This is a genomic window from Cytophaga aurantiaca DSM 3654, from assembly GCF_000379725.1.
GTDB lineage: Bacteria > Bacteroidota > Bacteroidia > Cytophagales > Cytophagaceae > Cytophaga > Cytophaga aurantiaca.
Genome location: NZ_KB903620.1, coordinates 230686 through 328825, shown reverse-complemented (window position 1 = coordinate 328825; position 98140 = coordinate 230686). Strand labels below are relative to the sequence as shown.

Below are 98140 nucleotides of genomic sequence, written 5' to 3'. Positions count from 1 at the left end.
GTAAACGGAGATGGCAACAACGATGACTGGGAGCTTAAGAACATCGAAGGGTATCCGAATTGTATCATTGAGATCTACAACCGTTGGGGTAACCTGGTATGGAAATCAGAAGGGTATCCGAAGAACTGGGATGGAACGAACTTCCGCAATGGACAGGTGTTACCGGATGGAACGTACTTCTACATCATCAACCTTCAGAGCCAGATCTACGATGAACCGCTTACAGGTTGGGTTCAGATTATAAAATAAGAAAAGAGAATAAAATTAGACAACTAGGATTACTTTAAGAGTTTAGTTAAGAATAATTTAAAAAGGATGTTAATGAAAAAGTTTTATTTATCAGCGTTTGTGGTTTTATCCTGCGCATTTACAGGTTTTGCTCAGCAACGACCTCAGTATACGCAGTATATGATTAATCCGTTTCTGCTTAACCCTGCTGTTTCAGGAACAGAAGATTATGCAGATATGAGAGCAGGTTATCGTAAGCAATGGACTGGCTTTGACGGTTCGCCACGTACGATGTATTTGAGTGCACATACGAACATAGGTAAGCATTTGGTAACAAACAACCGAAGCAGAAACAAGAAAAATGGTTTCCATGGTATTGGTGCAATTGTTACAAATGATGCGATTGGACCAACTACTACAACAACTTTTAGTGGGGCATATTCATACCATATGAAAGTATCTAAAAAAGTATTTGCTTCCCTGGGTGTAATGGGCGGATTCAATCAATTCTCTTTGGATGGAGCTAAGCTGAATGCTGCTAATCCAAGCGATGCATTGATTAACGGTATGTCAAAGATTGGCATGGGTGACATTACATTAGGTGCATGGGTTTATGGAGATAAGTTTTATGCAGGAGCTTCTATGGCTCAGTTAGCGCCAAGCATTGCATTTACACAAACAGGTCAAAAAACAGATTATCAATTAACGAAACATTATTTCATAATGGCTGGTTACAGAATACCTGTTGGCTATGACTTTACATTCATCCCTTCATTCTGTATAAAAGCAGCTACACCTGCACCGATGTCATTTGATATTAATGCTAAGCTTCGTTACAAAGACTTCCTATGGGCTGGTGTTTCATACAGAAACAGAGATGCTGTGGCAGGTATGGTTGGTGTGATCATTAACAACATGTTTGACATCAGTTATTCATACGATTACATCACAAGTGATATTCATAAATATACTGGCGGATCTCATGAGATTGTAATTGGTTATAGATTACGTCCGCAAGGAAGAGTTATTTGCCCTTCTAACTTCTGGTAAAAAACATTGCCGTGTGAATTCTCGGCAGTGAATATTAAAATACATTTCAATCCTTTTAAAAGCGCAACACCTATTCAGGTATTGCGCTTTTTTATTGGCTTCTGTATAGCTTATCAATAAAGGTCAGTAGAAGACTTTAATTTTTTAATTGTAAACTCACTACACCTAGTGAGTTACTTTTTATTATTCGGGGGCATATATGTATAAATCGTTAAACATATATTGCAATGAAATTAAAAGGGTACTTCATACTTTCGACGGTATTTTTAGCAAGTGCATTCGGAACTTTTGCTCAGCAGCGTCCTCAATATACACAGTACATGATCAATCCATTTTTGCTTAATCCTGCAGTATCAGGCACAGAAGACTATACAGACATTCGTGCAGGGTATCGCAAACAATGGACAGGATTTGATGGATCACCACGTACAATGTATGTAAGCGCACATGGAAATATTGGCAAGAGCCTTGTTACACATAATAGAAGCAGAAACAAAAGATACGGCTTTCATGGAGTGGGTGGTGTTATTACGAGCGATGCGATTGGGCCAACGACTACAACTACTGTTAGTGCAGCCTATTCGTATCACATGAAAGTTTCAAAAAAGATATTTGCTTCTTTAGGTTTAATGGGAGGTTTCAATCAATTTACATTAGATGGAAGTAAATTAAATGCAGCAAATCCAAGTGATCCATTGGTAAATGGAATGTCTAAAATAGGAATGGGTGATATTACGTTAGGCGCCTGGGTTTATTCAGATAAATTTTATGCAGGAGCATCTATGGCACAGCTGGCGCCGAGTATAACATTTTCTCAAACAGGTCAGAAAACAGACTATCAATTGACAAAGCATTATTTTATTATGGCAGGTTACAGAATACCTATAGGCTGGGATTTCACATTCATTCCTTCATTCTGTATAAAAGCAACTACGCCGGCACCAATGTCCTTTGACATCAACGCAAAACTTCGTTACAAAGATTTCTTATGGGCAGGTGTTTCATATAGAAACAGAGATGCTGTAGCAGCTATGGCAGGTGTGATTATTAACAACATGTTTGATATAAGTTATTCTTATGATTATATCACAAGTGATATTCACAAGTATACTGGAGGTTCACACGAAATTGTTATCGGATATAGATTGAAAAATAAAATCAGAGAACGTTGCCCGTCTAATTTTTGGTAAAATTAATTAATGAGTCAATTCGATTTAAAAAGCATTTCAATAGTATTGGAATGCTTTTCTTTTATAATTTTATAAAATGAAAGAAGAGTCGCTATCCAAGCCTTTTAAAGACATCACTGTAGATGATATTAAGCAAGAGTGTGTGCTTGTTGAGGATTTGCTGGAAGTAGCCAAAGCAAAACCATCTTTGGTTATTGTGGCGCGTTTGGTGGCTAGCTTAATTGTTGAAAAAACATTGCGTCATATTTTATACAATGAGTACAAAACGATCACTAAAATTAAATTTTCGATTTTGATCGATAAGGCATATCAAAAAAATATAATTGATTCAGAGACTGCGATTCGATTCAGAGCACTTAAAGAATTCAGAAATGCAAGTGTACATCATGGCTTAATGAATATCACAGAAGAGGAACAGTTAATGCCTATAAATGAAATTGTCCAACAGATACATATTCTGCTGGACAATTTTACATCGAAAGAATAAGCAATTAATGTGCTTCTAACCAATTTTCGCCAACGCCCATACCTACTTCCATGGGTACATCAAGCTGAATGGCTTCTTTCATAAATATTTCAACATTCTTTTTTAACAATTCCAATTCGTCTTTGTGTGCATCAAACAACAATTCATCATGCACCTGCAAAACCATTCTGGATTTTAAATTTTCTTTTTTCATCCAATCATGAATGCGGATCATTGCAACTTTGATCATATCAGCTGCGCTGCCTTGAATAGGCGCGTTGATTGCATTGCGTTCAGCGAAGCCACGCATGGTCATGTTACGTGAATTAATATCTCTTAGGAATCGTCTTCGCCCTAAAATAGTTTCAACATACTCAACTTCTCTTGCTGTGTTGACACAAGCATCCATATATGTTTTAACGGCAGGAAATTCTGTGAAATAGGCATCAATAATTTCTGCAGCTTCTCTGCGTGGAATAGATAAACGTTGAGATAAACCAAAGGCACTGATGCCGTAGATAATACCAAAGTTAACCATCTTCGCTTTTCGTCTCATGTCTGAAGTGACATCTTCGAGCGCAACCTTAAATACTTTGCTTGCAGTAGTGCTGTGAATATCAATGCCATTTTTAAATGCAGTAAGCATACTTTCATCTTTACTGAATGCTGCCATGATGCGCAATTCGATCTGAGAATAATCGGCAGAGAAGATCACATGATCTTTATCACGTGGAACAAAAGCTCTTCGGATCTCTTTACCTCTGTCTGTACGGATAGGAATATTTTGCAGATTTGGATTGGTAGAACTTAGACGTCCGGTTGCAGCAACGGCCTGATTGAATGAAGTATGCACACGACCGTCAGCGCCCATCAATAAAGGAAGCGCATCAACATAGGTAGATTTTAATTTCTGAAATTCTCTGTAATCTAAAATGTTTGCAACGATCGGATGGTCGGTATCAAGCTTTGTTAATACTTCTTCGCCTGTAGCATACTGACCCGTCTTGGTTTTCTTTGCATTCGGATCCAGCTTCAAACGATCAAATAAGATCTCACCCAATTGTTTTGGAGAAGCGATGTTAAACTGTACACCTGCATGTTCAAAGATTTGTTTTTCTACTTCAACAATTTCTGTTTGCAGTAAAGAAGAAAATTCCTGGAGTGCTTTTGTATCAATTTTGATTCCTTCCAGTTCCATGTCAGCAAGCACTTCACTTAGCGGCATTTCAACATTGTTGAATAAAGGTTCTAGATTTTGATCTTTTACTAACGGATTGAAAAATTTATAAAGCTGGTAGGTAATGTCTGCATCTTCAGCCGCATATTCTTTGATGGCTGAAATTTCTACATCACGCATGTTACTTTGCTTCACACCTTTTTTCCCAATGAGTTGTTCGATTGAAACAGGAGTATAGTTTAAATATACTTCCGAAAGCGAATCCATACCGTGACGCATCTCAGGTTCCAGTAGATAGTGCGCAAGCATGGTATCAAACAATGGACCAACGATCGTGAAATTATATTTTTTCAAAACCAACAAATCATACTTTAAATTTTGTCCGACTTTTGTAATTGTATTTTTATTAAATGCCGGCTGTAAGAGATCTAAAATTTTTTGCGTTTGAATTTGATCGGAAGGAAATGGAATGTAGTATGCTTCACGTTCTTTAAATGAAATGGCAAGTCCAACCAGCTCTGCTTCTATGGCATTTAGTGAAGTTGTTTCCGTATCGAAGCAAAAGGATTCCTGCAGCAGCATCATGTTCGTAAGGCGAATAATTTCTTCTTCGCTTTCAACAGCATAATAATTGTGCGCAACTGTATCAATGGATTCTCTGACAACTGAATCTTTTGTTTCGCCATCTTCATAAACTTCTTCCGTAGTGGCAACAGCTTCCATTCCAAAGAGGCCCATCTGTCCTGTTTGTTGAACAGCAACAGCTTTTTTAGCAGAACTTTTTGTTTCCGTCTTTTTTTCAGTTTCTACAGGAGCTCCGGCAGTACTACCCAATACACGCTTCTTTAGTGTTTTAAATTCAAGCTCATCAAACAATTGATCGAGTGCTTCAATATTATATTCTGTTAAACGCAGTTTTTCTTCATCAAATACAATCGGCACTTCACAATGGATTGTTGCAAGCTCTTTCGACAATAAACCTTGTGCAGCAAAATTCACTACGTTTTCTTTTTGCTTACCTTTTAACTGATCCGCATTTGCAATTAAATTTTCTACGGAACCAAATTCAGCAATTAATTTCTGAGCAATTTTCTCTCCGATACCAGGTATGCCGGGAATATTATCTACGGCATCGCCTTGTAATCCTAGAATGTCGCGTACCTGATCAACATGTTGAATATTGAAACGCGTTAATACTTTAGCAATGTCATACACTTCAATGTCATTTCCCATATATGCCGGACGGTATAAGAATACATGCTCATTTACTAATTGCATATAATCTTTATCCATTGTCATCATATATACATCAAAGCCCAACGGTGGTGCAATCTTTGAAAACGTACCAACAATATCATCTGCTTCATAACCCGGAACACCCAGAACAGGAATGTTCATTCCTTCAAGCAAGCGGTAGATATAAGGTATTGCTATAGATATATCCTCCGGTTGCTCCTGGCGGTTTGCTTTGTATTCTGTAAAATTCTCGTGACGGAATGTTGGGCCTTGCAAATCAAAAGCAACACCAAGGTGTGTCGGCTTTTCTTTGTGAAGAACTTCGAGTAAACTATTTGTAAAACCGAATACTGCTCCTGTATTTATTCCGGTAGAAGTAATGCGGGGATTTTTACTAAAAGCAAAATGGGCACGATAAATCAGTGCCATGGCATCCAATAAAAACAATTTTTTCATGTACGTGTATGTTAGAGCGAGCCGTTATTTCTTAGTGTAAGAACAATGAATGAATGTTAATGTACACGAAGTTGTATCAGCACAAATTGAGATTTCAATTTAATCAATAAAATGTAGAGATAACAGATTTACATTTCCCCAATCAGATATTGAATCATTTGTGTAAACTACTTCTAAATATTTCATATTTTTATCCGGAAGCAGTTGATAAAAGGAAAGTATGGCATTAATTAAAGCAGTTCGAGGTAAGGCTCCTGTATTTGGAGAAAATTGTTGGTTTGCAGATAATGCAACGATTGTGGGCGAAGTTGAGATGGGAGCACAGTGCAGTGTCTGGTTTAATGCTGTTGTAAGAGCGGATGTGAATTATATACGGATAGGCAATAAGGTCAATATTCAAGATGGCGTTTGCATCCATTGTTCATTTGAGAAACATGCTACTGTAATTGGAGATAATGTATCCATCGGTCATAATGCGATTGTCCACGGCTGCACAATTGAAGAGAATGTTTTGATTGGAATGGGTGCCATTGTTATGGATGGCTGTTACATCGAAAAGAACTCACTTATCGCCGCAGGTTCTGTGTTATTGGAAGGTACACGGGTTGAGAGCGGGTCTTTATATGCAGGCGTGCCGGCGAAAAAGGTTAAAGAATTAAGTCCGGAGAAATTTAAAACACTCGTAGAAAGAACTTCAAATAATTATATTATGTATTCAGGCTGGTTTAAGGAAGAAAATGAATAAAGGCTTAAAAAGTTTAAAAATCAGATGATTGAGTAAATAGAGTGATTTATCAGACATATTTTAAAGCTTGATAAATTCAATCTTAATAGTTTTAATCCCCCCGGCAAATGCAGAAAATAAAAACCATTCTGTAAGACATACTATTCAACTTATAGAATAAGATAAGGAGGCTTCATAGAGAGACATCCTTATTTTTTTTGACTTTTTTCTCTATTAAATTTGAATCGGCTTCATATTTGTAGTATCATTAATGTAGCAAAAGCACATACGTATGAAATATTTAGTAGCACTATCTCTTTTCTTTAGTTTAAACCTATTTTCAAATGCACAAACGGGTTTGCCAATTGATCCACTGACAAATAAGATCACATGGCAGGAAACAATTCCATTAGACAGTATTTCCCGTGATGAAATGTTTGACCGTTGCAAACGCTGGTTGGCACATTATTACAAAATAGAGACATTTACCATTGACAGTAAAGTAAGTTATACCGTTGCGACAAATGCAGACTTTATCATAAACCTTACTTATGATTTTAAATATAAATCTCAAAATAATATTTCATACACCATTACCTTGAATCAAAAGGAAGGTAAGTACCGTGTTACCATCACTGACTTTTATTTTTATAAAGTTTCTTCCGGTGTAAAAACAAAGGTTCCATTGGAGCAGGCATATGCTAAGATGACAAGTCAGAATAAAGGTGAAACGACTACACAAGTCAAAGTAGAAATTGAAAAAGTATTAGCCGACTTAAAAATATTTATGGTTAAAGGCTATGTTAAAACTCAGGATGACTGGTAGACGAAAAATAGATAGTAGTCAGTAAACAGTGGTCAGTACTTATTAACTATCATTAAATATAAAACAAAGAGGTCTCGCTATTTACTTAGCGAGACCTCTTTGTTTTATGCGGTCTTAGTATTGGAAGCTTCGTAGGCCTTAAGTAATGATAGCCTGACCACTGTCTATTCTAACACGATCGGAAAATCACTGCCCCTAGAAAAGGTATATGGGAATTGAAGTTTGCCACTGAACTTCGCGTTTAATTCCGGCACCTGATCATCTAAGTACGACTTTAGTTCATAGATTGTAATCTTACCATCTTTAGGCGCGCCGTCGGCAGCGCCGTTCAATGCCTGCAATAACACATAGGTAAATAAACCATGTTTTAATTCAGCAATTTCTTTTGCATTCTGCTCACTGCCTGCTGATGCAAGTACGTGAATGCCTGCACCACGTGACAATTGCGCAAAAGCTTTCTCTTCATTTGCACCGCGCATAGCAAGTATCTCTACCGATCCGCCTGATTGGCATGCGTCCATGATGATGATTTGTTTAAGCGCTTTAATGTTTTTAAATCCTGCCTGCATCGCTTCAGCAGACAACGCATTATTTGCCGAAGCCTGATACATACTTGTGCATTCAGTAGGAATAAAAAAGAAATTCTGATCTACCATTGCACCGTGTCCGGCGTAATAAAATATGAACACATCATTCAATGAAATTTTTGATTGTAAACTTGTTAAAGTATCCAATATATTTAATCTGGTTGCGGCTGCATCGTATAAAGCGTGAATCTGAACTTTTTGATACAACACACTGCCATTCTTTTTCATTGCTTCTGCAAAAGCCTCTGCATCTTCGCGCGCATAGTTCAATGTATAAGCAGGATTTTTATACGTGTCAATGCCAACTACAAAAACGTGGCACACAGCAGCACTCACTGCTTTTTCAGAGTATACAGAAGCAACCGCAACGCCGGATTCAATTTTACCCGTGCTGACTCCAACGGCACTGAATTGATTTGTTCCTTTAACGAGCGCAGTTTTTATGGTATACACATAACTGTTGCCTTTACCTCGAATCAATTTTGAAGGATCTAACTGCACCGCCATATTTTTACCATTGTGAGATAAGCGCAATTCATCGAGACCGCCACCTTCGTCAATTACTTTTATGTTGACCGTTGTATACAAACCATCTTCGGTGGGAATGCAAGCTACTTTAACGGTAGGCGGAGGCGATAATTGTAATTTATCATCTACGCCATTACCCATGCCTGTTGGCGAAGCGCCGCGGTTTAAAAATATAGTTTTGATCAGATCAGGTCTGTAGTATTCAAAGAATTGATCAACGGAATATACAGTCATTCCTTTAACAAAATGGATGTCTGCACGCGCCTGTTCTGTAGCACTGAAGTATCCTTGTGGGGTGCGTGCCATCCATTCTCTGGAACTGATGTGCACGTGTTCGTAAAACTCGGTGCCGCTTTCAAGGTTCCAGAATTTTACAACACCGTCTGTACTGTAGGACACAAGCATCTTTCCATCTTTGCTTAAAGACAACGAAGTAATTTCTGCCTGGTGACCGATCAATGTTTTAAGTACTTGTCCGGTTGTTGCATCCCAAACACGAATGGTGCGGTCATCGCCGCCTGTGATAACTTTTTTTCCATCGGCATTATAGATTGCAGCATGCAGCATTCCCTTCGCACCTTTGAATTTCTGAATCATCATGCCTGTTGTAACGTCCCAGATACGTGCAGTGCCGTCCCATGAAGCCGTTAATGCATTATTGGGGTTTACTCCAAAGGCAATCGAAGAAACAACATCGGTATGTCCGATCAATGTGAGGACAACTTTTTTAGAATCGGGCTCGCGCAATTCCAATGATTTATCTAAGCGTCCGCAAAGCAGATACAATCCATTCGGTGTAAAAGAAATGCTAAAACAGGAATTGTCTTTGAGGTACATATCAGAACTCAATTCACCCGTTTCAACATCATATACACCAATGCTTGCATCCCATGCACCGGTTGCAACGGTTTTGCCATCTCTGCTTAATGTTACATCCAGAATCGGTTCGCGATGTGCTTTTATGCGGCGGATGAGTGTTCCTGTTTTTGTGTTCCATAATAATACTTCTCCGGCTGCATCGGCTGTAGCCATTATAGTTCCATCTGCAGATTGATCCATGCAGATAACAGCTTTTGTATGGCCATCGTATAATTTATTCGGAGCGCCTGATGAAATATCCCATTGAATAGCATGTAAACTTGTTTTTCCTGTAATGAAATTTTTATCATCTTTCGTTAAAAGCAATTCATTCTTCAACCTGATGTAACGCGCTATGTAGGATTGCCAGTAATCATCGGCATTGTAATCTATTCCGCCTTTATCCTGCTCCTGCAAAGCACCTTTATATGTTCTTATGATTTCTCCGGTTGTTGCATCCATTGCAAATGCAGTCATATTTCCGGAAGCAGCCAGAATTTCTTTTTCATTTAGCGAAAATGTCAAGTCATTAATTGTTTCGTAGAAAGGCAATTTAAAAGAAGTGACCGTGCTGGAATTTGTTGACCAGTTATAAACCATACTATCTGTTGCAGCAACAACATGTAATCCATCTTTACTTACAAGCAGTCCACGCAAGTCGTCCACGTTTTCTCCGAACGTTTTAACAAGTTTTCCTGTAGTCATGTCGTATTGACTTAATTTATCATTGTGCGCAAGCTTGAATAATGATTTATTATCGGGAGAGAATCGAACGAATGTGCCGCAGCCGCCACACCATCCATCACCAGGTGCTTTCAGTGTATATACGATGTTCCAGTTATTGGTGCGATAGACTGTAGCTGTTTTATCATCTTCACCAATTGCCAACCAATTACCATCACTACTATAAGAAAGACTGATACCGTAGCCCGATCCCTGATCTGCATTTACGGCAATACGTTTTATCAATTTCCCTTCAGGTATGGAATAGATGGCTACAGAATCCGGATAACCACCGTATGCAAAAGATTTTCCATCGGGATTAAATGCTACAGCTGTTATGTATTTAGAACTTACAGGAGATGTGAAAATTGCTTTGCCTGTTAATATTTCCCAAACCCGTGCCGTGCCATCCGCACTGCTTGTTGCAAGCAGTTGCCCATTCGGACTAAAAGATAAGGCGTTGATGGTATGTTCGTGACCGACTAAACTGCGTATTTCCATACCTGTTTGTCTATCCCAGAGTTTTACACTTTTGTCTCTGCTACCGGTAGCTACAATTTCACCATTCGGACTAACGGCTACAGCTTTCACTGCAGCAGAGTGCCCCTTTTGAATGACAGTTTCGAGTTTTGTAGTAGCAGTTTGTGCTAGCAGTGTATAACCTGCGGATACTGCAAAAATCACAGAAATGAATCGTTTCATAACGTAAAATAAATTTTTCAATAAAGTAAGTTAGAGAAAAGATTTGAAAAGAAGAGAAGAAAAAATTCCTGCAGAATAAATAATGCAGCAAGGCATTCATAATGCAGATTCTTTCAAGTATTTTCGCTAGAAGCAAATTTAATTTAGTATGTATTCCTTTCTTTTATCGTCCCATTCGCTTATCCGATGGATTGTATTGGCAACTGTTCTGATTACACTTTTCAGAAGTTATTATGGATGGCTTTCAAATAAATCGTTTACAAAGTCAGACAATACACTTCGGCTTATAACCCTATCAGCAGTGCATATACAGGCCATGTTAGGTATCGTGTTATATTGCATTAGTCCGATCATAAGATATTTCTTCAATAATTTTAAGGAAGCGGTTCATGAAAAAGAATTTCGATTCTTTGGAATGGAGCATTCGCTTATGATGCTTACAGCTGTGGTTTTTATTACCATTGCATCCATTACGAGTAAAAAGAAAGATCGGGATCAGCAAAAATTTAAAACACTTGCCGTTTGGTTTTCTATTGCAGTATTGATTATATTATTTTCAATTCCATGGAATTTTGGAGAAATAACAGCAAACAGACCATGGATAAGAAATTTTTAAATAGCTGGCAGAAAATGAGTCATAAAAATAAAAATAAATTTCGTAAGCCCGGACTTTCGCCCGGTGAATTGAGTGGGTTTGAGCATTCGGATAAAAACGAGTTTGCAGACATCTATTTGATCAAATACAACGAATTAGGATTTGAGGAAGGAGTTGTTTCGTCTGTGGATGAAATGATTGTTCCTTCTCAAGACTCAGAAGAAGTTTATTGGTATAATATTGATGGCGTGAATAATCCGGATCAATTAAGTCAGATAGAGCAGAAGTATAATTTACATCCGCTGTTGATGGAAGATATAGCCAGTGCTGAGCAACGACCTAAACTTGATGATTACGACGATTGCCTTTTTTTAACGGTAAAAATGATTCGCTATGATGAAAAAATAAATGGAATGTTTTCGGAGCAGGTGAGTTTTGTTGTTGCACCTAATCTTATTTTATCGTTCCAGGAAAAACATAAGGAAGGCGATGTGTTTAATCCCAATCGGGAGCGTTTGCGTGCAAATAAAGGTAAAATGCGCAAGATGAATGTTGATTATCTATTATACAGTTTACTTGATACGATAGTTGATCATTATTTTGAAATTATGGAATATGTTGGCGATAAGCTTGAGACGATCGAACAGCAAATGTTAACAGACCCTGACCCTGCGAAGTTAAAAGAGCTTTATAAATTCAGGAGAGAATTAATTTATTTACGCAAATCGGTTTGGCCATTGCGCGAAGTGATTGTAAAATTAGAACGCAACGAGTGTTCGATGATAAGCGAGGCGGTTAAGCCTTTTTTACGCGATGTGTATGATCATACCATACAGGTCATTGAAACCGTTGAATCGACACGGGATATCTTGTCCGGTATTGTAGATGTATATCTGTCATCCGTTAGCAATCGCATGAACAGTGTTATGAAAGTACTGACGGTTATATCAACTATTTTCATGCCACTCGCATTTATTACAGGCTTATATGGAATGAACTTTGATAACATGCCTGAGCTGCATGCGCAAAATGGCTATTACGTTGTTATCGGAATCTGTGTATTGGTGGCGCTAACGATGCTGTTTTATTTCCAACGAAAAAAATGGTTGTAACAAAATCATGTTACAACCATTTTTTAATACAAATTATTTAGAAAGTAGGCTATTCAATGTCTATAATTTGAATATAGACATACAAGGTTGTATGAGGATCAATGGCACCTTTACCTTTATCGCCATGAGCTAAATAGGCTGGTATGATGCAAAATAATTCTTCGCCCCTATTCATATATTTAACGATGTCTTCTATTCCGGGAATGACTTGATGTTTATCTAATCTGAATTCTAAGGGTTTCGAAAGTTCGTTTGATTCAATTACATCTCCGTTCGAAGATTTTACGGAGTAAACTATTTTTACTTTTTGATTACTGGTCGGTCGCTCGCCTACACCTTCCTGAATTTGTATATATTTTATACCGCTTGCTGTTACTAAGGTATCATGGGCAGCATGGGAGGAAGTGCTGATTAGAAGCAAAACTGCAGTGAATACGATTATTGATAGAAGGCTTTTCATAACGTAAGGGTGTTATTGTCTGTTTGAACTTATATATAGATGTTTAAACGCACACATTTTAACAATAGTTAATTATTAATGACCCTTTAACTTATCAAATCTTACATTATGATGAATGTCATATTTGGATGCGAAATATAAAAAGTAACCTTCCTAAATTACTGTAAATTAAATATTTACAGTAAATTCTAACGAGCACGATGAATTCTTTTAATGAAAAAAATTCTTCAAAATATTCAGGATTGTACATAGAGCATCAAAAAACTATAAGAATACAAATGGCATCTTGCAGAATTTGTTCGATCTGGGAAATAAGAAACAATAAAAGATGTAGAATTTATACAAGCGTGGGATTCGGCAATAGATGTTGTAGTTCATCACCTATATGAAAAAACTGTATCATAGATGGAAAGGTCAGTACCTTATAAAAAATCTTTCAGTGTATAACATGTCGGAGATACCAAATAGATCCTATGTGCATCTCCGACATGTTGAAAGTTATTTAATATCTACCACTTCGATATAAAAGTACAGAGTGGCATTTGGAGCAATCACTCCTTCAACTCCTTTTTTACCATAGCCTAATTCAGAAGGGATGATGCAATACCATTTTTCACCTTTACTCATAAGCTTCACCGCTTCGTCCCAGCCGGGAATTACTTCATGATTATCGACTTGAAATTTAAATGGCTTTCCACCTTCATTCGTTTCAACAACTCTACCCGTTGAAGATTTTCTGCTATAAATTACTTTAACAGTTTGTCCGGGTTGCGGATGTATGCCATCACCTTCTTTGATGCGAACATATTTAATGCCACTAGCTGTAACAAGTGTATCGGAAGCAGAAACGGACATGCTCACAAATAATGTAACGATACATGCTAATGCTGTAATAATTGATTTTTTCATATTGAAATACGGTTTTATTGGTCTTAAGATATTTCTGTTTACGGTTAAAACTTGAATTCGTTATTCATTTAATAATGTATTTTAAACATGATTCAGCAAGTTGAATCCAGCATCTAAAGTGTTCCATTTATCAAAAAAAGTTGTCATATTGAATATACATCTTAAAATACCAGATACTTTATGGCTGTTCGAATAGAAAAAGATACAATGGGCTCTGTAAACGTGCCTGCAGATAAATATTGGGGGGCGCAAACACAACGTTCAATTGATAATTTTAAAATTGGAAATGCATCCACACACATGCCTGTGGAATTGATCTATGCTTTTGCAATTTTAAAAAAAGCAGCTGCGCAGACAAATCTGGAATTGGGTGTACTATCTGAGGATAAGGCTCAGATTATTTCAGAAGTATGCCATGAAATTTTAGCTGGAAAATTAGACGATCAGTTTCCTTTAGTTGTATGGCAAACAGGTTCGGGCACACAAACAAATATGAATGTCAATGAAGTGATTGCGAACCGTGCACATGTTTTATTGGGAGGAAGCTTATTAGATGAAACAAAAAAAATTCATCCGAATGATGATGTAAATAAATCTCAGTCTTCTAACGATACATTTCCTACCGCCATGCACATTGCGGCAATACGGATGTTAAAATACACAACACTGCCTGGGCTGAAGCAATTGCATGCCACATTCAAAAGTAAATCGGAATCTTTTAATGATATTGTTAAAATTGGTCGTACCCATTTTATGGATGCGACACCGATTACATTAGGTCAGGAATTTTCCGGATATACAACACAGCTTAGCAATGCTATACGAGTAGTTGAGACCTCATTACTTCATGTATCCGAACTCGCTTTGGGCGGCACTGCTGTTGGAACCGGTTTAAATGCCCCTAAGAACTATGCAGAACTGGTGGCAAAGAACATCGCTGCATTGAGCAACGATTCATTTGTTACGGCGCCAAACAAATTTGAAGCATTGGCAACGCACGACGCATTGGTAGAAGCACATGGCGCATTAAAAAACGTTGCAGTTAGTCTGATGAAAATTGCTAACGATATCCGGATGCTGGCATCTGGCCCGCGATGCGGCATTGGTGAAATTTATATTCCCGACAATGAACCTGGCTCATCGATCATGCCCGGAAAAGTAAATCCTACACAAGTTGAAGCGCTAACAATGGTTTGTGCCCAGGTGATGGGAAACGATGTAACGATTAGCATTGGTGGATCAATGGGTCATTTCGAATTGAATGTATTTAAGCCCGTAATTATATATAATTTTTTACAATCGGCCCGTTTGCTTGGTGATGCCTGCGTATCCTTTGATGAACATTGTGCACGTGGTATCGAACCCAACCTGATCAACATACAGCATAATCTAGAACAGTCACTGATGCTGGTGACAGCACTCAATCCGCACATTGGTTATGATAAGGCAGCACAGATAGCAAAGTATGCACATAAAAATAATGTAACATTAAAAGAATCTGCTCTGCATTTAGGTTATGTAACCGATAAAGATTTTGATGCCTGGGTTGTACCAAACAAAATGGTTTAATCTACGTAATAGGAAAAGAACCTGTTGAAATTCAATGCATTTGATAGGCATGAGTAGGCTGCAGGTTTATTGAAACATGAATAAGCGGCATAAAATCCGGCAGTTTGATTTTGAAAGCAGCAAAACCATTTTTGTTTCTCGAATAAAAAATATAATTTACAACATACATATCATTGAATACCATTATGAAAAGAATATTTTTACCATTAGCGCTGATCATTTCATTGGCAATTTCTTCGTTTGGACAAATGACAAAAGAGGAATCTAAAGAATGGGCTAAAAAAATAAAACTGCTTACACCGGAATCATACAAGCAACTTGTTGAAGAAAAAGATGCGCTTTCAACGGAAGTATTAAAACTGAAGCAGGAAAATGAAGTATTAAAAGCACAGGTAACTGATTTAAATACAAAATTAAAAGCTGCGCAGGCTGCACAAGAAGAAAGACAGCAAGCTGCAGCATCTGCTGCTGCAAACGTACCGGTGAATACAATGGCAGCAAAAGGCATTGTATATAAAGTACAGATCGGCGCATTCAAAAATAAAGACCTGAGCAAGTACTTTGATAACAATAAAAACTTCAGCGGAGAAGTAGATGCTGATGGCACAAAAAAATATACATTAGGTGCTTTTGCTACGTATTGGGAAGCGGATAATTTCAAAAAGTATTTACGTGAAATGGGCGTGAGCGATGCCTGGGTTGTGGCATACAAAGACGGCAAACGTATTGAACTGAAAGACGCGCTTGAAGGAACGCTGTAATACAGGTAACACCATATTCTTAACAAAAGGCAACATATTCTGTTGCCTTTTGTTTTTATACACCAGCCGACTATTTTTGGTGTATAAACCGTTCAGAATCTGTCTGATCTTTTTTGTATTTTTATACATCATTTCTGCCTATTTATCATGAGCACCATCAATCAAATCACCTGCCCCAACTGCGGCCATCATTTTCATGCGGAACAAGCACTTGCCAAACAAATTGAAGCGGAAGTAACTGTTCGTGTACAGAAGGATGCAGATGAGCGTAAAAAACAGTTAGACGAAGCAGAATTGAAGTTGCGTAATCTTCAAAAGAATCTTGTAGCTGAAAAAGCGCAGATGGAAGAAACCATGAAGGCCAATCTGATTAAAGAAAAGAATTTAATTGAGCAGCAACTTCGTAAACAATTAAGTGAGCAGATTAACGAACAGGTTTCGAAAGATAACGCAACCATGTTTGAAAGCATGCGCGCTGATCTAGATAAAAAGAATAAAGAAAATCAAGAGCTAAAAATTAAAGAAGTTGAATTGATGCGGGCCGAGCAAAAGCTCAAAGATGTAGAAGGAGAAATGAAACTGGCTTTTGAAAAGCAGATGCTGGAACAGAAGAAAGTAATGGCAGAAGAAATTCAGAAGTCTGCAGATGAACAGAATCAGGCAAAGAACAGAGAGAAAGATGTACAGCTTGAACAGTTGCGCAGACAAATAGATGAAATGAAGCGCAAAGCCGAGCAAGGTTCTATGCAGCTGCAGGGTGAAGCACAGGAATTATTTTTAGAAGAATTATTAAAAACGAGTTTCCCGTTTGACCTGATCGAAGAAGTTGGTAAAGGTGTACGCGGTGCTGATATTATTCAAACTGTCCGTAATAATCAAGGCAGGGATTGCGGCACAATTATTTACGAAGCAAAAAATACGAAAGCTTTTAGCGAAGGCTGGATCGATAAATTAAAAGGTGATCTGCGTGGACAAAAAGCCAGCATAGCGGTGTTGGTTACAAGCGTGATGCCTAAAGAGATGACGACCTTCGGTATCAAAGATGGCATTTGGATCTGTACGTTTGAACAGATCAAAGGTCTATCACATGTATTGCGCGATGGCCTAATAAAAATAACAGAAGCGAAAGGTGCGGAAGAGAATAGAGGCGAAAAAATGCAGATGTTATATTCGTATTTAACCGGTCATGAATTCCGCCAGCAGATCGAAGCGATTGTTGAAGCCTTCTCCAGCATGCAGTTGGCGCTGAATAAAGAAAAGATTGCGATGACAAAGATCTGGAAAGAACGTGAAAAACAAATCGACAAAGTAATTGAAAGCACTACCGGTTTGTATGGGTCGATCAGAGGTATTGCGGGCAGCGCGGTGAGTGAAATCAAAGCACTGGAGCTGGATAGCGATGATGAGTTGTTATTAGAGGAATAAGTTAGACCTTCGAGGTTTTAAAAACCTTGAAGGTCTATGATAGCGATACGATTTTTATAATTTAAGTTCACACAAGCCTTAGGCTTTAAGCCTTTCGCGTTAAGCATAGCAATATTGACTACTCAAATCAAACGCTGGATCACAAAACAACTACCTGAGCAGGATAAAGCAAAAGCATTATCAAAAGCATTGAATGTTAATCCATACATTGCAGTAATGCTTGTTCAGCGGGGCATAGAAACGTTTGATGAAGCCAAAGATTTTTTCAGGCCATCTTTAGATCAATTGCACGATCCGTTTTTAATGCGTGACATGGATAAAGCTGTTACACGCATCATGCAGGCAATTGAAAAAAACGATCGCATATTAATTTATGGTGATTACGATGTAGATGGCACTACTTCGGTATCTGTTTTCTATGGCTTCTTAAAAAACTATTATACCAATATTGAATACTACATACCCGATAGATACAAAGAAGGATATGGTGTTTCAAAAGCAGGGATCGAACATGCACGGGATACAAATGCAAAGCTGATCGTTAGTTTAGATTGCGGTATACGCTCTGTAGAAATGGTTGCATTGGCAAAATCATTCGGCATTGATTTTATTATTTGCGATCACCACAATCCAGGGGATGAACTTCCCGATGCTATTGCAATCTTAGATCCCAAACAAAAAAACTGCAAGTATCCCTACAAAGAATTATCGGGCTGTGGTGTAGGGTTTAAATTGCTGCAGGCACTTTGTGACCGTGCAGGCTATTCGTCTGAATTATTATTTGAGCAGATGGACCTCCTGGCAATCAGCATCTGTTCGGATATCGTACCCATTACCGGAGAGAATAGAACATTCACCTATTTTGGAATTCAAAAATTAAATGAAGCACCGCGTCCCGGTATTCAGGCGATCGTTGATGTATCCGGATTGAAAAAAACAATCGATGTGAACACCATTGTGTTTACTATTGGTCCGCGTATCAATGCTGCAGGACGTATTGATCATGCCTTTGCAGCCGTTGAATTATTACTTGCATCCAATAAAACAGATGCAGCAAACTTTGCAGAAAATGTAAACGATCACAATCTGGTTCGTCGGGAGTTTGATGAAACCATAACCGGGGAAGCTATTGGGATGATCCAAAGCAGTGTGAATGCAGAGACGGCATGTTCAACGGTGTTGTATAAGGAAGATTGGCATAAAGGAGTAATCGGAATTGTAGCATCACGTTGCATTGAACAGTATCATCGTCCGACAATCATTCTTACGCATTCAAACGGCAAAGTTGCTGGTTCGGCGCGGTCGGTACCGGATTATGATTTGTATGAAGCAATTGATAAATGTTCGGATTTATTGATTCAATTCGGCGGACATAAATATGCTGCCGGTTTAACAATGGAAGAAAAAAACATTGATGCTTTCCGGGTAAAGTTTGAAGAAGTAGTTTCAGCTACCATTCGGAAAGAGCAGCTTATCCCAATGATTTCCATTGATTTAGACTTACCTTTAAATCAAATCGATTCACGTTTCTTCAATATTGTACGACAAATGGGACCCTTTGGTCCGCAAAACATGCAGCCAATCTTTGTCTCCAGAAATGTTGTTGACGATGGTACCAGCAGAATCTTAAAAGACAAACATCTAAAATTGAACATTCGTCAGCAAGATTCTGTAACTTACCCTGCAATCGGGTGGCAGATGCACGCATTTTATGACCGTATAAAAAATAAAGAACCATTTGACATTTGTTATTCCTTAGAAGAAAACGAATTCAATGGCAAAAAAACGATTCAGCTTATGATTCGTGACATTCAATTTATAAAAGACAGAAACTGATTTTATGATACTTGGGGCCGACAATCTGATCAAAAAATATAAAAACCGTTTGGTAGTGAACGACGTTTCTGTGAATGTAAAGCAAGGTGAAATTGTTGGGTTACTTGGTCCGAATGGCGCAGGTAAAACAACAAGTTTTTATATGATCGTTGGTTTGATCAAACCAAATACCGGCCGTGTGTATCTGGATGATGAAGACATTACCAATTTACCAATGTACCAACGTGCGCGCAAAGGCTTAGGCTATCTTGCACAAGAGGCTTCTGTATTCAGAGAACTTAGCGTAGAAGATAACATCGGTGCAGTGTTGGAAATGACGGATATGCCAAAGGCGCAGCAAAAAGAAAAAGTTGAATCGTTGATGGAAGAATTTTCGTTGACACATGTGCGCAAAAATTTAGGCAAAGTATTGTCGGGCGGAGAACGCAGAAGAACTGAAATTGCACGCGCACTTGCAGTAGATCCTAAGTTCGTATTGCTGGATGAACCTTTTGCAGGCGTAGATCCGATTGCTGTAGAAGAAATTCAAACCATTGTTGCCCGCTTAAAAAATAAAAATATCGGCATATTAATTACAGATCACAACGTAAACGAAACACTTTCTATTACTGACAGAGCCTATCTGTTGTTCGAAGGAAAAATTTTACGGTCAGGAACTGCAGAAGAATTAGCCGAAGACGAAACTGTGCGTCGCGTATACTTAGGTCAGCATTTCCAATTCCGCAGAAAAGTATTAATTTAATCTGCATGATTCCAGTTTTTAATTTTGCGATTAAACAATTCATGAATCAACGAATGAAAAACATTCGAGGGTTTATGGAACATCCAGTTGAAACGCAAGAACGTTTATTAAAAAATCTTTTACTACAGGCGTCTTCAACAGAATGGGGAAGAACGCATGGCTATAAAGACATTATATCCAAAGAACAGTTTTCACAGCAAGTTCCGGTTTCAACGTATGAAAATTTTTACCCGTGGATCGAACGTTGTTTAAAAGGTGAACAACAAGTCCTTTGGCATTCTGATATTCATTGGTTTTCAAAATCTTCAGGCACAACAAATGCCAAAAGTAAATTCATTCCTGTTTCAAAAGAATCATTGAAAGATTGTCATTATAAAGGCGGCAAAGATTTGCTGACCTTGTATTTTGATAATGTGCCTCAAAGCAAATTGTTTCAGGGGAAATCGTTAGCGGTGGGCGGTTCGTGTTCACCAAATCCATATAGAAGTAATTCTCAGATCGGCGATGTTTCTGCTGTGATCATGGCGAATCTTCCGACCTGGGCACAGTATGCACGCACACCGTCTATTCAAACAGCATTGATGAATGAATGGGAAGCAAAGATCGATAGACTTGCGGAAGAATGTTCGAAAGAAAATGTAAGCAATTTGTCGGGTGTACCTACATGGGCAGTATTGCTTTTAGAATACATACTTGAAAAAAGCGGCAAAGAAAATATATTGGAGATCTGGCCAAACTTTGAATGCTTCTTTCACGGCGCTGTTTCTTTTCATCCATACAAATCTATTTTTAAAAAATTCCTACCATCCGATCAGGTTCATTATATGGAGACATACAATGCATCCGAAGGATTTTTTGGAGTACAGGATGATTTAAGCAGAGACGATTTATTGCTGTATCTGGATCATGGAATTTATTATGAATTCATTCCGATCGATCAAATTGATTCGGAGTTTCCGAAAACAATCACATTGGATCAGGTTCAGCTGAATGAATCGTATGCACTTGTAATATCTACCAACAGCGGACTGTGGCGTTATAACGTAGGTGACGTAGTACGATTTACTTCTGTTGTTCCGTATAGAATAAAAATTACCGGTCGTACCAAACATTATATCAATGTATTTGGTGAAGAGCTTGTGATTGAAAATGCGGAGATGGCAATTGCGAAAGCATGTGAGCAGACCAATGCTGTATTAGCTAATTTTACAGCCGGTCCGATTTATTTCAACAATGAAAATAAAGGCGGACATGAATGGATCATTGAATTTGAAACAGAGCCAGCAGATAAAAATCAGTTTGTTATTTTACTCGACCAATTTTTAAAAGAGCTGAATTCGGATTACGAAGCAAAGCGCTATAAAGACATGGCATTGCTGTTGCCAACGATACATTTCGTTCCCGAAGGTACGTTTTATAAATGGCTTAAGCTGAAAGGCAAGCTGGGCGGACAACACAAGGTTCCTAGATTATCTAATACAAGAGATTATCTGGAAGAGATATTGACGAAGTGTTTGTAGGGAGCACGTGGTTGGCAGTTTAAATGAACAAGCATTCATCATCAAATAATTATACCCGCATTTAAACGTGCCGAACCACGGCAGAAGAGTCGCCATGGTTCGGCACGTTTACGCATCGAAATTATAAATTCACGTTTGCAATTAATTGCGTAAACTGCCAACCACCAGTTTAAACATCTTGCCATCCCCGTTTGTTATTTGTATTTTGCTATTTGGAATTTCTTAAGTTATGCAAAACAGAATCACAGGACTCTTCGATATTAAATATCCCATCATTCAGGCAGGTATGGTTTGGTGCAGCGGCTGGCGTTTGGCTTCGGCTGTAAGCAATGCCGGCGGCCTGGGCTTGATCGGCGCAGGTTCAATGTCTGCAGATGTATTGCGCGAACATATACAAAAATGCAAGGCTGCAACAGATAAACCTTTTGGTGTTAATTTGCCGTTGTTGTACGCACATATTGATCAGTATATAAAAATTATACTGGAAGAAAAAGTTAAAATCGTTTTTACTTCAGCAGGAAATCCGGGAACGTATACGGCTAAATTAAGAGAAGCTGGTATTATCGTTGTACATGTTGTGTCAAGTACAAAATTTGCCTTGAAAGCACAGCAGGCTGGTGTGAATGCCATTGTTGCAGAAGGCTTTGAAGCGGGCGGCCATAATGGAAGAGATGAAACAACAACCATGTGTTTGATTCCGGCGGTGTCTGATGCAATACGAATTCCTGTAATAGCCGCGGGTGGAATTGGTTCGGGAAGAGCCATGGCTGCAGCATTTGCATTGGGTGCAGAAGGAGTCCAGATCGGTTCTGCTTTTGCAGTGAGCGAAGAATCTTCGGCACATGAAATTTTCAAACAACGTGTAGTGGATTCTGTTGAAGGAGAGACCATTTTAACATTAAAACAATTAACGCCGGTTCGTTTGATCAAGAATGCTTTTTACGAGCAAGTTCAACAAGCAGAAACAAATTGTGCTTCTGCAGATGAGTTGAAAAACATCTTAAATAAAGGCCGTTCTAAAAAAGGAATTTTTGAAGGCGATTTAAACGAAGGTGAATTAGAGATCGGGCAAGTGAGTGCGCAATTGAAAGAGATTAAACCTGCAGGAACTATAGTAAAAGATATTTGGGAAGAGTTTGAACGCGTGCGCAAAAGTATTTAACCAATAATTTTCACTTCTTTATAAAATCGGTATAGACTGAATAGTGCTATTGCACTGAAAGCAGCTGATGTAACAGATGCTGCTGCTAGTAGGTCGCCCGAAGGAATATAAAGCAATCCTCCAACAACACTAATACCTAATCCCAATCCAACTGCATAATTATTATATTGATATTTTCCTGTTCCGCTGAAATAAGAACTGGTCACATAATACGTACTCAGTAAAAGAGTGCCAGGGAATAAATACAGAGCAATTTTTTTAATGGAATAAAAATCCTGTCCGAATAAAATGGCGTATGCATCAGCAGGTATTAATGCAATAACAGCCAAAGCGAACGCAGTAAAGATAAAACTTATAAGCACATACTTTTTTGTAAGTGAAAGCTGTTCAGTTGCAGATACTGTATTAGAAATTTTTGAATACAACATCAATGAAAAACTGTTGCCAATTAACAGAACAGCTTCAATGATCATAATGCCTACAGAATAAATCCCCACTTCTGATTTTATAAAATAATAACCCAGCAAATAGAAGAACAATCGGCTGTTGAAGAAAAATAAAATATTTGAAGTCTGTGCTTTGCTTCCGTATTTCCATAGCGTACGGAATGTTTCTTTATCCGGCATTTTAAATCCGGAGAGTTTAGGAAGTATAAAAATCAGGGAAATGAGATAGCCCGCAGCAAAAATAAAATAGAGGTTAAAGATATAGGTGTTTATGTTATGGATCTGAAGTAGTATGAATAAGATTACAGCAGCACCAACCTGTAACAGCTGCGGCAGAGGGCTTAGCAAATTGAACAGAATTGTATTTTCGTTGCCCAATAATATAAATAAGTGTGCATGAAATAAGGAAAATAAAATACTTATCACAATCAATTCAATAAAATATTGTGATGGACACATACCAATAAAGTAAAGTATAGCCGTTAATAAAACAGATACTACAATTGTCCATAGATAGCTTGCGACAAGCAATACAGATGTAGGTAAACGGGATGAGAGGTACACCATTGAATTGCCGCCAATGACCTGGCAAAACAACAGGCACAAACTTAAGTTGGTTACAAGTAAAGTTGTGATTCCCTTTCCTTCAGCACCTAAAAATTGTGTAATGAGTATAGCATTTAAAAATCCCAAAACGGCATTCGTTAATTTTGAAAAAAACGTTAAGGATATTTTTTTAAGCATAGATAAATATATAACAGAAGGACGATAAAGTGAAGTTAAGTTGAATTTGTTGAATTCTGTAGTAGGAGTATTTTTTTCTTATGAACAAAACCACTACTTTCAAACTATGAATATATTTAGTTCTACATATTTGCAGATACAGCTTAAAGTAAAAATAAAACAGCTGCTGAATATATTGCCATTTTTTAAGCGCAACGATTATACAAAGTTTTTAATTGTTGGTCATCCGCGTACGGGAACATCCTTGATGCATACTTACTTGAATTCACATTGGAATATATTGTCGTTGAATGAGCCGTTAAGCAAAACAACAAATAACGCGGAATTTTTTAAAAGGTATTCAAAAATAATTAAGGCAGTTGGCTTTAAATATTTCTATGAATACACAGAAGAAATTGTGAAAAAAGGCATACTCATTGAATTATTCAAAAGTGAAAATATTAAAGTCATAAGAATTGAACGCAAGAATTATTTGCGCACGTATGTATCCCGTTGCATTGCTGAGAAAACAAATGAATGGTCCAGCACCAATACAAAAGAACAGTCTATTGATCAGAAAAAAATTGTATTGACAAAAGAAGATTGCCTGGAAGCATTTGCTCAATATAGAAAGGACGAACAGGAAACCAATACACTCGTTGAGGAATTCAATATACCTGTTTTTGAAACAGATTATGAAACGCTGGTGGCTGAACCGAATGATACCATGTTTGCCATACAAAGATTTTTAGGAGTGACGCAGCAAATTCCTCAATCGTTGCTCGTCCGCCAGAATGCAGAACCCTTGAATGCATTGATTGAAAACTATAATGTACTGAAGGCATCGTTTGCAGGATCGGAATTTGAATATTTTTTCGATGAGTGAAATCGGACAATCCTATAAAATCCTGTAATCATTCTATAATATGATTTTGTAAAAAGCACAATGAATCTAAAAGCATATTATTAAAAGGTAAAATTGAAATGCGTATATTTTAATTCTCTAAAAAGATGTACTTTTGCAGTATCGTTTGATTATTCAGATCAACGTTCTTTCCAGCCAAATTTATTACAACGAACGAAAAACATCCCTTGCTGACAGAAGGCAAGTCTACTGTGGTTGATATGCAAACTGCACAGATTCTGTTTGACCAAATACAGAATGCAGGAATTCCTTTCACGTATCCACAGGCAAACTGCCACAACATTGCACATTATATTTCTTTATTGGCTAAAAGGCAAGGCATTACGCTCGCTAAAATATGGGCATTTACGCCGGGCATTTATACTTCCTACAATACACGTGTTATTACATTTAAAGATAAAAATCAACTTTCGCCCACGGGCAAAATTGACTGGGGATATCATGTAGCGCCAGTATTATTTGTTGAACAGGACGGTGTAGTTACAAAAATGGTGATTGATGGTGTGTTGTTTCCCAATGGTGCAGTGCCTTATAAAGCCTGGCTTGCGAAAATAAAAACGAAGAAGCTGATTTATTTGTTGATGGATGCTGAGTGGTATTTGTTTAATACATCATATGTAACGAATACGCAGCTTGATTTTTTTGATGGCAATACTGACGAGCCTGTAAAGCCTAACGTCATCTTTCCATATTGGTTTGCAAATAAATGTGTGACAGATTTTTTTAAATACGAAGACAACAGTAAAGAAAATGGTTGGTTAGAGAAAGGGCTTGCAATTAATAATACAGCCGGAATATTTTATGAAAATGAAATCAAACCAATTCTGAACGATGCTTCGCAGGAAGTATTACTTAATGACTACAGAAGTCTTGTAGGGAATGTATTAAACTTTGAAAATGTTTTCCGGGATTACGTATACAATTCTGAAATGGATGAACAGTTTCATGAAACGCACGCAGCCATTATTTCAACATACAGAACCATTTTTAACAACGAATGTTTGAAATGGCAGCAACGTGTGTCAGAAGTACTTCCGTTTGAATAATTATTTTTTCTTTCGTTTTATTTTTTGAGAGATTGTATCGGTCATCATTACTTTACCTTTAATCATATGAAGGGTAACATCGCTTGTATCCGGCGAGGTTGCAGGTATGGTAACAGCTATGGTATCCGGATCATCTGATGGATCGTATACCTTAACATCCCCCATTATTGTTTGAGGAGGAAAAAATTTTATTGTTTGCTGTGGAGAAACTTCGCCCATTACTTCATCACCGCATTTTATCGAACTATCCTGTTTAATATGAGGAACTACAAATCCTACTACCGGAACGGGCACATCATGTCCTAGACTTGTATCTATCGGGTCTTCAATAACAGCTATTGAATCACCGGTGGTCGTAATATCTTCATTCGTATTTCTCACGCAACTACTGATCCACATGGGGGCACTTGTAAGAAAAAATACAACTGTTCGGGCAACAGGTATTTGATTCAAGAGATTTAAAAATGCATTGAATCGTGTTGGCGACGTTACAACTAACGGACGATCTAATTGAGAATCTAAAAATCTCCCGCAGGTCTTCTGCTCTTTGTATGTTGCAAAGTAATTTTTTATTTCCGCATCATTCATCTTACTGAAATCAACCACCACCTTTTCGCAGGCACCGCAATATTTTCCACTTTGAGCAGGCGTCATTTCTTGCCAGTTGGCATCACAGGGGTTTTTGATTTGAATCATAATAAATTATTTAAAAATCTATAACGCATCTCAGATGTTTAAGGTATAAAAACAAACCAAAATTCATTTGTTTTTTTATTGCATACCCCTGACAACTTGAAGTATACCACGTTTATTCGTTTCGGCATTTTATACGACTTTTTGAAAATCCTTACATTTACACGCAAGGTTCAGATTTTCAAATCATTAAATTGACGATCTCTGCACCATTTACAGTACAGATATCAGCAAATTTGCTTAAATTAGCCACCTTATTTGAAATTCAGAATATGTGGTCAAAGTTAGGTAGTCTTATTATTAAATTCCGATTAATTCTTTTAATTGTAACAGGGGCAATTACAATCTTTATGGGCTACAAAGCCTCTAAAATTGAGATAACCTACGATTTTTTGAAAGTCGTTCCACAGAACGATGTGGATATGGTTTATTTCAATGAGTTTCGTGATATGTTTGGTGAAGATGGCAACATCATGGTTATTGGTGTACAGGATCCCAAACTTTTCAAACTGGAAACGTTCAACAAATTTTATGACCTGTGTTACGAAGTACAAAAGTCGGAAGGCGTAAACGATGCGATCTCATTGCCAACGATGAAGATGCTCATCAAAGATACACTGAATCAAAAATTGGATGTAAAACCTGTTTTTACAAGAAAACCGACTTCGCAACATGAACTTGATTCGATGATGCAGCTTGCCGGTGACCAGTTGTTTTATAAAGGGTTAGTTGTAAATCCCAATACCAATGCTGCCTTGATCGCAGTATCAATCGATGCAAAACAGTTGAATTCCAACAACAGACAAAAAATTGTTTCAAATATCTTAGATCTTACTGCAGAATTTAAAAAGCAAACAAATGTTGAAACGCACTTTGCAGGCTTACCATATGTGCGTACAATTATGGTGCGTGATGTGCAGGCAGAGTTTAAGTTTTTCCTTGTACTCTCGATCTTAGTTACTTCGTTAATTTTATATTTTTTCTTTAAAAATCTGTATGCAGTATTCTTCACCTTCCTGGTGATCATTGTAACTGTTGTATGGACAATGGGAACGATCGTATTACTTGACTACAAGATCACCTTGCTTACAGGAATGCTTCCGGCATTGATCATTGTGATCGGGATTCCGAATTGTATCTACATGTACAATAAATATCATCAGGAATACCGTAAGCATGGAAACAAAATAAAAGCGATCAGCAGAATTGTTCAGAAGATCGGCTTCCTAACATTCATGACAAACATGAATACTGCCGTTGGTTTCTTAGTATTGTACTTCACAGACATTATCATCATCAAAGAATTCGGTATGGTTGCCGGCTTGATCAGTGCTGCAACCTTTGTAATTACATTGGTAGTAATACCAACGATGTTGTGTTATCTGCCTGCTCCAAGCGACAAGCAGTTGAAACATTTGGATTTGCGTTTCTTAAGACGTGTAAACAACATGATACAGTATGTGGTGTTGCGTTACCGTTCAGTAGTATATATCGTTACGAGCTTATTGATCGCAATTTCTATTGTAGGTATTTATCGCATACAGGTTATATCCTACATGGTTGATGATCTTCCGAAGAGTAGTGGTGTTAAAGCAGATTTGGCCTTCTTTGAGCAGCATTTCAAAGGTGTAATGCCTCTGGAAATTGTAGTAGACTTAGGAAAGAAAAAGGGTATTCGTATTCCGGCAAACCTTAAAAAACTGGATGAACTGGAATCGTACTTAAAATCATTGAACAACGTTTCACCCCCACTTTCGGTATTGAATATTATTAAGGGCGCAAAGCAAGCCTACTACAGTGGTTTGCCGGACTTTTATGAGATACCAACCAAACAGGAAATGGGATATTTGTCGTCGTTCATGAAAACAAACGACAAAGGTGAAGATAAGCTGATGCGCTCTTTCGTTGACTCTACAGGTCAATATGTCCGTTTCACATGCAAAGTAGCGGATATCGGAACAGAAAAAATGGGGCAGCTGGTTGAAAACAACATCAGACCTAAAACGCTTGAGATCTTCCCTGATACAGCAACACAAAAAGTTCACATTACAGGCACTACGTTATTGTTCTTAAAAGGCAATCAATATCTGATCGACGATTTGTCTGAATCCTTAGTCTGGGCTTTTGCCTTGATTTCATTGATGATGGCATTCATCTTTACCAATCCGAAGATCATTCTTATTTCATTAATACCAAATATGATCCCAATCATAATGACTGCAGGTATCATGGGTTTATTCAACATCCCGCTGAAACCTAGTACTGCATTGATCTTTGGTATTTCGTTTGGGATTTCCATTGACAGTACTATTCACTATCTGAGTAAGTTCAAGCAGGAATTAAAACATTACAAAGGAAGTGTGATGCAAGCAGTTGTAAAGTCGTTAGAAGAAGAAGGTGTGAGTATGATCTATACATCCATCGTATTGTTCTGCGGCTTCCTGATATTTGCTTTCTCTGATTTTGGCGGAACAATTGCATTGGGAATTTTAACGTCCTTAACTTTGTTCTTTGCTATGTTCACAAACCTGATTGTATTGCCTGCATTGTTGTTAACATTCAGCAGCGGCGAAAAAATCAATTTGTACCCGATCATTAAAGACAGACACGAAAAAGTGCATACAGAAGATGACGATGTTGAAATCGATCTTCAACGTTTAGAAATTAAAACACCTAGAAACGACGAGAGCCGTGAAGTATAACGAAAAGAAAACAGAACTGTCTGAAGTTGGGAAAGAAGTACAACAGTTCTGGAACGATAAGAAAATTTTTGAAAAATCGGTAGATACACGAGAAGGTAAACCAACGTTTACGTTTTACGAAGGTCCGCCGTCTGCTAACGGTACGCCCGGCATACACCACGTAATGGGCCGTACGGTAAAAGATATTTTCTGCCGTTTTAAAACTATGCAGGGCTTTCAGGTAAAGCGCAAAGGCGGCTGGGACACGCACGGCTTGCCGGTTGAATTGCAGGTTGAAAAAGAACTTGGCATTACCAAAGATGATATCGGCAAAAAGATTTCTGTTGAAGAATACAATCTAAAGTGCCGTGAGTCTGTAATGAAATACAAATCAGAGTGGGATGATCTTACGGTGAAGATGGGCTATTGGGTTGATCTTGAAAAACCATACATCACATTCGAGAATAATTACATTGAATCGGTTTGGCATTTATTAAAAGAATTCCATACTAAAAACTTATTGTACAAGGGATATACCATACAGCCATATTCACCGGCTGCAGGTACAGGTTTAAGCTCACATGAATTAAATCAGCCGGGTACATATAAAGATGTTCGTGATACAAGTGCGGTTGCTCAGTTCAAACTGAAAGCAAATGCTAAGTTTGCAGACAATACCTATTTCCTTGCATGGACGACAACTCCATGGACACTTCCATCTAATAGCGCACTAGCGGTAGGAGAGAACATTGAATATGTATTGGTTTCAACATACAATCCATACACGTTTAAACCTGTTCAGGTTATTCTTGCAAAAGCATTGGTTGGAAAATATTTTTCTGAAAAAGCGAAAGAGCTTTCGTTGGAAGAATACAAAGAAGGCGACAAACTTATTCCATTCAAAATCCTTAGCAGTTATAATGGGAAAGATTTAGTTGGTATTGAATACGAACAATTGATGCCCTATTTGCAACCGGATACTCCGGCGTTCCGTGTGATTGCAGGTGACTTTGTGAGCACAGAAGATGGTACAGGTATCGTACACATTGCACCAACTTTTGGTGCAGACGATGCGCGCGTTGCAAAACAAGCAGGTATCCCTTCGATCGTAACAAAAGACGATCGCGGCAACGAATATCCATTGGTTGATAAACGCGGCCGTTTCACAAAAGAAGTTACGGACTTTGCTGGCGAGTATGTGAAAGAAGCATACTTAACAGATGAAGAAAAAGAAGTTGAACGCAAGAAACAAGGTAGAGATAAATACTTAAGTGTAGACGAACGTATTTCAATTAAATTGAAAGAAGCGAATCTCGCATTCAAAGTTGAAAAATACGAACACAGTTATCCGCATTGCTGGAGAACTGATAAGCCTGTATTATACTATCCACTGGATTCGTGGTTCATCAAAACAACAGCGAAGAAAGACAGATTAGTTGAATTAAATAAAACCATCAACTGGAAACCGGAATCTACCGGTACCGGTAGATTTGGCAATTGGCTTGAAAACTTAGTTGACTGGAATCTTTCGCGGTCTCGTTATTGGGGAACACCTCTTCCTATCTGGCGTACAGAAGATGGTTCAGAAGAAAAATGCATCGGTTCTATTGAAGAGTTACAAGCTGAAATTGCTAAAGCACAGAAAGCAGGAATTGAAACAGCTACAGATATTAAAGACTTGCACAGGCCATACGTTGACAACATTGTTTTGGTAAGTGATTCGGGCAAACCGATGAAACGCGAACTTGACCTGATCGATGTTTGGTTTGACTCTGGTGCTATGCCGTATGCGCAGTGGCACTATCCGTTCGAGAACAAAGAAATATTTAATAATAATTATCCGGCAGACTTCATTGCTGAAGGTGTGGATCAGACACGTGGCTGGTTCTTTACATTGCATGCAATCTCGGGAATGCTGTACGATAAAGTTGCATTCAAAAATGTAATTGCAAACGGATTGGTATTAGATAAGAACGGAAACAAAATGTCTAAACGTGTAGGCAATGTTGTGAACCCGTTTGAAACCATTGATAAATATGGTCCTGATGCTACGCGTTGGTATATGATCACCAATGCGCAACCGTGGGACAATCTTAAATTCAATTTAGATGGTATCACGGAAGTGCAGCGCCGTTTCTTTGGCACACTTCAGAATACCTATTCATTCTTTGCATTGTATGCGAACTTAGATAGTTTCACATTTACTGAAGCTGAAATTCCGTTAGCAGAACGTACAGAGAGTGACCGCTGGATTTTATCCAAACTTCAATCGTTGATCAAAGAAGTTGGTGATGCCTACAGCGATTACGAACCAACAAAAGCCGGACGATTGATACAGGATTTTGTTGTGGACGATGTGAGTAACTGGTACGTTCGTTTGAACAGAAAACGTTTCTGGAAAGGCGAATACAACCCGGACAAAACAGCTGCATATCAAACATTATATACATGTTTAGAAACAGTTGCAAAATTGGGTGCGCCAATTGCTCCGTTCTACATGGATAAATTATTCCGTGACTTAAATGAAGTAAGTAAGAAAAATACAGTTGAATCTGTACACCTTGCCGACTTCCCTAAGATTACCGAAGCGTATTTAGATCTTGAACTGGAAGAACGCATGAGCCTTGCTCAGCGTGTATCTTCCCTTGTACACTCAATCCGTAAAGCACAAACGATAAAAGTTCGTCAGCCGCTTTCACGTATTTTAATTCCGATTCTTCAGCCACGTTTGAAAGCACAGATTCAGGCAGTAGAAGATCTGATCAAAAATGAAGTGAATGTAAAATCAATTGAATACATTGAAGATACATCAGGTGTTGTTGTAAAAACAATCAAACCGAACTTCAAAAAATTAGGAAAAGAATACGGTGCAAAGCTGAAAGAGATCGGCAATGCAATTGCAGCATTAACGGCAGATGATATTACAGCTATTGAACGTACGAATGCGTTTGATCTGAAACTTGATGATGGAATACGTATTCCGATCACAGCGGAAGATGTTGAGATTCGTTCTCAGGATATACCGGGCTGGTCCGTAGCTTCAGAAGGAGGAATTACTGTTGCATTAGACATTACATTAAGCGATGAATTGCGTCAGGAAGGTATTGCACGGGATGTTGTGAATCGTGTTCAGAACATCCGTAAAGATATGGGCTTGGAAGTGCAGGATAAGATCCGCATCACTGTTCAGATTAGCGATGAGTTGATCAACAGTGCACTTCGTTCCAATCAGGAATATATTTGCACCGAGACGCAGGCGCTGTCATTAAACCTTGTTGAAAAATTGACAGGCGGAACTGAAGTTGAAATGGATGAGCAAACGCTGATCATGAAAATTGAAAAATAACGTTTTAGGTTTTAAGTTCTATGTTCTAAGAATTTCTATCTCTTAGCACCTTTTTCTTAAAACTTATAACTTAAAACTTATAACTTACACAATGCGCTATACCAAATATTTTCTTTTAACCATCTTGGTTATTTTAATTGATCAGGCAATTAAATTGTGGGTATTTAAAACGTTTCCGTTTGAAGGCTACGAACACCCTACAATCCGCATCGGCGACTGGTTCAAATTGCATTACATTACCAATGAAGGTATGGCCTTCGGTATTAAGATAGCAGGCAACTATGGCAAGCTCGTATTAAGCTTATTCCGTTTGGTTGCAATGGGAGCTATTGCTGCATACTTATATTATATGGCGAAAAAAGGTATGCACGAAGGATTTCTTTGGAGCATTGCATTGATTTTAGGCGGTGCAATGGGCAATGTTGTGGATAGCACATTTTATGGAGTATTTTTAGATATGCCAACGTACGATGCACCTATGTTGTGGTTCCACGGTCGTGTGATCGATATGTTTTATGTAGACATTTGTAATTGCCAGCTTCCTGAATGGCTACCAGGCAAACTTGGCGGCAGCTATTATCCGCTGTGGCCGATCTTTAACTTTGCAGATGCAACAATTTTTATTGGTGTAGCAATGATATTGATCTTTCAGAAAAAATATTTTCCGGAAAAAGAACATAAGACAGAACAACCTGTAGTAAGTCAGGATAATGTATAATTAAAATAAATCAGAATATTGAACAGATGCCTTTATGGCATCTTATTTGATTATACATTGCAAAGAAGTCCTGCATCTAAATGTCATTATTTCAAGTATCTATAGCCTATTAATAAAAAAATTTGGCTTTTATGCTTTAAACTGGTATTTTTTGGGACTGAAACTACTCATATTTTAACACTAAAAAACAGATCATGAAAAAAATCATTTTACCAATCGCGTTCATTTTTGCAACAGTACTTTTTTCAAATGCACAAAACTCAACTTCTATTAAACCAATCATGGAAGAAGGATTAGAGTTCGTTAAAGAAATTGAAAAAAAATATGAAGGCAAAGCAATCATTACAAAAGCAGAATTTGACTTTGCATTAAATGACAATTACACAATCCTTGATTTGTCTGGTACATTAACGTATGTATTTGCAGGTTTGGGTGATTCAAACATTGAAGATATTTCTTTAGTGGTTTACAAAAATGAAAATGGCACATGGGTGAAAGTATCTCAAGACAGCGAATANAAAAAATCAGCTGTTGTGTCTTACACTCCTCCAGCTAGCGGTGAATATGCAGTAGACATAGTAGTAAACAAATACAAAAATCCGGATGCTATCGGTCACGTTGCATTGTTTGTATTAGCAACGAAGTAATTCGTTTTACATCAATAAATAAAAAATCCCTTCCGGATATCCGGAAGGGATTTTTTATTAGTCCTTTTTCTAAAGAAATCAGATCTTAGTATAAACGAACAATGCATCAACCTGCCTTAATACACCATTTTTTGTAAGAGAGGTATTATAAATATTATGCAGTTCAAATCCGTTTGTTCGCAAGAGCAGCAAAATCTCATCAAACTTTTTTTGATTTTCATAAGTAGGCAATGTTAAGATTTCCATATAGATCATTTTAATCTTTCCTGCTTTAATACTTTGCAACGCACCTTCAATTACTAAATACTCTGTCCCTTGTGTATCGATCTTTAAAACATCAACATGTGAAATGTTATTTGAAGCTATAAAAGCATCAACGGTAGTTACAGGTACTTTTATTTTATGAATCGTATCTAATAGATCAACATCCCAAACAGCAGCACCTTCTTTGTGTGTAGGCAAAATGGAATTGGTAGCAGAAGATTGATTGCTATGAAATTCTACCTCACCGGTAATATTGCTTAATGCTGTATTGAATGTCTTTATATTACCGAATGGCTTTACCGTATTTGTTAAGGCAGTATAGGATTCGCCAAAAGGTTCGAAAGAAAATATCTGAGGTGTATCAAATAATTTCGTATAAGCCAATGCCGTTTGCCCGTGGTGGGCACCTACATCAAATATTGTTACAGATTTTTGTCCCGCTAAAATCTTCTTCTGATCTTCAAAAGCATCGGGCGGAGAAACTATGTATTTTGTTGACGTAATTTCAAATCCAATCAGATGGAATATTTTTTTAATGATCTTTTTCATCTTAATAACTATAAATTAATTCAGTTTAAAAAAATGAAGTGCACCAACTCGTCCGCTGTTGATGAGCGACTGTACTATTTCTGGATCGAGTTTTCGAACCCGAGGTGAAAGATTTAAATTGTCTATGCTGATTGTTCTTTTAGTTACATTGGCATATGCTAGCTCAGGATTTGGCTTGTCAACAAGAGTAAAATAGAGTGCTGAATAAAATTGTGTTATTTTTTTAATTTGTACGGGGGCAACACCCGAATTTTGCACACTGTATTTTATTTGATCGGAATGTTCCAAAAGTATACCTAATGTTGCAGGGTTTGTATAAAACACATTTATAGAATCGAATCCGGCACTGTATTTTGTTGAGTCAAACATGTGAATCGGATAATTGGATAAAACGCCACCGTCTACCATTACATGAATGGTTTTATTTTGCTCTGTTTTAGAACAAACCTTACCGGAATCATCTATCAAAATAGGTTTGTAATAGAATGGAATTGACATTGAAATACGTACCGCATCGCGAATACTCATGTTAGGATAATGCTCATAAGAAAAAATGCGCAAGCATTGATACGTTAAATCTGTACCGGTTATATACAAATCTTTATATCCCTTTTGAGTTTTATTTGCATGAAGCTCTGCAAATGTAGTAGAAGGAGAGCCTGTTTTTTTAGCAATCAGTTCTCCAATCCATGTAGCAAAAGCATCTCCTTTATACCAGCCAAATTGTTTATGCATTCTTCTGGATCCGCCGATAACAGACCAGCCGCCATCAGTAAATTTTTTGAGCGGAATGGTTTCAGCAATTACTTTCATTTCAGAAGGTGTATAACCTACTGCCAGTAATGCAGCTTGAATAGCACCTGCAGAGCTTCCTCCAACCCGTTCAATAGAATCTAATATATGTAAGCTGTCTAATACTTCATAGGTTCCTATATATGCAAAGCCTCTAATTCCGCCACCTTCCAGTACAATATTTTTGTAATTGGTTTGTGCAGTAGTTTTAATACTTGCAGTAATCAATAGCAAGATGCACAATACTAAATGCAGATTAACTTTATGTTTCATATATACTGTTTAACGAATGAGAGAACAAGCATTAAGCTTTCCGAAATAGGCGTTCAACCTTTAACTTATTCTGCTCCACTCTTTACTATTCTTACTTTTTGATTCCATATAATTACGCAGCATACGATTCTCCGGCTTTAACAGATCGGAATCGCTATCGAGCAGATCCATAGCAGCCTGACGGCTTACCTGTAGTGTATGAGAATCCTGTACCAGATCAGCAAGACGTAAATCAAGTACACCACTCTGCTGTGTGCCTGCCAGATCTCCCGGTCCGCGCAGCTTTAAATCAACATCTGCAATTTCAAAACCATTGGTTGTACGCACCATGGTTTCGATACGCGTTTTGCTGTTCGTAGATAATTTATGACTGGTCATTAAAACACAATAGGATTGATCTGCACCGCGTCCAACACGTCCACGCAACTGATGCAGCTGCGACAAGCCAAAACGTTCTGCATTCTCAATAACCATTACACTTGCATTCGGTACGTTTACGCCAACTTCAATAACCGTTGTCGCAACCATGATTTTTGTTTCGCCTTTTACAAAACGCTGCATTTCAAAATCTTTATCTGCAGGTTTCATGCGCCCGTGTAAAATACCAACAGGAAATTCAGGAAATGCACGGTTGATACTTTCAAAGCCGTCCATCAGATCTTTCAGATCAAGCTTTTCATTTTCTTCTATTAATGGATATACAATATAAACTTGTCGGCCTTCTAAAATTTGTTTGCGAATAAATCCAAAGACAAGCAAACGATCTTTGTCGTATTTATGTGAAGTGGAAATAGGTTTTCTACCCGCCGGCATTTGATCGATCACAGAAATATCTAAGTCGCCATACAGTGTCATTGCAAGCGTCCGCGGAATAGGTGTCGCTGTCATAACTAAAATGTGAGGAGGTATGTCGACATTTTTCTTCCACAGCTTAGCACGCTGTGCTACACCAAAGCGGTGCTGTTCATCAATGATACACATGCCTAATGATTTGAACTGAACAACATCTTCAAGTATGGCATGTGTGCCAATTAAGATATTCAGTGAGCCATCCAACAAATCTCGATGAATAACATCACGTTCTTTTTTCTTGGAAGAACCTGTAAGTTTGGCTACGGTCAATCCAACTTTTGCTGCCAGTTCTTTTAAACCTTCGTAATGCTGTGCGGCCAGAATTTCTGTAGGGGCGATCAAACAAGCCTGATGACCATTGTCGATTGCCATGATCATACATAAGAAACCCACAATGGTTTTCCCACTTCCTACATCACCTTGTAGCAGCCTGTTCATCTGCTTTCCCGAACAGACATCCTTATATATTTCTTTTATAACACGCTTTTGTGCATCTGTAAGATCAAACGGAAGATGTTCTTTATAAAAAACATTTAAGGTTGGAATGTGATTAAACACAAATCCTTTATAATGAATTTTTCTATAGGTACGCTGATGCAGCAATTTGATCTGAATTAAAAAAAGCTCTTCAAACTTTAATCGTGCAGTAGCTTTTTCTAATGCGGCTGCATTTGGTGGAATGTGGATCCATTCCATTGCCTGTGCCCGTGAGATCAGTTTGAATTGATCAATGATTGCCGCAGGCAATATTTCCGGAAGGCGTGTAGCAGCTTCTTTGACAACACGTTCAATGATTTTTGAAAGTGCTTTGCTGTCTATGCTTCGGCCTTTTAATTTCTCTGTTACATTGTATACGGCCTGCAAACCTTTCTGAGCATGTTCCTCAGAATAGACTTCCATTTCCGGATGTACTACATTCAGTTTACGTCCGTAGAGATTGGGCTTCCCGAAAACAACGTAAATGGTATTGGGAAGAATATTTTTTTCGATCCATGCACCGCCCTGAAACCATACCAATTCCAAAATACCTGTATCGTCCTGCACATAAGCAATAAGACGTTTCTTTGGTCCGACACCCTGACTCGAAATTCCGGTTATGCGTCCACGCACTTGAACGTACGGCAAGTCTTCATGTATGTCTTTAATGGCATAGATCTTACTGCGGTCTTCGTGACGGAAAGGGAAGTAGTAAAGTAAATCTTCAAATGTAAAAATGCGCAATTCGGTATTCAGCAACGCAGCTTTCTGCGGACCGATACCTTTCAGAAATTCTATTTTAGTTTCTAAAATATTTGACATGCGCTTAAAACTGAAACAGCTAGCTGCGTTGGAATTATTTTAACAAAAAGAATATAATTGCAAACAGCAAAGCTGGAAGAAAAGTTATGTATAACCCAATTCTACTTAATTTTTTAGTAGAAAAATAGGTCCATGCTGTTGCAATAAATCCAATTGCCGTTGTAATAACCATTACAGGGAATAGTAAGTAAGTGAATGCAGACCAATTCATAGAGTTATTTAAACTTCAATGTCTCTATCAAATGCAGCACATCCTCTTTCATATAATTGATAACAGGCGCCAGCGAATCATTTTTTGTAGAAGTCCGGAAATATACAGCACCACGAAGAAAATGCGATGTAGAATCTGTTACATGAAACTGGATTTGACTTGGCACATCGCCACTTAACTCAAACACTTTCACAGCATAACCATTTGGATTGGAGATGACCAATTCGTCAATCGCATATGCTTTCACATTGTGTTTGTTTGCCAATGTATGTGAATCGCGGATGTATTCATCCAATAGCTTTGGATCATTTTTCGGATTCTTATACGTGATCTGAATATTTGCTTTGTATTCGGGATAATAAATATCGATCCAGTAGGGCTCTGCAGTTTTGCTTGTGTCGGGTTTGATCTGAGCTATACTGGAATATTCAAAGGTGTATGGGTATACACCTTTCAGTGTATCGTAGCTATGCTTAGGCAGATCAATTTTATTATATCCTTTTGGTTTAGGCTGAAAAGTTGTTTCTTCATTGCTGCAGCTAACTGCAACAAATAACAATAACGAACAGAATAGTGAAACGGCAAATAAATTATTCTTCATTTTCAGGTACAGTTACTTTTACACGTAAAATACGTTTGTTATTTACAGCATCAATTTTAAAAATATAATCGGCATAAGTAATTTCGTCGCCTAACTTTGGCATATCTGAATTGATGTTTAACAGCAAGCCTCCAAGTGTTTCACTTTCACCTTTTATCTCTGAAAAAACATCGTGATCCAATTCAATTGCTTTATAGAAATCTACCAGTGACATTTTCCCTTCAACCAGATAACTTGTATCGCTTAGCTTTGCAAATTGTTTTACATCGTCATCGTATTCATCGTGTATATCACCTACAATTTCTTCGATAACATCTTCCATTGTGATCAAACCTGCTGTACCACCGTATTCATCCACGACAATTGCCATGTGCAAATGTTTCAGCTGGAATTCACGCAACAGTTCTTCGATCAGTTTTGTTTCAGGAATAAACTCAACAGAACGAATTAATTTTTGCCAGTTAAAATCTTTGTCTTTGTTATAGAACGGAAAAAGATCTTTGATATTTAATACGCCTTCAATTTTATCAGCCGATTCTTTGTAAACAGGAATTCGGGAAAAGCCGCATGTACTGATGTACTGCTGTAGTTCCTGGTAATTCAGCGCAATGTCAACCGCAGCCATGTCCATACGCGGACACATGATCTGTTTCACCATAATGTTGCCAAACTTCACCAGTCCGCGAAGCATTTCTTTTTCTTCGCGCGTACTCAGTTTACCTTTAGCAGATTCCAGTTCACGTTCCAATTTTTCAATGTACTCACGTTGGCTATCTGTAATTTCAGTTAGGCCAAATACTTTGCGTAAGTATTTTGAAAATGAATCTGACGACTTTTTATTCTGTTTACCCCCTTCGGACATAAAACGTTAATGGCTTAATTTTAATTTAAAATAAGAAAGCCTGTTGCAAGTATATAAACTCGCAACAGGCTTTATGAATTGCCTATGCATGAACTATAGAAATTATAAGGTCTATAGTGAATGAATAAATGGGGTAAGGATCAGCGGATCGTTCCACGAACAATTCTTTTAGTGAAACATTAGAACGGTAAATCATCTGCACCACTTGTCTGTGGTTCAAATGAGCCTGCGCTTTCCATTGCTGGAGCAGCAGAAGATGAAGACGACGAACCGGAAGAAGAAGCTGAAGAATCCGAAGAACCTTTTGTTCCCAACATGGTCATTGTATCACCAATAATTTCAGTGATGTATTTTTTCACACCATCTTTGTCATCGTACGAACGCGTACGGATTTTTCCTTCAACATAAATTTGACTTCCTTTTCTAAGGTAACGTTCAATTACGTCTGCAATCGGGCCCCAAAATACAATGTTGTGCCATTCAGTCTGGTCAACACGTTCGCCGCTTTTGTTTTTGTAAGATTCTGTCGTTGCTAGGGAAAAACTTGCAACTTTTCTGTCGGTGCCTACTGCACGCACTTCAGGATCTTTACCAAGATTCCCTACTAAAATGACTTTGTTAATTCCTGCCATGGGTGTGATACATTAAAACTTTTAAAATAGCTGTATTGAAAAATATTTATTACTTAAAGGTAGCTAAAATTTGTGAGCCTTCAAATACTTAGTAATCAAAACGGGCTTCGGTGTAGCCGTTATTTCTCTTATGTTAACCTCTTCAAGCGCGTACTCTTTTTTAATCGCAGCAAATTGCTTTTTAGTTACTTCAACAGAATAGAATGTTGCATGTAAGATTTGATGACTTAAAATGTGTTTGTAGGGCCCATATTCTGCCTGAATATTTTTCTCAGGAATGAGTGGTACAATTTTCAGAATTCCTGAAAAGGAAGTCTTCTTTTTTGTTTCAAATAATAGAAACTCAAACAATCCTTGCCAGATGTCATTGCTACCGCGTTCTTTCATTAAAACTTCATCACCGCAACGCACCATAAAATAATTAAAGAAACGTTCTTGCTTCGCTTTAGCTTTGGTTTTAATGGGAAGTATTTTTTGATCGCCGGCAGCATTTGCAACACAGGATCGGGCAAATGGACAGGTGCTGCAGTTGGGATTGGCCGGAGTACAATGCATTGCGCCAAACTCCATAATAGCCTGGTTATAGATATCAGGTAGTTTTTGAGGAACTAGTTTTTGAGCCAATTCAGCAATTACCTTTTTGGTAGTGTTTAAGGTGATGTCTTCATAAATGCCAAAGATTCGTGTTAATACACGGTATACATTGCCATCCACAACCGCTACCTGTTCTTTGAAGGCAAAGGAAGCAATTGCTGCGGCAGTATATGGACCCACGCCTTTTAACTTCAATAAATTGATATAGGTATCCGGAAAAGAACCGGCATAATCTGATACAACAAGCTGAGCTGTTTTATGGAGATTTCGGGCTCTGGAATAATAACCCAGACCTTGCCAAAGAGATAAAATTTGTTTTTCACTGGCATTGGCCAAGTCATTTACCGTTGGAAAATGCTTTAAAAAGGAAAAATAATAAGGCAATCCTTGTTGAACCCGGGTCTGTTGTAAAATAATTTCAGAGAGCCAGATCGGATATGGATCTACCGTTTCGCGCCAGGGAAGCTCTCTTTTATTTCTTAAATACCAATTTATCAGCTCTTTAGAGAACTTTTTTTCAATGCCAGATGTTACCAAGATGAAAGTGTTTTGCTTAACCGCTTATGTTACACAAAATTATGTAGGATTAATTAAGTAAATATATTTTTTATTAACGAATTAGTAGCCTAAATTTGTAAGCTATTTTTGAACGTATTAAGTATCATATAATTAATAAATATAGAGTAATGACGAAGGCAGACGTAATTAACGAAATCGCAGAAAAGACAGGAATCGACAAAGCTGATGTAACAACAACAGTAGAAGCGTTCTTTAAGGTTGTCAAAGACTCTATGTCTGAAGGACACAACATCTACGTAAGAGGTTTCGGTAGTTTTATCAACAAAAAACGCGCACGCAAAGTAGCACGTAACATTTCTAAAAACACAGCTATCATCATTGATGAGCACTACATTCCAAGCTTTAAGCCAGCTAAGGTTTTCGTTGAGAAAATCAAATCAAGCAAAAAAGTGAAGGTAATGGCTGAAAAATTCATTGGTGCTGACGAAGAAGTTGACTAGTTCCAGCATTATTTGACGAAATAAAATAAGTTGAGCCTGTATGTTCATGCAGGCTCTTTCTTTTCTTCCAGAATATGCAAAAAAAGCAAATAATCGCCATTTTAGCAGCAGCAGTTGGGATTGGAATTGTTTTCAGCCTACCTAAGGTATTGGTTGACAATGAAAAAGAAGCTGTAAAAGGTGCAGAAGAAACAGTATCAGCAAGTGATTCAAAATCGGAAGCAGGAAAGTTGATGGCTGAAAAGCATACACACAAACCTTCCAACGACGAACAAAAAAAGATACAGGATTTCACAAAGAAGTATTATTCCATTTCGGATAAAGAAAAAAAGCGTATCTTTGCAGACTCTATTGTAAAGTATTATACTCAATTTCACCAATACGACAGCGTAGCTAAATATTCAGGGGAAATTGTGTTACTGCAACCAACAGAGAAAAATTTGGTTTCTGCGGGAGATGCATACATGCAAGCATCAGATTTGGTTTCTGAAAATGACAAATCTACTTACATGGACAAATCCAGATTTTATTATCAAAAGGCCTTAGATCTTAATGCTAAGAACTTAGATACAAAATCAAAATTAGCCATGACGTACGTTACTACGTCTACTCCAATGAAAGGCATTGCTCTTTTAAGAGAAGTGGTTAAAGAGGATCCGGCAAACCAGACAGCAATATTTAATTTGGGATACTTATCTATGCAGTCAGGCCAATACGCCAAGGCGGTAGATAGATTCGAAGAACTGATTAAAGTGAATCCGGCACATGCTTCCGGAACATTTTATCTGGGCTTAAGTTATCTGGAGTTAGGAAATAAAAGCAAAGCGAATCAATATTTCACGAAAGCAAAAGGATTGGATAGTGATCCGGAGTTTCAGGCGATTATTGACAGCTATTTAAAAGAGTCTAATTAATAATATTATACATTTAAACGATTACAATTATGCCTTGCGGTAAAAAAAGAAAAAGACACAAGATTGCTACTCACAAAAGAAAAAAACGTCTAAGAAAAAATAGACATAAGAAGAAGTAATAGCTTCTTATAGAATCTTTTAAAATAAGGCTGGTTTCTCTCAGATTCCAGCTTATTTGTATTTTAGTACCTTTTACAATTAAAAAACAACGAGTTGAGCAACGAATTATTTATAAGTTCGTCTCAAAATGGAGATCGCATAGCCTTGATCAATGATAAAAGGCTTGTTGAATACCAGTTTGAGGATCATGCCCGTAAATTTAATGTTGGTGATATCTATTTAGGTACGGTACGCAAAGTCGTACCTGGACTGAATGCAGCTTTCATAGATGTTGGGTATGAGAAGGATGCTTTTTTGCATTATTTTGATCTTGGTCCGAAGATTAAATCCCTGAGCAAGTTTACAAAAAATGCAATTACCTCAGCGTCCACACCCGCCTTACTCAAAAAGTTTGAGTTAGAGCCGGAAATAAAAAAAGATGGTAAAGTAAGTCAGGTACTGGATAAAGGAACCCAGATTTTAGTTCAGGTTGTTAAAGAACCGATCTCAACGAAGGGGCCAAGGCTTTCATGCGAAATTTCTCTTGCTGGCCGCTATTTAGTTTTAGTACCTTTCTCTAATGTAGTTTCTGTTTCCAAAAAAATTACTGATAAAGAAGAACGCCAGCGTCTGGTACGTTTGATCTCTTCTATTCGACCTGAAAACTTTGGCGTAATCATTCGCACAGTTGCATCGAATAAAGAAGTAGCCGAACTTGACAAAGATCTTCGAAACTTAGTAAAGACTTGGGAAGATGGTATTGCTATTCTTAAGAAAGCAAGACCGAGAGATTTAATTATTGGTGAACTGGATCGCACCTCTTCAATCTTAAGAGATATGTTGAACGAAAGTTTTGACAGTATCAATGTAGATTCGAAAGAGTTGTATGATGATCTTCGTTCATACATAAAAAACATTGCTCCTGACAAGGAACGTCTGGTAAAACTACACCAGGGCAAAACCAAAATGTTTGAAGCTACAGGAGTTGAAAAACAACTGAAGACCTTATTTGGCAAGTCTGTAAGTTTATCCGGCGGCGGTTATTTGATTATTGAACACACGGAAGCGTTACATGTTATTGACGTAAACAGTGGAAACAAATCGAATAACGAAACCAGTCAGGAAGAAACAGCATTGCACACCAATCTTGAGTCATGCCGTGAAATAGCACGTCAATTAAGGCTTAGAGATATGGGAGGTATTATTGTTGTGGATTTTATCGATATGAAAAATCTCGATAACCGCAAAGTAATATACGAACGCATGAAGTTGGAAATGAAAGACGATCGTTCTAAGAACGTGATTCTTCCATTAACAAAATTCGGCTTGATGCAGATTACCAGAGAACGTGTACGTCCTCAAACGAACCTTATTACTATGGAGGTTTGTCCGACTTGTAGTGGTACAGGTAAGATCAGCGCAAGCATTGCAATTACAGATCAGATAGAGCATAAGCTGGATTATATCATTACAAAGCAGAATGAGAAAAACATTACGCTGGTATTGCATCCATACATTTATGCGTATTTCACAACAGGCGCTATTTCTAAAAGAACAAAATGGTTCTTTAAATATTTCCGTTGGGTGAAGTTGCGCACAGATTCATCATTGGGTTTAACAGAGTTTAAATTCTTAGATGAAGTTTCTCAAAATATTGATATGGAAAGCGAAGCAACATTAGAGGATTACAGAAACGAAGAGTATATCACTTCAGAAAAATAATCTTTATGTTTTAATGAATATAAAAATCCCGTCTCGATTACTATCGGGACGGGATTTTTATTTAGTAAGAACTTTTTTATAAAAGATCTCGACGGTCGATGATGAATACCGATTTTAAAAATACGTTTATTTTTTCATTTGATTGGAGGTCGCTCCTTATCGCCTTTGCAGCACTTTCATGCATATGGCCATTACAGTTTATTTCACACGTACACTTTACGGAAGCATTTACATCCGTAGATGCCTCATGGATGCTGACGTTAAGCAAGGCATGGGAACAACAAAAAGTCTGGGGAAATGAAATTGTATTTACATATGGACCGCTCTCATTTTTATCTACGCGGGTTTTAATGGATGGTTCGATATGGCCGCTGATTCTGTTCGATGTATATTTTGCTGCTTCTTTTTTGTTTATCATTTATAAAGTAACAAAAAATTCATTTACCTGGAGAAGAGCGGCAGTTATTGTTCTCACATGTTTTTTATATAAACAGGCGATGTTGTTATCGTTGGTGTTTACGCTGCAATTGATCGCCATCTTATATCTGAATCAATATCGAAAGGGAAGAAATTTAATTTACATTCTTCAGGCAATCCTTATTACCACACTCATCTTTTACATCAAACTGAACTTGGCCTTTGCAGCCATTCTAATTTTCATCATCTATATTTTTTATCTGAAAGCACTGGATTGTATCTCATGGAAGTATGTTGTGACCAGTATTATTACACTGCTTGTAGTCATCCAATTTAGCTCCTTAGCACTTCCGGTGAATCTGTACGCGTATGTGGTAAGCGGCATTGAACTGATTGTTTCCTATAACGATGCCGTATACATATACCCGGATACATTTTTTGAAAAAACGCTTTCCGGAAGTATTGTTGCCATATGTATTTTCATTGCTTTTTACATTCTGAAAGAATTGCGAAATACTTTTTTGCAGCAAAAAATTATCTATTCAATCTTCCTGCTACTTCTTTTCATATTATTTAAACAATCTTATGTGCGTGCAGATGTAGAGCATCTGAAAGATTTTTTCTACTGCGCGCCTGCATGCATCTTGATCTTTGTGTATGTAAGCAATTTTAAAACAGAGTATATGTACTTACCTTTAACAATATTATGGATAGTAAGTCTAAGTCTTATATTCTTCTTTAAGGATTACTTATTTCCGGTTAAAAAGATCTTAGCTTTTCCTGCATACCTGTATTCATCAATCTATCAGCCGAACTATTATAAACAACAGCATCTACGAAAACTACCTTTGCATGTAACAGAAGCAATAGGAAAAGGCACAGTAGATATTATACCCTGGGAAAGTTCAGCAATTATTTTGAATAAATTGAATTACAATCCACGGCCTGTTATTCAGAGTTATCAGGCGTACAATGAAACGTTGGACAAGATCAACGAACAATATTATTTGTCGGATGCAGCACCTGATTTTGTTTTATACAGCATCAATAGTATAGACCATCATTATCATTTCTTTGATGACACCTATTTGAAGAAAGCATTGTATAAACGTTACTACAACATTGACACATTTACATGTGAAAAAGAACAGATGATCTTATTCAAAAAAAGCAATATCAGACAGCAAAAAGAATTCAGAAAGGTTGCTTCGGGTAAGATTGACATCAACGATTCTATAGTTGTTCCTGAATCAAATTATCCGCTGATGATCAGAATAAAATTGGAGTATAGTTTAGTTGGAAATATTCAAAAAGTTGTATCAAGAGCACCGTATTCAGAAATTGAAATGAGATTAGAGGACTCTTCATCGGTGGGCTTTCAGGCTGCAACGTCCATATTGGCAGGAGGTGTATTTATTGATAGATATATTGAAAATAGAGATGCCGCTGCCGCATATTTTTGCAGCGAACATTATTTTTCAGCAATGAAAAAAATAAAGCTGATCAAAATACATATTGATAATCAGATCAGATGGATTGAAGAATTGGAATATGAATGGTATGAATTAAGATAGAAATAAAAAAGTCCCCCGATCACTATCGGAGGACTTTTTTATAAATAGTATCTGTTACACTTAGAATGTAACGCCTACTTCAAGACCAACCAGGTCATTGTTGTATTTCGCTGCATCTTTCCATTTGTTTGAAGTACCTGGTATTGAAGACCCGTCAAGCAGATTCACTAAACCACGGTTGTAGTAAAAACCTCCAAACAATGCGTTGCTTTCACCGATTTTGTATGATACACCCGCACCCATGTATAAAGAAATATCAAATACGCTGTATTTATTATCATAGCTTGATGGCGTTGAAGGTGATGATTCTTTAAATTTTTCATAGAAGTTAAACGTCGCCAGACCACCTAGTTGAAAATACAATTTCATGTTTGTTGCAATTTCATTTGTATAGGCTTTGAATGTAATAGGTATTTGCATAGACTGAAGGCTCACAACCTCTTTGTATGAAACACCTGGTGCTGTTGCAGACAAGCCTGCTCTGCTGCTTAAATACCACGCACCTGTTGAAAATGCATAGTTGTCGCCAAACTTAAAATCTATAGTAGGTCCGAATGCAAAACGCACCCCGGAGCCATTATTTGAAAACTCATAACCGTCGGCACTGTTCAGATCTTTTACACGATTAATACTGAATGCAGGAGAAACCCGCAAACCTAATGTTACCTGACTATACCCTGTAAAAGCTAAAATGCTGAATAAAAAAAGAAGCGATATTTTTTTCATAGATTTGTCGTTATGTATTTGGATTAAATGTGAATTAAAAATATGAAATTTTGGATAGCGATACTATTGACTGCAATATTATTTTCATGCAAAGAAGATAAACCCGTTTCTAATATTATTCAAAAGCAGGTTATAAAGCCTGAAGAAGCCGACGAAGTGGTAGTTTCCGCAGATATTGTACGCTTGGATAAAGATTTACTTGCTATAACTTCTGAAGAAGACATGGCGCGCATATTAACATTAAATCCAGTATTCTTTAAGCAGTATCTGAGAGGTATTGCGAAGACGCCAAAGCCGGACGATATAAAACGAATGTTTGCCTATTACAACAATCCGGGTTTAAAAAACTTTGGGAAAGAAGTTGAAGCAAGCTGGGGCGATATGAAGCAATTCAAAAGTGATCTTGCATCTACGTTCCGTTTGATGGAGTATTATATAAAGGATTTTAAAGAGCCCAAAATATACACTATTTACTCAGGTCTAATGGAGCCGGATATGTCTTTTTCTGATTCAGCAATCGTTGTTTGTCTGGATTGGTACTTGGGACCTAAAGCTTCATTCAAACCAAATTTGTATGAGTACATGCTTGGCAGATATGACAAGCCATACTTGTTGCCAATGATCGCATTGGGTATTTCAACCAAATTCAATAAAAATAATACGGCTGATGAAACACTTTTAGCCGAAATGATCTATTATGGAAAGGCACATTATTTTGTTGAACGTGTAATGCCTGACTTAGAAGATTCACTAAACATTGGTTATAGCACTAAAGAATTAAAAGCGATTGATGCAAATCTCCCGGTGATATGGGGGCATTTTATTGACCGTAAAATTCTGTTTGAAACAAGTCGTAAAATTGTTGAACAATATACAGGCGAAGGTCCGTTTGTAAATGAGATCAGCAACGATTGTCCGGGGCGTATCGGCAGATGGCTGGGCTGGCAGATTGTACGTAAATACATGAATGAACATCCGGAAGTAACATTGCAGCAATTGATGGATGAAAAAGATGCAGGAAAAATATTTAAAGAGTCAGGTTATAAACCGCCGCTAAAGAAAAAATAATATTACAATTCAGAGAGTATTTTTTTAACCAGAATTTCTTTCGAATAAACATTTTCAGCAACTCGTCTTGCTTTGCTCTGTGAAGCAAGCAGACGAGTTTTGTCAGTTATATACGATTCAATTTTTTCTACAAACATAGATGGATCTAATGGATCAGCATAGAATCCAATCTCTTCCTGTTCGACCACCTCTCTTAGCCATCCTGAAGTATTAACAATAACAAGCTTTCCGGCCGCTAGGGTATCAAAAAATTTATTCGGACTGTTGGTTTCTAAAATAGGTTTTGAATCAAAAGAAATGTAAACGGCATCACTTACATTTAGCAATTGTTTAACGCCCTCTTTATTGCTGTAAGGCAAAAATTGAACCGTTGCAGAATCTATGTTTTTAAGATTTGATTTAATTTTTTCCAAATCAGGACCTTTAGCTTGAATTAGAAAGACAATATTTTTTTTAGTATGAATTGTACAATACTGAATAATATCTGCGAGATAGATTAAGTTGTTGGATAGTCCTGCGCTTCCTATATAACTTACAACAAATTTATTTTTTACATGGAAGGCATCTTCTAATACGGGTTTCTTTTCTTCAAATTGAAAAAAGGAACAATCGGACATATTGGGAACAACAACAACATTTTTATTCGGACATATACGCTGAATGCCCTCTTTCATACCAGGTGAAAGTGCTATGATCTTATCTGCGTGAGTATATATTTTTTTCTCAAGTGCATAAAGTAAATTTTTGATCATCGTATTTTTAATTGCGCCCATTTGTATGGGTGCTTCCGGCCAAAGATCACGTACTTCAAAAATGTATGAAATAGATTTTTTTCGTTTTAATAAATATGCAACAATGCCAACTGTAATAGGAGTTGAGGTTGCATAACACAAATCTATAGTTGATATTTTAAGAGAGGCGTCTAATGCCTGTCGTACAAAAGATAAAAATGAAAAACTTCTGCGGAAAAAACCAAAACTGCTGTCGTATGCTACAGGCAAATAATGTACCGTAATGCCATCAATTATTTTTACAACAGTATCCGGATGATTGTGTGAAGTAACGACAACAACTTCATGGCCCGCATCAACCATGCCTTTTGCAATGTACCACGAACGTATTGCACCGCCTTCGGAGGGCGTTTTAAAATATTGATGAATATAGAGTATTTTCATTAAAACTCTTTTTCGTACCAATTCATGAGCAATAGTACCGACCATAGTTCGGATGAACAGTCGCGTGTATTGCTTAAATGCAAATCAATAAGTTTGTTGATCGTTGTAAAGGGAACCCATTCGTAGATGGGGTGATTTTTATTTCGCAGTTGCGTTATGAAATTTGCGTTGCTTGGCTTTTTGATCCAATATCCAAAGGGCATACCAAATCCTTCTTTTGGTCTGCTTAAAAATTCTTCGCCATTGTTTTTCTTCAGCACTTCTTTTAACATCCATTTTCTTCCATTTTTAAGAAGAACCGATGGATTGATACCTTCAACAAACATGCGCAACTCCTTGTCCAGATAGGGTACACGTGCCTCAATAGAAGATCGCATCGTCATCTTATCGGTGAGCGCTAGTATATCAGATATTAAATATTTTGAACGGTCGTTTCGGAGGCAATAATTTAAATAATAGGAAATGTCTTCGTACGATTTTTCTTCATCGACTTCTTCAGAAGGGGCATTGCGTTCGATAAAATATTCAGAAGAAGAAAAATTGAGACATGTTTGAATTGGGTCAACGTCTAATAAGCCTGTAAATTTATTCCAAAGACGAAATACTTTTTTCAATGAATGATTACCGCCATCCGGAAGAATATTATAGGTGCCTTTAATTAATTTAATCGCAACGTCTTTATGAAGTAAATGATTTAGATAATTGTTGTAGGCATGATGTCTGTTATACCCTGCAAACAGTTCGTCTGCACCTGCACCATTCAATGCTACCTTGATGTGTTTTTTTGCATCTTCAGAAATAATGTGCGTTAAAAACAATGCTGAGTCGCCAATGGGCTGATCAATTGTTTTCACAAATTCAGGCAGCTGTTGCAACATATCGGCATGCACCATTACTTCATGATGTTCAGACTGAAATTTCTTCGCAGCCATCCGGGCATAGGTGATGTCATTTGTACCAAATGCTTTTTCTTCCATTGAGTTTGCAATGGTAAACGTTGGAAAATGCTTGTGACCTAAAGAATGAATTTTTGATAACAGCAATGTTGAATCAATACCTCCACTTAAATACAATCCTACAGGAACATCTGCCACAAGTTGGCGCGCAACAGATTTACCCAATAACTGATCGCAGGTATGTACAAGCGTTTCATCGTTTAATGTTTTCGTATCAAATGCAACAGGCCTTTCATAACGTTTGATCTTGAAATCATGGGCTTCAATTTTTATATAAGAAGCCTCATTCAATTCAAATATATTTTTATAAAACGTAAAAGGTTTGGGTACATATTTGAATTGCAAATAGTGTTTTACCTGCGTTCCATTAAATTCTTTTTTAACTAAACCACTTGCCAGTATGCCTTTGATCTCTGAAGAAGCAATAAAATAATCTTCATCATTATAGTAGTATACAGGCTTTATACCGCTTGGGTCGCGGGCTATGATGAGACTATGCTGTTGACGATCATAGAAGGCAAACGCAAACATACCGTTCAACTCATTGAGACCTGGCAATCCCTGTTCGATCATCCAGTGCAACAGAACTTCCGTATCCGATTCGGTTTGCCATTCGTCAACCGTAATGCGCTTCTTTAATTCTTTGTAATTATAAATAGCTCCGTTAAACGTTAGTGAGAAACGTTTATCTGCAGAATGAAAAGGTTGATTGGAATGCACATTGCGATCGACAATTTCCAAACGGTTATTGCCGATAAAAATTTGCTGCCCCTTAAATTGAAATGCAACAAAATCACTATTATCTGGCCCTCTATATAAAGTGGCAAGATTCATAGCTTTAATAGGGCCGCTGGTTAATTTGCCCTTCTTATCGATTATTATGTTAATTCCGCACAAAACTCACTTGAAATTTAATATGATGAAGTTACGATTAATTTTAACATCTCTTCTTGTAAGAATTCTGTAGTTTTTCGTTCATTTTTAATTAATTGTATATCAAATGTATATGTAAATATGTAGTAGTTTATTTTTATTTATGGGGCAAAAAACAAAATTAATAGCTTCAGTTATTAAACGAAGCATGTAAGAATCGTTAATTTTGGCACTTGAATTGTGTAGTTGACTTTAAAAATATCAATCCCTATTCTTTTATCTAAAACTTAGAATTAAATCATGTTAAAAAAATTTACACTCGTAGCTCTCGCAGCATGTACAGCATTTTCTGCATTTTCACAAAAACCAGACTGGGAAAAAGTTGATGCGTCATACACAAGATTGCCTTTAAAGCCAGTTAGTCCAATGGCTAAAAAATACAGCATTGAAATAGTGATGGATGCGGATGGCACAAACAAAGCTAAATTAGCTGATAGAGAAGCATTAATAAATAGCATAACTACAACAAATGCTCTTTTGGTTAAACAAGGAAAACAACCACAACCATATCCTGAAGACAACAGCTATTATCCTGTTGACCGTACAGCTGCATCTGTAAAATCAGCTGTAAAAATAGATGGTTGTCAGGAAGTAAGCGCTGCACCGGAATTTTCTGTTAAATTAAAATTTTCAGGATTTGAATTTGCAGGTACAACATTGAAAGAAGGATCTTCTCTTGTTAATGGTGTTTCAACAAAAAACTATTCTTATGAAGTTTCTTATACTTATAAAATTTCTTTTGAAGTTTTAAACGCTTCAGGAGAACTATTAAGAGATGAAATTTTGGGTGGAACAGATAAAGCATTTGTAGGAACAAAAACGAAGACATTCAGTACTGCTTATGAATTGGAATACTGGTGGAATTCAGAGGCTTCAAAACCAGCTAAAGTTGCTTATGATAACGACGGTTTTAAAAGAGCTATCGCAGCTGCTAACAATCAATTGAACAGTGACCTTGGATATACTGTTATTACAAAAACATTGAATGTAGCTACAATGAAAGACGGAGCTGTATATGCTGATATTATTACAGCATTTGCAGATGCATCTATGGGATATAATTATTTATCTTCAGATAAAAAGAAAGCAGATGATTATTTATTGAAATGTGTTGCAGTTTGGGAAAAGGCGGCAAAAGAATATAATCCGGCTGCAAAAAAACAACGTATTTCAGACGATGTAGCAGGTGCTTTGTATGCGAACTTAGCTGTTGCATATTGCTTCTTGGAAGATTGGGCTCAGTGCAATCACAATCTTGTTAAGTTAAAAGCAATGGATAAAGGCGGCAAGTTGACACACAAACTTGAAGAGGCTGATGCATTCAAGGCTGATTACGAAGCAAGAATTAAGGCGAATAAAGTAAACTAATTTATTTTAGTTGAAAGCATAAAAAAGGTCCTCGCTATTAACGAGGACCTTTTTTATGCTTTGATTTTTTTAGAATACCACATACAAATTTCTGTTACCGGACATACATCGCATTTAGGTGTTCGCGCCAGACAGGTATAGCGGCCGTGCAATATTAGCCAGTGATGCGCTTTGTGTACTTGCTCTGTTGGAATGTATTTCATCAACTGTTTTTCTACAGCCAATGGTGTTGTAGCAGTTTGCGGCACCAATCCAATTCTTCTGGAAACTCTGAATACATGTGTATCAACAGCCATCGTTGGTTGTTGCCAGATAACGCTTGCTATCACATTTGCCGTTTTTCTTCCAACACCGGGTAGTGTAACCAGTTCTTCAATTGTACTCGGAACTTCGCCATTAAAATTTTTGATCAGCAACTGAGCCATCCCAACAAGATGTTTTGCTTTGTTGTTGGGATATGAAATGCTTCGGATATAACCAAACACTTCATCTGAAGTTGATTGCGCTAAAGAATATGGATCGGGAAAACGTTTGAAAAGAGCAGGCGTGGTGAGGTTTACACGCTTGTCTGTGCATTGCGCACTTAAGCTCACCGCAACCAGGAGCTCGTATGGGTTTGAGTATACGAGCTCCGTTTCTGGTTCGGGTGAATGGGTTGAGAAATAATTCAGAAATTTTTCAAATCGTTCTTTACGTAGCATATCAGTAATTTACTGTTGCAAAGAAAGCGATTTTGAATAAGTTAAAATACGGTTGATGACATTTTCTGAAGGCTCCAGCTTAGACTTTGAAATCAACACTTTCGTTTTTGTATAATTGAAATACATTTCCTGAAAGTCTGCATCAATAAGCATCAACTCATTAAACTGAGAACGCTCTTCAGTACTTACTTCATCATAAACAAATCGAACAACATCATTTTGGGTAAACGTTTTTATCATACACAATCGTCTTTGGTTGCTTTGTCAGCTCCTTGCGAAGATTGATCAATGCATAACGCATTCTGCCAAGCGCGGTATTAATACTAACTCCGGTGGCATCAGCAATTTCCTGAAAACTCATGTCTGAAAAATGTCTCATCAACACTACTTCACGTTGACTTTCAGGTAATTTCTGAATCAATGAACGAATCAAACTTTCATTCTCGTTTTTAATCTGAATGGATTCAGAAGAATCTTCAGAAAAACTGAGCGTATTGAAAATATTCATTCCTTCATCCATAACGATGGTAGGATACCTTTTAGTACGTCTGAAATAGTCAATTGCTAAATTATGTGCGATGCGGGCTACCCAGGGTAAAAATTTGCCCTCTTCGTTGTATTGACCGTTTTTCATCTTGTGGATGACTTTGATAAATACGTCCTGTAAAAGATCTTCTGCTATGTAGCGATCTTTTACAATTAAATAGATAGTTGAGTAAACCTTAGATTTGTGCCTTTTTATGAGTTCTGCAAAAGCCTCTTCGTTACCATGTATGTATTGTGAAACCAATGTGGAATCGCAAACAGCTGACATTTTCATATCCGTACAAGTTTAGTTAACGTAGAGGTCTATCTCATAGGGTAGTGTTTAGTGGTTAAACGTTAGGCACGTGTTAAATGAATTTAAATATAGAAGCAAATGTTCATATTTGCAAGAATATATACCCATTACAACGAGAAAGTAACTGCAAGGTTATAATAATTTAATATTTATCAGATGAAAATGAATACAGAGATCTTTCTTTTGCTGGCTTTGGCCGGTATTGCAGTGGCATTTCAGACAGGCGTAAATGGTGCATTAGGGAGGCAAATAGGTACAATAGAAGCATCTTTCACCTCTTTTGCGGTAGGTACCATTTTTATTTTTATAGCCATGATGGTGTTTGGGAAAGGAAATATCTTTTTAATTAAAAATGTTCCCTGGTGGCAATTAACCGGAGGAATTTTAGGTGCAGTATATGTTATGACGAGTGTATTAATGGTTCCCAGAATCGGAATCGGCGGTGTGCTGATGCTGTTGATCATTGCGCAGCTATCAACCAGTGCGGTGATCGATCACTTTGGAATATTTACCGGAACTCCTATACCTATTAACTGGAAAAAAATTCTGGCATTGGGAATGATGTTTTCAGCGTTGTGGCTGTTTTATAAGAAATAGTTTCCAGTTACTAGGTACTAGTTCCTAGACAAAAAGAAGCGGTCGTGCTTAGTAAATTTCTCGTCTAGTTACTAGCAACTAGTACCTAGTAACTCAATCTAACAACTACTTTTTAAATTGAATAAAAAAACGGAACTTTAAAGAATGCGGTGCGCAAGCATCAATACCAGTAAAGTATAGTATATGAAAGGAACGGCTGTGGCGAAAAAAGAATATGCGCTCGATTTAGAATCGTTGGATCCCAAAAAATTTATCATCATAAAAGGTGCGCGCGTTCACAATCTGAAAAACATTGACGTCGCAATTCCCCGAAATAAATTAGTTGTTATTACAGGTCTTTCCGGATCTGGAAAATCTTCGTTGGCTTTTGATACACTTTTTGCAGAAGGCCAACGCATGTATGTAGAAAGCTTGAGCTCCTACGCCCGCCAGTTCTTAGGCAGAATGGAGAAGCCGGAAGTAGATTACATAAAAGGTATTTCTCCGGCAATTGCAATTGAACAAAAAGTAAATTCACGCAATCCGCGCTCAACAGTTGGAACGACAACAGAAATATACGATTACTTAAAATTATTATTTTCCCGTGTAGGCCACACCATCTCTCCGGTGAGCGGCAACGAAGTAAAAAAGAATACCGTTACAGATGTTGTTGATTGGGTGTTCACACACGATGAAGGCACACGTTTCATGGTGCTCGCACCATTTAAAATAAAGCACGATCGCAAACCGCACGAAGAACTTCAGATTCTGTTACAAAAAGGGTTTACCCGTTTGTATCTGGATGGCGAAGTGGTAATGATGGAAGAGCTTATCGAAAAAGGCGCGAAAGCCATTCCAGCGAAAGCAGATGCCTGGATCTTAATTGACCGAAACAGTGTAAATAAAACTGAGGAAGATGCTCCGTATCGGGTATCAGATTCTGTACAGACAGCCTTTGCTGAGGGAGAAGGGGATTGCAGAATTGTTATACCTGAAAAAATCACACAGGATTTCTGCGACCGCTTTGAAGCAGACGGAATTGTATTTGAAGAACCTTCCGCAAACTTCTTCAGCTTTAATAATCCGTTTGGAGCATGTCGCACCTGCGATGGCTTCGGACATGTATTGGGTATTGATGAAGATCTTGTAATACCGGACAAGTCTTTGTCTGTGTATGAAGGTGCAATTGCCTGCTGGCGTGGAGAGAAAATGAGCGATTGGCAAAAACCATTAATTAAAAACGGAATCAAATTCGATTTTCCGATACACAGAGCCATACAGGATCTATCACCTGAAGAACGACAATTGCTTTGGGATGGCAATAAATATTTTGAAGGCTTAACCGCATTCTTTGCTTATCTCGAAACACAAACGTATAAGATACAATACAGAGTAATGCTTTCCCGCTTTAGAGGAAGAACAGTTTGTCCGGATTGCAGAGGCACACGTTTGCGTAAAGACGCATCGTTTGTAAAAGTTGCAAAAAAATCCATTACAGATATTGTATTGATGCCGGTTGATGAAGCGTTGATTTTTTTCTCCGCATTAACATTGCATAAGAACGAAGCAAAAATTGCAGAACGTTTATTAAAAGAAATTACAAACCGACTTTCGTATTTAGAAAAAGTTGGTTTGGGATATTTAACATTGAATCGATTAACCGCGTCGCTTTCGGGCGGTGAGTTTCAACGTATAAAATTAGCTACATCATTAGGTAGTGCGCTGGTAGGATCCATGTATGTATTGGATGAACCAAGTATTGGTTTGCATCCGCGTGATACAGGGAAACTGGTTGAGGTACTCAAGATGCTGCGCGATATGGGCAACACCGTAATTGTTGTGGAGCATGAAGAAGAAGTAATGCGTGCTGCGGATCAGATCATTGATATTGGTCCGGATGCTGGCATACATGGCGGGCATTTAATGTTCCAGGGTGTGATCGACGATATGTTAGCGCACAGCGGTTCGTATACGACCGATTATTTAACTGGCCGTACATCGATTGAAGTACCGAAGCAGCGCAGAAAGTGGAATTCCTTTATTGAAATAAAAGGAGCGAGGGAAAACAATCTTAAAAATATTGATGTGAAATTCCCACTGCACACATTCACTGTTGTAACAGGCGTGAGTGGTTCAGGAAAGTCAACGTTGGTGAAGAAAATTTTATTTCCATCACTTCAGAAATTATTCGGCTTCTCAGGTGAATTTACGGGCAAGTTCGACCGCATGGATGGCGACATACGCGAGGTGACACAAATTGAATTTGTAGATCAGAATCCGATTGGTAAATCATCGCGTTCGAATCCGGTGACGTATGTGAAAGCATACGACCTGATCCGGAATTTATATGCCGAACAGGGATTGGCAAAATCACGTGCATATAAGCCGGGTCATTTCTCGTTTAACGTGGAAGGCGGAAGATGTGAGATGTGTCAGGGCGAAGGTATTGTAACGGTTGAAATGCAATTCATGGCAGACGTACATTTGATCTGCGAGGCATGTAATGGCAAGCGCTTCAAACAGGAAATTTTAGAAGTGAAATACAACGATAAAAGTATTTCAGATATATTGGACATGACGATTGAAGAAAGTTTGACCTTCTTCAAAGACAAACCAAAATTGATTGAAAAGCTGCAGCCTTTATCTGATGTAGGTTTGGGATATATTAAACTTGGACAATCTTCCAGCTCATTATCGGGTGGTGAAGCACAGCGTGTGAAACTTGCATCGTTCTTAGGAAAATCTCCGGAAGATAATAATGAACATATTTTATTTTTATTTGATGAACCGACAACCGGTTTGCATTTTCACGACATCCGTAAACTGTTAGATTCAATACAAGCATTGGTGAACAAAGGCAATTCTGTGATTGTAATTGAACACAACATGGAAATGATCAAGTGTGCGGATTGGATTATTGATATCGGTCCGGAAGGCGGCAACGGCGGCGGTGAAGTAATCTTCGAAGGAACTCCGGAGCAAATGCTGACATGTACAAAAGGGCATACAGCGAAGTATTTGAAAGAGAAGTTGAAGTAGTACTAATAAAGCAAAAAGCACCTACGAGGTTTTAAAAACCTCGTAGGTGTAAGGTCTACTGCTTCACGATTTTTTTACTATACACCTGGCTTTCATTTTCAATAGATAAAAAATAAATACCAGCAGTAAGTGCTGGCAAATTTGAAAGATCTATTTTTTGATCAGAAGAAGAAATAACCATTTTAGAAGTATATACTTCAACACCCAATGCAGACGTGATTCGTACAGTCCAGTTGCCTTGAATTAGATCTATTGCATTAAGAGAAATCGTATTATCAAACGGATTGGGCGCAACGATTAAATTTGCACTTGATGCATGCAGGGATTTTGTATCAAGAATTGTTTCTATACCATCACAATTATCATCTGTATTGAATTGTTTGATGTATTTTATATTTTCATAGTATATATAATCATAATCGAAACCACCACCACGAGTATATTTTTTAAGTCCCAGGCCTATTTCAAAAGTGAAGTACTGATCATACTCAAATGGATGATGAGTTCCGATCGACATTCCTTCAATGTTAGCAGCAAATACAAAATACGTCTTATTCGTAGGAAAAGATAGTATATCAATATGTGGAAAGTTTCCGAGCACAGACCAATCTGTAACAACCATTTTACAATATGTTTTGGTAGCAGAATAAATTCCTGAGTTCACAGCATCAACATGACATTGACTGAATAAATAAGTTACAGTATCGTTATTCAAAGAAACAGTTTTTGAAATAACTTTATATATATCAACTCCTATTCTGCCCGGATAGCCAATAGCTACACGATAATCGGGAGTGTATTCCAATATATCTCCTAATTCGTAATTAAAATATTCAAAATAATTAATTTTGTTTTCGCCAAGTTTAGAATTAAAAATATACGTTAGATTGAAATGGCTGTGAGGGTTATAAGAATTGTCTGAAAAAGGGAATGAATAAATAAGACCGAAATTTTCAGAAAGTTTAATAGAATCTTTAAAGCCGGAGGCATTTTCAACAATATAGGTTTGCACCAAGTCTGTATGGTTTGTTAAAACTGTTTCAGGGTTGTAATGATCGTATGTTACAGTATATAATACATTATTAAGTTTGAATGTCCATTGTGAACCAAGTGCAAGTTGAGTCTTAACAAGAACCGTATCGGTTTTAATTATAAAAAGATAATCGCCATTCGGTTTTTTAACCATTGAGTCCCCCCAAAAATTACTCATATAGCCCGCATCAAGCTTATTGAAATGAAAAACCGAATCTGATCCAACTAAAACTGCACTGTCAACTTCAATACAGTGGATCAATCCGGATTGAATAAAATTTTGAAAATAGCCGGTATACGAAAACTGATATTTATATTTATTTTTAAATGGTTGAAAATTCTGAGCCCTTACAGAAGGTGCAAGTGTACAAAAAAATAAAAGCGAAGCAATTACGAAAAATCTCATAGCTATATCGGTTAGTATAAGTAAGATATGTAAAATATTGGATTTAAAGAAATTTTAGTTCAGGCTTACTTTATCCAATGTTGCCAAACCAGCTTCCCCACCTGCATTACCGCAAGACCAATAAAAATAAAGCCTACAATTTTATTCAGCACCTTTTCAGTAAACAGTTTTGGCGTGTTTCCATAGAACCATTTTTTGCAGTAGTAGGCATAAATAAAAAGCATTACTAAACTGCCTGCGCAGACACCAACAACAAAGCCTGTCATATACAGCCATTCTTCTTTCATCCAGCCGATGCTTATGAAATAGGTGCTGTAACCCAACCAGAAAGTAATTTGAGTAAAATTAATTACACCAATAAATAAACCCTGTACAAAATCATTCGAGCCTTTCGGTGCTTGCTCATTGGCTGTAGGTTCAACATGTTTCTTCGTTAAAAAAAGATAGGCCAGTAATATAAAAATAGGTACAGCAATAAGTTCTATGAGATCACTGATGTCTTTATTCGCTAAGAAATAACGGGAAAAAATAACGGCAAAGAAACAATAGAAGAATTCAACAAGCACGGCACCACAGGAAAAAGCCATCGCTTTGCGCAAGCCTGTTGAGGTAGCACGTTTGATTGCTAAGAGATTAAAGGTTGAAGGCGGTATGGTACCAACAAAACTGATAATGAATCCGAGGAAAAAGTGGCTTGTAATTTGAAACATGCGTTAAAATAACGCAAAAAATAATTAATAGCTTTGTTTAACTATATGACTTAATAGAATGATAATGATTTATTGATTTGCTGTTAAATACCGATGCCTTCGCTTTAAGCGAAGGCATCGGTGTAGACATTAAAAGATTTGCTATCCAATTTTTATGATCCCCCACTTGCCTTTGTATTGCACCCATGCTTCACCATTTGTAATTGGTCTTAACGCATCGAATGCAAAAGGTAGAACAACCTCTTCCTTACTATTTATATATCCAACATGCTTTTCTTTTCGCAGAATAAATAGATCGTTTCCGGCATACGTTAAACCGGGGAATTTACATTCTAAAATTGTATTGCCAAATTGGTCTAAAGCACCGTAGGTTTTGAACACATTTTCACGAGCCCAAAGTTTGTCTTTATCCTCAAAGTGATTTTTAAAGTTTTCCTTACTTACAATAAAAACGTTATCCGAATCCGAACTACCTCTAATCTCTGAATAGTCAAATGGAATGATTGTATCCCCGTTGACATCAACACCTCCTTCAAATCCATCTTTAGACACTATAAATAATCCATTCTGCATTCCGCTGTATGAACTGTAATAATCTTTACTTACTACCTCGAAATTTCTATTAATAAACATGAATCCACCTTTTTCATTGTCTCTGTAATTAACCATGGCATATCCGTTTTTAAATGGACCTGCGCTAAGCCAATGTTCGCGTAAAACAAAAACCGTTGCCCCATTTGTATCTATATACTCCCTTACATAATCTTCTCTTTCTACTACAGCTAAGCCTTCAGAAAAAGAATTAACACTACGATATTTGAAATCAACTACCGTTTTTCCTTCTTCATCGATAAATCCATGTGCTGAATTATTTCCATCAGTAATAACGCCGATTCCTAAGGAGCCTTCAGTAAATTCTCTTTGATTCGTAAATATTTTTTTAACTTGTTTTCCTTGTTTGTTAATTAGAACACTTCCGTCATTATAGGTCTGGAAAAGATATAAAGGATAAAGTTCATTAACAGTATGTGCTTTTGTAGAAAATATAATTCCTCCGTTAGCATTGACAAGATTGTATACATCTCCATCTCTAGTAATGTAAGGTTCATCTTCTCTAATCGGAATAATGCTGATTGCAGGCATAATCTGTTCACCTTCATTATTAATCAGTCCATATTTTTTCAAAGATCGATCATAAATCATTAACAAATCACTATTATCTAATACACTTAGAATACAATTGCCAATGTCTAGCAATGGTTTTCTGGTCCATTGATAATCATCTATATTAATGGATGGTTCATTTACTTCTACAACATTAACAGAAGGTATATTTTCTTTCACTACTTCATTAGGCTTTATAAATTCCTTCCATTCTTTCTGCGTATACCAATTAACCAAATCAATAGATGTATCTGCACTCAAAAACTGATTACCGTCTTCTAAAGCATCTTCATCCAATGTGTATTTGTCATTTAACAGATCATTCGCAAATTTTTCTACAAACTCCGATACAGACTTAGCTATTACAAAAGCAACGCCATACTCATCATCTACTAATATAACCTGACCATAGATTCCTGTAGTATTCGGTGCTAAATCCAAACGAATGCTGACATGTGAACCATCAAATGCAATGCATAACCAATCCGGATTATTAATGTTTTGAGGATTTATTTCAAGAGAGCATTTCTTTAAAGGATAAATAAATGTTCTTGATTTATGATCGCTGATGATGCCCTCAATAGAATAAAACAGCATACCATAAAATAGAGAACCGCAATTTGCTTCTTCATTAAGTCCATCGTGCAATGCGTACAGCTCTTTAAAGTCGGTCGGCAATTCTTTATTTATAACAGATTCCAATTCTTCAATTGTTTCTTTCTCCGCGCCAGCGTTCAAAGACTCATTGAGAATCTTATCCGCGTTCTTTTCTAACCATCCATGAATCTTTTTGAAATTATCCGTTACTGTATTCATCTTTCGAAGTATTATAGTTTATTTTTATTGTAAGTATTTCTATCGTCTCATCCTATTCATAGAGTTAGCGTAGCACTCTATGAATAGAGTGGTAGTTTTTCTAGCGCCAGAGTTGCTATAGAATACCGATGCCTTCGCTTGAAGCAAAGGCATCGGTTAATTAGAATGTATAAATGTTTTTACCAGCTACCGCCTGAACCCCCGCCGCCAAAACTGCCGCCGCCGAATCCACCGAAGCCACCACCGGAACTACCGCCGCCAAATCCGCCGCCGCTGCTTCTGTAGCCGCCAAATCCTCCACCGATCATTGGTCCGAACAAACCGCCGCCTCTTGAACTGCCACCGTTGTTGCCTTGATTCTTGCGGTTAATAAAACCCATAACAATGATTACAATCAGGATGAATAAAAAAACATACAACGGATTAATCCCCTTCTGAACTTTAGGATCTGCTGTGTATTCATTTGCAGAGTAACGTATGATTGCGTCAATTGTAAAACTAATGCCGTTAAAATAATTGCTGCGTTTGAATTGTGGAACAAGATCCGCATCTATGATACGTTTGCAACGCATATCCGGCAATACACCTTCCATGCCGTAGCCCGTTGCAATGAATGCTTGTCTGTTTTCTTTTGAAATTAAGATCAGTACGCCGTTGTTTTTTGCTTTCTTTCCAATTCCCCACAATTCTCCCAGTTGAAAAGCATAATCCGAAATATCGTAATTCCCCAGATTACTAATGATAACAACTGAAATTTCTATGGAAGTAGAATCATTGAACCGATCAACCTTTTGTTCGAGCTCTGCTACTTCAGCAGGAGATAGCATGCCGGCAAAATCATTGATCAGCCTTGGCGGATTGGGCTTTGCAGGGAAATCGCTTGGTGAAGCAACGCTAGCAAGGCAGAAAAGTGAGAACAATAAAGCAATTAATCTACCTTTCATTTAATTTTTATTAAAAGAAATATCATTCGATAATTCATTGACATCATTTTTAGAATAGGGGAAGTGCTCGCTTAATTTTAAGCCCGCTTTTTCAATTCCTTCACACAATCCTTTTGCGTATAAACCATTCTTAAAATGAGTTAATACAGTTTCTTTGATCGAATCCCAAAAGCCTGCAGGCACTTTGGTATTGATGCCTGCATCACCTAGTATCGCGAATTTTCTGTCTTTCACAGAGAGATAGAAAAGCACACCATTGCGAAGCTCTGTTTTATGCATTGAAAGTTCTTTGAACACATCTGCTGCACGATCAAGCACATCGTACTTACATACATTTTCAACATGCAAACGAATCTCGCCGGACGTGGCTTTTTCAGCTTCATGTATTGAAACGTGAAGTGCAGAAAGTTCTTCGGTTGTAAAAAAAGATTGAGGCGTCATTAGAATTTTACCTCAGGAGCTTTTTCTGAACCTGCTTCAGATTTGAAATATCCTTTTTTCTCAAAACCCCAAGAGCTTGAGAACATATTATTCGGGAATGTGCGAATAGAAGTGTTGTATGTTTGTACAGCATCGTTGAAGTTTTTTCTTGCAACGGCGATTCTGTTTTCTGTACCTGCCAATTCAGCACGTAAGTCAGCAAATCCTTGATTGGCTTTCAGATCCGGATAGTTTTCTGTGATCGACATCAACTTGCTTAACGCAGAAGTTAACTGGCCTTGTGCAGCCTGATATTTTTCAATATTTGCTTCTGTTAATTGAGACGCATCCACTTTAACCTGTGTCGCAGCAGCACGCGCTTCAACAACTTTTGTCAATGTTTCCTGCTCGTATTTGGCGTAACCTTTAACCGTTTCAACAAGATTTCCGATCAAGTCATTTCTGCGTTGATATTGAACATCTACCTGAGACCAGGCACCGTCAACAGCTTCTTGTTGTGCAACCATGGTATTGTAACCGCAAGAACTGAATAGCATAGAAGTTAAAACAACAAACAAAGGAAGTAAGAACAGACGTTTCATTATGGTATGATTTTGTTTTGAGTATATAATAGATAGACGGGCCAACTTGATTTATATTGTGCCTATTTTAAAATTACAGGTTATGAATGTAAAAACATAACATTAAGAGAGGTATTTAAAAAGTAAAACAGTAGGGTAATATTGCGAAGAAGAAAGGATACAGATATTCATGAAGTCTAGTCCCGTTAGGGACGAAATGTCTGTAGCAAAAATAACCACAAATAAATTGTGCGCGAGTCCCATGGGGACGGCATATATAAAATAGATAGTGGTCGCTCCTATACGGAGCTCCGTACGTTTAATATGTTGTGTGATGTAGTTTTCTACAGATATGTAATCCCTAAAGGGATTATGTAATACCAAAAGCAGTTCCTTATTCAGTTCGAACAGAAACACCATCGACTGCGAAGGATTTCAGGAATGCTTGTTAAACATCATTCGTCCGACCATTTTTTGTGGTCAGACGAATTGCAAATATTTTCACATCAGGTTTTATTGAAACTCATAAGCACCCGCATCCGGAGTTGCATCGCGGGGAGCTCCGACAATATCATCGGGAACGCCTTCGGGAACACACAAGTTGATTGCAGGGGAAGTTGCTGTGAGACTGAAATTAAACTGAGAAGGACTTTTAAAAAGAGGATTTGAATTCAAAATATTTGATGAAGTACCTGTGAACGTTGATCGCCAGATAGAAGATTGTAAAAACAACTGTGTAGAATTGTAAGACGAAACTTCATCTATTTTATCACCCCAAACAATGGAATTGAATACATACATTTTTAGTATTTGTACGGTGCTGCCTAATAGCATATTCGGTTCTTCTCTGAAAAAGCCTGAAGAATAATTTGCAAAGGTGCAGTGCTTCCATACACCATAGCCCGCTGTGTGTTTGAGCAATGCCATTGGACAGTGGCTCATCACAACATTGCTTGCATTCAAATCCGTTTCTGCTGCATTGATCATTCCTTTGCTTGTATGCAATAAATATACGTGATCTAAAGTCAGTTCAGGAATTGTATCTGTATCAACAACAGGCATTAATGTAATTGCAGTTGACGCATTTCGGATGGTTGTCCAGGAGATAGAATTTCCGCTGCTTGTAGACTGAAAAATAATTCCGCCCCATTGCCCCAGATCATCCTTTGCAGATGCATCTAATTTGTCTGATGCAATCAATACAGAATCAAGTGACGTACCTTCAATAGTTAGTTTGCCTTTGACATTGATAGCAGCTGCGTTGTGCAGATATATTTTACAACCTGCTTCAATTTTCAATTCACAACCTGCATTTATATTAATGGTATCATAAATTACATAAGGTTTGTCGTTGGTCCAGAGGGTATTGCACGGAACGGTTTCTTTCACATAGAAATGTGCATCTTGTCCGTACGTTTCAAGCTGTACTTTTTGTTTGTTCGAATTGGTATTGAATAAAATAGAATCGCTTACCAGGAAAGGAAGATTCTGATTGGATGGATCCATCAAAACTTTAATCAATACATAAATACTATCGTTTCCAAGAATATCTATATCCGAAAGCGATGGACCGCTGCGGCCATTGACAATAATGCTGTAGGGAGAATTACTTCCGCCGGCCAATGAAATACTCGAGACACGAATCCTGTTTTTACTGGAATTGTGAACAATCAGCCGTTTGGTGATGCTTCCTACAGTTGTAAAAAGCGTATCAAAAAAAATAGTGTCTTCAGAAAAGCTCAAGCGATCGTTCGCACTTGTACTTAAGATCTCGTCTTTGGGTTTGCAACTGAAAAAATGCAGGAGCAATAGCAAGAAGAACCAGAAAGCTGAAGTTGTTTTCATTAAAATAGTATAAAAGAAAAGGGGCTGACAACGTCAACCCCTTTTAATATGAATTATGCACCAGCACCTTCTTTTAAACGTTCAGCATTTTCTGCTAAACGAAGCTCTTCAATAAAGCTGTCGATGTTGCCATCCATTACTCCGGGAAGATTGTGTGTAGTAAGACCAATGCGGTGATCGGTTACGCGGCTTTGAGGATAATTATATGTTCTGATCTTATCTGCACGGTCGCCGCTTCCGATCATTGAGTTACGTTCTTTACCAAGCTCGTCCTGTTGTTTTTTGTATTCAATTTCATAAATACGAGAACGAAGTACTTTCAATGCTTTCTCAAAATTCTTAACCTGAGATTTTTCGTCCTGACACTGAACAACAGTTCCCGATGGAATGTGTGTTAAACGAATCGCTGAATACGTAGTGTTTACAGACTGTCCGCCCGGTCCGGAAGAACAGAACGTATCTTTACGGATGTCGTTCATGTTTAATTGAACGTCTACTTCCTCAACTTCAGGAAGTACAGCAACAGAAGCAGCAGAAGTATGAATACGTCCTTGTGTTTCTGTTGCAGGGACACGTTGTACACGGTGAACACCCGATTCAAATTTCATCTTACCATACACATCATCACCGGCTACACTGCAGATAATTTCTTTGTAACCACCGGAAGTACCTTCAGTAGCATCGATCAGTTCCATTTTCCAGTTCATACGTTCGCAGTAGCGTTGGTACATACGGAAAATATCTCCGGCAAAAATAGAAGCTTCGTCGCCGCCGCTTCCGCCGCGTATTTCAAGAATAATGTTTTTGCTGTCGTTGGGATCTTTCGGAATTAAAAGCTCTTTTATAATGGCTTCAAATTCTTCTTTTTTTATGGCTAAACTTTCAAGTTCTTCTTTAGCCATCTCTCTGAAATCCGGATCTTTTTCTACATTCAATACTTTTTTTGAACTGTCAATATTGTCCAGAATATTTTTGTACTGAATATATACATCATTGATCTTATTAAGTTCTTTGTATTCTTTATTAAGAGATGTATAGCGTTTCATATCCGACATAATGTTTGGATCCAAAATCGCTTCGGAAACCTCATTAAATCGTTGTCTGATCGCTTCTAATTTATCAACCATAAGTATCTTTTGTAATTAATATGCAAAGATAGAAAAAGGAAGGCAGAAAAAGGAGAATATTGGCTATAAGCCTTCGGCCGGCAGGGATTTTTTGGACTCAACCACTGTTTTCAGACGATTCAGGCTTTCTTCGAACAAAGAACCTGCAATATTATTCATCATTAAAATAATGTATCTATCCGGCAAATGAAAACCTACGTCTCCATCCAGCGTGATTGTAACTTTCGAATCCGTCTCGGATTTACTTTCAATTTTAATATTTCCGTCTGTATTGAATCTGTTATTAATGAGCAATGAAAACGCAACGTGATCATCTAATTCATTATCAACGATTTTAATTTTTCCTTTACCTAATTTGTCTCCATGGTAACTTAATTCGCTGCCAATCCCTTGATTAGAGCCTGAGAACTGCTGTTCCAGGGAGTAATCTTTGTTTACGTTCAATGAAGTCCATGAACCCCATTTCTGTAAATTATTCAAATAGGGGAAAATTGCTTTGCTTGAACGTTTGATTTCAATGGATCTTTCAACATGAAAAGAAGAAGGCAAAAGCACACCTATCACCACTAACAATAAAATAATTGAGAGTAGAAATAATGTTCCTTTTTTAAAACGATTGCCAATTATTAACCGAGACATAGTATAATTTATGAAAAAACTTAACTCCATATACGCATGCAATCGCATAAGAGTTAATATTTTTTTAACTTATAGAAGTAGCTTAGCAAGAGTCCTTAGTTCAACACGGTAGGGGTTTAACCAAAACGTGAACAAGTTACATATTTTATTTAAATAATAATATTTATTGATCCGGGGCTGCAGAATCAAGTATTTATATTGAAATAATAAGGATGCATGCATAGTATTAAAATTCAAATGACTGATTCTAAAAGCCCTGTTAGTCAGAACATTTTATTTTTCTTGTTATTGAACTTAATTAATTTCAATTTTGTAATGAACCGTGTTGAATAAAAAAGCCACATATCATCTGATTATTGGAATAGCTCTTTTGCTTTTTACGCAATTAGTTATACCCAATTTACATCACCATCCTGAAAAGCAACATGCCCAAGGCATAAGTGCGTTAGTAGATGATGAATGTTTGATCTGTTCACTGAACATTGTTCCGGCAGACTTTATTTTACCAACACTTTTTTCATTTTCAGTGATTGTGGTGTTCCATACTTCTATAGAACGTGTATGGAATTCGGAAACACTTATTTTTTCAATATACAGACAAGGTAGAGCACCGCCGGTTGTGGCATTCGCTTAAACATTTCCCCCCTGAAACTTAGGGGGCATTCCGATTCTATTATTATAAATTCATTCATCGCGTGAAGAAAATTCTTTTTGCGTTGATTGGCGTTTGTTTTTTTTTTATTGAAACGCAAGCCCAAACAACGAAGCAATCCACTAATTGTACATACCAATTAAAGGGTATTGTAGTATATGCGAATAACAAGGAACCTGTTGACGGAGCTATGGTCTTTGTTGAAGAGTTGAACAATTATGTTCTTACAAATTCACAAGGAGAATTTCTACTGGACTCTTTATGTGAAGGCTATTACAAATTGCATATAGACATGCTTTTATGCGTGCACAAAGATACGGCCATACATGTTTCAGGAACTTCAACTCTTGCCATAGAAATTATGCAGCGAATGGAGGATGACGCAATTGTAATTGAAGGCTATAGGGTCAACAATCAGCCCGAGATTGGTTCGAAAGAAACACTAGAGAAAGAAGAACTGGCGCGCTTGCGAGGCACAAGTTTAGGAGAAAGTTTAAAATCTATTCCCGGAGTTTCTGCGCTGCAAACAGGCCCAACAATATTCAAGCCTGTTATACAAGGCATGTATGGCACACGTGTACTGATTCTGAATAATGGCATCAGACAAGAGGGACAGCAGTGGGGTAATGAGCATGCACCAGAAGTGGATCCGTTTATAGCAAGCAAAATCACAGTGGTAAAAGGTGCTCAATCGATACGCTACGGATCAGATGCGATTGGTGGCGTGGTGCTATTAGAGCCGGAAGCATTGAATACGTTTCGTGGCAACAAAGCGCAGATTAATGTAGGCGCTTTTAGTAACAATCGTGCAGGTGTAGCATCTGCAATTGTGGAGCATGGTTTTACAAAGATCCCTGGATTGGCCTTACGTCTGCAGGGTACGTTGCGTAAGGGTGGGAATACTAAAACGCCTGATTACTGGCTTAAGAATACAGGCTTTCAGGAAGCAAACTTTTCTTTTGCTGCTGCCTATCAGCGCAACCGTTGGGGGGTAGAGACGTTTTACAGCCAGTTCAACACAGAGTTGGGAATATTTGCAGGCTCGCACATTGGCAATGTTACGGATCTGATGAATGCGATCAATAGCGGTCAACCGGCGGTTACATCCGGATTTTCATATACGATTGAACGGCCCAAACAAATCGTGAACCATGAATTATGGAAGAACAAAGTGTATTATACATTTGGGAAAAACCGTTGGACAATTGAGTATGCACGTCAATACAACAAGCGCGAGGAATACGATAGTCACAAAGCATACAATCCAAACTTGCCGGATCAGCCGCAGTTGCAGTTCGAATTGACTACGCATAATATTCAATCCTATGTAGAACATAAGATCGGAAGAGTAAGAGGCGTTGCCGGAGTAAGCTATATAAATCAGTCCAATACGTATGAAGGGCGTTATTTCATTCCGAATTTTAAAAGCAATGCAATTGGAGTTTATATAACAGAATCGTATAAGATATCTCTGAAGACGAAAATTGAAGCTGGATTGAGATACGACTATAAAACATTGCAATCCTATTATTACGAGAACAATGTTTTACAATCTCCTTATAGAATCTTTCAAAGTCCGACAATGAATGTAGGTATGTCGAACGAATTAAGTAAGCACTTGAACCTTCAGACAACATTAGGGACAGCCTTTAGACCACCAAACGTAAATGAATTGTACAGCAATGGCGTGCATCATGGAGCTGCTGCGTATGAGATCGGCAATCCGGATTTGAAATCGGAGCATTCAACAAATCTCGCCCTGACATTAAATTATGTCTTTAAAAAATGCTTTGGGTATATTCATGCATATGGCTATTATTTCTCCAATTACATTTATTTAAAACCCATATTTCCGCCAACACTTACAATACGCGGAGCATTTCCAACGTTTGAGTATACGCAGGTAAAGGCAACGTACGGCGGATTTGATATTGCATTTAACGACAGTCTTACGAAGCATCTTATTTATTCCACTCGTTTGTCGCTGGTTAGCGCATACGATCGTTCGCAAAATGATTGGCTCATCTACATTCCTCCAACCAGGTGGCAGAACGGAATGAAATATATTTTTGCATCAAAAGGAAAGCTCATAAAACCATTTGTTGCTGTAGACGGGATTTGGGTTGCGCACAAAAGCAATACTCCTGCAAGCGGAGATTATATGGCTGCACCGGCCGCATATTTCTTATTACAGGCAGAAGTCGGCGCATACATAAAAGTTGCGAAGCAGGATATGCTACTTACATTGACCGGACAAAATTTATTAAATGCACGTTATCGCGATTATCTAGATCGCTTCAGGTATTATGCGGATGCTGCGGGAAGAAATATTATTATCCGCTTACAAATACCATTGGATTTTACAAAACATTAAAAACATTAAAACATGAAAATTTTACTAACAAAATCAGCAGTGCTGATACTTATTATATCACTACTTACTTCTTGCAAACATGATGATGGTGATGTTGCAAAACCTGCAAATCCAAACGAAACGGAACTTATAACAACAGTGAAGTTACTCGTCACAACTGGACTAGCTACGCGGACTGAAGAATATGCCTATAGAGATATAGATGGTGATGGAGGAAACGCACCAATTATTGATACAATACGATTATTTTCAAACACCTCGTATTGGGTTAGTGTGTTGTTGCTTGACGAAACTAAAAATCCTGTTGATACGATATCTGAGGAAATACTGGCAAATGAAAAAAACGCACATCAGGTTTTTTATTCCAAAATTGGCACATATAATTTAACAACAACTTACCTGGATTTTGATGATCACAATGTGCCTGTTGGCTTAACTGTACAATTAAATACAACAACGGGATTTACGGAAAAAACAAACAAACTGAGAATTGTATTAAAGCACCAGCCCGGCTTGAAACCTACAAGTGGCGTGGGTGACGAATCGTTAGGCGAAACAGATGTTGAGGTATATTTTCCTATACTGATTCAATAGTTATTTATTAGCTACCAACAAATAAAAAATCCCGTCAGGCTAATTAGTGTGACGGGATTTTTTATTTAAGGAAAAGAAATTAATATTGGTAAAGTTTTGCTTGCTGCACTTGCTTTTCCGGAGCGCTTACTTCTTCTGCACTTAAATTTGCTCTGAGACCTATAAAGAATGTAAGAATATTTGATTTAGATGGTCCGGCATAGGTTGTACTGTTGCTTTTTACCGGTTGGAATCTGTATTTATCATCGAAGAAATTACTTAATGTATATTCTGCACCAATGATCAATCCTTTCAAATGAAAGCCAATAGAAGCAGAATAGTTGAACAGATTGATGTCGTTGTCATAAAAACTTTTTCTTTTGCTTTTATCGCCATCGATAAAAACTTTTTCTTTGTAATCCAATTGCGTTAAAAATTCACCCGCAATGAATAGATAATTGTCTTCTTTAAAATTCCCAAACTTTAAACCAACAGGTACACTTAAGCAATAGGCACGGCTTTTAACAGTCATATCACTTGAGTTCTGTCTTGTTATAAAACCTACGTTTTTTATACCAATCCCTGTGTAGATACCAACTTTGTTATTGAAATCTTTATGCGCCATTAATGTATAATTTGCAACAGGTGTAAAACGCAAAATACTTTTTACATGCCCTCCAGCACTATCTTCAATCATACCTACTTGAAATAATGCTTTAGTTTCAAATACACCGTATATTTTGTTTTGTGAAAAGGCGGCAACCTGTATACATAAAAATGCTATAAGTAAGAGTATATTTTTTTTCATAGTGTTATTAGTGAGTTAGTAACCAATGTAAATTAACCACTTTGAAAACATATTATCAAGTTATTTTCAATAACTTCGCAGATCAAAGACATTATATACTATGCCAATCCCAGTACTTCAATTAAAAAAAGGCAAAGAACGCTCCATCAATAATAGACATCCATGGATTTTTTCAGGCGCTGTAGCCAAACTGCCGGACAATGAAGAGGGCACCATCGTTATGGTTACGGATTTCGAACACAAAAAATTGTGCTATGGTTTTCTTTCACATAAAAGTCAGATTGTATGCAGACTATTTGAATGGGATGACCTTTCAGAGAACATATTAACAGATGCATATTGGGAGACCAAAATAAAAAATGCATATGCATTACGATCGACAGTAATTAATTCAAAAAATACAAATGTATATCGATTGCTGCATGCTGAAGGAGATTTTTTTCCTGGCATTATAGCCGATGTATATGCAGATGTTGTTGTACTTCAGGTATTGATTCGCGGTGTTGAAAAGCTGGTTCCTGCAATTAAAAAAGCGTTGATTGAAATTGGGTTTAAACACATTTATATAAAGGCTAAGACTTCATCAACGGTATTGGAAGACATTCGTACAGGCAGCGGCTGGCTTGAAGGTGGCGTTGAAGTTCCTGTTGTTGTTAAAGAAAATGATGTGTTGTTTGAAGTCGATTTTATTGACGGCCAGAAAACAGGTTTCTTTGTAGATCAGCGTGATAATAGAGAATTGTTGCGCACCTATTCAAAAGGCAAAAAAGTATTGAACACCTTTTGTTATACCGGAGGATTCAGTGTGTATGCGGCTTCAGGCGGTGCGGCTGTAGTTGATTCGGTTGACATATCAAAAGACGCTGTAGCATTGGCAGGCAAAAATATGCAATTAAATTTCCCTTCATTTAAACACGGAACCATTGCAGCCGATTGCTTTGATTTTTTAGGAGAAATTGAAAAAGATTATTATGACATTATTGTATTGGACCCACCAGCGTTTGCAAAATCAGCCAAAGCTGTAGCAAATGCATGCAGAGGTTACAAACAAATTAATTTAAAGGCTTTTAGAAAAATAAAAAAAGGAGGACTGCTGTTCACGTATTCGTGTTCTCAGAACATTGACAAGGATCTGTTCCAAAAAATTGTTTTTGGTGCAGCAGCAGACGCATACCGCAATGTTCGTATCATTCATCAGATGCACCAACCTGCAGATCACCCGATAAATATCTATCATCCGGAAGGTGAATATCTGAAAGGCTTGGTATTATACGTGGAATAGATTTAATATACATCCTGTATTTCCAGGAAATCAATGCGATCAACCAAAGCACTATCGAGACTGTTGTTGTTTTGCTGCACAGAAAAATCCTCAAGCAATATGCGGGTTTCTTTCGTATTGATTTTCTTTAATGCATAATAACATTCGGCACGCATGTAAATGGATTCTGCAGGATCATTTAAAACAGCGTTTAATTTATCGCAAGCGGGCTTATAGCTTAATATACCAAGCCCTCTTGCTGCCTGCTCTCTGGCAAAAGAGGGAGATTCATTTAATTTTTCGAATAAAAAAGGACAGATAGTTGTGCCGGCATCTAACACTGGCTCAAGATAAAACCCTTTAGAGACATTCTGATTTTCAAAAATTGTATAATAATTCCGACCAATAAACGGGTCAAATAGAAATCTGCTTCCTAAATAAAACAGCAGTGCAAAAACTATAATACAAACGGATAAAATCCGTTTTGTTTCTACAAAGTACAAAGCTACAAGGACACAATTAATAATTACAAAGGATACATAATAACGTATTAGAAAGAGTTTATTACAGGCAGCAATGATTATAGCGGCTTTATCCTCGGCAATGATTTTCCATATATAATTACCCGGGTCTGTTACCACCCACCAAAAAATAAAAATCAGTATATTTACCAATAGGCAAATAAAAGCAACCAGAAAATATTTTTTCAAAGCACTAAGTAGCATAAAAGTTTGTTGTGAGGATAAAGATAGAAAAGTGAAATCACTTTAACACATTTTTATCTTCTGTAAAAATCAAGTTTGAATTATGGAATATTATAAAATGATAAAGTATATACTATATTTCTTGTGTAGCACATTGCTTTTTTCGATTGCAGGGAATGCACAGCAATTGGAGAATGAAAGCGAACTGCTTCTAAAGTCGCCTGATAATATTTATTCAGCAGTGGACCGAAATGATAATTATGTATTTGTATTTCAAACAAACTCACAATACGAATTTGTTTTCTTTGATGCAGCACATAAAAAAGCCGGCGATGCCACAATTGCAATTCCATCTGCTCAGAGGAAGGATACGTACCTAGGCATTGAATTTAAAGAAGATACCTGTTCAATTTATTCTTTAAATACCCGGACAAATGAAATTATTCAATCCAATATCGGCCGGGGAGGAAATTTTATGTCTAAAAAAACAATTGGCCGATTGGCATTTACAGAGAAGTATTTAAAGTGTATATCCTTGAATGACAACTTTTATATTTTAACGGCAACGCAAGGAAAGAATCAATTAGAGATCCATTCTATAGCGAATGATTCAATAATAAAAAATACATATCCTATTGAAATGCCCGATTTTTATAAAAAACTAAGTTCCGGAAATCATCTGCTGAATGAAGAAACACAAAGCTCGGTTGGTATTGATGCAATCAATTACAACATAGAGAACAATGTTAAGTCGGCACGTGCCACAAAAAAGATCTATGCTTTTCAAACGTACATATACCTTGTATTTGACGATCCGGATTACACACAAATCATTCAGATTGATTTGAAAAAGAATGTTGCCACCTACAAACAATTTGAGTTCAGTCTTGACCATGGAAATACTTCTTCAAAAAAACAGGGCAATTCATTTCTATACAATCAAACCTTATTCCGTGTAACAATGAGTCTGGAGCAGATGACTTTTACGACAGTGAACATTGAAACGCATGAAAGCTATTCAACCTTTTATGCTACACCGCACAATCCAATGAATTTTAAAAACGGACCAATCGCTCAGGAAAACAGCAGTGATAAGCTTCGGATTATTGATGACAATGCCACTTACTTTAAAAAGGTACTTGCCGGTGCATTAAGCATTGCGGTGAATCAAAAGGATACTACATATATTGTTGAGATTGGCAGCTATGAAGAAATTGTTTCAAATAATAATTACAACAATCCATCCATAAGCAGACCAACAATATCCATCGGTATGGGTATGGGTATGGGAGGTATGGGTATGGGCATGGGAATGGGTGGCATGGGCAGTATGGGATATGGTGGCTATGGAGGCATGTCTCCGTATAATCATTATGGTTGGGATTCCCCTGGTTATTACAATGGTTATTCCGGTTATTATCCATACAATAGTACCACTACGACCATTCGCACTATTTATGTGCACAGCATGCTAAATACGAGCACCTATGCCCATCAGGCCGGAATAGTACCTATTACCTTAAGAGAGCGGGTAAGTAATTTTGAAACGGAGACGTTTAAAAATCAGAAGCCTGAGCAGATTCGGGTAATTAACTTTAGAGATAAAATTTTGATCGGCTACATGATTCCGAATAAAAAAACCTTCAAACAATACTCTTTTTATAAATAAAATATAAAAGTGCGGTTACCTATGGAATTGTACAGGTATAAATAGACAATAGATAACACAAAATTCCAATTTATATCCTGTTAAAGTAAAAGCGGTACACTCCCAATGTGCCGCTTTTTTTATTATCTATAAAAATTTAATAGAGCTTATCTGAGCAGTTATTTCCTGTTCAAGAGCCGGAAATACATCTTTGGGACAATCTATAAAAAACTGAAATCCAAAACCGTTTTTATGAATACCATGAATAATAACTATTTTATGAACGATATTATTCTCATCTGTATAATAAGCCCAGTAACCAATGGAATAAGCTACTTTTAATAAACCATCACTATTGGTAAAGGTTTTTACAATTTTAAAATCCTTTTTTTTCTTAAACATTTCTAAGCGCGGCACTGAATATGCTTTGATGCCTGCACCACGGGCATTTTCAACTTTACAGGACTGTGTAACAACAAATAATTTAGCAGTATCTGTCTGTATAGGAATGCGCTGAAAATTTATAAATTCAGTACCGGTCCTTTTATCTTTGAAATCTGAAATTTCGGTCCATTCCATGGAGATTTGATACTGAACAATGCCAGCAACGTCAACAGTGGTAAAAGTGGGAGCTTTCTTCTTTTGAGCAAAGCCTGTAATACATGTACAAAAACAAATAGTGGAAAGGATTAGAAAACGCATGCGTGATCGTTATTTTTTATCTGAAATAATTTGCACCCAGCTCTTACAGCAATCGCCATAAGGAGCACATACTAAATAGTAATATACACTGCTTGTTAATCCATCTGCACAGAATTGATTTGCATACGAATCTGCTTTAAACACGCAGCTGTTCCATGGATTGTACACTTCAACTTTCCAGCCGGGATACAATCCTTTAATTTCAAAACAATCGTTTTTACCATCGCCGTTTGGAGTAAACAGGTTTGGAATATTTACATCTTCAATTTTAACAACACCCACTTCAGTAGCTGAACAATAATCGTTGTAAATATTTAATACAATAGGGTAGGTGCCGCCTTTACTATATTGATGAACAGGAGAAGCTTCATTAGAAGAATTACCATCTCCAAATGTCCAGAAATAGTTGAGTGGTCCGGTACTTGGGTTGCTAAGGCGGACAGTTGGTTTGCCATCACAATGGGTCAAGTTTTCCCAGTTGATGCCTTTAGCTAAAGTTGCGACATGAATGGTGATGGTGTCTTTGATCTTACAGCCATTTTCATCAGTAACATTTAAATAATAAGCACGATCAACACTTGGAAAAAATTGCGCATTACAAACAGTTGGATTTAATACTTGTGTTGTCGGTGTCCATGAGTATGTATATGTAGGGATGCAGGTGTTAAGTATTGTAATTGTATCCCCCTGACAAATTGTAGTATCCGATAGATTAACACCTAAAGCAGGCAATGGATATATGGTTAAAATCTTTTCTGCTGTATCTTTACCGATACAGGTTGTTAGATCGGTTGCAATTAATTTTACGTGATATACTCCCGGGTGTTTATAATAGTGTGTTATTGGTCCGGACCCCGGGATTTTGGTGCCATCCCCTAAGTCCCATTCAAAAGCAATGCCACCCGTACTTGTATTTTTAAAGACAACAGTAGCGGTATCGCAACTGGTAGTTTTAGTCATTGTAAAGTCTGCATTAAGACTGGATAGATCGTATTTAAAGCAAGCGTTATTGCAATTATAATTTCCCTTTTTTGAGCCATCGGTAACAGGAAAGACTGAAGTTGAAGGGTCAGGCCATTGCGTCCAGCAACTTGCACAAACAGATTGATACACAATACCATTTTTGTCAAATCGACTGGTACCGCCGTCTACGTGATCATCTTCGCCGATACCACCATAATAAGTTGAATACAGTAAACTGTTAAATTGTTTTTCTAACACGAGTAAATAAAAATCAGATCCATCGGTATTTGGAAAGAGTGCATTAGGTGAGACATCCATTCCATTGGTATTACCTCCTATATATAAGTTCGTCGGGTAATGTTCAATGGGAGTATAATTCACATTACCACCCCAACCAGCAATTAGAATATTATCACAATTATTTACTAAAAATGCAGTAGGTACAATATTTATAGCATTGGTGTGACTTCCAAATGTGGTAGATAATAATACAGAAGTTAAAGCCGGGTCAATTTTTTGAATAAATTGTGTAGTTGAAGCTTTGCCGTATGCACCTGGTGATATAGGAAAATCGCCAAATGTCTGTCCAAGAATATAAATGTTTTCAGCAGCATCTAATTGAATAAAAAAAGACTGATCGTAAGAAGAAGTACCAATATAGGTTGAAGCAATTAAAGAAGCACCGTCCGCACTGAGATGCGCAATAAAGCCATCTATATTGCCTCTGTATGTTGGGTTTAGACCAGTTGAAGTGCCAGGGAAGTCTGAACTTGTTGTTCCTCCGGTAATGTATACGCTTTTATCAGCTGGCACACGAATGGAATAACCTACATCATCATTAGTACCTCCAAGGAATGTATTCCAATACATAGTAGACAAAGTGCTGGAGAACTTACAAACATACGCATCGACTGTTCCTGCACTTCCATTGAATGTCTGATCGTATCCGGGAACGGAAGTATTGATAATATCAGCAGAGAACGTTTTTGTTACAATGTATACATCATCAAATTCATCGCAGTAAATTTCACCTCTGAATTGATCGCCATAATTTCTGGTAAGCGGATCTCCTAGATAGGTCATACCATCATTATTACTTCCACCCACAAGGGTTGAGTGTGTCAAAGCATTTCCGTTTTCACTTAATGTTGCAATAAAAAGATCAGAACCTCTGTCAAAAAATATTCCATCCCAAATTCCAAATGGTGCTACTGCAATTCCTCCGTTAAATGTTATGTCATATGCATCGGCAGTAGTAGGAAACTTGATTTTATTATCTCTTAATCCATCTGAACCTGTAAAACCAAACAACACCAATTCCTTTTTACTATTTACGATACAACTACTCGGCACTTCTGCTTCTGTTCCTCCCAAATAAGTTGCATATAAAATTTTCCCTGATGGGTCAAATTTCATAATAGCAATATCTGGATCCGTTTTGCCGTAATAATCAGAAACTGATGCAGGATCTTTAAAGTATTCTTGGGAGCCATTATATACAATTTGGTATGCACCTGTTGTTACAGGATATCCTAGATCAAATGCAATACCCACCATATACGTATTACCATCATCATCATATGTTGCAGAATTTCCCCAGTTATCAGCAGTTGATTTTGAGTAAGTAGAAAATATTAATTGTGGATCAATAACCAACGAATAGTGTTTATTGTATCCCTTAGGAAAAACAAAACTCAATACATTATTAATTAATTTAAATTGACAAGGAACTGTTGAACGAACACCATTGATTTCCTGATAGGCATAAGGCTTTTGTTCATAAAAATCAGTTACAGAAGTCTCAATGAACAATTCTCCGTTTTTTAAATAGACAGTATCAACACCATCATATTTCATTTGAATTACATAAGGATTTGCTCCTGCAGCTAAATGAAATTCATACTTAAACCCTGTTTCCTGTCCTAAACATACCAACGAAGTATTAGGGTAAATATCTTTTAAAATAGTTTTTGAAAATGCTTGAACATTGCTTGCCCATTTGCCAGGGTCATCTCCTTTAAAATAATTATATGCATAATTTTGAGGGTTAACCCCTGATGTAGAAGAAATCGGACTACATCCTAAAAAAGCAACTTCATAAGCATGTGCCTTGATAAGATTTGCTTGTATGGGTTGACCACCTCCGGCAGATCGTTCAGTATTTTGATGTGCTTCTCTCTTTCCATTCGCATGATGACCGGACATCGCTTCTGCATCATAAAAATTAAACAGAAAACGATTTTTTTCAATATACAATTGCCCTGAAGGTATATCAGCTTTATACAATACGTTATTTTCCCATTGACCCTTATTTTCAACGAATAAGCCACCTTTCATTTTTTCAGGAGCAAATTGTGCGAATAAAGAGAATGTTTGAATAAAAAGAGCTAAAAATAAAATGAGAAATTTACGGTTAAGACCCATCATTTTTGAATTATAGAAATACAACATCTTCTAGTACTTTATCCTCTGCCGCCTTGTTAAGTAACTCAACTACCTTGTGTTTTGACTGATTTAATTCATTTTTTAAAGGTGCTGAAGACAAATGGATATATAACTTCTTATTACGGATATATAAGTTCGTGGTTCTCTTGGCAATAGGAGTTCCCATGATTTTCTCCCAATTCTGAATAATAAAAGTTTCTTTGTATTTGCCACGCACCCGCAATTGGTCCATCCAGTGTTCGATGGCGTCACCAATACTAAGGGAGTCTTTTTTCCTTCGAAAATCTCTTTCGGGCTTGTTATACATAGATTTATGAATTCGGCTGGTTTGACTGGGTGATCTTACCCTGATCAATTATAAACATACGAAAATCTTTCGTATTTGCTTCAAAAAAGATACTGGAACGATCCGGGCGGGCATCTGAGATAAATAATTGACCATGAACACATTTTTGAACTAATAAAATCAGTTTTTCAATACGTACATCATCTAATTTATCGAATATATCGTCCATCAATAATATAGGAATATGTCCGGTACATTCTTTCAGCAATTCATATTGCGCTAGCTTTAATGCAATCACAAAAGTTTTCTGCTGGCCTTGAGAACCATACTGTTTAATGGGCTCAGAATTGATCACAAATTTAAAATCGTCTTTATGGATTCCTTTATTGGTGCGTTGCAGGATTACATCTTTGGAATACGAATTTTTGTAGACACTTTCAAAATCCGGATCCAGCACATTTGTTTCATATTCAATGTTTGTGTTCTCGTGTTCCGGGGAAAGCATGGCATAATATTCCTGAAAGATTGGCAAGAGTCTTTGAAGATACCCCGAACGTTTTTCTGCAATAATTTTACCCGACTGCAATAAGTTATGATCGTAGGCATCCATCAAAATCCGGTCGATTAATGCACCTTCAGCAGCAAGTTTTAACAATGCATTGCGCTGTTTAATAAAATGCGTATAGCGAATCAATGCTTCCAGGTAAACAGGGTCTGCCTGAGAAAATAACGTATCAAAAAAACGTCTTCGATCTTCTGCACCGTTTCGGATCAGATCGGTATCATGAGGTGTCAGAACAATTGCCGGAAATTTGCCTATATGCTCTGAAACTTTGGTATATGATTTTTTGTCGACCGTGAAGCTTTTCTTTTTTCCATCAAAATCATATTGAAGCTTAAATTCCTTAGAATTTTCTTTAAACCAGCCCAGAGCTGAAAAATATCCTTGATTGGCATGGATCATTTGTTGATCCGTTGTACTTAAAAAGCTCTTAGTCAAACACAAGCAGTAAATTGCATCCAGCAAATTCGTTTTCCCGCTGCCGTTTAAACCTGCCAATAAGTTAATTTGCGCAGAGAACGAGAGCTCTAACTCCACGTAGTTCTTAAAATTTAGCAGGCTTATTTTTTCAATATACATGAATTTTGTTTATTTTAGCCCTTCAAAGTATACTGTAAACAGCATAATTAAGAAGAGATGGCAAGTGTTAAAGAAAAAGCGAAGGATAACACTAAAACAAAGGTAGAATCCGCAGGAGCATTTACCAAAGAAACATACCTATTCTGGTATGAAAAAATGCAATTGGTAAGAAAATTTGAAGAAAAGACAGGACAACTTTACGGTCAGCAAAAGATCAAAGGTTTCCTTCACTTATACATAGGTCAGGAAGCATGTGCTGCAGGAGCAGTATCAGCATTAAAAAAGGGCGATCATTATATAACAACTTACCGCGATCACGGCCAACCATTGGTTTTGGGAACAGATCCAAAAGCAATCATGGCTGAGATGTATGGTAAAGTAACAGGTACTTCCAGAGGTAAAGGCGGTTCAATGCACATCTTTGATAAAGAAGTAAATTTTGCAGGTGGTCACGGTATCGTAGGTGGGCAAATTCCATTGGGAGCTGGTTTGGCTTTTGCAGAAATGTACAAAGGAACTGACAATCTATGTATTTGCTACATGGGTGACGGTGCAGTTCGTCAGGGTGCATTGCACGAAACATTTAACTTAGCAATGTTGTGGAACATCCCGGTAATCTTTGTAATTGAAAACAACGGTTATGCAATGGGTACTTCTGTTCAGCGTACTTCTAACGTTACAGAATTATACCAAATTGGTGAATCATACGATATGCCTTCAGAAGCAGTAGATGCAATGAGTGTAGAAGAAGTTCACTTGTCTGTTGCAAGAGCTGCTGCACGTGCAAGAAGCGGTGGCGGTCCTACATTATTAGAGTTCAGAACATACAGATACAAAGGTCACTCTATGTCTGACCCTGCTAAATACCGTACAAAAGAAGAATTGGATTCTTACAAAAATCAAGATCCGATTCAGCAAGTACGCGAAACGATCCTTTCTAAAAAATTCGCTACTGAAGCAGATTTAGAAGCGATCGATGCAAAACTAAAAGCAATCATCGACGAAGCTGTTAAATTTGCAGAAGAGTCACCATACCCGGATGCTTCTGAAGCCTATACAGATGTGTATACGCAAACAGATTATCCATTTATCATTGAATAATTACCGAATACTTTTTACAAACCAATAATGGCTGAATTAACCGAAAAAAGTGCAACTCAAAAGGCACAAACCGTAGTTACAACTAAAGTGAATATGTCTGCTGAAGAATTAATTGAAAAATACAAAAAACCTGCACTAGTAGGTTTAGCTGTTGTTGTAGCATTAGTTGGTGCATTTACCTTCTATAAATACAATCAATCTGAAAACAATACTGCAGCACAATCAGAAATGTACCAGGCTGTATTCTTCTTCGAACAAGATTCTCTGGAACTTGCATTAAAAGGAATTCCTGCAAAAGAAATCAAAGGATTACAGGAAGTAGCAGATGAATATTCCGACACAAAAGCAGGAAAGCTAGCTGCATTTTACACAGGTGTTATCTACTTGAAGCAAGGAAAATTCCAGGAGGCAATTGATTACTTAGACAAGTTTGATACGAATGAAGGAATTATGCAGGCACGTGCATGGAGCCTTATTGGCGATGCGTACACAGAGTTGAACGACAACGACAATGCGATTTCGTATTATAAAAAAGCTTCTGAATACAAAGAGAACGAACAATTAACGCCATCATATTTAATGAAGTTGGCATTGGCATACGAGTTGAAAAGCGACTGGAAAGAAGCGGCAGCAACATATGATAAAGTTATTACTGAGTATCCTAAATCTCAGGACGTATCAGATGCCAAGAAGTATAAGGCAAAAGCAACTGCTTCCCTTTCTGCTTCCGAATAATTCATTTTAATAAACGAAAGTCAAAAAGGGATAAAGCAAACGTTTTATCCCTTTTGTTGTATATAGAATAAAAGGTATGTCTAGTGCAGATAAAAATTTAAGCAGTTACTCAGGAGAAATTCCCAACCTGTCTACTAAAAAATTCGGAATCGTAGTTGCTGAATGGAATGAAGAAATTACTGAAGCATTGTATGAAGGCGCAGTAGAGGTATTATTAAAACATGGCATACCGACAACGCATATAATTCGTAACAATGTACCCGGGACATTTGAATTGAGCTTAGGTGCACAATGGCTGGCAGCAAAGGAATATGTTGATGCAGTTATTTGTTTGGGCTGCGTAATTCAGGGTGAAACAAGACACTTCGATTTTATTTGTCAGGCAGTAGCCATGGGTATTACAGAAGTGAACTTGAAATACAATAAGCCTGTAATCTTTGGAGTATTAACTACAGACAATAAAGATCAGGCATTTGATAGAGCAGGCGGCAAGCATGGAAACAAAGGTGATGAAGCTGCTATCACGGCATTGAAAATGCTAGCACTGACAAAATAATAAATTAAGTAAAACAATTAAGAATAATATATAATGAAAGTTCTAAAATTCGGAGGTACTTCAGTAGGTAAGCCTGAGCGCATGCATTCTGTTGCGCAATTAATCTCTAGCCCGGATCCTAAAATAGTTGTATTGTCGGCTGTTTCAGGTACAACAAATGCATTGGTTGACATATCAAATAAGCTTTCAAAGCAAGACACAAAAGCTGCAGAAGAAGCAATAGAAAAATTGTTTGGTCCATATAAAGCATTCGTTGAAGAACTTTATTCAACTGAAGCCGGAAAATCAAAAGGTCATGCGATTGTGAAAACATACCATGATTTAATAAAAAGTTATGTTGGCAAAGCTGGCTTTGGAGATAAAGAAACGCGTTTGTTTCTAGCACAAGGAGAGATTATTTCTACAAATCTGTTTCAGGAGTATTTAGCTGAACAGGGCTATTCATCTGCGTTACTGCCTGCATTGGAATTCATGAAGACCGATGCGGATAGCGAGCCGATGCTTGATTACATCGAAGCAAAACTAAATGAGCAATTAGTTAAATTTCCTAACAAGCATTTATACATTACTCAAGGATATGTTTGTTTGAATTCAGATGGCGAAGTTGATAATTTAAAACGCGGGGGCTCAGACTATACAGCAACCTTAATTGGTGCGGCATTGCGTATGGAAGAAATTCAGATCTGGACAGACATTGATGGTATGCACAACAACGATCCACGCATTGTTAAACGCACATTCCCGATCCCTGAAATTTCATTTGATGAAGCAGCAGAGTTAGCGTATTTCGGAGCAAAAATTTTGCACCCAACATGTATCCGTCCTGCACAAGTACGTAAAGTGCCTGTACGTTTATTAAATACTATGCAGCCGGAACAAAAGGGCACTGTAATTAACAGCACACCTTCAGACCGCGAAATCACTGCGATTGCGGCAAAGGATGATATTACTGCAATTAAAATCAAATCAAGCAGAATGCTTCAGGCACATGGCTTCCTGCGCAAAGTGTTTGAAATATTTGAAAACTATAAAACATCGGTTGATATGATCACAACTTCTGAAGTTGCAGTTTCATTAACGATCGACGATGCTAAAAATCTGGATCAGATTGTTAAAGAATTAAAAGAATTCTCTATTGTAGAAGTAGACAAAGATCAAACAATCATTTGTGTAGTAGGAAGTTTTGGTAGTGAAAAGATAGGCATCAGCAAACGTTTGTTTGATGCAATGGAGACAATTCCGGTACGTATGATTTCTTATGGAGGAAGCTCTTCAAACATCTCTATCCTTATCAATAGCAGCTTAAAAAATGAAGCATTAAATGCATTGAATGAGAAGCTGTTTTTTCATGCAGAAGCAGTAAAGTAGTTTCCAGTTGCTAGGTACTAGTTACTAGACAAAAAACAGAAGAGTCTTTTACATCAATAGGAATGTGAAAGACTCTTCTGTTTTTTAAACGACTAGACGATAAATCAATATCAAGTAAGGATGGAAATTATTACCTCGTCTAGGCACTAGTACCTAGCAGCTAATCACTACTTTTCAAAATGTCCCAAACCAAATCTGGCTCAAAACCTCTTGAAATTAAATACGTGGCAATTTTATACGATTTTTGATACGGATTTTTCAAAGATATTTCAGTTGATTTTTTGGCTATAATGAGCGCAATTGTTTCTAAATAGTCGTTTTCGTCGATCTCTTTTAAACCCGACTTGATGCAATAAGGGCTTAATTCCTTCATTTCCAGCGCTCTTGAAATTTTCAAACGCCCCCACTTTTTAACCCTGAATTTCCCTCCGGCATACGCCTTTGCAAAACGTTCTTCATTCAAAAAATTATCCTCAATTAATTTTACAATAATTACTTCAACTTCATCTGAATTTATGCCATATTCGTATAACTTTTGACGAACCTCTTGTTGGGTACGTTCTTGGTATGCGCAAAAGGATGCAATTTTTACAAATGCTTGAGATGAAGTATAAACTTTTGTAGTCTTTGTAGTTGCCATTTTGTGTTCGATAACTTTAGATATTAGGTATAATTGACAAATAAAAAAACATTAGCGATCCTGTTAACAGCAAATGGAGTTTCGAGCTTTGCTCAGGGTTTCACTATGATGTCTATACCTTATTATTTTAATAAAATAGGAGATTATTCTTTTTTTAGCTTAAGCTTAACAGTAATCACATTAGTATCTTTATTCTGGGCGCTTTACGCAGGCTCCATCATTGATGGTTTCAATCGTAAAGATGTTTTCCTTGGAACAAACTTTGTTGGAGGCATCGTTATTTTATCCATCGCCTCACTCGGCTTTAAAGAAGGAGAACTCACGAATATATTAATAATATTGGTTTATGCATTAACCATGTTTGGTTATGTGATACATTATCCCAATCTGTACGCCTTTTCACAGGAATTATCCGAGCCGAAAGACTATACAAAGATAACATCTTTAATTGAAATCGTTGGGCAATCAACAGTAATGGGCTCTGCCATCATGGGTACCATGTTGCTGAAAGGCATCACTGACTTTCATGTACCATTCTCGAATTCTGTGATAACAATTGAAAGATGGGAGATTCACGAAATTTTCCTTTTTGATGCGATCGCTTACTTTGTTTCGTTCCTGATCATTTTATTGATTAAATATTCACCAAATATGAAGCTGGTAATTTCAGACGAAGGTTCATTGTATGAGCGTTTGAAGACGGGTTATATGTATTTGAAAAACAATCAGCTTGTTGCTTTGTTTGGAATCTGTTCATTCACAATTTTTATAGTAGTATACATCGAGCAATTTGCATTGATGACACCATACGTATTAAATCACTTGCATGAAGATGCTCCGGTACTTGGTCTTACAGAGTTAATGTACGGCTTAGGGGCATTATTTTCAGGCGTAATTATTCAAACATTGTTTAGTAAAATGCCTGTTTTAAAAGCAGTTGTTTTATTGACGTTTGCTACAGGCGCGATTTTCTTATTGAGTTCAATGACCTGTGCAATCATCGTATTTATCAATGTTGCGTTCCTGAAAGGCTTTACGAATGCGAGTTCACGTATCTTTCGAGTAACATATTTATTCTCTTTGATTCCAAATGAATTGGCAGGGAGAGTGAACAGCTTCTTTAATGTAATGAATACGGTATTCAGATTGATTTTCCTTTCAATGTTTACACTGCCATTTTTTATGGAAGGCTCAAATGTTGTATACGCATATGGCATCTTAGCCGTATTCTGTTTTATAGCAGGTGTGGTATTGTTGATCTATTACAAGCAGTTCTCGCAATTAACCGAAGGCATGAGTTCTCATGATAACGACCATTGACATATCGGTTGAGCAGTTAGCAGCGATCGTAGATGGTAGCTGTATTCAACTCAACGCGCCAAAAACAATCGTAAAACAATTGTTGATTGACAGTAGAAAATTGATGGCTCCACAAGGAGCTGTTTTTTTTGCTATTGATGGCAAGCATCACGATGGCCACGATCATATATATGAATTGTACCAACGAGGTGTTCGGATTTTTATAGTTGAGAAAAAAAACAACCTGGAACGATTCCCTGAAGCAACAATCATACAGGTATCTTCTGCTATAAAAGCATTGCAAGCATGTGTAGCATACAGAAGAGCGCAATTTGCTATTCCTGTCATTGGAATAACAGGAAGCAATGCAAAAACAATCATTAAAGAATGGCTTAGCCAGATTCTTAGCGGCGATTACGCAGTAGTTAAGAGTCCGCGAAGCTATAACTCACAAGTAGGCGTTCCCTTGTCTGTATGGGCAATAAATGAACGCCATCAATTTGGCATATTTGAAGCGGGCATTTCAACAATAAAGGAAATGCAGGCTCTTGAAAAGATCATTAAACCTTCTATAGGAATTTTTACAACGATCGGTTCAGCACACGATGAAGGCTTTGCAGATCGCGCAGAAAAAATTCAGGAAAAATTGAGGCTTTTCAAAACATCAGAGGTTGTTATTTATTGCAACGATAATAAAGCAATCGAAAAGGAAATACATAAAGCAAAGCTACCTGTATTTGACTGGTCTCTGAAAGGTTCTGCAGCGGTAGAATATAAGATCAGAACTACGAACACTTTTCAAACAGAATTGGATGTTAAAACCAAAACCATATCCGGTGTTTTAACTGTTCCATTCGTAGACGATGCATCTCTTGAAAATGCGCTGCATATAGCAACAACATTATTATATATTGGATATTCCATTCAGGAAATTTCAAGAAAGCTTTCTCAATTACGTCCGGTTGAAATGCGATTGGAGTTGAAGGAAGCAACCAATGGCTGTTATGTGATCGATGATTCGTACAACAACGACCTTGCAGGTTTGTCCATTGCATTGGATTTTTTAGATCACGTAAAACAAACCGATAAAAAAACACTGATACTTTCAGATGTATTAGAGTCGGGCCTGCAATCGGATCTATTGTATAAAGAGGTAGCAGCGTATTTAAATGCTGCGAAACTTGACAAAGTTATTGCTATCGGCGAAGAGATTGCAGCACTGAAAAAATGGTATAACAAAGAAATATTTTTCTTTAAAACGACAGATGATTTCACTAAAAACCTGAACAGTTTTTCTTTTGAAAGAGAAGTGATACTGGTGAAAGGTGCACGAATGTATCAGTTTGAAAAAATTGTTTCATTGCTGCAGTATAAAATCCACGAAACTGTTTTAGAAATAAATTTAGATGCATTGGTTCATAATCTGAATGTTTACAGAGGAAGACTAAAAGCGAACACAAAAATCATGTGCATGGTAAAGGCTCTATCCTATGGGAGCGGTGGCTTTGAGATTGCTCAGTTATTGCAATACCATGGTGTAGATTATTTGGCTGTTGCCTATGCAGATGAAGGAGCGCGTTTGAGAGAAAATGGAATTACATTACCCATTATGGTAATGAACCCTTCCTTGAGCAGTTTTGATACATTGATTCAATATCAACTGGAGCCAGAGATCTACGAGCCAAATCTATTAGATCAAATCATAGATTATGCGCGTGCAAAAAAGCAGCGCATTGATATCCATATTAAGTTGGATACGGGTATGAAGCGTTTAGGCTTTGAACAGAAAGATATTAACGATATTACAGTACGTTTGAAAGAACAGGACCAATATATAAAAGTACTGTCTGTGTTTACGCATTTAGCAGCTTCTGATGGAGCAGAACACGATGTCTTTACAGATCGTCAGTTGGCAATTTTTGATTCTATGACAGACAAACTATATACAACACTTGGATATTCTTTTTTAAAGCACGCAACGAACTCGTCAGGTATTATGCGCTTCCCTCAAGCACATTATGATATGGTGCGCTTGGGTATTGGTTTGTATGGAGTTGAAAGCGCTGGTTTATATCAACATGAATTGCAGCCGATCAGTACATTTAAAACACACATCTCTCAGATAAAAGAGATTACTTCAGACGAAACGGTTGGTTACAGCCGTAAAGGTAAAGTTTCGCAGGCTTCAAAAATTGCAACGATTGCAGTAGGGTATGCAGATGGCTACGATCGCAGAAACAGCAATGGGGTAGGTGTTGTGCTAATAAATGGCATACGTTGTCCGATCATTGGAAATGTATGTATGGATATGTGTATGGTTGACATAACGCATGCACATGCTGAGCAAGGAGACGAAGTAATTCTCTTTGGAGAAAACCCATCTGTGATAGAATTGGCGAAAAACATTAATACCATTCCATACGAAATTCTCACAAGTGTTGGTGCGCGCGTGAAACGTGTTTTTTATTCAGCATAAAAAAAAATTTAAATTTTAAAGTAAATGAACTTAGAAAAGACAATCGTGTTTCTTTTGGTTTTACTTACAGCAGTAGATATATTTTTTCAAGCAGTGCTATGTTATGAAATGTATGAATGCGCAAAACAACCGAATACCTCTGTGGGAGATATCTATTGGTATATCCAATTATTGTTAAGAGCTACAATTTATATAGTAACGTTTATTGGTATCTATAAACTTATTAAACGCAAGAGTATTGAATTGGTAGATGAGTTTAAGCTTTCAATTTTTTATTCAGTGATTGTAAATATCTTTTGGTATTTACTGCTTTTGTTAAGTAAGGAAAACTCTAATTTATCCCATTTACATCTACTTCATGGTGAAACTTGGCATGGGTATGCATTATTTATTCTCAATGCCGGGTTTGTCATTTTGGTATGCATTTATTTTTTTAATAGAACAGAAAAAAAAGAAACGAATACTGCAGCACCAGCAATTCCAAAGGCGCGGTTTATCAATTGGATTATTGATTTCGCTCTTATTTCATTTTTTACACTTTCACATTTTAGCAATTTTCAACGAGACCTTATTTTGCTGGATTTCTTCACGCAACGTGAAAGTATTCAGATACTTTTCTTTTTGAATACTTTCCTGTATTATTTCGTTTTGGAATCTCTGTTCCTTCAAACCATAGGGAAATTGCATAACAACTCTTTTGTTGAATATGACGGGAATAGGTTTACAGCGATTCTAACGAGGACGTTATGCAGGTTTATTCCATTTGAAGCTTTTACATGTTTTAACAATAAGGGATGGCATGATTTGATATCTAAAACAAGAGTGGTTCTTTTAAAAAAAGAAGTATAAATACATGCCGTATAAAATTGATTAGTATTTTAAATTATATTTTCATGATTAAGAATAACTATTTTTCAATTCGTTTTATAATACTTTTGATTTGTGTAACATGTATTTCCTGCGATCGGAGTAGACCTGTGACTACTTACGGTTTCAGTCAGGACTTTAAAAATTATACAGTCTTTAACACAGGAAGCTATTGGGTGTATGAAGATTCTGCGAGCAAAACGATTGACAGTATTTATTTGGTTAGGCATCAGTTTTCTTTTATTGAAGAAATAGATGGTACAATGAAATATCAATACTTAGAAGAATGGAAACACTCATCTTTAAACCAGAGTACTCTTTTTTTCAAAGGATATATACCTTCTGGTGAAACAAAAGCAATGTATGCGGAAACTGTACCACCCATTTTAAATCCCGGCATCACTTATTTTGATGGGGAAATTGGTACCGCACCAGACTATACCTATAATATTTACTACGAAGAAAAAAGAAATAGTATTTCTTTCCAAGAAACATTCCATCACGTTAAAGTTTTCTTAAGCTTTTACCAACAATACCCCAATCATGCAAAAAGATGGTATTATGCAAACCATATTGGCTTAGTGCGCAAAGAACTGTATAATGGTCAGGTATGGAACTTGATCCGATATCATGTCTCACAGTAAAAGTTAAGAGTAGAAATTTTTTATATAAATCCAGCCAAACGATTCTAATGCTCTTGATATGAACAATGTAAAGAGAACATGCAAATTATAGCTGTTTTGAGTTGCAGGGCACGTCTTTGGATTGTACCTTTGTTTAAATTAATTCTAAATAAGAATGGCCGAACCAGTTAAAACGGTTGCAGATTTACGCATAGGAGAAAAAGGAACGATTTGTGGTTTTACCGATGAAGAAACTTCTTTGAAGCTTTTAGAAATGGGTTGTTTGCCAGGCTGTGAAATTGAATTGGATCGCAAAGCGCCTTTAGGTGATCCGATTTGCATAAAAGTATGCGGATACAACCTTTCTATGCGATTAGAAGAGGCTTCAACAATTTTACTTTCTTAATTATTCTATAGCTCAAGATGAAAAGACTTAAAGTAGCATTAATTGGCAACCCCAATGCAGGCAAATCTTCTCTTTTCAATTATTTAACTGGGCTGAATCAAAAAATAGGAAATTTTCCCGGTGTAACGGTTGATAAAAAAACAGGGGTATCTACTCTTAGTGCAGCCGTACAGGCTGACATTATTGACTTACCGGGCACCTATAGTATTTATCCGCGATCGTTGGATGAACAAGTTGTGTTCGATTATCTGATAGAAGCACTTCGGAATGAAGCACCGGATATTTTAGTTGTAGTAATTGACGCGTCAAATTTTAAGCGCAATCTTTTATTATTTACTCAGGTAAAAGATCTAGGCTTTCCAGTTATTCTTGCATTGAACATGCTGGATCTGGCACAGAAAGATGGATTGGATTTCGATCTTGTTGCTTTACAAAAAGAACTAAATGTTCCCATAGTTGAGATCAATGCACGAACAGGAAAAGGAATAGACTCTCTCAAAGCTGCACTGGTTTGTCCGGTACATGTGGCTCCTGATATTTTTTATAAATCTGCAGAAGTAGCCCAACCCGTTGTTGCATATATACGCAATCGTTTTAAGATTAAAAGCGATTACATGGCTTTGCTGTTAGCACATCAGCATAAGAAAACAAAAATTTTAACTGAAGAAGAAAAGAAAGATATTTCAGATTTAGTTGAAAAGCATCATCTTCAAAGCAACTCATTGCAGTATCGGGAAACACTTGCACGATATGAAAGCATTCACACCATTATTCATAAAGTGATGAGTGAAGATGCACGTCAGGGAAAAGTTCGCTGGTCAAATAATGTGGATCGGATTGTTACACATAAGATCTGGGGATATTTAATTTTCTTAGGAATTTTATTTTTGATCTTTCAATCTATTTTCGCCTGGTCTGAAATGCCTATGCAGTGGATTGATTCAGGCTTTGGCGCATTAAAAGGTTTTATTTCTTCGTTATTGCCGGAAGGATACTTGCGTGATTTTGTAAACGAAGGAATTCTGTCCGGTCTTCAGGGTGTATTGATATTCATTCCTCAAATAACATTTTTATTTGCATTCATCGCTATACTTGAAGAGAGCGGATACATGACGCGCGTCATGTTTATGATGGATAAGATCATGCGCCCGTTTGGATTAAGCGGAAGAAGTGTTGTGCCCTTGATCTCAGGTGTTGCCTGTGCTGTGCCAGCTATTATGGCGACACGTAGTATTGAAACCTGGAAAGAACGTTTGATAACAATCATGGTTACGCCATTGATGAGCTGCTCTGCACGTATACCTGTGTTTACAGTGCTTATCGGATTGATGATACCGGACACAACAGTATTAGGAATATTTAATTTGCAAGGTATAGCCTTGATGGGCTTTTATTTATTGGGCTTTGCGATGGCTTTGCTTAGCGCATGGTTTCTGCATAAATGGATGGGTGGGAAATTTAAGACCTATTTTATTATGGAATTTCCGACTTACAAATTACCTCGATTTAAAAACGTTTCAACATCCATCATTGAAAAGGTTAAAACATTTACATTCGAAGCAGGGAAAGTAATTCTGGCAATTTCAATTGTTTTGTGGGTGCTTGCAACGTTTGGTCCAAAAGAAGCAATGCTTCATGCTGAACAGTCTGTCCCTATGGATACAATACATATAGAAGCATATCAGAACAAAGTTGCTTCTGCAAAATTAGAGGCTTCATATGCAGGGCATTTTGGAAAGTTTATTGAGCCGGTTATAAAGCCGTTAGGCTATGACTGGAAAATAGGAATAGCGCTGATCACTTCTTTTGCGGCACGCGAAGTTTTTGTGGGAACAATGGCAACGATATACAGCGTTGGAAATTCAGATGATGAATTATCTGTACGGGAATCGATGAAAAATCAGGTGGATCAAAACGGAGATCCTTTTTATACAGCAGCCCGTGCCGGATCACTCTTACTTTTTTATTTATTTGCCATGCAATGCATGAGTACAATTGCTATTGTTTATAGAGAAACAAAGGGTTGGAAATGGCCTATTATTCAGTTTTTCTATATGTCTTTTTTGGCCTACAGCAGCAGTCTGCTTTTCTATCAGTTCTTTAAATAATTCGCTTTTAGCTAATACGCTCATCTTTAATAAAATCCTTATTCATGCAATGTTAATAATTGGATTTATTTACTAATTTTTATTACATAACAAATAATGGCTGTTCGAATTTTCGTATCTTAGTGTGGATAATTCACACTTTATATGAGAATAGTAACATTCATCTCCTTTCTATTTGCAACACTAACAGTTTTTGGTCAGATCAATTCCGGCAGTCCGGCAATTCCATTTGGTTCTAAAATCAGTACAGTTGCGAATCCATACGGGAATGGTATTTTGCCTACCAATCTTCCAACAGGAACATATGATTTAAGTACAAACCAATTTGGTAAGTCACAGGATGCTGCGGATGCATACAATACATGGAAAACGAATTATGTTGTTGCCTGCGGCTCAAATTTTAGAGTAAAGTTTGACACCCCAACTCAAACTGTTTCTGAAGGTATTGGATATGGGATGTTGATCGCTGCATACGCTGGAGATAAAACGTTGTTTGATGGTTTGTGGGGTTATTACAAAGCAAATTCAAACGGGAATGGTCTAATGAATTGGAGAACGGGAGCATGCACGGCTGATCAAAGCGGTGGTGCAACGGATGCAGACTTAGATGCTGCTATGGCATTATTGATCGCTAAATGCCAATGGCCTTCTGCAACCAGTCCGTACAATTATGCAAACGAAGCTACTACGTTAATCACGGCAATTAAAAATACTGAAATTCACAATACAAATTATCAGGCAATCAACGGAGACGGATGGGGATTCGGAAGCTCGTGCCGTAACCCTGGTTATCAATCACCAGCATACTATAGAGAGTTTGCCGTTCACATTGCGAGTCAAGCTACATTTTGGAACACGAATGTAGTGCCTGCAGCATATGCATTGTTAAATGCAAATAGAAATACTACTACTGGGTTAATAAGTAACTGGTCTGACGTTAGTGGTGCTCCTAATAGCTGTAATGGGAGTAATGAATATGGATACGATGCGTGTCGTAATCCATGGAGAATGGCTACAGATGTATTGTGGAACGGCAACGCTACAGCACAAACAAACTTCTGTATTCCTATTGCTGCGTATGTAAATGGCAAAGGAGCGAATGCAAGTGGTCCGGTACCTCAGGCAGGTGGAACTACTACAACAAATGAAGCAACATTCTCCTCTATGTATGCTGCAGGTATTTGTGGCTCTAATGCTACATACCAAACGATAATGAACAGCATGTATACCAAAACAGTTGCTACAACGGATGCATTGCCTAGATATTTCGGGAATACACTTCGAGTAATTTCACTGTTTATACAAACAGGAAATTTTTGGAAGCCATGTAATGCAGCACCTGCAACAGTAAGCGTTTCGTTAACGGCTCCTACAACCGGACAAACATTTAATGAAGGAGATGCAATAACATTAACTGCAACAGCTTCAACAACAAATGGTACAATTTCTAAAGTTGAGTTTTATAATGGTTCAGTATTGATTGGTACTGCAACTTCATCGCCCTATACAATTTCATGGACAACTGCACCAGCTGGTACAAATCAGATTGTTGCCAAAGCATATAACACTGCTAGTGAAACAGCTGCGACATCATCCATTCCTGTTTTAGTAATAAAATCTGTATATCAAACTTCTACTGCACCAGTAATGGATGGTACGGCTGAAGCAATCTGGGGAGGTTCAAATACATCCGCTTCACTAAACAGTTTAATTGGTGGAACAATAAGCGGCTCATCTGATTTGTCTGCAAACTACAAAGCCATGTGGGATGCAACGTATTTTTATTTACTTGTAAATGTTACGGATGATGTTAAAACAAACAATGCCGGAACAGATTATTATAACGACGATGCTGTTGAAGTATTCTTTGATATTGGAAACAATAAGGCTAGTACGTATGGTACGAATGATTTTCAATATACATTCAGATGGAATGACAATACGATCTATGAAAAAAACAGTAAGATAACAGGAGTATCATTCGCAAAAGTTGATAATGCAACAGGCTATGTTATGGAGATGCGTTTCCCGTGGTCAACATTAACAGGTTCTCCGGCAGTTAATCAGCTTGTAGGTTTTGATGTTGCCGTTAATGACGACGATGATGGAGGAGCCCGTGATGGTAAAATTTCATGGGCACAGTCTGCCGATCAGGCCTGGACAAACCCATCTTATATGGGAACAGTAATATTAAAAGGAATTGCTTGTACATTGCCTTCTGCTGCCGGGGCTATAACTGGAACCACAACAACATGCGCAGGTACAGCCGGAGTTACGTATTCTATTACCACCGTTTCAGGAGCAACCGGATATACCTGGGCAGTACCAACAGGCGCAAGCATCACAGCAGGAACAAATACAAATTCTATTACAGTAACATTTGGAACAGCGGGCGGTAGTGTTACCGTTACGCCAACGAATACGTGTGGAAATGGCACAAGCAGTTCAAGTACAATTACTGTGGGAGCAAGTGTAACACCAAGTGTAGCTGCTGCTGCGGATGCAACAACCATTTGTGCAGGAACTACGGTTACATTCACAGCAACACCAACAAACGGCGGCACACCAAGCTATCAATGGAGAAAGAATACTGTAGCTATTTCAGGAGCTACAACAGCAACGTATGCAACCTCAGCAATTTCCAACGGAGATGTATTTGATGTTGTGATGACTTCTACTGCCAACTGCAGATCGGCAAATACTGCCAATTCCAATCAAGTAACCATGACGGTAACAGCAAGCGTTACTCCAATAGTAATTGCAAGCACAGGCGCAACTACTGTTTGTACAGGAACTTCTGTTACATTCACAGCTGCACCAACAAATGGTGGCACGCCAAGCTATCAATGGAGAAAAAATTCCACGGCCATTGGAGGAGCTACATCTGCGACTTATTCAACTACAGCAATTTCGAATGGAGATGTGTTTGATGTTGTAATGACTTCTACTGCGAATTGCAGATCAGCAAATACTGCTACCTCAAATCCGGTGACGATGACGGTAACAGCAAGTGTAACCCCTAGTGTAGCGGTTGCTGCAGATGCAACAACCATTTGTGCAGGAACTACGGTTACATTCACAGCAACACCAACAAACGGCGGCACACCAAGCTATCAATGGAGAAAGAATACTGTAGCTATTTCAGGAGCTACATCTGCGACTTATTCAACTACAGCAATTTCGAATGGAGATGTGTTTGATGTTGTAATGACTTCTACTGCCAATTGCAGATCGGCAAATACTGCAAATTCCAATCAGATAACCATGACGGTAACAGCAAGCGTTACTCCAAGCGTAATTGCAAGTACAAGCACAACAACGATTTGCACAGGAATGTCTGTTACATTCACAGCTGCACCAACAAATGGTGGCACGCCAAGCTATCAATGGAGAAAAAATTCCACGGCCATTGGAGGAGCGACATCAGCGACTTATTCAACTACGGTAATTTCGAATGGAGATGTATTTGATGTTGTAATGACTTCTACTGCGAATTGCAGATCAGCAAATACTGCTACCTCAAATCCGGTGACGATGACGGTAACAGCAAGTGTAACACCAAATGTAGCTGCCGCTGCAGATGCAACAACAATTTGTACTGGCACTGCTGTTACATTCACAGCAACACCAACAAACGGTGGTACGCCAAGCTATCAATGGAGAAAAAATACAGTAGCAATTTCAGGAGCGACCTCAGCAACGTATGCAACTTCGGTGATTTCCAACGGAGATGTATTTGATGTTGTAATGACTTCTACTGCCAATTGTAGATCAGCGAATACTGCAAACTCAAATCAGGTAACAATTACAATTACAACGAGTGTTACGCCAAGCGTAATTGCAAGTACAAGCACAACAACGATTTGTACAGGAACTGCTGTTACATTCACAGCTGCACCAACAAACGGTGGCACTCCAAGCTATCAATGGAGAAAAAACACGGCAGCTATTTCAGGCGCAACATCAGCAACCTATTCAACTTCGGTGATTTCGAATGGAGATGTATTTGATGTTGTAATGACTTCTACTGCGAATTGCAGATCAGTAAATGCTGCAACATCGAATCAAATAACAATGGCTGTAAATGCAAGTGTTACACCAGGTGTTTTAATAGGAGCCAGCGCAACAACTGTTTGTGCAGGCACTGCTGTTACATTCACAGCAACACAAACAAATGGTGGCACTCCAACCTACCAATGGTTGAACAACGGAAGCAATATATCCGGTGCGACTACATCCACATACACAACTTCATCAAGCGTTAATAATGATAAGATTAGTGTAGTAATGACTTCTACTGCCACTTGCAGAACGACAAATACTGCAACATCTTCTCAGATTACGATGGTGGTTAATGCAAGTGTTACACCTGGTGTTTCAGCCATTGCCAATGCAACAACCATTTGTGCGGGCACTTCTGTTACATTCTCAGCAACTCCCACGAATGGCGGAACACCAACGTATCAATGGAGAAAAAACGGCAGTGATATTTCCGGCGCAACGGGTGCTACATATATAACTTCATCGATTGCAAATAATGATCAATTCAGTGTAGTAATGACTTCTACTGCAACTTGTAGAACAAGCAATACTGCA

At 37.5% G+C, this 98140-nt stretch carries 79 protein-coding genes (1 of these 79 cut by a window edge); 44 read left to right on the top strand and 35 right to left on the bottom strand.

Annotated features, from left to right (window positions below):
* The 4 genes from A3EE_RS0101470 to A3EE_RS0101455 all read left to right on the top strand — a co-directional run.
* The coding region (locus A3EE_RS0101470; protein WP_026209532.1) for a T9SS type B sorting domain-containing protein at window positions 1-249 on the top strand (249 nt) is incomplete at its 5' end.
* Window positions 250-321: 72 nt separating this feature from the next.
* On the top strand, window positions 322-1278 hold the full coding sequence (locus A3EE_RS0101465; RefSeq protein ID WP_018341647.1) for a PorP/SprF family type IX secretion system membrane protein: 957 nt from the start codon (window positions 322-324) through the stop codon (window positions 1276-1278).
* A gap of 227 nt (window positions 1279-1505) precedes the next feature.
* Window positions 1506-2468 carry a PorP/SprF family type IX secretion system membrane protein gene (locus tag A3EE_RS0101460; protein WP_018341646.1) on the top strand — a complete coding sequence of 321 codons (963 nt, stop codon included), beginning with the start codon at window positions 1506-1508 and terminating at the stop codon, window positions 2466-2468.
* Between the two features lie 76 nt (window positions 2469-2544).
* Window positions 2545-2955 (top strand): hypothetical protein, encoded by a 411-nt coding sequence (locus A3EE_RS0101455; RefSeq protein WP_018341645.1) that lies wholly within the window; start codon window positions 2545-2547, stop codon window positions 2953-2955.
* A 4-nt stretch (window positions 2956-2959) separates the two neighbouring features.
* Here A3EE_RS0101455 and polA read toward each other — a convergent pair whose 3' ends face one another.
* Window positions 2960-5803: a DNA polymerase I gene (gene polA, locus A3EE_RS0101450; RefSeq protein WP_026209531.1), complete on the bottom strand. Its 2844-nt coding sequence runs from the start codon at window positions 5801-5803 to the stop codon at window positions 2960-2962.
* Between the two features lie 220 nt (window positions 5804-6023).
* On the opposite strand from polA, the gene A3EE_RS0101445 reads away from it, so the two are divergent.
* Complete coding sequence (locus A3EE_RS0101445; RefSeq protein WP_018341643.1) at window positions 6024-6548, top strand: gamma carbonic anhydrase family protein; 525 nt, start codon at window positions 6024-6026, stop codon at window positions 6546-6548.
* Between the two features lie 271 nt (window positions 6549-6819).
* The gene (locus A3EE_RS0101440; RefSeq protein WP_018341642.1) at window positions 6820-7353 is read left to right on the top strand and encodes a DUF4468 domain-containing protein; all 534 of its coding nucleotides are present in this window, start codon (window positions 6820-6822) and stop codon (window positions 7351-7353) included.
* Between the two features lie 164 nt (window positions 7354-7517).
* Here the strand turns inward: A3EE_RS0101440 and A3EE_RS0101435 are convergent, their stop codons facing one another.
* Window positions 7518-10751 carry a WD40 domain-containing protein gene (locus tag A3EE_RS0101435; RefSeq protein WP_018341641.1) on the bottom strand — a complete coding sequence of 1078 codons (3234 nt, stop codon included), beginning with the start codon at window positions 10749-10751 and terminating at the stop codon, window positions 7518-7520.
* 148 nt (window positions 10752-10899) lie between these two features.
* Here A3EE_RS0101435 and A3EE_RS0101430 point away from each other — a divergent pair, with 148 nt between their 5' ends.
* Together A3EE_RS0101430 and corA are read left to right on the top strand one after the other, a co-directional pair.
* The gene (locus tag A3EE_RS0101430; RefSeq protein ID WP_018341640.1) at window positions 10900-11367 is read left to right on the top strand and encodes a hypothetical protein; all 468 of its coding nucleotides are present in this window, start codon (window positions 10900-10902) and stop codon (window positions 11365-11367) included.
* A complete protein-coding gene (corA, locus tag A3EE_RS0101425; RefSeq protein WP_018341639.1) occupies window positions 11349-12458 on the top strand; it encodes a magnesium/cobalt transporter CorA in 1110 nt (369 codons plus the stop codon). The genes A3EE_RS0101430 and corA overlap by 19 nt, the downstream gene beginning before the upstream one ends.
* A 49-nt stretch (window positions 12459-12507) precedes the next feature.
* Here the strand turns inward: corA and A3EE_RS0101420 are convergent, their stop codons facing one another.
* Both A3EE_RS0101420 and A3EE_RS0101415 read right to left on the bottom strand, forming a co-directional pair.
* The gene (locus A3EE_RS0101420) at window positions 12508-12918 is read right to left on the bottom strand and encodes an FKBP-type peptidyl-prolyl cis-trans isomerase (RefSeq protein ID WP_018341638.1); all 411 of its coding nucleotides are present in this window, start codon (window positions 12916-12918) and stop codon (window positions 12508-12510) included.
* A 498-nt stretch (window positions 12919-13416) separates the two neighbouring features.
* Window positions 13417-13827: an FKBP-type peptidyl-prolyl cis-trans isomerase gene (locus A3EE_RS0101415; RefSeq protein ID WP_018341637.1), complete on the bottom strand. Its 411-nt coding sequence runs from the start codon at window positions 13825-13827 to the stop codon at window positions 13417-13419.
* Window positions 13828-14007: 180 nt separating this feature from the next.
* Between A3EE_RS0101415 and fumC the strand changes: the two genes are divergently transcribed.
* The 7 genes from fumC (at window position 14008) to A3EE_RS0101375 (ending at window position 22842) form a co-directional block, all read left to right on the top strand.
* Complete coding sequence (gene fumC, locus A3EE_RS0101410; RefSeq protein ID WP_018341636.1) at window positions 14008-15396, top strand: class II fumarate hydratase; 1389 nt, start codon at window positions 14008-14010, stop codon at window positions 15394-15396.
* Window positions 15397-15581: 185 nt separating this feature from the next.
* Window positions 15582-16157 (top strand): hypothetical protein, encoded by a 576-nt coding sequence (locus A3EE_RS0101400; RefSeq protein ID WP_018341634.1) that lies wholly within the window; start codon window positions 15582-15584, stop codon window positions 16155-16157.
* 147 nt (window positions 16158-16304) lie between these two features.
* On the top strand, window positions 16305-17582 hold the full coding sequence (locus A3EE_RS0101395) for a DUF2130 domain-containing protein (RefSeq protein ID WP_018341633.1): 1278 nt from the start codon (window positions 16305-16307) through the stop codon (window positions 17580-17582).
* A 114-nt stretch (window positions 17583-17696) separates the two neighbouring features.
* Window positions 17697-19418 (top strand): single-stranded-DNA-specific exonuclease RecJ, encoded by a 1722-nt coding sequence (gene recJ, locus A3EE_RS0101390; RefSeq protein WP_018341632.1) that lies wholly within the window; start codon window positions 17697-17699, stop codon window positions 19416-19418.
* 4 nt (window positions 19419-19422) lie between these two features.
* Window positions 19423-20160, top strand: coding sequence for an LPS export ABC transporter ATP-binding protein (gene lptB / locus A3EE_RS0101385; protein WP_018341631.1), 738 nt, complete (start codon window positions 19423-19425; stop codon window positions 20158-20160).
* Window positions 20161-20165: 5 nt separating this feature from the next.
* A complete protein-coding gene (locus tag A3EE_RS0101380) occupies window positions 20166-21680 on the top strand; it encodes a GH3 auxin-responsive promoter family protein (protein WP_018341630.1) in 1515 nt (504 codons plus the stop codon).
* Window positions 21681-21909: 229 nt separating this feature from the next.
* Complete coding sequence (locus A3EE_RS0101375) at window positions 21910-22842, top strand: NAD(P)H-dependent flavin oxidoreductase (RefSeq protein ID WP_018341629.1); 933 nt, start codon at window positions 21910-21912, stop codon at window positions 22840-22842.
* Here A3EE_RS0101375 and A3EE_RS0101370 read toward each other — a convergent pair.
* The gene (locus tag A3EE_RS0101370; RefSeq protein ID WP_018341628.1) at window positions 22839-24032 is read right to left on the bottom strand and encodes an MATE family efflux transporter; all 1194 of its coding nucleotides are present in this window, start codon (window positions 24030-24032) and stop codon (window positions 22839-22841) included. The two genes, A3EE_RS0101375 and A3EE_RS0101370, sit on opposite strands and share 4 nt — an antisense overlap.
* Window positions 24033-24138: 106 nt before the next feature.
* Here A3EE_RS0101370 and A3EE_RS0101365 point away from each other — a divergent pair, with 106 nt between their 5' ends.
* Together A3EE_RS0101365 and A3EE_RS0101360 are read left to right on the top strand one after the other, a co-directional pair.
* Window positions 24139-24897 (top strand): sulfotransferase domain-containing protein, encoded by a 759-nt coding sequence (locus tag A3EE_RS0101365; protein WP_018341627.1) that lies wholly within the window; start codon window positions 24139-24141, stop codon window positions 24895-24897.
* A gap of 206 nt (window positions 24898-25103) precedes the next feature.
* The gene (locus A3EE_RS0101360; RefSeq protein WP_018341626.1) at window positions 25104-25982 is read left to right on the top strand and encodes a protein-glutamine glutaminase family protein; all 879 of its coding nucleotides are present in this window, start codon (window positions 25104-25106) and stop codon (window positions 25980-25982) included.
* Here A3EE_RS0101360 and A3EE_RS0101355 read toward each other — a convergent pair whose 3' ends face one another.
* Window positions 25983-26678, bottom strand: coding sequence for a hypothetical protein (locus tag A3EE_RS0101355; RefSeq protein WP_018341625.1), 696 nt, complete (start codon window positions 26676-26678; stop codon window positions 25983-25985).
* A gap of 269 nt (window positions 26679-26947) precedes the next feature.
* Here A3EE_RS0101355 and A3EE_RS0101350 point away from each other — a divergent pair, with 269 nt between their 5' ends.
* The 3 genes from A3EE_RS0101350 to A3EE_RS0101340 all read left to right on the top strand — a co-directional run bounded on the left by A3EE_RS0101350 (window position 26948) and on the right by A3EE_RS0101340 (window position 33420).
* A complete protein-coding gene (locus A3EE_RS0101350; protein WP_026209528.1) occupies window positions 26948-29377 on the top strand; it encodes an efflux RND transporter permease subunit in 2430 nt (809 codons plus the stop codon).
* Window positions 29367-32702 (top strand): isoleucine--tRNA ligase, encoded by a 3336-nt coding sequence (gene ileS / locus A3EE_RS0101345; RefSeq protein WP_018341623.1) that lies wholly within the window; start codon window positions 29367-29369, stop codon window positions 32700-32702. Before A3EE_RS0101350 ends, ileS begins: the two co-directional genes overlap by 11 nt.
* A 91-nt stretch (window positions 32703-32793) precedes the next feature.
* Window positions 32794-33420, top strand: a complete 627-nt coding sequence (locus A3EE_RS0101340; RefSeq protein ID WP_018341622.1) for a lipoprotein signal peptidase — start codon at window positions 32794-32796, stop codon at window positions 33418-33420.
* Between the two features lie 725 nt (window positions 33421-34145).
* Here A3EE_RS0101340 and A3EE_RS0101330 read toward each other — a convergent pair.
* The 7 genes from A3EE_RS0101330 to mutY form a co-directional block, all read right to left on the bottom strand.
* Complete coding sequence (locus tag A3EE_RS0101330) at window positions 34146-34880, bottom strand: FkbM family methyltransferase (RefSeq protein ID WP_018341620.1); 735 nt, start codon at window positions 34878-34880, stop codon at window positions 34146-34148.
* A gap of 15 nt (window positions 34881-34895) precedes the next feature.
* Window positions 34896-35945: a patatin-like phospholipase family protein gene (locus tag A3EE_RS21110; RefSeq protein ID WP_018341619.1), complete on the bottom strand. Its 1050-nt coding sequence runs from the start codon at window positions 35943-35945 to the stop codon at window positions 34896-34898.
* Between the two features lie 60 nt (window positions 35946-36005).
* Window positions 36006-38096 carry an ATP-dependent DNA helicase RecG gene (gene recG / locus A3EE_RS0101320; protein ID WP_018341618.1) on the bottom strand — a complete coding sequence of 697 codons (2091 nt, stop codon included), beginning with the start codon at window positions 38094-38096 and terminating at the stop codon, window positions 36006-36008.
* A gap of 215 nt (window positions 38097-38311) precedes the next feature.
* On the bottom strand, window positions 38312-38908 hold the full coding sequence (gene gldD / locus A3EE_RS0101310) for a gliding motility lipoprotein GldD (RefSeq protein WP_018341616.1): 597 nt from the start codon (window positions 38906-38908) through the stop codon (window positions 38312-38314).
* Window positions 38898-39770 (bottom strand): transporter associated domain-containing protein, encoded by an 873-nt coding sequence (locus A3EE_RS0101305; protein WP_018341615.1) that lies wholly within the window; start codon window positions 39768-39770, stop codon window positions 38898-38900. Before A3EE_RS0101305 ends, gldD begins: the two co-directional genes overlap by 11 nt.
* 179 nt (window positions 39771-39949) lie before the next feature.
* Window positions 39950-40402, bottom strand: coding sequence for a single-stranded DNA-binding protein (locus A3EE_RS0101300; RefSeq protein WP_018341614.1), 453 nt, complete (start codon window positions 40400-40402; stop codon window positions 39950-39952).
* Between the two features lie 63 nt (window positions 40403-40465).
* The gene (gene mutY / locus A3EE_RS0101295; protein WP_018341613.1) at window positions 40466-41533 is read right to left on the bottom strand and encodes an A/G-specific adenine glycosylase; all 1068 of its coding nucleotides are present in this window, start codon (window positions 41531-41533) and stop codon (window positions 40466-40468) included.
* A gap of 149 nt (window positions 41534-41682) precedes the next feature.
* On the opposite strand from mutY, the gene A3EE_RS0101290 reads away from it, so the two are divergent.
* From A3EE_RS0101290 to A3EE_RS0101275, 4 genes are all read left to right on the top strand, one after another.
* Window positions 41683-42015 (top strand): HU family DNA-binding protein, encoded by a 333-nt coding sequence (locus A3EE_RS0101290; RefSeq protein ID WP_018341612.1) that lies wholly within the window; start codon window positions 41683-41685, stop codon window positions 42013-42015.
* A gap of 74 nt (window positions 42016-42089) precedes the next feature.
* Window positions 42090-42929, top strand: coding sequence for a tetratricopeptide repeat protein (locus A3EE_RS0101285; protein WP_018341611.1), 840 nt, complete (start codon window positions 42090-42092; stop codon window positions 42927-42929).
* A 213-nt stretch (window positions 42930-43142) separates the two neighbouring features.
* Entirely contained in the window at window positions 43143-44750 is a 1608-nt protein-coding gene (locus tag A3EE_RS0101280) for an Rne/Rng family ribonuclease (RefSeq protein ID WP_018341610.1), read from the top strand.
* A gap of 98 nt (window positions 44751-44848) precedes the next feature.
* On the top strand, window positions 44849-46741 hold the full coding sequence (locus tag A3EE_RS0101275) for a hypothetical protein (RefSeq protein WP_033417392.1): 1893 nt from the start codon (window positions 44849-44851) through the stop codon (window positions 46739-46741).
* A 60-nt stretch (window positions 46742-46801) separates the two neighbouring features.
* On the opposite strand, the gene A3EE_RS0101270 is transcribed toward A3EE_RS0101275, so the two are convergent.
* Window positions 46802-47467, bottom strand: coding sequence for a porin family protein (locus tag A3EE_RS0101270; protein WP_018341608.1), 666 nt, complete (start codon window positions 47465-47467; stop codon window positions 46802-46804).
* Between the two features lie 42 nt (window positions 47468-47509).
* On the opposite strand from A3EE_RS0101270, the gene gldB reads away from it, so the two are divergent.
* Window positions 47510-48535: a gliding motility lipoprotein GldB gene (gldB, locus tag A3EE_RS0101265; protein ID WP_018341607.1), complete on the top strand. Its 1026-nt coding sequence runs from the start codon at window positions 47510-47512 to the stop codon at window positions 48533-48535.
* A 2-nt stretch (window positions 48536-48537) separates the two neighbouring features.
* Here the strand turns inward: gldB and A3EE_RS0101260 are convergent, their stop codons facing one another.
* Together A3EE_RS0101260 and asnB are read right to left on the bottom strand one after the other, a co-directional pair.
* Entirely contained in the window at window positions 48538-49710 is a 1173-nt protein-coding gene (locus A3EE_RS0101260; protein ID WP_026209527.1) for a glycosyltransferase family 4 protein, read from the bottom strand.
* Window positions 49710-51563 (bottom strand): asparagine synthase (glutamine-hydrolyzing), encoded by a 1854-nt coding sequence (gene asnB / locus A3EE_RS0101255; protein ID WP_018341605.1) that lies wholly within the window; start codon window positions 51561-51563, stop codon window positions 49710-49712. The genes A3EE_RS0101260 and asnB overlap by 1 nt, the downstream gene beginning before the upstream one ends.
* A gap of 276 nt (window positions 51564-51839) precedes the next feature.
* Between asnB and A3EE_RS0101250 the strand changes: the two genes are divergently transcribed.
* The gene (locus tag A3EE_RS0101250; RefSeq protein ID WP_018341604.1) at window positions 51840-52967 is read left to right on the top strand and encodes a hypothetical protein; all 1128 of its coding nucleotides are present in this window, start codon (window positions 51840-51842) and stop codon (window positions 52965-52967) included.
* Window positions 52968-53020: 53 nt separating this feature from the next.
* On the opposite strand, the gene nth is transcribed toward A3EE_RS0101250, so the two are convergent.
* From nth to A3EE_RS0101235, 3 genes are read right to left on the bottom strand one after another with little or no spacing between them, the layout of a single operon-like run.
* Window positions 53021-53668: an endonuclease III gene (gene nth / locus A3EE_RS0101245; RefSeq protein WP_018341603.1), complete on the bottom strand. Its 648-nt coding sequence runs from the start codon at window positions 53666-53668 to the stop codon at window positions 53021-53023.
* A gap of 9 nt (window positions 53669-53677) precedes the next feature.
* Complete coding sequence (locus tag A3EE_RS0101240) at window positions 53678-53908, bottom strand: hypothetical protein (protein ID WP_018341602.1); 231 nt, start codon at window positions 53906-53908, stop codon at window positions 53678-53680.
* Window positions 53883-54488: an RNA polymerase sigma factor gene (locus tag A3EE_RS0101235; protein ID WP_026209526.1), complete on the bottom strand. Its 606-nt coding sequence runs from the start codon at window positions 54486-54488 to the stop codon at window positions 53883-53885. The genes A3EE_RS0101240 and A3EE_RS0101235 overlap by 26 nt, the downstream gene beginning before the upstream one ends.
* Before the next feature lie 177 nt (window positions 54489-54665).
* Here A3EE_RS0101235 and A3EE_RS0101230 point away from each other — a divergent pair, with 177 nt between their 5' ends.
* Both A3EE_RS0101230 and uvrA read left to right on the top strand, forming a co-directional pair.
* Window positions 54666-55106, top strand: coding sequence for a DMT family transporter (locus A3EE_RS0101230; RefSeq protein WP_018341600.1), 441 nt, complete (start codon window positions 54666-54668; stop codon window positions 55104-55106).
* Between the two features lie 183 nt (window positions 55107-55289).
* Window positions 55290-58124, top strand: coding sequence for an excinuclease ABC subunit UvrA (gene uvrA / locus A3EE_RS0101225; RefSeq protein WP_018341599.1), 2835 nt, complete (start codon window positions 55290-55292; stop codon window positions 58122-58124).
* Between the two features lie 55 nt (window positions 58125-58179).
* Here the strand turns inward: uvrA and A3EE_RS0101220 are convergent, their stop codons facing one another.
* The 9 genes from A3EE_RS0101220 to A3EE_RS0101180 all read right to left on the bottom strand — a co-directional run bounded on the left by A3EE_RS0101220 (window position 58180) and on the right by A3EE_RS0101180 (window position 67808).
* Entirely contained in the window at window positions 58180-59562 is a 1383-nt protein-coding gene (locus A3EE_RS0101220; protein WP_018341598.1) for a T9SS type A sorting domain-containing protein, read from the bottom strand.
* Between the two features lie 65 nt (window positions 59563-59627).
* The gene (locus tag A3EE_RS0101215) at window positions 59628-60272 is read right to left on the bottom strand and encodes a LysE family translocator (RefSeq protein WP_018341597.1); all 645 of its coding nucleotides are present in this window, start codon (window positions 60270-60272) and stop codon (window positions 59628-59630) included.
* 141 nt (window positions 60273-60413) lie between these two features.
* Entirely contained in the window at window positions 60414-62252 is a 1839-nt protein-coding gene (locus tag A3EE_RS21105) for a WG repeat-containing protein (RefSeq protein ID WP_018341596.1), read from the bottom strand.
* A 179-nt stretch (window positions 62253-62431) separates the two neighbouring features.
* Entirely contained in the window at window positions 62432-63196 is a 765-nt protein-coding gene (locus tag A3EE_RS0101205; protein ID WP_018341595.1) for a TPM domain-containing protein, read from the bottom strand.
* Window positions 63197-63637 (bottom strand): TPM domain-containing protein, encoded by a 441-nt coding sequence (locus A3EE_RS0101200; protein ID WP_018341594.1) that lies wholly within the window; start codon window positions 63635-63637, stop codon window positions 63197-63199. It lies immediately after the preceding gene.
* Complete coding sequence (locus A3EE_RS0101195) at window positions 63637-64218, bottom strand: LemA family protein (protein ID WP_018341593.1); 582 nt, start codon at window positions 64216-64218, stop codon at window positions 63637-63639. The genes A3EE_RS0101200 and A3EE_RS0101195 overlap by 1 nt, the downstream gene beginning before the upstream one ends.
* A 492-nt stretch (window positions 64219-64710) precedes the next feature.
* Window positions 64711-66042 carry a choice-of-anchor Q domain-containing protein gene (locus A3EE_RS0101190; RefSeq protein WP_018341592.1) on the bottom strand — a complete coding sequence of 444 codons (1332 nt, stop codon included), beginning with the start codon at window positions 66040-66042 and terminating at the stop codon, window positions 64711-64713.
* Window positions 66043-66095: 53 nt separating this feature from the next.
* Window positions 66096-67169, bottom strand: a complete 1074-nt coding sequence (prfA, locus tag A3EE_RS0101185; RefSeq protein ID WP_018341591.1) for a peptide chain release factor 1 — start codon at window positions 67167-67169, stop codon at window positions 66096-66098.
* Between the two features lie 63 nt (window positions 67170-67232).
* Window positions 67233-67808, bottom strand: a complete 576-nt coding sequence (locus A3EE_RS0101180; protein ID WP_018341590.1) for an SRPBCC family protein — start codon at window positions 67806-67808, stop codon at window positions 67233-67235.
* 322 nt (window positions 67809-68130) lie between these two features.
* Here A3EE_RS0101180 and A3EE_RS0101175 point away from each other — a divergent pair, with 322 nt between their 5' ends.
* From A3EE_RS0101175 to A3EE_RS19835, 3 genes are all read left to right on the top strand, one after another.
* Complete coding sequence (locus A3EE_RS0101175; protein ID WP_018341589.1) at window positions 68131-68442, top strand: hypothetical protein; 312 nt, start codon at window positions 68131-68133, stop codon at window positions 68440-68442.
* A gap of 61 nt (window positions 68443-68503) precedes the next feature.
* Window positions 68504-70834: a TonB-dependent receptor gene (locus tag A3EE_RS0101170; protein ID WP_018341588.1), complete on the top strand. Its 2331-nt coding sequence runs from the start codon at window positions 68504-68506 to the stop codon at window positions 70832-70834.
* A 12-nt stretch (window positions 70835-70846) separates the two neighbouring features.
* Window positions 70847-71428: a hypothetical protein gene (locus tag A3EE_RS19835; protein ID WP_018341587.1), complete on the top strand. Its 582-nt coding sequence runs from the start codon at window positions 70847-70849 to the stop codon at window positions 71426-71428.
* Window positions 71429-71507: 79 nt separating this feature from the next.
* On the opposite strand, the gene A3EE_RS0101160 is transcribed toward A3EE_RS19835, so the two are convergent.
* Window positions 71508-72215 carry an outer membrane beta-barrel protein gene (locus A3EE_RS0101160; protein ID WP_018341586.1) on the bottom strand — a complete coding sequence of 236 codons (708 nt, stop codon included), beginning with the start codon at window positions 72213-72215 and terminating at the stop codon, window positions 71508-71510.
* Between the two features lie 100 nt (window positions 72216-72315).
* On the opposite strand from A3EE_RS0101160, the gene A3EE_RS0101155 reads away from it, so the two are divergent.
* Window positions 72316-73497 carry a class I SAM-dependent rRNA methyltransferase gene (locus tag A3EE_RS0101155; protein ID WP_018341585.1) on the top strand — a complete coding sequence of 394 codons (1182 nt, stop codon included), beginning with the start codon at window positions 72316-72318 and terminating at the stop codon, window positions 73495-73497.
* Between the two features lie 2 nt (window positions 73498-73499).
* Here the strand turns inward: A3EE_RS0101155 and A3EE_RS0101150 are convergent, their stop codons facing one another.
* Window positions 73500-74201, bottom strand: a complete 702-nt coding sequence (locus A3EE_RS0101150; RefSeq protein WP_018341584.1) for a HEAT repeat domain-containing protein — start codon at window positions 74199-74201, stop codon at window positions 73500-73502.
* A gap of 97 nt (window positions 74202-74298) precedes the next feature.
* Between A3EE_RS0101150 and A3EE_RS0101145 the strand changes: the two genes are divergently transcribed.
* Window positions 74299-75849: a hypothetical protein gene (locus tag A3EE_RS0101145; protein ID WP_157446823.1), complete on the top strand. Its 1551-nt coding sequence runs from the start codon at window positions 74299-74301 to the stop codon at window positions 75847-75849.
* Window positions 75850-75975: 126 nt separating this feature from the next.
* On the opposite strand, the gene A3EE_RS0101140 is transcribed toward A3EE_RS0101145, so the two are convergent.
* Genes A3EE_RS0101140 through recF form a run of 4 tightly spaced genes read right to left on the bottom strand, consistent with a single transcriptional unit; the run spans window position 75976 to window position 81365 of the window.
* The gene (locus A3EE_RS0101140; RefSeq protein ID WP_018341582.1) at window positions 75976-76530 is read right to left on the bottom strand and encodes a hypothetical protein; all 555 of its coding nucleotides are present in this window, start codon (window positions 76528-76530) and stop codon (window positions 75976-75978) included.
* 9 nt (window positions 76531-76539) lie between these two features.
* On the bottom strand, window positions 76540-79920 hold the full coding sequence (locus A3EE_RS0101135) for a DUF7948 domain-containing protein (protein WP_245553788.1): 3381 nt from the start codon (window positions 79918-79920) through the stop codon (window positions 76540-76542).
* Window positions 79921-79927: 7 nt separating this feature from the next.
* Entirely contained in the window at window positions 79928-80245 is a 318-nt protein-coding gene (locus tag A3EE_RS0101130; RefSeq protein WP_018341580.1) for a DciA family protein, read from the bottom strand.
* A 4-nt stretch (window positions 80246-80249) separates the two neighbouring features.
* On the bottom strand, window positions 80250-81365 hold the full coding sequence (gene recF / locus A3EE_RS0101125; protein WP_018341579.1) for a DNA replication/repair protein RecF: 1116 nt from the start codon (window positions 81363-81365) through the stop codon (window positions 80250-80252).
* Window positions 81366-81422: 57 nt separating this feature from the next.
* Between recF and pdhA the strand changes: the two genes are divergently transcribed.
* From pdhA to A3EE_RS0101105, 4 genes are all read left to right on the top strand, one after another.
* A complete protein-coding gene (gene pdhA, locus A3EE_RS0101120) occupies window positions 81423-82466 on the top strand; it encodes a pyruvate dehydrogenase (acetyl-transferring) E1 component subunit alpha (RefSeq protein WP_018341578.1) in 1044 nt (347 codons plus the stop codon).
* A gap of 27 nt (window positions 82467-82493) precedes the next feature.
* On the top strand, window positions 82494-83201 hold the full coding sequence (locus A3EE_RS0101115) for a tetratricopeptide repeat protein (protein WP_018341577.1): 708 nt from the start codon (window positions 82494-82496) through the stop codon (window positions 83199-83201).
* 76 nt (window positions 83202-83277) lie between these two features.
* Entirely contained in the window at window positions 83278-83757 is a 480-nt protein-coding gene (gene ribH, locus A3EE_RS0101110; RefSeq protein ID WP_018341576.1) for a 6,7-dimethyl-8-ribityllumazine synthase, read from the top strand.
* Window positions 83758-83790: 33 nt separating this feature from the next.
* Window positions 83791-85125, top strand: a complete 1335-nt coding sequence (locus A3EE_RS0101105; RefSeq protein ID WP_018341575.1) for an aspartate kinase — start codon at window positions 83791-83793, stop codon at window positions 85123-85125.
* Between the two features lie 160 nt (window positions 85126-85285).
* Here A3EE_RS0101105 and A3EE_RS0101100 read toward each other — a convergent pair whose 3' ends face one another.
* Window positions 85286-85765: a regulatory protein RecX gene (locus A3EE_RS0101100; RefSeq protein WP_018341574.1), complete on the bottom strand. Its 480-nt coding sequence runs from the start codon at window positions 85763-85765 to the stop codon at window positions 85286-85288.
* 33 nt (window positions 85766-85798) lie between these two features.
* Here A3EE_RS0101100 and A3EE_RS0101095 point away from each other — a divergent pair, with 33 nt between their 5' ends.
* From A3EE_RS0101095 to A3EE_RS21100, 7 genes are all read left to right on the top strand, one after another.
* Window positions 85799-87085 carry an MFS transporter gene (locus A3EE_RS0101095; RefSeq protein ID WP_018341573.1) on the top strand — a complete coding sequence of 429 codons (1287 nt, stop codon included), beginning with the start codon at window positions 85799-85801 and terminating at the stop codon, window positions 87083-87085.
* Window positions 87069-89540 carry a bifunctional UDP-N-acetylmuramoyl-tripeptide:D-alanyl-D-alanine ligase/alanine racemase gene (locus A3EE_RS0101090; protein WP_018341572.1) on the top strand — a complete coding sequence of 824 codons (2472 nt, stop codon included), beginning with the start codon at window positions 87069-87071 and terminating at the stop codon, window positions 89538-89540. The genes A3EE_RS0101095 and A3EE_RS0101090 overlap by 17 nt, the downstream gene beginning before the upstream one ends.
* A gap of 54 nt (window positions 89541-89594) precedes the next feature.
* Window positions 89595-90389, top strand: a complete 795-nt coding sequence (locus A3EE_RS0101085; protein WP_157446822.1) for an RDD family protein — start codon at window positions 89595-89597, stop codon at window positions 90387-90389.
* 44 nt (window positions 90390-90433) lie between these two features.
* Window positions 90434-91051 carry a hypothetical protein gene (locus A3EE_RS0101080; RefSeq protein WP_157446821.1) on the top strand — a complete coding sequence of 206 codons (618 nt, stop codon included), beginning with the start codon at window positions 90434-90436 and terminating at the stop codon, window positions 91049-91051.
* A 154-nt stretch (window positions 91052-91205) separates the two neighbouring features.
* Entirely contained in the window at window positions 91206-91436 is a 231-nt protein-coding gene (locus A3EE_RS0101075) for a FeoA family protein (protein WP_018341569.1), read from the top strand.
* 17 nt (window positions 91437-91453) lie between these two features.
* Window positions 91454-93544, top strand: a complete 2091-nt coding sequence (feoB, locus tag A3EE_RS0101070) for a ferrous iron transport protein B (protein WP_018341568.1) — start codon at window positions 91454-91456, stop codon at window positions 93542-93544.
* A 144-nt stretch (window positions 93545-93688) separates the two neighbouring features.
* Window positions 93689-98140 carry the 5' portion of a glycosyl hydrolase family 8 gene (locus A3EE_RS21100; RefSeq protein WP_018341567.1) on the top strand. Its footprint extends 834 nt past the window's final position, so 4452 of the gene's 5286 nt are visible here — the first part of the coding sequence; the start codon lies at window positions 93689-93691; its stop codon lies off the right edge, out of view.

What these genes read in the sequence shown, in the direction of transcription:
- A3EE_RS0101465 (WP_018341647.1), top strand. Translation starts at nt 322, where the DNA reads ATGAAAAAGTTTTATTTATCAGCGTTTGTGGTTTTATCCTGCGCATTT.
- A3EE_RS0101460 (WP_018341646.1), top strand. Translation starts at nt 1,506, where the DNA reads ATGAAATTAAAAGGGTACTTCATACTTTCGACGGTATTTTTAGCAAGT.
- A3EE_RS0101455 (WP_018341645.1), top strand. Translation starts at nt 2,545, where the DNA reads ATGAAAGAAGAGTCGCTATCCAAGCCTTTTAAAGACATCACTGTAGAT.
- polA (WP_026209531.1), bottom strand. Translation starts at nt 5,803, where the DNA reads ATGAAAAAATTGTTTTTATTGGATGCCATGGCACTGATTTATCGTGCC.
- A3EE_RS0101445 (WP_018341643.1), top strand. Translation starts at nt 6,024, where the DNA reads ATGGCATTAATTAAAGCAGTTCGAGGTAAGGCTCCTGTATTTGGAGAA.
- A3EE_RS0101440 (WP_018341642.1), top strand. Translation starts at nt 6,820, where the DNA reads ATGAAATATTTAGTAGCACTATCTCTTTTCTTTAGTTTAAACCTATTT.
- A3EE_RS0101435 (WP_018341641.1), bottom strand. Translation starts at nt 10,751, where the DNA reads ATGAAACGATTCATTTCTGTGATTTTTGCAGTATCCGCAGGTTATACA.
- A3EE_RS0101430 (WP_018341640.1), top strand. Translation starts at nt 10,900, where the DNA reads ATGTATTCCTTTCTTTTATCGTCCCATTCGCTTATCCGATGGATTGTA.
- corA (WP_018341639.1), top strand. Translation starts at nt 11,349, where the DNA reads ATGGATAAGAAATTTTTAAATAGCTGGCAGAAAATGAGTCATAAAAAT.
- A3EE_RS0101420 (WP_018341638.1), bottom strand. Translation starts at nt 12,918, where the DNA reads ATGAAAAGCCTTCTATCAATAATCGTATTCACTGCAGTTTTGCTTCTA.
- A3EE_RS0101415 (WP_018341637.1), bottom strand. Translation starts at nt 13,827, where the DNA reads ATGAAAAAATCAATTATTACAGCATTAGCATGTATCGTTACATTATTT.
- fumC (WP_018341636.1), top strand. Translation starts at nt 14,008, where the DNA reads ATGGCTGTTCGAATAGAAAAAGATACAATGGGCTCTGTAAACGTGCCT.
- A3EE_RS0101400 (WP_018341634.1), top strand. Translation starts at nt 15,582, where the DNA reads ATGAAAAGAATATTTTTACCATTAGCGCTGATCATTTCATTGGCAATT.
- A3EE_RS0101395 (WP_018341633.1), top strand. Translation starts at nt 16,305, where the DNA reads ATGAGCACCATCAATCAAATCACCTGCCCCAACTGCGGCCATCATTTT.
- lptB (WP_018341631.1), top strand. Translation starts at nt 19,423, where the DNA reads ATGATACTTGGGGCCGACAATCTGATCAAAAAATATAAAAACCGTTTG.
- A3EE_RS0101380 (WP_018341630.1), top strand. Translation starts at nt 20,166, where the DNA reads ATGATTCCAGTTTTTAATTTTGCGATTAAACAATTCATGAATCAACGA.
- A3EE_RS0101375 (WP_018341629.1), top strand. Translation starts at nt 21,910, where the DNA reads ATGCAAAACAGAATCACAGGACTCTTCGATATTAAATATCCCATCATT.
- A3EE_RS0101370 (WP_018341628.1), bottom strand. Translation starts at nt 24,032, where the DNA reads ATGCTTAAAAAAATATCCTTAACGTTTTTTTCAAAATTAACGAATGCC.
- A3EE_RS0101365 (WP_018341627.1), top strand. Translation starts at nt 24,139, where the DNA reads ATGAATATATTTAGTTCTACATATTTGCAGATACAGCTTAAAGTAAAA.
- A3EE_RS0101355 (WP_018341625.1), bottom strand. Translation starts at nt 26,678, where the DNA reads ATGATTCAAATCAAAAACCCCTGTGATGCCAACTGGCAAGAAATGACG.
- A3EE_RS0101350 (WP_026209528.1), top strand. Translation starts at nt 26,948, where the DNA reads ATGTGGTCAAAGTTAGGTAGTCTTATTATTAAATTCCGATTAATTCTT.
- A3EE_RS0101340 (WP_018341622.1), top strand. Translation starts at nt 32,794, where the DNA reads ATGCGCTATACCAAATATTTTCTTTTAACCATCTTGGTTATTTTAATT.
- A3EE_RS0101330 (WP_018341620.1), bottom strand. Translation starts at nt 34,880, where the DNA reads ATGAAAAAGATCATTAAAAAAATATTCCATCTGATTGGATTTGAAATT.
- A3EE_RS21110 (WP_018341619.1), bottom strand. Translation starts at nt 35,945, where the DNA reads ATGAAACATAAAGTTAATCTGCATTTAGTATTGTGCATCTTGCTATTG.
- recG (WP_018341618.1), bottom strand. Translation starts at nt 38,096, where the DNA reads ATGTCAAATATTTTAGAAACTAAAATAGAATTTCTGAAAGGTATCGGT.
- gldD (WP_018341616.1), bottom strand. Translation starts at nt 38,908, where the DNA reads ATGAAGAATAATTTATTTGCCGTTTCACTATTCTGTTCGTTATTGTTA.
- A3EE_RS0101305 (WP_018341615.1), bottom strand. Translation starts at nt 39,770, where the DNA reads ATGTCCGAAGGGGGTAAACAGAATAAAAAGTCGTCAGATTCATTTTCA.
- A3EE_RS0101300 (WP_018341614.1), bottom strand. Translation starts at nt 40,402, where the DNA reads ATGGCAGGAATTAACAAAGTCATTTTAGTAGGGAATCTTGGTAAAGAT.
- A3EE_RS0101290 (WP_018341612.1), top strand. Translation starts at nt 41,683, where the DNA reads ATGACGAAGGCAGACGTAATTAACGAAATCGCAGAAAAGACAGGAATC.
- A3EE_RS0101285 (WP_018341611.1), top strand. Translation starts at nt 42,090, where the DNA reads ATGCAAAAAAAGCAAATAATCGCCATTTTAGCAGCAGCAGTTGGGATT.
- A3EE_RS0101275 (WP_033417392.1), top strand. Translation starts at nt 44,849, where the DNA reads ATGATGAATACCGATTTTAAAAATACGTTTATTTTTTCATTTGATTGG.
- A3EE_RS0101270 (WP_018341608.1), bottom strand. Translation starts at nt 47,467, where the DNA reads ATGAAAAAAATATCGCTTCTTTTTTTATTCAGCATTTTAGCTTTTACA.
- gldB (WP_018341607.1), top strand. Translation starts at nt 47,510, where the DNA reads ATGAAATTTTGGATAGCGATACTATTGACTGCAATATTATTTTCATGC.
- A3EE_RS0101260 (WP_026209527.1), bottom strand. Translation starts at nt 49,710, where the DNA reads ATGAAAATACTCTATATTCATCAATATTTTAAAACGCCCTCCGAAGGC.
- A3EE_RS0101250 (WP_018341604.1), top strand. Translation starts at nt 51,840, where the DNA reads ATGTTAAAAAAATTTACACTCGTAGCTCTCGCAGCATGTACAGCATTT.
- nth (WP_018341603.1), bottom strand. Translation starts at nt 53,668, where the DNA reads ATGCTACGTAAAGAACGATTTGAAAAATTTCTGAATTATTTCTCAACC.
- A3EE_RS0101240 (WP_018341602.1), bottom strand. Translation starts at nt 53,908, where the DNA reads ATGATAAAAACGTTTACCCAAAATGATGTTGTTCGATTTGTTTATGAT.
- A3EE_RS0101235 (WP_026209526.1), bottom strand. Translation starts at nt 54,488, where the DNA reads ATGAAAATGTCAGCTGTTTGCGATTCCACATTGGTTTCACAATACATA.
- A3EE_RS0101230 (WP_018341600.1), top strand. Translation starts at nt 54,666, where the DNA reads ATGAAAATGAATACAGAGATCTTTCTTTTGCTGGCTTTGGCCGGTATT.
- uvrA (WP_018341599.1), top strand. Translation starts at nt 55,290, where the DNA reads ATGAAAGGAACGGCTGTGGCGAAAAAAGAATATGCGCTCGATTTAGAA.
- A3EE_RS0101220 (WP_018341598.1), bottom strand. Translation starts at nt 59,562, where the DNA reads ATGAGATTTTTCGTAATTGCTTCGCTTTTATTTTTTTGTACACTTGCA.
- A3EE_RS0101215 (WP_018341597.1), bottom strand. Translation starts at nt 60,272, where the DNA reads ATGTTTCAAATTACAAGCCACTTTTTCCTCGGATTCATTATCAGTTTT.
- A3EE_RS21105 (WP_018341596.1), bottom strand. Translation starts at nt 62,252, where the DNA reads ATGAATACAGTAACGGATAATTTCAAAAAGATTCATGGATGGTTAGAA.
- A3EE_RS0101205 (WP_018341595.1), bottom strand. Translation starts at nt 63,196, where the DNA reads ATGAAAGGTAGATTAATTGCTTTATTGTTCTCACTTTTCTGCCTTGCT.
- A3EE_RS0101200 (WP_018341594.1), bottom strand. Translation starts at nt 63,637, where the DNA reads ATGACGCCTCAATCTTTTTTTACAACCGAAGAACTTTCTGCACTTCAC.
- A3EE_RS0101195 (WP_018341593.1), bottom strand. Translation starts at nt 64,218, where the DNA reads ATGAAACGTCTGTTCTTACTTCCTTTGTTTGTTGTTTTAACTTCTATG.
- A3EE_RS0101190 (WP_018341592.1), bottom strand. Translation starts at nt 66,042, where the DNA reads ATGAAAACAACTTCAGCTTTCTGGTTCTTCTTGCTATTGCTCCTGCAT.
- prfA (WP_018341591.1), bottom strand. Translation starts at nt 67,169, where the DNA reads ATGGTTGATAAATTAGAAGCGATCAGACAACGATTTAATGAGGTTTCC.
- A3EE_RS0101180 (WP_018341590.1), bottom strand. Translation starts at nt 67,808, where the DNA reads ATGTCTCGGTTAATAATTGGCAATCGTTTTAAAAAAGGAACATTATTT.
- A3EE_RS19835 (WP_018341587.1), top strand. Translation starts at nt 70,847, where the DNA reads ATGAAAATTTTACTAACAAAATCAGCAGTGCTGATACTTATTATATCA.
- A3EE_RS0101160 (WP_018341586.1), bottom strand. Translation starts at nt 72,215, where the DNA reads ATGAAAAAAAATATACTCTTACTTATAGCATTTTTATGTATACAGGTT.
- A3EE_RS0101155 (WP_018341585.1), top strand. Translation starts at nt 72,316, where the DNA reads ATGCCAATCCCAGTACTTCAATTAAAAAAAGGCAAAGAACGCTCCATC.
- A3EE_RS0101150 (WP_018341584.1), bottom strand. Translation starts at nt 74,201, where the DNA reads ATGCTACTTAGTGCTTTGAAAAAATATTTTCTGGTTGCTTTTATTTGC.
- A3EE_RS0101145 (WP_157446823.1), top strand. Translation starts at nt 74,299, where the DNA reads ATGATAAAGTATATACTATATTTCTTGTGTAGCACATTGCTTTTTTCG.
- A3EE_RS0101140 (WP_018341582.1), bottom strand. Translation starts at nt 76,530, where the DNA reads ATGCGTTTTCTAATCCTTTCCACTATTTGTTTTTGTACATGTATTACA.
- A3EE_RS0101135 (WP_245553788.1), bottom strand. Translation starts at nt 79,920, where the DNA reads ATGATGGGTCTTAACCGTAAATTTCTCATTTTATTTTTAGCTCTTTTT.
- A3EE_RS0101130 (WP_018341580.1), bottom strand. Translation starts at nt 80,245, where the DNA reads ATGTATAACAAGCCCGAAAGAGATTTTCGAAGGAAAAAAGACTCCCTT.
- recF (WP_018341579.1), bottom strand. Translation starts at nt 81,365, where the DNA reads ATGTATATTGAAAAAATAAGCCTGCTAAATTTTAAGAACTACGTGGAG.
- pdhA (WP_018341578.1), top strand. Translation starts at nt 81,423, where the DNA reads ATGGCAAGTGTTAAAGAAAAAGCGAAGGATAACACTAAAACAAAGGTA.
- A3EE_RS0101115 (WP_018341577.1), top strand. Translation starts at nt 82,494, where the DNA reads ATGGCTGAATTAACCGAAAAAAGTGCAACTCAAAAGGCACAAACCGTA.
- ribH (WP_018341576.1), top strand. Translation starts at nt 83,278, where the DNA reads ATGTCTAGTGCAGATAAAAATTTAAGCAGTTACTCAGGAGAAATTCCC.
- A3EE_RS0101105 (WP_018341575.1), top strand. Translation starts at nt 83,791, where the DNA reads ATGAAAGTTCTAAAATTCGGAGGTACTTCAGTAGGTAAGCCTGAGCGC.
- A3EE_RS0101100 (WP_018341574.1), bottom strand. Translation starts at nt 85,765, where the DNA reads ATGGCAACTACAAAGACTACAAAAGTTTATACTTCATCTCAAGCATTT.
- A3EE_RS0101090 (WP_018341572.1), top strand. Translation starts at nt 87,069, where the DNA reads ATGATAACGACCATTGACATATCGGTTGAGCAGTTAGCAGCGATCGTA.
- A3EE_RS0101080 (WP_157446821.1), top strand. Translation starts at nt 90,434, where the DNA reads ATGATTAAGAATAACTATTTTTCAATTCGTTTTATAATACTTTTGATT.
- A3EE_RS0101075 (WP_018341569.1), top strand. Translation starts at nt 91,206, where the DNA reads ATGGCCGAACCAGTTAAAACGGTTGCAGATTTACGCATAGGAGAAAAA.
- feoB (WP_018341568.1), top strand. Translation starts at nt 91,454, where the DNA reads ATGAAAAGACTTAAAGTAGCATTAATTGGCAACCCCAATGCAGGCAAA.